This window comes from Mycolicibacterium chubuense (genome assembly GCF_001044255.1).
Classification (GTDB): domain Bacteria; phylum Actinomycetota; class Actinomycetes; order Mycobacteriales; family Mycobacteriaceae; genus Mycobacterium; species Mycobacterium chubuense.
Genome location: NZ_JYNX01000032.1, coordinates 1 through 111,674, shown reverse-complemented (window position 1 = coordinate 111,674; position 111,674 = coordinate 1). Strand labels below are relative to the sequence as shown.

Sequence of the window (111,674 nt, the reverse complement as noted above, 5' to 3'; positions counted from 1 at the left end):
TCCTCGGGGAGGAGGTGACGTGGTTGGGCTACCTCCCGCTGAGCACCTGGCTCGACGGGCTGCACCGGCACCTCAATCTCGNGCCGAAACACGTGCACAGCCCCCACAGTCGGCGTCCTGGCTGTGGGTGGTCGCCCTCGGCGGAGTGGGCCTGTGGCTGGGCAAGGCGGCCGGAGACCGGCGCCGCGGCCGCACGGCCCGGATCCTCACCGTAGACCGCAGCGGGTCGGGACGGTCGCGCACGATGAATTGGCATGGCGCCACCGGCATCTGGCTGCTCGCCGGGCTGCTGTTCCTCTCGGCGACGGGCATCACGTGGTCGACGTACGCCGGTGCGCACGTCACCGAGATCCGGTCGGCGTTGAATTGGCAACGGCCGCAACTGGTCACCGCACCGGCGCAATCCCACGCCGGGCATCACGGAGTCGAGGGGACGGTGACCGACCCGGCAGCTCTCGACTACGAGGGTGTGCTCGACGCCGCGGCACGACGCGGCGTGCGGATGCCCGTCGAGATCACCGCACCCGCCGAACCCGGTGCGACGGTGAGCGTCACCGAGATCGACGAGCCGTTCCGTTGGACCACGAACGCCGCCGCGGTCAACCCGACGGATCTGACGGTGACGAGCGCCGTCGACTACTGGCGCGACTACTCGGTGATCGCGAAGCTCGCCGACTGGGGCATCCGCGCGCACATGGGATTCCTGTTCGGTCTGCTCAACCAGCTCGTGCTGCTCGCAGTCGCGGTCGGACTGGTGACGGTCATCGTGCGCGGGTACCGGATGTGGTGGCAGCGCAGGCCGACACGGGGATCGAACTGGGCGGTCGGCCGACCACCGGCGCGAGGAGGCATCAGAGCGCTCCCTCCGGTGGCGATCGCCGCCGTCGGCGTCACCGCGGTCGCCGTGGGCTGGTTCCTGCCGCTGCTCGGATGGACGCTGGCGATCTTCGTCGTCGTCGACGTCATCGTTGCCGCGGTGGCGGGCCGGTCCGTGCCGGAAGAGGGCGAAAGCCCCTAGCGCACAGCCCGCCGACGCGGTGCAATGGGTGCACGCTGTCTCGTCGAGAGGTGCCGACCATGTCCAAGCGCGCACTCATCACCGCGTGGGCGGTCGCGGTTACGGCGGTCGGCGCAGCACTGCTTCCCGTCTCGGCGCCGCAGACCTTCACCGCCCAGCAGCCGTGGGATCCCGGCTGCTGGGGACCGTTCTCGTGGAATTCGGGCGAGTGCGACTGGTCCCCGGGTATGAGCGGCTCGACCACCAACGGCCCGTGGGATCCGTCGGTGACCGGACCCGGCCAGTTCAACCGCGGCGGAATGGGACCCGGCATGATGGGCCCCGAGTCGTAGCGTCAGCCCCGCGGGCAGGTGTCGGTTGCCGCGCGCAGCACCGGCACCGACGGCGCGTCGACCGGGAGGCCGTAACCCCGCAGGACAGCGATGTACTGGATCGCGTACTGACAGTGGAACGCCGCGTTGGGCGGCATCCACAGCGCAGGCTCCTTGTCGCCTTTGTCCTGGTTGGCCTGTCCGTCGACGGCGAGCAGATTGGCCGGATCGTTGGCGAACCGGGTGCGCATCTCGTCGCTCCAGGTGCGCGCGCCCAGATCCCACGCCAGCGCCAGCGGCACGAGGTGGTCGATCTGCACCGCCGCGCCGATCTGGTTGCCGCGCGTGAACGGCACCACCTCGCTGGTGTACGGGTCGAGCAGGGTGCCGGTGGCCACGGCGACGGGGCACCGCTTGATCGCCACGTAGGTCTTGTCCGCGAGGTCGCGATTGAGGATGTCGTTGCGGGTGTCGCACCCGTTGTGGCCGCCGGGCGCGGTGGTGTCGTCGGTCCAGGACTCGCCGAACGCGTCGCGGCGATAGTCGTAGCTGCGGACGCGCGCCGGAATCTCGGCGACGCCGGCGAGCACGTCGACTCCGGGTGCGACCGTGGGGATGTCGGCCTGGGCGATGAAACGCGACGGGCCCTGCTCCGACGACGTGACCTGGACGGCCACCACGATCGCCAGCACCGCGGCGATCATCAGCCACAGCTGCTGCCTGCGGGTCACGACTTGTCCAGATACTGCACGCGGTCATCAGCGGTGAACGGCGCCGAGAGCGCCAGCATGCCCGGATCCGAGGGGTCCGACGCGTAGACCGCTTCGCAGAGCTCCCTGGCCGCGTAGATGATGTCGGCGTGTTCGGCCAGCGACAGGAACCTCAGGGTGATGGGTCGACCGGATTGGTTCTGCCCCAACACATCTCCCTCGCTGCGTTCACGCAGATCGAGGTCGGCGAGCGCGAAACCGTCCAGCGTGCCTGCCACCGCCGTGAGCCGCTGTCCGGCCTTGGAGTTCTCCGGCAGCCGCGTCGCCAGCAGGCACAGGCTCGGGTGCTGCCCACGGCCGATCCGGCCGCGCAGCTGATGGAGCTGACTGATGCCGAAGCGGTCGGCGTCCATCACCACCATCACAGTGGCATTGGGCACGTCGACGCCGACCTCGATCACCGTCGTGCACACCAGAACGTCGATCTCCCCGGCCCGGAACGCCGCCATCACGGCGTCCTTCTCGTCGCCCGAGAGCCGGCCGTGCATGAGCCCCAGCCGCACGCCCGCCAGCGGACCGTGCTGCAGCCGCTGGTACATCTCGACGACCGTGACCGGCGGTGGCCCGGCCTGCTGTTTGTCCTTCTTCCCCTTGGCGGGCTTGTCGTCCTCGTCGATGCGGGAGGCGACGACGTAGGCCTGCCGCCCGGTCCGCACCTCCTCGGCGATCCGCGCCCACGCCCGGTCGAGCCAGGCCGGCTTGTCGGTGACGAAAATCGTGTTCGTGGTGATGGGCTGGCGGCCGCGGGGCAGTTCCCGCAGCGTGGAGATCTCGAGGTCGCCGTAGACGGCCAGGGCCACCGTTCGCGGAATCGGCGTCGCGGTCATCACCAGAAGATGGGGCGTGATGCCCTCAGGAGCCTTGCCGCGCAAGCGATCCCGCTGCTCGACGCCGAACCGGTGCTGCTCGTCGACGACCACCATGCCGAGCCGGTCGAACTCCACGGCGTCCTGCAGCAGCGCGTGCGTGCCGATCACGATCCCCGCCTCGCCCGAGGCCACCTCGCGGCGCACGTCGCGCTTCTGCTGCGCCGACATCGAGCCGGTCAACAGCGCCACCCTGGTGGCGTGCTCCCCGCCGCCGAGCTGACCCGCCATCGCCAACGGACCCATCATGGCGCGGATCGACTGGGCGTGTTGGGCGGCAAGGACTTCGGTGGGCGCGAGCAACGCGCACTGGTATCCGGCGTCGATCATCTGCAGCATCGCCAGCAGCGACACCACTGTTTTCCCGGACCCCACCTCGCCCTGCAGCATGCGGTTCATCGGCCGGGTGGCGGCGATTTCGCCCGAGATCACCTCGAGCACCTCGTGCTGGCCCTGGGTCAGCGCGAAGGGCAGCTGGGCCGTCATCGCCGCCCTCAGTCCGTCATCGCGCCGCTCGGCAACCGGACCGGTACCGCTGAGCTGGGTGTGCCTGCGGACCACCAACCCCCACTGCAGGCCGATCGCCTCGTCGTAGGTGAGCCGTTCGATGGCCCGGGCCCGGTCGCGCTCGTGTTCGGACACGTGGACCGAGCGCAGCGCCGCGTCCTCCGACAGCAGGTCCTGTTCGCGCACAAACGATGTCGGCAGCGGCTCGGCGACGGGGTCGAGCACCGCCAGCATCTGCCGGATGCACGCGTAGATCTCCCAGGTCTGCAGCTTCGAGGTGGCGGGATAGATCGGGAAGTAGTCCTTCTCGAACTCGGCCAGCAGCTCGTCACCGGTGGCGCCGGTCGAATCGGCGATCGCCGTCAGCGATTTCGTCCCGACGCTCTTGCCGTCGGAGGTGAGCACCATGAATGCCGGGTGCGTCAACTGCATGACGTCCCGGAAGTAGCCGACCTCGCCCGACAGCATCACCTTCGCGCCTTCGACGAGCGTCTTCTTCAGGTACTTGGCGTTGAAGAACGTGGCGGTCACCTTGGGCCGCCGGTGCCCCAGCGTGACCACCAGGTACTCACGCCGCGGTTGGCGGTTGGTCCATCTCGCCTCGGCCTTGGTGATGACGTCGACGAACGTGACGTGTTCGCCTTCCTCGAGGTCGAGGTCCTCCCCCTCCCCCCGCACGCTCATCGAGTCGCTGTACTTGCGGGGGTAGTACCGCAGCAGCTCCCCGACCGTGGTGATGCCGAGGTTCTCCTCGAGCTTCACGGCGGACTTGCTGCCGATCACGAAATCCAGGCGGTCGTTCAGGGACGCCACGTCACTCCACCCCGATCAGCAGGGCGTCGCCGTGGTGGCCGGTGTCGAAGGTCACCATCTCGGTGCCCGGATGCGTCCGCCGCACATGGTCGAGGAGGGCCTCGGCGACCGCCGCGTCCACCCCCCGGCCGGTCAGCACCGTCACCAGTTCACCGCCGGCCGCCAGGAGCAGGTCGATCAGTCCGGCGCCGGCGGTGACCACGTCGTCGGCGACGATGACGACCTCGTCCCCGGCGATGCCGAGTCCGTCGCCGGGCTTGCAGGTGCCCGCCCACGTCAGCGCTTCCTCGGCGGCCACCCGCACCGACCCGTATCGCGCGGCCGCGGCCGCGCGGGCCATCGTGTAGCCGTCGTCGACCACCCGGTGCGCGGGGTCGTGCACCGCGAGCGCCGCGAGTCCCTGCACCATCGACCCGGCCGGCACCGGCACCATGTTGATGCCCCAGTCCGAGGCGACCGCCCAGCCGGCGAGCAACTCCTCGGCGGCGACGTAGCCGTTCGGCAGCACCATCACCTGCTCGGCGCCGGTGTTGACCAGCGCATGCAGCAGCTGGTGGGCACTGACCGGCAGACCGGGCCCGGCCCGCAGGACCTGCGCCCCCTCGCCGGTGAACAGGTTCTCGGCGCCGTCGCCGTCCACGACGGCCAGCACCGCACGCTCCCGCACCCACCCACCGGCCGGATGCCGGTCGGCCCCGCTGCTCAGCGACGTGATCTGGATGCGGCTGGGGGTGCCGACTTCCAGCGCGGCCTCGACCGCGGCGCCGGCGTCGTCGACATGGACGTGCACCGAGTACCGGTCTGACTCCCCGGCGCCGGATGCCGCGATCGCGACGGATTCGCCGAGGTCGTCGAGGCGGGTGCGGAGCCTGTCCACGCCGTCGACGTCACAGCCGCTGAGCAGGTACATCACCTCGAACTGCGGGGCATCCGGCGGTGGCGCCGCCGGCGTCACGGAGTCGGCGGGTTCAGGCCGGTAGCGCGGCCGGATCGGGGCGTGCCCCGCCAGCGTGGTGGTCAGCGCGTCGAGCAGCACCAGCAGACCGCGGCCACCGGCGTCGACCACTCCGGCGTCGGCGAGCACCTCGAGTTGGCTGGGGGTGCGGTCCAGCGCCGCCAGCGCGCCCTGCGCGCTGAGCGCGACCACCTCGGTGAGGTCGGCCTGGTCGGCGGCCGCGTCCTCGGCCGCCGCGGCGGCGGCCTGCAGGACCGAGGTGATGGTTCCGGGGACGACCTCGCCCATCGATGTGACCACCAACGTGACCGCGTGGCGCAGCGCCGCGGCCAGCAGCGCCCCGTCGATGTCGGCGATCACCCGGTCCTCGGCGGCGGCCGCCGTCACATCGGCGAGCGCGCGCAAGATCTGCGACAGGATCACCCCGGAGTTGCCACGCGCCCCACGCAGCGCGCCGTCGGCCAGCGCAGCCGCCACCGCGGTGACGTCGTCGAGGTCGGCGCGGGAATCCGCCTGCGCCCAGGCCGCCCGCATCGTGAAGAGCATGTTGGTGCCCGTGTCGGCGTCGGCGACGGGGAAGACGTTCAGCGCGTTGATCTCGTCGGTGTGCCTGATCAGCTCCGATACCGCCGCATGGGCCCACCGCCGCAGCGCCGACGCATCGAGCCGCCGAGCTGACATCCTCACCTCCGCATGCCCTCACCGCGCCGCTTCGCCGTCGGCGTCAGCCTAGCCACTGGGCCGGACACCACCGAAAGACGACGTGGTCAGGGCTGTTGATAACCTGGAGTCACCGTTTTGGCGTTCCCGGGGCCGCCCGGTATTCTGGTCGGGTTGTCGGGTCACCCGTCCGGTCGTTGGCCCCCAAGCACTGACTTACGAGGAGTTCTCACTATGGCTGCCGTGTGCGATATCTGCGGGAAGGGCCCCGGCTTCGGCAAGTCGGTGTCGCACTCCCATCGCCGGACCAGCCGCCGGTGGAACCCGAACATCCAGTCCGTGCGTGCGGTCGCCCGCCCGGGCGGCAACAAGCAGCGCGTGAACGTGTGCACCTCCTGCCTCAAGGCAGGCAAGGTCTCCCGCGGCTGATCGCCGTTCCGCGACGCTAGGGCAGCCGCCAGTCCACCGGCTCTGCCCCCCTCTGCACGAGCAGCTCGTTGGCGCGGCTGAACGGCCGTGATCCGAAGAACCCCCGCGACGCGGACAGCGGTGACGGGTGCGCCGATTCGATGATCGCCGTGTCGCCGAGCATCGGCTTCAGTGTCGCGGCGTCGCGTCCCCACAGCACGGCCACCAGGGGTTGGCGCCGCTCCACCAGGGCCCGGATGGCGCACTCGGTGACCGCCTCCCAGCCCTTGCCCCGATGCGACGCCGGTGTCCCCGGGCGCACGGTCAGCACTCTGTTCAATAGCATCACGCCCTGTTCCGACCACGGGGTGAGGTCGCCGTTGGCGGGGGCCGGATACCCGAGATCCTGCTGATACTCGGTGTAGATGTTGGCCAGGCTGCGCGGCAGCGGCCTGACGTCGGCGCCCACCGAGAAGCTCAGACCCACCGCATGCCCGGGCGTCGGGTACGGGTCCTGGCCGACGATCAGCACGCGTACGGCATCGAGGGGAAACGTGAACGCGCGCAACACGTGCGCACCGGTCGGCAGGTATCGGTGTCCCGCGGCCAGTTCGGCGCGCAGGAACTCCCCCATCTTCGCGACCTGCTCCTCCACGGGGGCGAGCGCGACCGCCCACGATTCGTCGACCAGTTCCTTGAGAGCGCGTGCCGTCACGACAGGCCAACTTAGCGGCCCGCCGGCTCAGTAGGACTGCCAGCCCGTGCTGCCGGTCCAGGCGACGCCGTCGACGGTGACCCGGGCCGCACCCGCCTCGTGGACCCGGCCGATGATCCGCCAGCCCGGCGGCGGCTCCGCGGCGAACGTCGCCACCAGCGCGTGATCTTCGCCACCGCCGAGCACCCACTGCCGGGCGTCGACGCCGGCGACGGCCGCGGCGGGGGCGACAGCGTCCAGATCGGCCGACAGCTCGTCAAGGGCCAGGTCGATGTGCACGGCCGACGCCTCGGCGATGTGTCCGAGGTCGGCGAGCAGTCCGTCGGAGACGTCGGTCATCGCGGTCGCGCCGGCCCGTGCGGCGATCGCGCCCTGCCCATAGGGCGGCTCCGGCACCAGATGACGCCGCCGCAACGCCTCGAAATCTTGAATTCCGTTGCGCCACAGCATATATCCCGCAGCAGACCGGCCGAGCTCACCGGCCACCGCGACCACGTCGCCGGGCCGGGCTCCGCTGCGCAGCACCGGCGGGCGGCCGCCGAGGTCCCCGAGCACGGTCACCGAGATCACCCACTGCGGTGCCGCCACCATGTCGCCGCCGACGATGCCGGCGCCCAGCCGCGACGCCTCCTCCCACATCCCGTCGGCCAGTTCCACGGCCCGCGTGGTCTCGGTGTCTGCCGGGGCGCCGAACGCGACCACGAACGCGGTCGCGCTGCCGCCCATCGCCTCGATGTCGGCGGCGTTCTGCGCGATGGCCTTTCGGCCCACGTCGTGTGGCGTCGACCAGTCCAGCCGGAAGTGCCGCCCCTCGACCAGCATGTCGGTGCTCACCGCGACCCGGCCGTCCCCGGACGTGACGACGGCGGCGTCGTCGCCCGGCCCGACGACGACGAACGGGGGCTGTCGCCGCCCGGCCACCAGACGGTCGATGACGGCGAACTCGCCCGCCTGCGCCAGCGTGCCGTCCGCCATCGGTGTCACTCCTCGCATCACGTCCGTGGCCTGAACGCTCGGCTCACCTGCGGTACGTTTGGTCCCTGCGGCGTGGAGTCTATGCAGCCAGACGGAGGGATTGCGGCGTGGTCGAGGCTTTCGTGCTCATCCAGACCGAGGTCGGTCGCGCCGAAGTCGTCGCCAAGCAGCTCGCCGGGCTTCCCGGCGTGCTGTCCTCGGAGTACGTGACCGGCCCCTACGACGTCGTGGTGCGGGCCGGCGCCGAGAGCCTGGCCGAGCTGCGCGCCACCGTGGTCCCCAGCGTGCAGCAGGTCTCGGGCATCACCCGCACACTGACCTGCCCCATCGCCGAGGCGGCGCAGCCCTAGAGTTGCCCGGGTGAACAGCGACACCGGCGACGGCCCGCCGCGGGCCGTCCTCGTCGCGGCGATCGTGCTCGCCGTCGGCGCCGTGGTGGCGGTCCTCGTGGTCGCGGCGGTCCTGCAACGCACACCCGGGCCCACCCCCGTGGCGGTGTCGGCGGTGCCGGCGCCCCGGGCCGACAGCACCGAGTGCGCCACCCTCGTCGCCGCACTCCCCGACCGGCTCGGTGACTTCCGGCGCGCCCCGCTCGTCGACCCCGCGCCGGCGGGGGCCGCGGCATGGCAGCCCGAGGGCGGCGGCGAGCCGCTCATCCTGCGCTGCGGGGTGCAGCGACCGGCCGACTTCGTCGTCGGGGCACCGCTTCAGGTCGTCGACGCGGTGTCGTGGTTCCGGGTGCAGGACAGTGCCGGTGGTGACCGGGCCACCTGGTTCGCGGTGGACCGGCCGGTCTATGTGGCGCTGACGTTGCCGTCGGGCTCCGGGCCCGACGCCATCCAGACGATCTCGACGACGCTTGCCGCGAAGCTCCCGGCCACGGCGCCGGACCCGGCCCCGCTGGGCTAACGCAGGCCGGCGCCCCGGGCGATGGCCGTGTCGACCATCGTCGCGAGCAGCGTCGGGTAGTCGACGCCGCTGGCCGCCCACATCCGCGGGTACATCGAGATCGTCGTGAACCCGGGCATCGTGTTGATCTCGTTGATGACGGGGCCGTCGTCGGTCAGGAAGAAGTCGACACGGGCCAGCCCCTGGCAGTCGATGGCCTGGAAGGCCCGGATCGACAGTCCGCGGATCTCCTCGGCGACGGCGTCGTCGATCTTGGCGGGCACGTCGAGCTCAGCGGCGTCGTCGAGGTACTTGGTCTCGAAGTCGTAGAAGCCGTCCTCGCGGCCCCGCACACCGGCCACCCGGATCTCGCCGACCGTGCTGGCCTCGAGGCGGCCGTCGGGAAACTCCAGGACGCCGCACTCGAGCTCACGGCCGGGGACGGCCGCCTCCACGATGACCTTGGGGTCGTGCCGGCGGGCAGCGTCGATCGCCATGGGCAGCAGGTCCCAGCCGGTGACCCGGCTGACACCGATCGACGAGCCGCCGCGCGCGGGTTTGACGAAGACGGGCAGGCCCAGCCGCTCCCGGTCCTCCAGCGACACCGTCGCGGTGCCGGGCCGCAGCACCACCTGATCGCCGATCGGCAACCCCGCGACCGCGAGCAGCTTCTTGGTGAACTCCTTGTCCATCCCGACCGCGCTGGCCAGCACGCCGGCGCCCACGTACGGCACCCCGGCGAGCTCCAGCAGACCTTGGATGGTGCCGTCCTCGCCGTAGGGCCCGTGCAGCACCGGGAAGACGACATCGACCGAGGCCAGGACATCGCCGGCCGCGTCGCCCAGCGAGAGCAGCTGGCCGCGCCGGGCCGGGTCGGCGGACAGCGCGAGCTCGGTGCCGGAGGACCCGGTGACGCTGGGCAGCGTGCCGTCGGTGATGGCCAGCGTCTCCGGCCGGCCGTCGGTGAGCACCCACGCCCCCTGCGGGGTGATGCCGACCGCGACCACCTCGAACCGCTGCGGATCGAGGTTGCGCAGGATGCTGCCTGCGGAAACACACGAGATCGCGTGTTCGGAACTCCGTCCGCCGTAGACGACGGCAACGCGGGTGCGGGCAGTCACAACCTAGAGAGGCTACCGGCTCGGCCCCAACACGCCCTCGCGGAGCAGTTTGTGGGACTTCCGTGCGGGCCGATCGGCCGCGGGCCGATCTTGATCGCGCTACACTACGCCCCAGGTGAGCGCACATCCGCGAGGTGTGGTCCACCGTCCTGGGGGAACCGTGAGGAAGCATTTCCGCGCCGCGACATGGTGCGCCGCGATGACGCTCGCGGTCGCGGCGACCGCGTGCGCGCCCGTATCCTCCACGCCGTGGCGCTTCGCCGAGACCGCCACGGGCCGTTATGTCGCGGAATTCCCTGCCGAGCCGACCATCGTGAGCCTTCCCGCCACGAGCACACTGCTGCTCACCCTGATCACAACCGCCCAGTCGGGCGACGCGACGTTCACGATCACCGAAACTGATCTGCGAGACCTCGCGGACTACCGGTCGCTGGACGACATGGTCGACGCCGCGATCGCAGATATCCGGTCTCAGCTGGAGGAAGCCTCCGGCCACGGTCAGAAGGTCACCCATCTCACGACGACGACAGCGCAATTCGAGGGCGCCGAGTCGCGGCGTGTCGCGTGCCGCCTCGTCGGCGAGATCGTCACCTCGGTCACGCTTGTGCTGTTCTATCGCCGCGATTCGCTCGTCCAGGCCATCGTCACCACCGTCGGTGTCGACGCGGACGCCTCGACCGATCGTTTCCTCGGGTCGCTGCGCAGCAATACCGGCTCCGACCGCGTCTAACGCAGAGCCGCCTCGATGTCGCGAATCAGGTCTTCGGTGTCCTCGATGCCGCACGAGATGCGGGCGAAGCCTGCCGGTACGGCGTCGCCCCACCGCGCCCTGCGGTCGACGGAGCTGTGCACGCCCCCGAAGCTGGTGGCGCCGACCAGCAGCGCGCTGCGGCTGACGAGCGCGTGGACGGCGTCGGCGTCGGCCAGCTCGACGGCCACGATGCCGCCGAAGCGGCGCATCTGCTGCGCCGCGACGGTGTGGGACGGGTCGTCGGGCAGCCCCGGATAGCGCACCGCGGTGACGGCCGGGTGCGAGCGCAGCATCAGCGCGACCGCGGCGGCGTTCTGGCACTGCCGCTCGAACCGCAACCCGAACGTCGCGAGGCCCCGCAGCACCAGCCACGCCTCGAACGCCCCGAGGATGGGTCCGGACAGCAGTCGCTCCCGCTCGAGGCGGTCCAGGACGTCGGCGCGGTTGCCCGCGACATTCCCGGCGACGTAGCCGGCGAGCAGGTCGTGGTGGCCCGCCAGCGCCTTGGTGGCGCTGCCGACGACGAAGTCCGCGCCCAGCGACAGGGGCTGCTGCCCCAGCGGTGTGGCGGTGGTGTTGTCGACGATCAGCACGGCGCCGCGCGGCCGGCACAGCATCGACAGCCGGTGCAGGTCGACCACGTCCAGGCCCGGGTTCGACGGCGTCTCCGCCAGCACCACATCGGCGTCGCGGGCGGCCTCGCACATGTCGGCGCAACGCGCCTGCACCACGGTCACCCCGCGCGGCGCCAGATACTCGGTGGCGTAGGCACGGACCTGGTAGTACCCGTCGGCCGGTATGACGAGCGTCGTCCCCGGTTCGGCGACCACCCTCAGCAGCGACGTGATCGCGGCCATCCCGGATCCGAACACCGTTGCGGCCGTCGCTCCTTCGAGCTGGGCCAGGGCCGACTCCAGATGTCGCCAGGTCGGATTGTGCCTGCGCCCGTAGCTGTCCAGCGCGTCGTCCTCGTCGGCCGGAAGATGATACGCCGCAGCGGGAACCGGCACCGGCCCCAACGGCGCTCCGGGAACCGCTTCGGAGGCAACAGCTTTGAGGCTGCGGGTGGAATCCCCGTACGAGCCGCTCATCTGCTCACTCCGGCTTGGTGGTGCGGCCCAGCAGCAGCGCCACCGCATCGTCGACGGACAGACCCGTGTGACACACCCCGTGAACCGCCTCGGTCAACGGCATCTCGACGTCGTAACTCGTCGACAGCGCCAGCACCGAGGTGCACGAGGTGACGCCCTCGACAACGTGTCCGCCGGTGGCTGCCAGCGCGGCGGCCATCGTGCCGCCCTGCCCGAGACGCTCCCCGAAGGACCGGTTGCGGGAGTGCGGTGACATGCAGGTCGCCACGAGGTCGCCGATACCCGCCAGGCCGGCCAGCGTTGCCGGCTTGGCGCCCAACGCGATTCCCAGTCGCATGATCTCGGCGAGTCCGCGCGTGATGATCGCGGCGGCGGTGTTCTCACCGAGGCCCACGCCCGCCGCCATCCCGGAAGCGAGCGCGATGACGTTCTTGCATGCACCGCCGATCTCCGCGCCGATCACGTCGGCATTCGTGTACGGCCGGAAGTAGCCGGTGGCCAGTGCCCGCTGCAGGGCCACGGCGCGCCCGGAGTCGCTGCAGGCGATCACGGTGGCGGCGGGCTGCTCCGCGGCGATCTCGCTGGCGAGGTTCGGCCCCGAGACGACCGCCACGCGGGACGGGTCGGCGCCGGTCACCTGCACGATGACCTGGCTCATCCGCATCAGCGTGTCGAGTTCGATGCCCTTGGCGAGGCTGACCAGCGTGGTGTCGGGCCCCAGAGCGGCCTTCCATTCGGTCAGGTTGGCCCGCAGGGTCTGCGACGGCACGGCCAGCAGCACCGTGCAGGCGCCGTCCAGCGCCTCGGCGCCGTCGCTGGTGGCGCGGATGGAGTCGGGCAGCGCGACGTCGAGGTAGCCGGGATTACGGTGGGTCCGGTTGATCTCGTCGGCCAGCTCCGGTCGGCGTGCCCACAGGGTGACGTCGTTACCGGCGTCGGCCAGCACCTTGGCCAGCGCTGTGCCCCACGCCCCTGCACCCATCACCGCCGCCTCGACCACGGCTTCACACTAGTCGGGAATAACGGACTGGCAGGATGACGCTCGTGAGCGGCATGGACACCTTCGCGGCCGCCCGTCCGCGGCCCCCGGACGCCGACGTCACCCTGGTGATCGCGGTGAAGCGTCTCACCGCGGCCAAGACACGGTTGGCACCGGCGTTCTCCGCGGCGACGCGGGGCGGCGTCGTGCTGGCGATGCTCGTCGACACGATCGCCGCCGCGGCGGCCGTCGATGCGGTGCGGTCGGTGATCGTCGTGACCCCCGACACCGACGCCGCGGCGGCGGCCGGCCGGCTCGGGGCGCTGACGCTCGCCGACCCGACCCCCGAGGGCCACCGAGACCCGCTGAACAACGCGCTCGCCGCGGCGGAGGCGATGGCCCGCCGCGACACGGCCAATGTCGTTGCGCTGCAGGGAGATCTACCGGCGCTTCGCAGCGAGGAGCTGACCGAGGCGATCGCGGTGGCGCGTCAGCACCCGCGCAGCTTCGTCGCCGACCGGCACGGCAGCGGGACGGCGGCACTGTTGTCCTTCGGGGTGCCGTTGACCCCGCTGTTCGGCGCAGATTCGGCCGCGCGGCACCGCCGTTCGGGCGCCGTCGAATTGACCGGCGGGTGGCCCGGGCTGCGCTGCGACATCGACACCGCCGAGGACCTGAGGGCCGCCCAGGACCTCGGAGTCGGCCCGGCCACCTCGGAGGCCATCGGCGCGCTGCGCTGAGTGGCCGCCGGACTGCTAGCCGCAGCACCCGTCGATAGGGAATCATCGGGGCATGACCGAAGCGCAGACTCGACCGGACGACGCCGACACCACGACGACCGTGGACGCGTCCGACGCGGCGCCCGAGGCTCCCCCGGCCGCGACCTCGCCGACGGTCGACAACCCGCTGCCCGAGGACCGCTACCTCAATCGTGAGCTGAGTTGGCTGGACTTCAACGCCCGGGTGCTCGCCCTCGCGGCCGACCCGTCACTGCCGCTGCTGGAACGCGCGAAGTTCCTGGCGATCTTCGCCTCCAATCTCGACGAGTTCTACATGGTGCGCGTCGCGGGCCTCAAACGGCGCGACGAGATGGGCCTGTCGGTCCGCTCGGCCGACGGCCTGTCGCCGCGCGAACAACTCCGGCGGATCAGCGAGCGCACGCAACAACTCGCGAGCCGGCACGCGCACGTGTTCCTCGACGCGGTGCGCCCGGCGCTGGCCGACGAGGGCATCGTCCTGGTCACGTGGGCCGAACTCGACGACGCCGAACGCGGCCGGCTCTCCACGTACTTCCACGAGCAGGTGTTCCCCGTCCTGACCCCCCTGGCCGTCGACCCGGCCCACCCGTTCCCGTTCGTCAGCGGCCTGAGCCTCAACCTGGCCATCACCGTCAAGCATCCCGACGGCGGTCAGCACTTCGCCCGAATCAAGGTGCCCGACAACGTGGACCGCTTCGTCGAGCTGCCCCCGCGGGAGGGCAGCAACGACGTCGCGCGCTTCCTGCCGATGGAGGATTTCATCGCCGCGTTCCTCCCGGTGCTGTTCCCGGGCCTGGAGATCGTCGAGCACCACGCCTTCCGGATCACCCGCAACGCCGACTTCGAAGTCGAGGAGGACCGCGACGAGGATCTGCTCAAGGCACTCGAACGCGAGCTGGCCCGGCGCCGGTTCGGGTCCCCGGTGCGTTTGGAAGTCTCCGACGACATGACCGAGGGCATGCTGGAACTGCTGCTGCGTGAACTCGACGTCGCGCCCGGCGACGTCGTGGAAGTTCCCGGGCTGCTGGATCTCTCGTCGCTGTGGCAGGTCTACGGCGTCGACCGGCCCGCGCTGAAGGATCCGCCGTTCGTGCCGGCCACACCGCCCGCCTTCGGTGAGCGCGAGACCCCGAAGAGCATCTTCTCGACGTTGCGCGACGGCGACGTCCTCGTCCACCATCCCTACGACTCGTTCTCCACCACGGTGCAGCGCTTCATCGAGCAGGCAGCGGCCGACCCCAACGTGCTGGCCATCAAGCAGACGCTGTACCGCACCTCGGGCGACTCACCGATCGTCAACGCGTTGATCGACGCGGCCGAGGCCGGCAAGCAGGTCGTCGCGCTCGTGGAGATCAAGGCCAGGTTCGACGAGCAGGCCAACATCAAGTGGGCCCGTGCACTGGAACAGGCGGGCGTGCATGTGGTCTACGGCCTCATCGGCTTGAAGACGCACTGCAAGACGTGCCTGGTGGTGCGCCGGGAGGGGTCGACGATCCGGCGTTACTGCCACATCGGCACCGGCAACTACAACCCGAAAACCGCGCGGCTGTACGAGGACGTCGGCCTGCTCACCGCCGCGCCCGACATCGGTGCCGACCTCACCGATCTGTTCAACTCGCTGACGGGCTACTCCCGCAAGGAGTCCTACCGCAATCTTCTCGTCGCCCCCTACGGCGTGCGCCGGGGCATCGTGGAACGGATCGACCGGGAGATCGCCGCCACCCGCGACGGCGCGGAGGGCCGGATCCGCCTGAAGGCCAACGCGTTGGTCGACGAGCAGGTCATCGACGCGCTGTACCGGGCGTCGCAGGCCGGCGTCCGCGTCGAGGTGGTGGTGCGCGGGATCTGCGCTCTGCGCCCGGGCGGTGAGGGGTTCTCCGAGAACATCACCGTGCGCTCGATCCTCGGTCGATTCCTCGAACATTCACGGATCATTCACTTCCGCGCCATCGACGAATACTGGATCGGCAGTGCCGACATGATGCATCGTAATCTCGATCGGCGCGTGGAGGTCATGGCTCAGGTCAAGGATCCACGGCTGACCGCACAACTCAATGACATCTTCGAATCGGCGCTCGATCCCGGCACGCGCTGCTGGGAGCTCGGCGCCGACGGGCACTGGACGGCATTGCCTCAGGAGGGACAGACCGTGCGCGACCATCAGGTGTCGATGATGGAAAGCCACCGCCATCCGTAGCTCCTTCTCCTCTCAGGGCAGGCGGGTGCGGCGGTGGTGAAAACCGAACCGATCCTCGCCGCGGGCGCTGTGCTGTGTCGCCCGCAGGAGGGAACGGGCACACCGGAGATCGCCGTCGTGCACCGTCCCCGCTACGACGATTGGTCGCTGCCCAAGGGCAAGCTCGACCCGGGTGAGACGGCGCCGGTCGCCGCGGCGCGCGAGATCGCCGAGGAGACCGGATTCCGCGCCCACCTCGGTCGCCGCCTGCCCTCGGTGAGCTATTCGGTCGACGGCATCCCCAAGAAGGTGCGCTACTGGGTGGCCCGCTGTGTCGGCGGCGAGTTCATTCCCAACGAGGAAGTGGACGAACTGAAGTGGTTGCCGGTCGAGCAGGCGATGACGCAGCTGGAGTACGCGCTCGACCGCAAGGTGCTGCGCCGCTTCACCGAGCTGCCCGCCGACACCACGACGGTCCTGATCGTGCGGCACGCCACCGCGGGCAGTAAGTCCCGGTACACCGGTGACGACCGAAAGCGCCCGCTGGACAAGCACGGCCGCGCTCAGGCCGAGGCGCTGGTGAGCCAACTCCTCGCGTTCGGCGCCGGTGACCTGTTCGCCGCCGACCGCGTGCGCTGCCACCAGACGCTGGACCCGCTGGCCGAGGAGCTCGGCGTGCCGATCCGGACCGAGCCCGCGTTGACCGCAGAGGCGTACGCCGACAACCGCAAGAAGGCGCGGCAGCGTGTGCTCGAGATCGCCGCGACCGCCGCGCACCCCGTGATCTGCACGCAGGGGGAGGTCATTCCCGACCTCATCGCCTGGTGGTGCGAGCGGGACGGCGTGCGGCCGGACAAGTCACGCAATCGCAAGGGCAGCACCTGGGTGCTGACGCTGGTGGGCGGACGGCTCGCGTGCGCCGATCACATCAGCTCACCGCTATCCGCGAAGTAGTACCGCCGCACCAGAATTCGGGGCGGCCTCACCGCATGTCCGGACACACGAAAACGCCGCGGGTACCAGACCCGCGGCGTGTTCGGTGAAACGGACTACTTGCGACCGCGCTTGGCCGGAGCCTTCTTGGCGGGCGCCTTCTTGGCGGGCGCGGCCTTCTTGGCCGGAGCCTTGGTCGCGGCCTTCTTGGCGGGCGCGGCCTTCTTGGCCGGCGCAGCCTTCTTGGCCGGAGCCTTGGTCGCGGCCTTCTTGGCCGGAGCCTTCTTCGCCGGCGCAGCCTTCTTCGCCGGAGCAGCCTTCTTGGCCGGAGCCTTCTTGGCGGGCGCGGCCTTCTTCGCCGGAGCAGCCTTCTTGGCCGGAGCCTTCTTGGCGGGCGCGGCCTTCTTCGCCGGAGCAGCCTTCTTCGCCGGAGCCTTCTTGGCCGCCTTGCGCGCAGTGCTGCCCGCGGTGACACCGCGCTTCACTGCCGGGCCTTCGGCCGGAAGCTTCTGCGCGCCGGAGACAACGGCTTTGAACTGAGCGCCGGGACGGAAGGCAGGCACAGACGTCGGCTTGACCTTGACCGTCTCGCCGGTGCGCGGATTGCGGGCGACGCGAGCGGCGCGGCGCCGCTGCTCGAAGACACCGAAGCCGGTGATGGTGACGCTGTCACCCTTGTGCACCGCGCGCACGATGGTGTCGACGACGTTCTCCACCGCTGCGGTCGCCTGCCGACGATCCGAGCCCAATTTCTCCGTGAGTACGTCGATGAGCTCTGCTTTGTTCATGCAAAACCTCCGGGAACCAGTGGTCCTCCTTGGACCGACTAGAGGACACGGTAAACCCAATCCCTGCTGATTTCCAAGAGCCACGCGCAATTTCAGGGCGCGCCAGCGAACTTTTTTCAATCCGGTTGGCCCCCTTCGGGTCCTGCCGGACGGGTCCAAAAGCGGATTGCAGCGGGGCGATTTCGCCTATTTCAGCGCCGAATCAGGCCGGCAGAGTACGTGGTTTCCACTCGGGCCGACGCGTTTCGAATTCCTCGATTTCGGCGACTTTCCGCAGCGTAAGGCCTATATCGTCGAGTCCTTCGAGCAGCCGCCACGCGGTGTAGTCGTCAATGTTGAACGGCACCACAGTCGTTCCCGCGGTGACGGTCCGATCTTGAAGATTGACAGTGATTTCCGTCCCGGGATGCTGCTCGATGATTTTCCACAACAATTCCACGTCGTCCTGTGCCACTTCGGCCGCCAGAAGACCGGCCTTACCCGCGTTTCCCCGGAAAATATCGGCGAATCGGGACGAGATGACCACCCGGAAACCGAAGTCCATGAGTGCCCACACCGCATGTTCGCGTGACGATCCGGTGCCGAAATCGGGCCCCGCCACCAGAACCGAACCCCGGTCGAAGGGCGGTTGATTGAGCACGAAAGCCGGATCGTTGCGCCAGGCCGCGAACAATCCGTCCTCGAATCCTGTGCGCGTCACCCGCTTCAGATAGACCGCCGGGATGATCTGGTCGGTGTCGACGTTGGTGCGGCGCAGCGGCACGCCGATTCCGGTATGGGTCGTGAAGGCTTCCATCGCAGTTCTACTTTCCGTGGCTCGTCGCGGGAATGAGGTCGGCCGGGGAGGACAGGGTGCCGCGCACCGCGGTCGCCGCGGCGACCGCGGGCGACACCAGATGGGTGCGGCCGCCCTTGCCCTGCCGTCCCTCGAAATTGCGGTTGGACGTCGAGGCGCACCGCTCCCCCGGGGCGAGCTGGTCGGGATTCATGCCCAGGCACATCGAGCACCCGGCCTGCCGCCACTCCGCGCCCGCTGCGGTGAAGATCTCGCCCAGGCCTTCGGATTCGGCCTGTGCGCGCACCCGCATGGATCCGGGCACGATCAGCATCCGGACCCCGTCGGCGACGGTGCGGCCGCGCAGCACGTCGGCGACCACCCGCAGATCCTCGATCCTGCCGTTGGTGCACGATCCGACGAACACCGCGTCGACCGCGATGTCGCGCATCGGGGTGCCCGCCTGAAGGCCCATGTACGCCAAAGCCTTTTCGGCGGTCTGGCGCTGCGCCTCGTCGAACATCTCCTCGGGATCGGGTACGGACCCGCCCAGCGGCACGCCCTGACCGGGGTTGGTCCCCCAGGTCACGAACGGGCTGAGCGTCGAGGCGTCGATGTGCACCTCGGTGTCGAAGTGCGCTCCCTCGTCGGTGCGCAGCTGACGCCACGCGGCGACGGCTTCGTCCCACGCGGCACCGGTCGGGGCGTGCGGGCGGCCCTTGAGGAACTCGAAGGTGGTGTCGTCGGGAGCCACCATGCCGGCGCGGGCGCCCGCCTCGATGCTCATGTTGCAGATCGTCATTCGGCCCTCCATCGACAGCGATTCGATGGCGCTGCCCCGGTACTCGATGACGTGACCCTGTCCACCTCCGGTGCCGATCTGGGCGATCACGGCCAGGATGATGTCCTTGGCGCTGACGCCGGGCGGCAGTTCGCCGTCGACGTTGACCGCCATCGTCCTGAACGGCCGCAGCGGAAGCGTCTGGGTGGCGAGGACGTGTTCGACCTCCGACGTGCCGATGCCCATCGCCAGCGCCCCGAACGCGCCGTGCGTGGACGTGTGGCTGTCGCCGCAGACGACGGTCATGCCGGGCTGCGTCAGACCCAACTGCGGCCCGATGATGTGCACGATGCCCTGCTCGGCATCACCCATCGGATGCAGCCGGATGCCGAATTCTTCGCAGTTGCGGCGCAACGTCTCCACCTGGGTGCGCGACACCGGGTCGGCGATCGGCTTGTCGATGTCGACCGTGGGCACGTTGTGATCCTCGGTGGCGATGGTCAGATCGGGGCGCCGTACCGGACGCTGCGCCAGCCGCAGACCGTCGAACGCCTGCGGGCTGGTGACCTCGTGCACGAGGTGCAGGTCGATGTAGATCAGGTCGGGCTCTCGGGCGTCGCCGGTGCCGGCGCCCTCGACGACGACGTGATCGCTCCACACCTTCTCGGCCATGGTGCGCGGGCTGTGCGCGTTGTCCATCTTGACCATCTCACATTCTGGGAAGCTAGTATCTCCTTGTGAGACAGGATAGCGGCATCGGCGTGCTGGACAAAGCGGTGGCGGTGCTGCACGCGGTGGCCGAGTCACCGTGCGGGCTGGCCGATCTGTGCGACCGCACGGCGCTGCCCCGCGCCACCGCGCACCGGCTGGCCGTCGGACTGGAGACGCACCGGATGCTCGCGCGCGACGGCGACGGGCAGTGGTGCCTCGGCCCCGCGCTCGCCGAGCTGGCCAGCCACGTCCGCGATCCGCTGCTGGCGGCCGGGGCCGCGGTACTGCCGCGCCTGCGGGAACTGACCGGGGAGAGCGTGCAGCTCTACCGCCGCGACGGCACCGCGCGGATCTGCGTCGCGGCGCTGGAACCGCCTGCCGGTCTTCGCGATACGGTCCCGATCGGAACGCGCCTGCCGATGACCGCGGGATCGGGGGCCAAGGTGCTGCTCGCCTACGCCGACGCAGCCACCCAGCAGAGCGTGCTTCCCGCCGCGGCGTTCACCGACCGCACTCTGGCGGAGGTGCGCCGGCGGGGCTGGGCGCAGAGCGTGGCCGAACGCGAACCGGGCGTCGCCAGCGTGTCGGCGCCGGTGCGCGACGGGCGCGGAGCCGTCATCGCCGCGGTGTCGGTCTCGGGGCCGATCGACCGGATGGGCCGGCGGCCGGGCGCGCGCTGGGCCGCCGACCTGGTGGCGGCGGCCGACGCGCTGACACGCAGACTCTAGAAACCACAAAGCTCCGGATCGCCGGGATCCGGAGCGGTGGTACCCCCGATGGGATTCGAACCCACGCTACCGCCGTGAGAGGGCGGCGTCCTAGGCCGCTAGACGACGGGGGCTAGAACATGTTTCGGAGGGACAGCATAGCTCAGGGAACAAAGCTGGCCTAATCCGATCGTTGGCTGGGGTACCAGGACTCGAACCTAGAATGGCTGAACCAGAATCAGCTGTGTTGCCAATTACACCATACCCCATTGGCTGCCTATCACTGCAGGTCATAGGCACTTTTCCTGACCCAGCTCACCGCAGTGGCGCTACGGCGGGCTTCTGGCGGGCCGACGAGCAGACTACCAAAGATCTCGGGGTGCTTTCACACCCCTGGGTCCACCCCCGCCGCGGCGTGGTCCCGGCCCGCCCGCAGCCGGGCCAGCGTGCGCTCGCGGCCCAGCAGCTCCAGCGACTCGTACAGCGGCGGGCTCACCGAGGACCCGGTGACGGCCACCCGCACCGGACCGAAGGCCTTGCGGGGCTTGAGTTCGAGACCGTCGATCAGCGCCCCTTTCAGCGCGTCCTCCAGCGTGGTGTGATTCCACTCGCCGGCAGCCTCCAGCGCGGCGATCGCCGCGTCGAGCACCGGTACGGCCTCGGGCCGCAGTTCCTTGCCGGCGGACTTCTCGTCGAGACCGAACGCGCCGTCGTCGAGGAACTTGAGCAGATCCCAGGCGTCGCCCAGCACGACGATGCGCGTCTGCACCAGCCCCGCGGCTTCGGCGAACTGCGCCTCGCCCAGACCGGTGTCGTGGCCGTGCTCGGCGAAGAACCGCGCGAGACGGCGGGTGAACTCCGCCGGCTCGAGCAACCGGATGTGCTCGGCGTTGAGCGCGTCGGCCTTCTTCTGGTCGAACCGTGCGGGGTTGGAGTTGACGTCGACCACGTCGAACGCCGCGACCATCTCCTCGAGGCTGAACACGTCTCGGTCGTCGGCGATCGACCAGCCGAGCAGCGCAAGGTAGTTGAGCAGGCCCTCGGGGATGAAGCCGCGATCGCGGTGCAGGAACAGGTTGGACTGCGGATCACGCTTTGACAGCTTCTTGTTCCCGTCGCCGAGCACCGGCGGCAGGTGCGCGAACCGGGGTGTGCCGTCGGCGATGCCGAGCCGCTCCAGGGCGGCATAGAGCGCGAGCTGGCGCGGCGTGGACGGCAACAGGTCTTCGCCCCGCAGCACATGCGTGATCTTCATCAGCGCGTCGTCGACCGGATTGACCAACGTGTACAAGGGTTCTCCGTTGCCGCGGGTCAGCGCGAAGTCCGGGATCGAGCCGGCCGGGAACGTCGTCGGCCCGCGGACCAGGTCGTCCCACGTCATGTCCGTGTCGGGCATGCGCAGCCGCACCACCGGCCGGCGGCCCTCGGCGCGGAAAGCCGCCCGCTGCTCGTCGGTGAGGTCGCGGTCGTGGTTGTCGTAGCCGAGCTTGGGGTTGCGACCGGCGGCCAGATGGCGAGCTTCCACCTCCTCGGCGGTGGAGAAGGCCTCGTAGGCGTCGCCGGCGTCGATCAGCCGGTTCAGCACGTCGGTGTAGAGCTCGCGTCGACCCGACTGCCGGTAGGGCTCATAGGGTCCGCCGACCTCCGGCCCCTCGTCCCAGTCGAGTCCGAGCCATCGCAGCGCGTCGAGCAGCGCCTGGTAACTCTGCTCGCTGTCGCGCGCGGAGTCGGTGTCCTCGATCCGGAACACGAAGGTGCCGCCGGTGTGCCGGGCGTACGCCCAGTTGAACAGCGCGGTACGGATCAACCCGACATGCGGCGTGCCGGTCGGGGAGGGGCAGAATCTGACTCGAACGGCCTGAGTGGGGCTTGTCACGACTTTCCTTTGCGCACAACGGGATTGGTGAGAGTTCCGATGCCTTCGATGCTGACGCTGACCGTGTCGCCGTGCTCGAGGGGCCCGACGCCCTCCGGGGTCCCGGTCAGGATGAGGTCCCCGGGCAGCAAGGTCATCACCGCGGAGATCCATTCGATGATCGCGCCGATGTCGTGGATCATCAACGACGTTCGGCTGCGCTGCTTGACCTCTCCGTTGACCTCGGTGCGGATCTCCAGATCGGCGGGGTCGACGTCGGTGACGATCCACGGACCGACCGGACAGAACGTGTCGTGGCCCTTGGCGCGCATCCACTGGCCGTCCTTGGCCTGCTGATCGCGGGCGGAGACGTCGTTGGCGATGGTGTACCCGAGGATGTTCTCGGCGGCACGAGCGGCAGGCACGTCCTTGCAGGGCCTGCCGATCACCGCAGCGAGCTCACCCTCGAAGTGCACCGGGTGGGCGTCGGCGGGCAGTTGGATCGCGGTGTTGGGCCCGATGATCGCGGTGTTCGGCTTGAGGAAGATGATCGGATCCTCGAACGTGCCGCCGCCCATCTCCTCGATGTGTGCGGCGTAGTTCTTGCCCATGCAGACGACCTTGCTCGCCAGGATCGGGGCCAGCAGTCGAACGTCGGCCAGAGGCCACTGCCGCCCGGTGAAGGTCGGTGAGCCGAACGGATGTTCGGCGATCTCACGCGCGACCGCCTCGGCAGGATTCTCGGACGGTCCCTCGATGACGACGAAGGCGACCCCGTCGGGGCTGGCGATTCGACCAAGGCGCATGGGCCTCAGCCTAGTGCCCGGGCTGGGCTCCGCCGCGACGACGTGGGACTCCGGAAGGGTATCTCACTATATGGGATGATAGTTCAGCATTCTGAGACGCATGTGGAACCATGGCCCCGTGAGCACTTCGGCGATCGGCACCGGGCGACGATGGTCGATGCTGGTCGTCGCCCTCGGCGCGACGTTGTGCGCCAACGTGTTCATCAACGGTGTGGCCTTCCTCATACCCACGCTGCACCGCGAGCGCGGGCTGGACCTCGCGCAGGCCGGCCTGATGTCGGCGCTGCCCAGCCTCGGCATGGTGGTGACGCTGATCGCGTGGGGGTACGTCGTCGACCGGGTCGGCGAGCGGGTGGTGCTGACGCTCGGGTCGACGTTGACCGCGGCCGCGGCATTCGGCGCCGCAGCGGCGGACTCCCTGGTGGCTGTGGGGATCTTCCTGTTCCTCGGCGGCATGGCGGCGGCGAGTAGCAACACCGCGAGTGGCCGCCTCGTGGTGGGGTGGTTCGACGCCGAGAAGCGCGGCCTGGTGATGGGGATCCGGCAGACCGCCCAGCCGCTGGGGGTCGGCCTGGGCGCGCTGGTGATCCCGCGGCTGGCCGAGACGGGTGGAGTGTCGAGCGCCCTGGCCTTCCCGGCCATCGTCTGCGCGGTCTCGGCGGTGGTGTGCGCCGTGGCAGTGCTCGACCCGCCGCGGCCGGCCCGGGCCGAGGCCGACGACGCCGAGTTGGCCAACCCCTACCGCGCCTCGTCACTTCTGGTGCGCATCCACCTGACGTCCCTGCTGCTCGTGGCACCCCAGGCGATGGTGTGGACGTTCACCCTCGCGTGGCTGATCACCGACCGCGGGTGGTCCGCCGGCTCGGCGGGGGCGCTGGTGACCGTCGCCCAGATCCTCGGCGCCGGCGGGCGGATCGGCGCGGGCAGGTGGTCGGATGCCGTGCTCAAGCGCTCCGGTGACGTGCTGAGCTCGCGGATGCGCCCCGTCCGCACCATCGCCGTCGCTGCCGCCGCCGCGATGGCGCTGCTGGCGCTGACCGATTGGCTGGACTCACCGGTGAGCATCGCGCTGATGATGGTGGCCTCGGTGGTGACGGTGTCGGACAACGGGCTGGCCTTCACGGCGATCGCCGAGATCGCCGGACCGTTCTGGAGCGGACGGGCCCTGGGCACTCAGAACACCACCCAGCTCCTCACCGCCGGGGTCACTCCCCCGCTGTTCGGCGCTCTGATCGGGGTCGCGGGTTACCCGGCGGCCTTCGCGGTGTGCGCGCTGTTCCCGCTGCTGGCCATCCCGGCGGTGCCGGGGACCGCTCGCGCTCACCGCGACTGAGCGGCGCGCGGCAGCAGCGCAAGCGCGGCCACCAGGAAGCACAGCGCGCCGATGAACGTGCCGACGTTGGCCAGCCACTCGTCTTCGGTGACCCCGGTCTTGCGGACGAACGCGGCCACCGCGGACACCGCGAACGCGATGCATCCCAGCAGGTTCACCGCGCCTGCCAGCCATTCGCGCGAACGCAGGTCGATCAGGCCCGCGCTGACGGCGATCATGCCCAGAATCCCGCTGAGCAGGAACGCCGTCGACCCGGTGGCGTCGGGAACCCACACGTAACGGCGCTCGGCGGTGACGGCGTGCGCCCACACCGCGGCCCCGGTGCTGAGGTTGAACAGCAGCGTCCCCACGAATTGCAGTGCCGCCGAGGACCATTCGGCGCGCGCATCCGGGTCGGCCAGCCGCAGCTGCATCCAGGCCGCGGTGGTGAAGAACCACGACCCGGCGAAGCAGAGCACATCGGCCGCACCGGCACCCGCCCACGAAGGAAAGCCGGGCACGGTGGCGAGCGCGAAGAACGACGAGCCGATCGCGAACAGCCAACACTGGCGCGTCAGCGTCGCGAATCCGGCTATGGCTACAGCTTCCCGATGATGCGCTCGGCGACCTGGGCGGTCGTGAGCCGCTCGTCACCGCGCGTGGCGAGGTGTTCGGCCACCGCCGCGTCGACGCGGGCGGCCGCGTCGAGCTCACCGAGGTGGGCGAGCAGCAACGACACGCTCATGATGGCCGCCGTCGGATCGGCGATGCCCTGCCCCGCGATGTCGGGGGCACTGCCGTGCACGGGTTCGAACATCGACGGATTGGTCAGCGTGGCGTCGATGTTGCCGCTGGCCGCCAGCCCGATGCCCCCGCACACCGCGGCAGCCAGATCGGTGATGATGTCGCCGAACAGGTTGTCGGTGACGATGACGTCGAACCGGCCCGGGTCGGTGACCAGGTGGATCGTCGCCGCGTCGACGTGCTGATAGGCCACCTCGACGTCGGGGTACTCCGCGGCCACGCTCTGCACCGTGCGCCACCACAGCGAACCTGCGTAGGTCAGCACGTTGTTCTTGTGCACCAGCGTCAGGTGCTTGCGGCGAGCCTGGGCGCGGTGGAACGCGTCGTGGACCACGCGGCGCACGCCGTAGGCGGTGTTGACGCTGACCTCGGTGGCGATCTCGTGGGGGGTGTCGACGCGGATCGCGCCGCCGTTGCCGGTGTAGGGCCCCTCGGTGCCCTCCCGCACGACGACGAAGTCGATCTCGGGGTCACCGGCCAGCGGGCTGCGCACCCCCGGGTAGAGCCGCCCCGGGCGCAGGTTGATGTGGTGGTCGAGCTCGAAGCGGATCCGCAGCAGCAGACCGCGCTCGAGCACGCCGCTGGGGACCGACGGATCGCCGATCGCGCCGAGCAGGATCGCGTCGTGCCCCTTGAGCTCCTCGAGCACCGAGTCGGGCAGGACCTCGCCGGTCTTGTGGTACTGCCGCGCGCCGAGCTCGTATTCGGTCTTCTCGACACCGGGGAACACGGCGTCGAGGACCGTCAGCGCCTGGCCGATGACCTCTGGGCCGATCCCGTCGCCACCGATCACCGCGAGCTTCACCGGGGACGTCATGACAGATCCACCACTTTCAGCGTCGTCGCGTCGACGTCGCTGCCGATGGCGGCCAGCACGTCCTCGGGCACCTGCCGATCCAGGCGGAGCATGATCGTCGCCCCGCCCCCTTCGGCGTCCTGGCTGAGCTGCGCGGCCAGGATGTTGACCGCCGCGCCGCCGAGCAGTGTGCCGATCTTGCCCAGCGCGCCGGGCCGGTCGTCGTAGTTGATGATCAGGTTGACGCCCTCGGCGCGCAGGTCGAGGTTGCGGCCGTTGATCTGGACGATCTTCTCGACCATCTGCGGGCCCGACAGCGCGCCGGCCACGTTCACCGTCGACCCATCGGCCGAGACGGCGCGCACGTCGACGACACTGCGGTGGTTCGGGCTTTCGGTCTCGGTGTCGATCGAGGCCTCGACGCCGCGCTCTGCGGCCAGCGCCGGCGCGTTGACGAACGTGACGGGGTCCTCGATCACCGCCGAGAACAGGCCGCGCAGCGCCGAGAGCCGCAGCACCTCGACCTCCTCGGAGGCCAGTTCCCCGCGCACCTGCACGCACAGGTTGGTCGGCAGTTCGGGCGACAGGGCCCCGGCGAGCAAGCCGAGTTTGCGCACCAGGTCGAGCCAGGGGGCGACCTCTTCGCCGACCGCACCGCCGCCGACGTTGACCGCGTCGGGCACGAACTCACCGGCGAGCGCGAGCCGCACGCTGGCGGCCACGTCGGTGCCCGCCCGGTCCTGCGCCTCCGCGGTCGACGCGCCGAGGTGCGGGGTCACCACGACCTGGGGAAGTTCGAACAGCGGGCTGTCGGTGCACGGCTCGGTGGCGAAGACGTCGAGGCCGGCGGCGCGGACGTGGCCGGCGTTGATCGCGTCGGCGAGGGCCTGCTCGTCGATCAGCCCGCCGCGGGCGGCGTTGACGATGATCACGCCGGGCTTGGTCTTGGCCAGCGCGTCCTTGCCGATCAGTCCGGCGGTCTCCTTGGTCTTCGGCAGGTGCACCGAGATGAAGTCCGCCCGGGCGAGCAGCTCGTCCAGGGGTAGCAACTCGATGCCCAGCTGCGCGGCGCGGGCGTGCGAGACGTACGGGTCGTAGGCGGTGATGTGCGCGCCGAACGCGGCCAGCCGCTGGGCCACCAGCTGGCCGATGCGCCCGAGGCCGACCACGCCGACGGTCTTGCCGAAGATCTCGGTGCCGGAGAACGACGACCGCTTCCAGGTGTGTTCGCGCAGGGTCGCGTCGGCGGCGGGGATCTGCCGCGCGGCGGACAGCAGCAACGCCAGCGCGTGCTCGGCGGCGCTGTGGATGTTCGACGTCGGCGCGTTGACGACCAGCACACCGCGGGCGGTGGCGGCGTCGACGTCGACGTTGTCCAGACCCACACCGGCGCGGGCGACGATCTTGAGCTTCGGCGCCGCGGCGAACACCTCGGCGTCGACGGTGGTGGCCGACCGCACCAGAAGAGCGTCGGCGTCGGCGACCGCGGCCAGGAGCTTCTCCCGGTCGGGGCCATCGACCCAGCGAACCTCGACCTGGTCCCCCAGGGCCTCGACGGTCGATGGGGCCAGCTTGTCGGCGATCAGTACCACGGGCAGACTCACGAGGGCTCAGCCTAATGGGCTGTAATGGCGGGGTGGAGGGCAGGAGCGGAGCGACCCGGGAAACCGGGGTGGACGTCACCGTCGTCGGAAGCGGCCCCAACGGCTTGGCGGCCGCCGTGATCTGTGCGCGCGCCGGGCTGTCGGTGCGGGTCATCGAAGCCCAGCCGACGTTCGGTGGCGGCGCGCGCACCCAGGCCGACCCCGACTATCCCGGCGTGCTGCACGATGTCTGCTCTGCGGTGCACCCGCTGGGAGTGGCCTCGCCGTTCTTCGCCGAGTTCGACCTCGCCGCCCGCGGTGTCGAGCTGGTCGCCCCGGAGGTGTCCTACGCCAATCCGCTGCCCGACGGAACCGCGGCGGTCGCCTACCGCTCGCTGGACCGCACGTGCGACGAACTGGACGACGGCTCGTCGTGGCGGCGGCTGTTCGGTCCGCTCACCGATCACGTCGACGGGGTGCTCGGCTTCTTCCTCGGCGACAAGCGCTCGCTTCCCCCCGATCTCGTCACCACCGTCCGCACCGGTCTGCGGGTCCTCGCGATGGGCAGCCCGGCGTGGGGTCTGCTGCGCGGCGACGATGCCCAGGCCCTGTTCACCGGCGTTGGCGTGCATGCCATTTCGCGCATGCCCTCCCCCGTCAACAGCGGCGCCGGCTTGATGCTCGGCACCGTGGCCCACACCGCCGGCTGGCCGGTGCCGGTGGGTGGCACCCAGACCATCGCGGACGCGCTGCTCGCCGACGTGCGGGCCCACGGCGGCGAACTGGTGCTCGGCGAAACCGTCACGACCCCGCCCGGCGGCGTGGTCATCTGGGACACCGCGCCGACCGCGCTGCTGGACATCTACGGCGACCGGGTGCCGTCCCGATACGCGAAGGCGTTGCAGCGCTACAGATTCGGTCCCGGGGTGTGCAAGGTCGACTTCGTCCTCTCCGGTGACATCCCGTGGCGCGACCCGCGGGTGGCGCAGGCGCCGACCGTGCACATGGGCGGGACGCGCGCGCAGATGGCGCTCGCCGAGCGGGAGATCGCCGCGGGCCGGCACGCCGCGTGGCCGATGACACTGGCCGCCCTTCCGCACCTGGCCGACCCCTCGCGCATCGACGAGCAGGGCCGTCGACCGCTGTGGACGTACTCCCACGTGCCGGCGAATTCACCGGCCGACCTCACCGAGACCGTGACCGCCCAGTTCGAACGTGCCGCGCCGGGGTTCCGGGATCTGGTGCTGGCCGCCCGCTGCGTCCCCGCGGCCCGGATGGCCGACCACAACGCGAACTACGTCGGCGGCGACATCATCGTCGGCGGGGCGACGCTGTTCGCCGCCATGATCGGCCCGACACTGCGGCTGAACCCGTGGACGACGCCGATTCCGCAGGCGTACCTGTGCTCGTCGGCCACGCCGCCGGGCACCGGCGTGCACGGCATGGCGGGATACTACGCGGCCCGCACGGTGCTGCGGCGCGAGTTCGGCATCACCACCATGCCGCCGCTTTCGCCGTAGCTACCACCGCGTGGGTCCGTAGGCTGCCCGGTATGACCAAGCTCGCAGTGATCTACTACTCAGCCACCGGACACGGCACCGCGATGGCGAACCGCGTCGCCGCGACTGCGGAGTCGGCGGGCGCCGACGTCCGGTTGCGCCACATCGCCGAGACCCGCGATCCCGAGTCGTTCGCGAACAACCCCGCGTGGTCGGCCAATCACGAAGCCACCAAGGATCTTCCGGCCGCCACCGGGGACGACATCGTGTGGGCCGACGCGGTGATCTTCGGCTCGCCCACCCGGTTCGGCAACACCGCCTCGCAGTTCCGCGCGTTCATCGATTCGCTCGGCGGGCTGTGGGCCCAGGGCAAGCTCGCCGACAAGGTGTACGCGGGGTTCACGTCGTCGCAGACCGCCCACGGCGGGCAGGAGACGACGCTGATCACGCTGTACATCACGCTCATGCATTTCGGCGGGATCATCGTGCCGCCCGGCTACACCGACGGGGTGAAGTTCGCCGACGGGAACCCCTACGGCGTCGGGCACGTCACCGGCCCGGAGAATCGCAACGAGCTCGAGGAGGCAACGCTGGACGCGCTCGACCACCTGGCCCGCCGCGTCGTCAGCGTCGCCGACCGACTGTCCTGAAGCGATTTCGGTGTAGTTCGTCACGCTGAGCGTGACGAACTACACCGAAATCACAAGGGATCAGGCGGTTTCGGTGATCGGCCGGTCCACCCAGCTCATCAGGTCGCGCAGCTTCTTGCCGGTGACCTCGATCGGGTGCTCGGCGTTCTCCTTGCGCAGCTGCTCGAGCTCCTTGTTGCCACCCTCGACGTTGGCCACGAGCCGCTTGACGAACGTGCCGTCCTGGATGTCGGCGAGGATGTCCTTCATCCGCTTCTTGGTGTCGGCGTCGATCACCCGCGGCCCGGACAGGTAGCCACCGAACTCCGCGGTGTCGGACACCGAGTAGTTCATCCGGGCGATACCGCCCTCGTACATCAGGTCGACGATCAGCTTGAGCTCGTGCAGCACCTCGAAGTAGGCGAGCTCGGGGGCGTAGCCGGCCTCGACCATGACCTCGAAGCCGGTCTTGACGAGTTCCTCGGTACCACCGCACAACACGGCCTGCTCACCGAACAGGTCGGTCTCGGTCTCGTCCTTGAACGTGGTCTTGATGACGCCGGCGCGGGCGCCGCCGATCGCCTTGGCGTAGGACAGGGCCAGCGCGAGGCCCTCGCCCTTGGGATCCTGCTCGACCGCGACCAGGCAGGGCACGCCCTTGCCGTCGACGAACTGACGGCGCACCAGGTGTCCGGGGCCCTTGGGCGCCACCATGCCGATGGTCACGCTGGCCGGCGGCTTGATCAGACCGAAGTGGATGTTGAGGCCGTGGCCGAAGAACAGCGCGTTACCGTCCTCGAGGTTGGGCTCGATGTCCTTGGTGAAGATCTCGGCCTGCGCGGTGTCGGGCGCCAGCAGCATGATCACGTCGGCCCACTTGGCGACCTCGGCCGGGGTGTCGACGTCGAGGCCCTGCTCGGTGACCTTCTCGCGCGACTTGGAGCCCTCCTTGAGGCCCACCTTCACCTGAACGCCGGAGTCGCGCAGGCTCAACGAGTGCGCGTGCCCCTGGCTGCCGTAGCCGATGACGCCGACCTTGCGGCCCTGGATGATCGACAGGTCCGCGTCGTCGTCATAGAACATCTCAACTGCCATTGTCGTGAATCTTCTTTCTACTCAGTGCTTTGACGGTCTTACTTGGTGCCGATTCCGCGGGGGCCACGCGACAGCGACACCACACCGGACTGGACGATCTCACGGATCCCGTAGGGCTCCAGCACGCGCAGCAGCGCCTCGAGCTTGCCCGGGGTCCCGGTGGCCTCGACGGTCAGCGACTCGTTCGACACGTCGACTACCTTGGCGCGGAACAGGTTCACGGCCTCGATGACCTGGCCGCGGGTCGTCGCGTCAGCGCGCACCTTGATCAGGGCGATCTCACGCGACACGGCGTTGTCCTCGTCCTGCTCCACGATCTTGATCACGTTCACGAGCTTGTTGAGCTGCTTGGTGATCTGCTCGAGCGGCGAGTCCTCGACGTCGACCACGATGGTCATCCGGGACAGGTCCTTCTGCTCGGTGGCGCCGACGGCCAGCGAGCAGATGTTGTAGCCGCGCCGCGAGAACAGCGAGGCCACGCGGGCCAGGACGCCGGGCTTGTCCTCGACGAGCACCGACAGGGTGTGGATGGTGCTCATCGGTGTGCTCCGTTCTTCGCGCAAGCGCTCATCACGCGTGCCCCTCTTCGTTGTCGAACAGCGGACGGATGCCGCGGGCGTGCTGGATCTCGTCGTTGCTGGTGCCCGCGGCCACCATCGGCCACACCTGGGCGTCGGCGCCGACCACGAACTCGATGACGACGGGCCGGTCGTTGATCGCGCGCGCCTGAGCGATGACGTCTGCCACGTCTTCGGCACGCTCACACCTCAGTCCGACGCACCCCAGCGCCTCGGACAGCTTGACGAAGTCCGGGATGCGTCGGGTGTGGGTGGCCAGATCCGTTTGGCTGTACCGCTCTTCGTAGAACAGCGTCTGCCACTGCCGGACCATGCCCAGGTTGCCGTTGTTGATCAGCGCGACCTTGATCGGCACGCCCTCGATCGCACAGGTGGCGAGTTCCTGATTGGTCATCTGGAAGCAGCCGTCGCCGTCGATGGCCCACACCTCGGTGTCGGGGCACCCCATCTTCGCGCCCATCGCCGCGGGCACGGCGTAGCCCATCGTGCCCAGGCCCCCGGAGTTGAGCCAGGTCTTGGGCTTCTCATATTTGATGAACTGCGCCGCCCACATCTGGTGCTGACCCACGCCGGCGACGTAGATCGCGTCGGAGCCGGCGATCTTGCCCAGCGTCTCGATGACGTACTCGGGTGAGAGGCTGCCGTCGCTCTGCGGGCCGTAGCTCAGCGGGTACGTCGACTGCAGGCCGCGCAGGTACTCCCACCACGTGTCGAGGGTGGTCGTGCCGAGCCCGCCGTCGCGGCGCAGGGCCTCGATCAGATCGGTGATGACCGCCTTGACGTCGCCCACGATCGGGACGTCGGCGTGGCGGTTCTTGCCGATCTCGGCGGGGTCGATGTCGGCGTGGATCACCTTGGCATCGGGAGCGAAGGAATCCAGCTTGCCGGTCACCCGGTCGTCGAACCGGGTCCCGAGTGCGATCAGCAGATCGCTGCGCTGCAGTGCGGCCACCGCGGCCACGGTGCCGTGCATGCCGGGCATGCCGAGGTTCTGCGGGTGGCTGTCGGGGAAAGCACCCCGCGCCATCAGCGTGGTGACCACCGGGATGCCGGTCAGCTCGGCCAGATCCAGCAGCTGCTCGGAGGCCTCGCCGCGGATGACGCCGCCACCGACGTAGAGCACCGGCTTGCGGGCGGCCGTGATCAGCTTCGCCGCCTCGCGGATCTGGCGGTTGTGCGGCTTGGTGTTCGGCTTGTAGCCGGGCAGTTCGAATTTCGGCGGCCAGCTGAAGGTGCACTGGCCCTGCAGCACGTCCTTGGGGATGTCGACCAGCACCGGCCCGGGGCGTCCGCTGGAGGCGATGTGGAACGCCTCGGCGATGACGCGGGCGATGTCGTCGCCGTTGCGGACCAGGAAATTGTGCTTGGTGATCGGCATCGTGATGCCGGAGATGTCGGCTTCCTGGAACGCGTCGGTGCCGATCAGCCCGCGCCCCACCTGCCCGGTGATCGCGACCACCGGGATCGAGTCCATGTAAGCGTCGGCCAGCGGGGTCACCAGATTGGTCGCGCCCGGACCCGAGGTCGCCATGCAGACACCGACCCGTCCGGTGGAGTGCGCGTAGCCGCTGGCGGCGTGGCCACCGCCCTGCTCGTGCCGGACCAGGACGTGGCGCAGCTTCACCGAGTCGAACAGCGGGTCGTAGACCGGCAGCACGGCGCCGCCGGGGATGCCGAAGATCACGTCGACGTCGAGTTCCTCGAGCGAGCGGATGACGGCTTCTGCGCCGGTGAGCTGGTGCGGGGCAACCGTTTTCGGCTGCGGGGCGGCCGGGGTGGCGGCCTGATTCCCGTTCGCCGGGGTCGCCGGCTGCTCAGGTGGCCGCTTGGTGGGTGCGCTCACGGTGTCCTCTTGTCCTGTCGACTCTGGTAGATCTTCTCAAATCGGTGCTGGGGCAACAAAAAACCCCCGTCAGCCGGGCGGCTGTACGAGGGTTGCGCGTCGATGCGGTGGTGCTATGCCCGGACCAGGGATAGCGCGGCATCAACGCGCAACCCAATTACTACGAGCGAGCCCGGGGTCTGCATAGCAGATGACGGTAGCCCCCGAACCGGACTGTGGTCAAATTCGCCCTCGGCGCCCAAGTCCCCGGTCACAGCGGTGGGATGATGGAGCCATGGGTTCCTCCGCCGCGTCGTCTCCCGCCCCGGTCGTGATCCGGATCTCCCCCATGGCGCATCTCGCCGTGGTCCTACTGACGCTCGCGCTGCTGTCGGTGGTGTTCGCCGGGCCGGTGTGGTTCGCCGCGCTGCTGGCGATCCCGGTGCTGCTGTCGGTGGCGATCGCGCGGTACCGCACCGTCGCCGACCGCGACACCGTCACCGCGCGCACGCTGCTGGGCAGTCAGACGCTGCGCTGGGAGGACATCGCCGGGCTGCGGTTCGGCCGCAAGGCGTGGGCTCAGGCCCGGCGCGGCGACGGCACCGAGGTGTCGCTGCCGGCCGTCACGTTCGCGACGCTTCCGGTGCTGACGGCCGCCAGCGGCGGCCGGGTGCCCAATCCGTACGAGTGACGCTCAGGCCAGCGGGTTGGCACCGTTGAGCAGCACCCAGATCGCGACGCCCGCCCCGACGCCGAGGATCAGCGCGGCGAAGGAGCCGAGGAACGGCCGCCGGGCCCAGCCACGGCCGGCGTCCAGGCCGTAGCGTCCGGGGCCGATCAGGATGATCGCGGCCACGACGGCCACCAGGATGACCTCGTACTCGTGGCCGTCGGTCAGGAAGGCCGACAGTCGCGCCTCGTTGTGCGCGTCGATGGCCTCGGCCAGCACCGCGTTGATCAGATAGGCCAGCGCGCCGGCCGCCGCCACCGGGGTGAACAGCCCCAGCACCAGCAGCACCCCCGCCACGATCTGTCCGCCGGCGGCCACGTAGCTCAGGATGTCGGCGTACTGGAACCCGACGCCGGCCAGGTAGTCCCGGAACCCGCCGAGCCCCGATCCGCCCCAGATGCCGAACATCTTCTGCAGGCCGTGCGCCACCAGCAGCAGCCCCAACGCGACCCGCAGCACCAGCAGGCCCAGGTCCTGGGTGCCTCTGCGGTCCCGCTCCCGGTGCTCGTCGAGCACGCCGACCTCGGTGGGCACCGCGGTCGACCCGTACGAGCCGGGCGCCAGGCCGGTGCCGGGCTGCACGTACGGCAGCGGCTCCGCGTCGTTCAACAGGGCGAACGGCTGCTGGTCGGCGGGCTTGGCCGAGTCGTAGCGCGGGATCGCCGTCGTCTCGAAGTCGCCGCCGTACTGCGCCGACGGCAGGTCGTCCTCGGGGTCCACCAGCCGCGCCGACGCGGGCCGGCCGGCCGATTCGTCGGGCCGCTGCCAGGGTCGTGGGTCATGGGGACTCGTCACGACTGCCAGGGTAAGTGCAGCTGCGGCCGTCGCCGGGAATTGGCGCGGCGCGCCCGACCATGTGTTTTGCCGCTTCGGGGCAGGTCGGGCCGGGACGCGTGGCGAGCACTCCGAAACGATCCGTAATCTGGCTCGCATGAGTCAGCGCCGGTCGTTGCGGGCAGCCGCGGTACTGCTGTGCGCGGCGACGCTCGGCAGCGCCGGCTGTGCGCGGTTCGATTCGGCGCAGTCGCAGCCGTTCACCACCGAACCGCAGATGGCGCCGGGGCCGACGTCCACGCCGCCGCCACCACCTCCGTTGCCGGCCCAGCCGTTCCCCAAGCAGTGCCCGGCACCCGGCGTGATGCAGGGCTGCCTGGACAGCACCAGCGGGCTGATCATGCTGCCCGACAGCCAGTCCGCGCTGGTGGCCGAGCGGGTGACCGGCACGGTCAAGCAGGTCGCCACCAAGGCCGAACCGTTCGTCAAGTTGACGCTCCCGGTCGACGGCAGCGGTGACGGCGGCCTGATGGACATCGTGCTGTCCCCGACCTACGCGCAAGACCGGCTGATGTACGCCTACGTCAGCACCCCGAGCGACAACCGGGTGATCCGGATCGCCGACGGCGACGTCCCCAAGCCGATCCTGACCGGTATCCCCAAGGGCGCCACCGGCAACACCGGCGCGCTGGTGTTCACCAGTCCGACCACGCTGATGGTGCAGACCGGTGACGCGGGCGATCCGGCACTGGCGGCCGATCCGGGGTCGATGGCGGGCAAGCTGCTGCGCATCGAGCAGCCGACGACGGTCAACCAGGCACCGACGACGACGGCGCTGTCGGGACTGGGCCCCGGTGGCGGCATGTGCATCGATCCGTCCGACGAGTCGCTCTACGTCACCGACCGGACGCCGACCGCCGACCGGTTGCAGCGCATCACCAAGGACTCGAAGGTGTCGACGGTGTGGACGTGGCCGGACCGTCCCGGGGTGGCCGGCTGTGCGGCGCTCGACGGCACCGTGCTGGTCAACCTCGTAAACACCAAGCAGACCGTGGCGGTGCGGATGGCACCCGACACCGGCGCGGTCACCGGGGAGCCGGAGGTGGTCCGTCAGGACCAGCACGGCCACGCCTGGGCGCTGCAGGTCGCCCCCGACGGCAACATCTGGGGTGCGACGGTGAACAAGACCTCCGGGGACGCCGAGAAACTCGACGACGTGGTGTTCCCGCTGTTCCCGCAGGGCGGCGGCTTCCCGCGGGCCAACGACGAGAAGACCTGATCCAGCCCAGGATCTAGCGCGGCCCGGAGCCGGGTAGGCGCAGGATCAGCCGCGTGCCGCCGAGCGGGCTGACCTCCAGAGCCGCTGTGCCACCGTGGATCTCGGCCTGCTGGGCGACCAGCGCCAGGCCCAGGCCTGAGCCCGATCGCGATGCGGTGGAGCCGCGGTGGAAGCGCTGGAACACCGCCTCACGTTCCTCGGCCGGCACCCCGGTGCCGTTGTCGTCGACGGCGATCTCCACCCCGTCGGCCGAGCTGATCACGCTGAGCTGCACCCGCGTCGCGCCGCCGTGTTTGACGGCGTTGGCGATCGCGTTGTCGATGACCAAGCGCAGGCCCGCCGGCATCCCGAGCATCAGCACAGTCGTCGACGAGGCCAGCGACACCTCCAGGCCGGGGTAGTTGTGCATGGCGTCGTGGGCGGCGCGGTCGAGCATCTCGGCCACGTCGAGCGGCACGAAATCGGCCACCGTGGTCAGTTCGCCCTGCGCCAGCCGCTCGAGAGCGGCCAGCGTCGCCTCGATCCGGGACTGGGTGCGCATCACGTCACCGATGACCTCGGCGCGCTGTTCGGGACCCAGATCCAGCGTCATCAGCACCTCGAGGTTGGTGCGCATCGCGGTCAGCGGCGTCCGCAGTTCATGGGAGGCGACGGCGGCGAAGTCCCGTGCCGATTCGAGCGCCGCCCGGGTGCGCTGCTGCTCGTCGCCGATGCGGGCGAGCATGCCCTCGACCGCCTCCGAGATCTCCACGGCCTCCCACACGCCGCGCACCTGCACCTCGTCGGGGTTGGACTGGGCGTTGATCGCACGCGCCTGCTGGGCCAGCAGCCGGAACGGGTTGACCATGATCAGCGCGATCACCCAGCCGACGAGCAGCGTCGTGACGATCACCCCGGCGCAGATCCAGAACACCCGCCAGTGCAGGGAGTCGATGCGGGCCTGGGTGTCGGCCAGCGGCGCGCCGAGCGCGATCGACGCGCTGCCGGTCGTGATCGTCCGGACGCGGTACTCGACGCCGCCAATGGTCGCGTCGGCGTAGCCGCTGGGCAGTTCGGGCAGCACGATGTCGGCGGGGATGGACACCGCGATGGTGCCGATGCGCGCCGTGCGCACCAGTCCGCCCTCGGCGGGTTCCGGGCCGATCCCCTCCTGAGCGCTGCGCAGCAGGGTGTTCACATCGCCCAGGCTGGACAGCGAGTCCAGGCGGCGGTCCAGCTGGTCGTACTGGTCGTTGGTGACGCCGACCCACACCCAGACCCCGAGCGTCAGCACCAGGATGATGACGCCGACCTGGGCCAGGATCACGATCGAGCGCAGCGACAACAGCCGCAGCGGGTGCGACAGCAGGCGCAGAACCAGGTCCTGGGCGCGCTTCATGAACGCGTCAACTGCAGGCGGCCATGACCAGTTCACGCACGCGCGCAGCGTCCGCCTGACCCTTGGTCGCCTTCATCACCGCACCGACGATCGCGCCGGCGGCCTGGACCTTGCCGCCCCGGATCTTCTCGGCGATGTCGGGGTTGGCGGCCAGCGCTTCGTCGACCGCGGCCTGGATCAGCGAGTCGTCGCGCACCACCACGAGCCCGCGGGCCGTCATCACCTCGTCGGGCTCACCCTCCCCGGCGAGCACCCCCTCGACGACCTGACGGGCCAGCTTGTTCGACAGCTTGCCGTCGTCGACGAGCTTGACCACCGCGGCCACCTGGGCCGGTGTGATGGACAGGTCGGCCAGCTCGACGCCCGCTTCGTTCGCCTTCTGCACCAGGAAGTTGCCCCACCAGGCGCGCGCCGCGTCACTGGATGCGCCGTGGTCGACGGTGGCCGCGATCAGATCGAGCGCGCCGATGTTGACCAGGTCGCGCATCACCTCGTCGGAGATACCCCACTCCTGCTGAATCCGGTTGCGGGACAACCACGGAAGTTCCGGGATGGTGGCGCGCAGCCGCTCCACGAGGTCGGCACTGGGCGCGACGGGTTCGAGGTCCGGCTCGGGGAAGTAGCGATAGTCCTGCGCGGTCTCCTTGCTGCGTCCCGGTGAGGTGTAACCGTCCTCGTGGAAGTGCCGGGTCTCCTGGTGCACGACGCCGCCGGACTCGAGAACCGCTGCCTGTCTGCGCATCTCGTAGCGGACCGCGACTTCCACGCTCTTGAGCGAGTTGACGTTCTTGGTCTCGGTGCGGGTGCCGAACTCGGCCTGCCCGACGGGCTTGAGGGAGACGTTCGAATCGCACCGCATCGAACCCTGGTCCATCCGAACGTCCGAGACGTCCAACGCGCGCAACAGGTCTCGCAGCGCGGTCACGTACGCCCGGGCGATCTCGGGGGCGCGCGACCCGGCGCCCTCGATCGGTTTCGTGACGATCTCGATCAGCGGGACGCCGGAGCGGTTGTAGTCGGCGAGCGACGTCGTCGCCCCCGCGATCCGACCGGTGTCACTTCCCAGGTGGGTCAGCTTGCCGGTGTCCTCCTCCATGTGCGCGCGCTCGATCTCGATCCGCCACGTGGTGCCGTCGTCGAGGGGGACGTCGAGGTGGCCGTTGATCGCGATCGGCTCGTCGTACTGGGAGATCTGGTAGTTCTTCGGCTGGTCCGGGTAGAAGTAGTTCTTCCGGGCGAACCGGCCCCACGGTGCGATATCGCAGTTCAGCGCGAGCCCGATGCGGATCGCGGACTCGACCGCGGTCTGATTGAGCACCGGCAGCGAGCCGGGCAACCCCAGGCAGACCGGGCACACCTGCGTGTTGGGTTCGCCGCCGAACCGGTTGGCGCACCCGCAGAACATCTTGGTCTGCGTCGACAGCTCGACGTGCACCTCGAGGCCCAGGACCGGCTCGTAGGCGGCGATCACCTGGTCGTAGTCCAGCAGCTCGGCGGTGTCGACAGACATGCCCATGATCCTAGTGAGCGGATGCGCCGAGACTGCCGCCAGATCGCGTTCGGGGCCCGGTGGGCGATCTCACCGCAGGCTCGGTGGCCCGCGGGACGGGTCAGCCGAAGAACTCCGCGGCGTCGTCGTAGCGGCTCTGCGGCACCAGCTTGAGCTGGCGGACCGCGTCGGCCAACGGCACCCGGCCGATGTCCTGGCCGCGCAGCGACACCATCATCCCGTATTCGCCTGCGTGGGCCGCGTCGGCGGCGTTGACGCCGAAGCGGGTGGCCAGCACCCGGTCGTAGGGCGTCGGGGTGCCGCCGCGCTGCACGTGTCCGAGCACCGTGACCCGGACTTCTTTGTTGATCCGCTTCTCGACCTCGACCGCGAGTTGCTGGGCGACGCCGGTGAACCGCTCGTGGCCGAACTCGTCGGTACCGCCCTTTTTCAACTTCATCGAGCCCTCGGCCGGTTTCGCGCCCTCGGCCACCACGCAGATGAAGTGCGAGTCGCCGCGCACGAAGCGCTGTTTGACGAGCCGGCACACCTCTTCGACGTCGAAGGGCTGCTCGGGGATCAAGGTCATGTGCGCACCGGAGGCGAGCCCGGCGTTCAGCGCGATCCAGCCCGCGTGCCGGCCCATCACCTCGACGAGCATCACCCGCTGATGCGACTCGGCCGTGCTGTGCAGCCGGTCGATCGCGTCGGTGGCGACATGCAACGCGGTGTCATGCCCGAAAGTGACGTCGGTGCAGTCGATGTCGTTGTCGATGGTCTTCGGCACCCCGACCACCGGCACATTCTCCTCCGACAGCCAGTGCGCCGCGGTGAGCGTGCCCTCTCCCCCGATCGGGATCAGCACGTCGATGCCGTTGTCCTCGAGCGTCTGCTTGATCTGGTCCAACCCGGCCCGCAGCTTGTCGGGGTTCACCCGCGCGGTGCCGAGCATGGTGCCGCCCTTGGCGAGCAGGCGGTCGTTGCGGTCGTCGTTCTTGAGCTGGATGCGCCGATCTTCGAGCAGGCCCCGCCAGCCGTCCTGGAAGCCGACCACCGACGAGCCGTATCGCACGTCGCACGTGCGCACCACCGCTCTGATCACCGCGTTCAGGCCAGGGCAGTCACCACCGCCGGTCAGTACTCCGATGCGCATGGTGACCATCCTCCCCTTTCACAGCGCAGTTGGCAGAGGACCCCGGGCAACTTCATAGGCGGCCCCCACCCGGTAGAGCCGGTCATCGGCCAGCGCCGGCGCCATGATCTGCAGTCCCACCGGCAGATTGTCGTCGGCCGACAGACCCGACGGCACCGACATCCCGCAGTGCCCGGCCAGATTCAACGGCAGCGTGCACAGGTCGAACAGGTACATCGCCAGCGGATCGTCGACCTTCTCGCCGAGCCGGAACGCGGTCGACGGGGTGGCCGGCGAGACGAGCACGTCGACGCTGCGGTAGGCCTCCTCGAGGTCGCGGGCGATCAGCGTGCGCACCTTCTGCGCCTGGTTGTAATACGCGTCGTAGTAGCCGGCCGACAGCGCATACGCACCGATCATGATCCGGCGCTTGACCTCTGGGCCGAACCCCGCGGACCGCGTCATCGCCATCACCTCCTCGGCGCTGTGGCTGCCGTCGTCGCCGACGCGCACGCCGTAGCGCATGCCGTCGAACTTCGCCAGGTTGGACGACACCTCCGACGGCAGGATCAGGTAGTAGGCGGGCAGCGCGTAGTCGAAGTGCGGGCAGTCCACCTCGCTGATCTCGGCGCCCAGCGCGCTCAGCTGCTCGACGGCGGCGGTGAACGACGCCAGTACGCCGGGCTGATAGCCCTCGCCGCTGCGCAGCTGCTTGACCACGCCGATGCGCACCCCGGTGAGGTCACCGGCCGCACCGGCCCGGGCCGCGGCGACGACGTCGGGGACCGGGGCGTCGACCGACGTCGAATCGCGCGGATCGTGGCCCGCGATGACCTCGTGCAGCAGCGCGGTGTCCAGGACCGTGCGGGCGCAGGGGCCACCCTGGTCGAGTGAGGACGCGCACGCGATCAGCCCGTACCGCGACACCGTGCCGTAGGTGGGCTTGACGCCGACGGTGGCCGTCAGCGCGGCCGGCTGACGGATCGAGCCGCCGGTGTCCGAGCCGATCGCCAGCGGCGCCTGGAACGCCGCCAGCGCGGCCGCGCTGCCACCGCCGGACCCGCCGGGCACCCGCTCGGTGTCCCACGGGTTGCGGGTGGGCCCGTAGGCGGAGTTCTCCGTCGACGAGCCCATCGCGAACTCGTCCATGTTGGTCTTGCCCAGAATCGGGATGCCGGCCGCGCGCAGCCGTGCCGTCACCGTGGCGTCGTACGGCGACGTCCAGCCCTCGAGGATCTTCGACCCGCAGGTGGTCGGCATGTCGGTCGCGGTGAATACGTCCTTGAGCGCCAGCGGGACGCCGGCCAGTGGCGAAGCCAGGGGTTCACCATCGGCTCTGGCCTCGCGGACGGCCTTGTCGACGTCGGCCGCGGCCGCCAGCGCCTGCTCCCCCGCGACGTGCAGGAATGCGTGGTAGTCGCCGTCGGTGGCGGCGATCTGATCCAGGCAGGCCTGGGTCACCTCGGTCGAGGACACCTCGCCGGCGGCGATCTTCTCGCCCAGCGTCGCGGCGTCGAGCCTGATCAGTTCCGTCTCGCTCATTCGGGCTCCCCCAGGATCCGCGGGACCGCGAAGCGGCCGTCGACGGCGTTGGGCGCCTGCGCCAGCGCCTCGTCCTGGGTGAGGCACGGCTGCGGCTCGTCGGGACGGAACACGTTGACACTCTTCAGCGGGTTGTCGGTGGCCGCGACGCCGGTGACGTCGACGGCCTGGATCTGGCTGACGTGGCCGAGGATGGCGTCGAGCTGGCCGGCGAAACTGTCGAGTTCGCCGTCGGTCAGGGCGAGGCGGGACAGCCGCGCGAGGTGCGCAACCTCGTCTCGGGAGATCTGGGACACGACCACGAAGCCTAGTTCAAGCCATCGAGTTCCCCCGAGCCGCCGATTCCGCCCGAGTCGCCGCCTCCCCGTCCCCCGTGACACAGTGTTGCGCGTGCCGTCGTATCTGCTGCGCGTCCAGCTGGAGGACAGGCCCGGCAGCCTGGGCTCCCTGGCGGTGGCGCTCGGCTCGGTGGGCGCCGACATCCTGTCTCTCGACGTGGTCGAGCGCGCCGCGGGCTACGCCGTCGACGACCTGGTCGTGGAACTCCCGCCGGGCGCGATGCCCGACATGCTGATCACCGCCGCCGAAAAGCTGAAGGGCGTCTATGTCGACAGCATCCGGCCGCACACCGGGCTGCTCGAGGCGCACCGAGAACTCGAGTTGATCGATCACGTCGCCGCCGCCGAGGGGAAACAGCGGCGGCTGCAGGTACTCGTCGACGAGGCGCCGAAGGTGCTGCGCGTCGGGTGGTGCGTGGTGGCCCGGCTCACCGATGCGGGCCCGCAGCGGCTCGTCGGCAGTTCCGGCGCGCCCGAGACGCAGGCCGCGGAGACACCGTGGCTGCCGATCGAGCACGCCGCGGCGCTCGACGCCCGCGCCGACTGGGTGCCCGCGGTGTGGCGGGACATGGACACCACCCTGGCGGCCGCCCCCCTGGGCGACACCCGCACCGCGGTGGTGCTCGGCCGGCCCGGCGGACCCGACTTCCGCCCGAGCGAGGTCGCGCGGCTGGGCTACCTGGCCGGCATCATCGCGACGATCCTGCGCTAGATCGCGTCGGGACCGCCCTCGAGCAGACGGCGGAACCCGTCCTCGTCGAGGACCGGGACGCCGAGTTCGATCGCCTTGTCGTACTTGGAGCCCGGCGCGTCACCGGCGACCACGTACGCGGTCTTCTTCGACACCGAGCTGGCCGCCTTGCCGCCGCGCGCGATGATCGCCTCCTTGGCGTCGTCGCGGCTGAACCCGGTCAGTGACCCGGTGACGACGATCGACATGCCCTCCAGCGTGCGTTCGATGCTGGCGTCGCGTTCGTCGGCCATCCGGACCCCGGCCGCCCGCCACTTGTCGACGATCGCGCGGTGCCAGTCGACGGTGAACCAGTCGGTGACCGCGGCCGCGATCGTGGGGCCGACGCCCTCGGCGGCGGCGAGCTGTTCCTCGGAGGCCGCCATGATGGCCTCCAGGCTGCCGAACTCGGTGGCCAGGGCGCGCGCCGCCGTCGGGCCGACGTGGCGGATGGACAGCGCGACGAGCACCCGCCACAGCGGTTGCGCCTTGGCCTTGCCGAGGTTGGCCAGCAGCCGCTTGCCGTTGGCCGACACCTCGCCCTTCTGTGTGGTGAACAGGTCGGTGCGCAGCAGATCGTCGGCGGTGAGCGTGAACAGGTCGCCCTCGTCGGTGATGACGCCTGCCTGCAGCAGCGCGATCGCCGCCTCGTAGCCCAGCCCCTCGATGTCGAACGCCCCGCGGCCCGCGACGTGGAACACCCGCTCCCGCAGCTGTGCCGGGCAGGTGCGCGAGTTGGGGCACCGGATGTCGGCGTCACCCTCCTTGGCCGGGGCCAGTTCGGTGCCGCACTCCGGGCAGTGCGTCGGCATCACGAACTCGCGCTCGCTGCCGTCCCGCAGGTCGACCACCGGGCCGAGCACCTCAGGGATGACATCGCCGGCCTTGCGGATCACCACGGTGTCGCCGATCAGCACGCCTTTGCGCTTGACCTCCGAGGCGTTGTGCAGCGTCGCCAGACCCACCGTCGAGCCCGCGACCTTGACCGGCTCCATGTAGGCGAACGGCGTCACCCGCCCGGTCCGGCCCACGTTCACCCGGATGTCCAGCAACGTGGTGGTCGCCTCCTCAGGCGGGTATTTGTAGGCGACCGCCCACCGCGGCGCGCGCGATGTCGCGCCCAGCCGCCGCTGCAGCGCCATCTCGTCGACCTTGACGACCACGCCGTCGATCTCGTGTTCGACGTCGTGTCGGTGCTCACCCCAGTACGCGATGCGTTCGGTCACCGCACCGAGGCCCTTCACCTTCGCGGTGTGGTCCGACACCGGCAGCCCCCACGCCCCGAGCGCCCGGTAGGCGTCGTGCAGGCTGGCCGGCGCAAAGCCCTCGGCATGGCCGAGCCCGTGGCAGATCATCCGCAACCGGCGCCGCGCCGTCACGGCCGGGTTCTTCTGGCGCAGCGACCCGGCGGCGCTGTTGCGCGGATTGGCGAACGGCGGTTTGCCCTCGGCGACCAGACCCGCGTTGAGTTCCTCGAAGTCGGCCACCCGGAAGAACACCTCGCCGCGCACCTCGAGTACCGAGGGCAAGGGGAATTCCTCTGTGCCGCTCAGCTTTTCGGGCACGTCCTCGATGGTGCGGGCGTTCAGCGTGACGTCCTCGCCGGTGCGGCCGTCGCCGCGGGTGGCGGCCCGGACCAGCCGGCCGTCCCGGTAGACCAGCGCCAGCGCCACCCCGTCGATCTTCAGTTCACACAGATACTCGGCGTCCGGGCCGATCTCGCCCGCGATGCGCGCGGCCCAGGCGCGCAACTCGTCGGGGTCGAAGACGTTGTCCAGGCTCAGCATTCGCTCGAGGTGCTCGGCCGGCGTGAAATCGGTGGCGAACCCGGCGCCGCCCACCAGCTGCGTCGGCGAGTCGGGTGTGCGCAACTCGGGGTGCTCGTCCTCGAGTGTCTGCAGCCGGCGCAGCAGCGTGTCGAACTCCGCGTCGGAGATCACCGGGGCGTCGCGCACGTAGTAGCGGAACTGGTGCTCGCGCACCTCGTCGGCGAGTTCCTGCCAGCTGCGGCGCAGGTCGGCATCCAAGCCGTCGCCGGCTTGCTCGGCCAGTAGTGCCTCCGCGTCGGGGCTCGCCTCGGGACTCACCCTGGCAGGTTATCGAAGCGCACCGACACGACGATCCGGAAGACCGGTCCGACCGACTGGCTACGCTGCGGGCATGCCGCATCCGGACATGTTCTCCGAACACGATCCCGGTCTGGCGGACGTGCGCGCGATCGCGCTGGCCTTCCCCGGCGCCGTCGAGAAGATCTCCTGGGGCCGACCCGTGTTCTGCGCGCCGAAGATGTTCGCCGTCTACGGCGGCTCAGAGAAGGGCGAGGCAAAGGGCGAGCACGTGCCCTACCCGCACGCACTGCTGATCAAGGTCGACGACAGCGATCGCCAGGCACTCGTGCAGGATCGCCGCTTCTTCTTCCCGGCCTACCTCGGCCCGTTCGGGTGGCTCGGGCTGGACCTCACCGCCACCGTCGTGGACTGGACCGAGGTCCGCGAACTGTTGGACGCCTCCTACCGGATGGTGGCGCCCAAGAAACTGCTCCGCCAGCTCGACCAACGGCAGTCCGGGTCCGGCCCGGACATGATTCGATCGGAGACACCATGAGCTTCTCGAGCCCCTTCCCCGAAGTCGACATCCCCACCGCCAGCGTCTACGACTACCTGTTCTCCGGCTTCTCCGGTGCCGAGGACGCCGACCTCGACCGGGTCGCGCTGGTCGACTCCACCAGTGGCCGGCAGACCACCTACCGCGAGATGATCGCCCGCATCGACACATTCGCCGGTGCGCTGGCGGCCCGCGGGCTCGGTGTCGGCGACGTGGTCGGGTTGCTCGCCCCCAACAGCTCCGCGTTCGCGGTGGCCTTCCACGGCATCCTGCGCGCCGGCGCGACCGCGACGACGATCAACGCCCTGTTCACCGCCAAGGACATCGCCAAGCAGCTGACCGATTCGGGCGCGGTCATGCTGATCACCGTCGCCGCCCTGGCGCCCCAGGCCGCCGAAGCCGCGAAGCTGGTCGGGCTGCCCGACGACAACCTCGTCGTGCTCGACGGCCCGGGCCGCGCCGCCGACGGGCACCCCAACGCGGCGGAGCTTCTCGAGGCGAAAGCGCCTGCGCCGGAGGTGACGTTCGCGCCGTCGTCGCATCTGGCCGCACTGCCCTACAGCTCCGGGACGACCGGCAACCCCAAGGGCGTGATGCTCACGCACCGCAACCTGGTCGCCAACGTCGCGCAGATCCGTCCGCTGCACGGCATGGTGCCCGACGACGTGGTGCTGGCGGTGCTGCCCTTCTTCCACATCTACGGGATGACGGTGCTGCTCAACGCCGCGCTGCACGCCCGGGCGCGGCTGGTGATCATGCCGAGCTTCGACCTCGGCCAGTTCCTCGGCAACATCGCCGAGCACCGCTGCACGATCGCGTTCATCGCGCCGCCGGTCGCCGTCGCGCTCGCCAAGCATCCCCTCGTCGACGAACACGACCTGTCCTCGCTCAAGGTCGTGATGTCCGGCGCCGCCCCCCTCGACGCGGATCTGGGCCGTGCGGTCGCCGAACGGCTCGACTGCCGGGTGGTGCAGGGGTACGGCATGAGTGAGCTGAGCCCGGTCAGCCACATCACCCCGTTCGACGCCGGCAAGCACGACATGAAAATCGACGCGCCGCTGAGCTCGGTCGGCTGGACGGTGTCCAACGCCGTGTCCAAGATCGTCGACCCGGACACCGGCGAGGACATCACGCCGCCGGAGGAGGGGCTGAGCAGGACCGGCGAGCTGTGGTTCAAGGGACCCAACGTGATGGCCGGCTATCTGAACAACGACGAGGCCACCCGGTCCACCATCGACGACGACGGCTGGTTGCACACCGGCGATCTCGCGCAGGTCGATGCGCACGGCTGTGTCTACATCGTCGATCGGCTCAAGGAACTGATCAAGTACAAGGGCTACCAGGTGCCCCCCGCCGAGCTCGAGGCCGTGCTCCTCAGCCATCCCGGGATCGCCGACGCCGCGGTGATCGGTGTCCCCAACGCCGACGGCGAGGAGGTGCCCAAGGCCTACGTGGTCAAGCAGTCCGGCGCCGAGCTCACCGAGGCCGAGGTCATCGAGTTCGTCGCCGGCCAGGTGGCGCCCTACAAGAAGGTGCGCCAGGTCCAATTCATCGACGCCGTACCGAAATCCGCATCGGGCAAGATCCTGCGCAAGGACCTCAAGAACGCCTGACCGGTCACCCGACCGCGTCGGGATCCTCGGCGAAGGCGTCGGCGACCTTCTGCGCCGTTTCGACGGCCCGGCGCGCCCAGGCCGCGGTGGCGCCGGCCAGCCCGCAGGTCGGGGTCACACCGACGCGGTCGCGCAACACCGCCCGGGAGAACCCGAGGCGGTCGGTCACAGCGGCCACCGTCGTCGCGACCTCCTCGACCGACGGCCGGGTCACCGGCGTCGCGGCCGGGACGGCACCGAGCAGAACGGTCCGCCCGGATTCCAGGAACTCGCCGACCGCGTCGAGGTCGGCCGCGGTGAGCGTCTGAGCGTCGACCGACACCGCACCGATCATGCTGCGCTGCAACAGTTTCCAGGGCAGGCTGGCGGCGCAGCTGTGCAGGGCCACCTCACCGCCCACCGCGGCCACGCAGTCGTCGAGCAGCCCGATGACCACCGACTCGTCCACCGGGTGCACCGGGCTCAGACTCGTCACTCCCGACAACCGTCCCGCCAGCGCTGCCGGCAGGGAGGGCTCGTCGAACTGGACGACCACCGGTGTCTGCAGCCGCCGCTGCACCTGCGCGCGGTGCGCGGCCACCCCCTCGGCCAGGGACATGGTCAGGTCCCGGACGGCGCCGGCGTCGGTGATCGCGCGGTGCCCGCCGCCGAGTTCGAGATGCGCCGCCAGCGTGATCGGCCCGGGCGCCTGCACCTTGACCACGCGTTCGCCGCCGCGCAGACCGGCCTTCTCCCAGGCCTCCTCCAGCGCGTCGATGTCCTCGTCGAGCAGGCTGGCCGCCCGTCGGGTGACCCCGCTGCGCCCCGCCGCGACGCGGTAGCCGCGCGGGATCGTGTCGATCGCGATGTCGACCAGCAGCGCGCCCGCACGCCCGATCAGGTCGGCGCCCACGCCGCGGCCGGGAAGCTCGACGAGATGGGGCAGCCGGTGCAACTCCCCCACCACCACCTCGGCCGCGTCATGGGCCGAGGTCCCCGGCCATGATCCGACCCCCGTGGCGGTCGCGAATGCAGTCACTCGCCCGACGATAGGCGACGCACTACCCTCGAAGCATGACGGGCCGCGTGCTCCTGTGCGCCGTGGCGATCCTGCTGTCGGGGTGTGCGCAGACCGTGGCCGGGACCGCGACCCGGCCGGTGCCCGGCCTCGACGAGGATTCCCGCTCGCCCGTCGACGTCGACGCGGTCCTGCTCGACCGTTCCCGGATGCAGGCGATCACCGGTTCCGGCCCAGATCTCACCGCCGTTCCTGGCACGGAAAGCAAAGTGCCGGTGGACATTCCGATGAACACCGGGTTCCTGCCCGAGCAGGTGGTGCGTGACGTGCCCGCACAGTGCGAGTGGCTGTTCGCCGAGACCCAGGTGTTCGGCTCCGCGGTCGAGGAGTTCCACAAGACCATCTACCAGAATCCGGCGCGCGGGGCGCTGATCTCCCAGGCTGCCGCGGGCTACGTCGACCCGGCCACGGCGGTGGGCGCCCTGACCGGTCTGACCCGCCGGATCGACGAGTGCGGCGACACCGATCAGGGGCCCGTGCTGGTCGGCGAGGTGAGCGCGACCGACGATGCGGTGTCCATCCGCCCCGGCGCGTGCGGACGCGACTATCGGGTGAAGTCCGCGGTCATGATCGAGGTGACGTTCTGCTCGTTCCCCGACTCGGTTCCCGGCTTGGTGATGACCAACATCGCCGACAACGTGCCCGGCTAGGTTCGTCGGCGGACGGCGGTCACGTTTCGAGGCGGGACTCCTCGAGATCGATGTCGCGCAGGATGCGGTTGAAGGCCTCGTTCGACAGCGACCCTTCGCGCCGCAGCGTCGTCAGCGCACGCCGCTGCGCCTCCAACACGGCGCGCACCATGTCCTGATAGGCCCGCGACCGTTCCTCGTAGTCGCCGACCTCGTCGCCGGCCACCCGGGCCTCGAACCGCTGTGCCCGGTACTCGTAGAGACCACGCATGCGCTGCGCGGTGTCGGTGCGCGTCCACTGTTCGTCGGCGAGCTCGTCGATCCGGTCCAGGGCCGCCCGCGCCGCGGTCAGCCGCGCCCGATCTTCTTCGGCGGCCTCCGGGTCCGTGGTGCGGTCCAATCGGTTGATCAGCGCAGGCAGCGTCAGCCCCTGCACCACGAGCGTGAAGAAGATGACCACGAAGGTGAGGAAGAGGATCAGTTCGCGATGCGGAAACGGTGCGCCGTCGGCGGTCTGCAGCGGCAGTGCCAACGCCACGGCGAGCGAGACCGCGCCCCGCATCCCGCTCCACCCCATGACGAGCCGCCACGACGCCGGGGCGCGTCGGCGACGCTGTCGGGGCCTGCGGTCCAGCAGCCTGATCAGATAGGGCACCGAGAAGAACCAGGCGATGCGGACGGCGACCAGGGTGGCGGTCACCGTGGCGGCGTAGGCCACCAGGGCGGTGAAGCGGTATTCGTGCAGGCCTGACACGATGGTGTGCAGTTGCAGGCCGATGAGCGCGAAAAGCGTTGCGTTGATCAGGAAGTCGATGATGTCCCAGACGAAGTAGCCCTGCAGCCGGGGGCGGGCGTCGAGGACATCGGGGCTGCGGATCGCCATGACGATCCCGGCGGTGACGACCGCCAGGACGGCCGAGGCGCCCGCCGCCTCGGCGGGCAGGAACGCGGCGTAGCAGGTGAGCAACGAGATCGTGACGCTGATCTGGGCGTCATAGATGCGGGCGCGGAACCATCCCGACAACCAGCCCACCACCAGGCCGATCGCGATGCCGCCGAGCGCTCCGAAGACGAAGCTCAACCCGGCGTCGGCCAGCGAGAAACTGCCCGCGACGGTGGCGGCCACCGCGACCCGGAAGGCGACCAGCGCGGTCGCATCGTTGAACAGCCCTTCGCCCTCGATGCTGCTGATGAGCCTGCGCGGGGCGCCCAGGCGACGCATGATGGTGGCCGCGGCCACCGGATCGGTGGGCGACACGATCGCGCCGAGCACGAAGGCCGCTTCCCAGGGCATCTCGGGAACGACGGCGTGCGCGGCGCACGCCACCGCCCCCATCGTGACGACGACCAGGGCGACCGCGCTGAGGGTGAGGCTGCGCAGGCCGGTGCGGAAGTCGCCGAAGTTCGCGTAGATCGCCGACTTGTACAGCAGCGGGGGCAGGAAGAGCGCCAGAACGAGGTCGGGTTCGAGGCGGATCTCCGGCAAGCCGGGGAGGAAACCCGCCAGCGCCCCACCGATCACCAGCGGAATCGGATAGGGCACCGACAGGCGGCATGCGAGTGCCCCCAACGCGGCCACAGCCATCAGCAATGCGGTGATCAGCACCTCGGCATGGTTCACGCCGACACCCTCGTGCCGATGTGGTCAGCTGTCAATGCGATTCGCCCGGTAGCGCGACCGTGCGACAGCGGTCACGGCAGTGTCGGTGGCGGCTCGGGCAGCGGATGCGCACCCTCGGGGCGCAACCCATCGAAGATGATGGCGAGGTAGCGCCGCCACAGCATCGGCGGTGGATCGGCGAGATTGTCCGTGACGTGCACGGGCGCGCACATCAGCAGGAAGACGTCCGTCTCGGTGATGTCGGGCCGGAGCACGCCGGCGCCGCGGGCCCGGTCGACGAGTACCCCGAGGGCGCAGTGCAGATCTTCTCGCGCCCGCCCCACTGCGGGATCACCGTCACTGGCCGTCTGCAGGAACGTCAGATCGTGTTGCCGTCGTTGGTCGGCGGCGATCACGAGGAAATCCCTCAGTGCCGCACCCGGATCCGGCGCACCGGCGAGACCCTTCGCGGCATCGGTCAATGCGGTGATGTGCTCGCACACGATGGAGGCGATGAGGTCTTCCTTCGTGGCGAAATGACGAAACACCGTTCCTTTCGCCACCCCGGCTCGCGCAGCGATGTCGGCGACGGAGGCGGCGAGCCCGCGCTCGGCGAAGACCGTCTCTGCGGCGTCGAGAAGTTGTCGACGGTTGCGAGCCGCGTCCGCGCGAAGGGGACGAGGACTCGAGGGCATGCGACGAGACTACCAACTTGACCGACCGGTCACCTTGTGCCAGCGTGGGATGAACATGACCGAGTGGTCATGTTCGTACATCCTTATGGAGGACAGATGAACGTGCACGGTGCCACCGCTCTGGTCACCGGGGCGAACCGCGGAATCGGACGCTCCTTCGCGATCGAGCTGCTCGCTCGCGGAGCGACGGTTTACGCGACCGCGCGCACACCTGAGCTGATCGACATCCCCGGCGCGGAGGTCATGCGTCTGGACATCACCGACCGGGCATCCGTGGCGGCAGCAGCGGCGCGCGCATCGGACGTCGACCTGCTGATCAACAACGCCGCCGACACCGCGGGCGGCAGTCTGGTCGACGGTGATCTCGACGCGATCCGGTCGACCATGGAGTCGAACTACTTCGGCACTCTGGCGATGATTCGGGCGTTCGCGCCGGTGTTGGCGCGCAACGGCGGCGGTGCCATCCTCAACGTGCTGTCGGCGGCCGCGTGGTCGACCGTGCCGGGCAACACCGCGTATGCAGCCGCGAAGTCCGCGCAGTGGGGCTTGACCAACGGCGTTCGCGTCGAACTGGCCGAGCAGGGCACGCTCGTGAGCGCTCTGGTGCCGGGACTCGTGGGCACGCCGACGCTCTACGACTTCGCGCGCCGCCAGGGCATCGAATTCCCCGACGGCCGGGTGATCGACCCGGCCGATCTCGTGCGGCTCGCACTCGACGGGCTGGAGGCGGGCGAGATCGAGGTGCTCGACCCGATCGGCGCGGAGGCGAAGTCGGCGCTGTCAGGGCCACCCCGCGCCTTCGAACTCAACTGATGACCGCGTGGCGTCAGTGCGCCCCGGTGATGGTGGCGCTCCCGAGCACCTCGTCGCCCTCGGGATCGGGACGGTAGAGCACGAGCGTCTGCCCGCGCGCGACGCCGCGCAGCGGGACGCGCAGGTCGACGGCGACCGACCCGTCACGCACCCTGGCAACGGCGTCGGCGGTGCCGCCGTGGGCGCGGACCTGCACGACGCATTCCACCGGACCGTCGGGCGCCGTCCCGCAGGTGAACACCGGCTCGTCACCCACCAGCGTGGTGACCTCCAGGTCGGCGAGGTCGCCGACGTGCACGGTGCCGGTGTCGGCGTCGATCCCGGTCACGTACCGGGGCCGGCCGTCCGGGCCCGGTCCCGGGATGCCGAGTCCCTTGCGCTGGCCGATCGTGAAACCATGCACGCCGTCGTGCTCGGCGAGCACGGTGCCCGCGGCGTCGACGACCGCCCCGGGGCGCACGCCGATGCGGGCGCCCAGGAACGCCCGGGTGTCCCCGGAGGGGATGAAGCAGATGTCGTGGCTGTCGGCCTTGGCGGCGACCGACAGTCCGCGGCGGGCGGCCTCCTCGCGGATCTGCGCCTTGGGGGTGTCCCCGATCGGGAACACCGCATGCCGCAGTTGCTCGGCGGTCAGCACCGCCAGCACGTAGGACTGGTCCTTGTCGTGATCGACCGCGCGGCGCAGCCGACCGTCCGACAACCGCGCATAGTGACCGGTGGCCAACGCGTCGAAGCCCAGCGCCAGCGCCCGGGATGCCAACGCGGAGAACTTGATCCGCTCGTTGCAGCGCACGCACGGATTCGGGGTCTCCCCCCGCGCGTAGGAGGCGACGAAGTCGTCGATCACGTCCTCTTTGAAGCGGTCCGCGAAATCCCAGACGTAGAACGGGATGTCGAGCACGTCAGCGACCCGGCGGGCGTCGCCGGCGTCCTCCTTCGAGCAGCATCCCCGCGATCCGGTGCGCAGGGTGCCCGGCGCGGACGACAACGCCAGGTGCACGCCGGTGACGTCGTGTCCGGCGTCGACCATCCGCGCGGCGGCCACCGACGAATCGACGCCACCGCTCATCGCGACCAGCACCCGCATGACTACGGCCGTCCTCCCGAGCTCGCCAGCGCCGCCTGACGCGCGCGCTCCACCGCCGCGGGCAGCACCGCCAGCGCGGCGTCGACGTCGGCGTCGGTGCTGGTGTGACCCAACGAGAAGCGCAACGATCCGCGCGCACTGGCCGGGTCGGCGCCCATGGCGGTGAGCACGTGCGAGGGCTGGGCCACACCGGCGGTGCACGCCGATCCGGTCGAGCACTCGATTCCCTTGGCGTCCAACAACATCAGCAGAGAGTCACCTTCACAGCCGCGAAAGGTGAAGTGCGTGTTGCCGGGCAGCCGGCCGACTCCGGCCGCGCCGTTGAGATACACGTCGTCGATGGTGCCGAGCACGCCGTCGATCAACCGGTTACGTAATGCGCGCACCCGCGCCGCGGTGGCGTCCATGGTCTCGACCGCGTCGCGCGCCGCCGCGGCCATGGCCACGACGCCCGCGACATCCTGGGTGCCGGAGCGCACATCGCGTTCCTGCCCGCCGCCGTGCAACTGAGGCACGCAGGCGGTGTCGCGGCGCAGCAGCAGGGCCCCCACGCCGGCGGGTCCGCCGAACTTGTGCGCGGTGACGCTCATTGCCGACAGGCCGCTGGCGGCGAAGTCGACGGGCACCTGCCCGACGGCCTGCACCGCGTCGCTGTGCATCGGGATGTCGAAGCCGGCGGCGACCTGCGCGAGTTCCGCGATGGGCATGATGGTGCCGACCTCGTTGTTGGCCCACATCACCGAGATCAGGGCGACGTCGGCGGGATCGCCGATCGCGGTCCGCAGCGCGGCCGGCGTCACCACCCCGTCGCGGTCGACCGGGATCCAGGTGACCTCGGCACCCTCGTGCTCGACCAGCCACTCGACGGCGTCGAGCACCGCGTGATGCTCGACCGGCGTCGTGACGATGCGGCGGCGGCCGTGCTCGGCGTCACGCCGTGCCCAGAAGATCCCCTTGACGGCGAGGTTGTCGCTCTCGGTGCCCCCGGCGGTGAAGATCACCTCCGACGGCCGCGCGCCGAGCAGCTGAGCCAGCGTCTCCCGGGACTCCTCGAGCCGGCGGCGGGCCAGCCGACCGGATCCGTGCAGCGAGGAGGCGTTCCCGACCGTCGACAACGCCGCTGTCATCGCCTCGATGGCGGTCGGGCGCATCGGGGTGGTGGCAGCGTGGTCGAGGTACACCGCGGGCGCAGTCACAACGCTCCACAATAGCCGCCACCTGCGGGCAGGCCTGCTCAGGCGACCAGCGCGTGACCGTCACCGCACGCCGGCGCCGCCGACGCGGCGGTGGGTGACGGGGTGCCGCGCACCGCCGCCTCGCAGCGCGCGGCCAGGTCCCGGCGATCCTCGCCGGGCAGCTGCAGCGATTCGACCCGGACGTGGACGACGGTGCGCCGCGCGGTGACGAGCCGACGGATCGACGTGAGCAGGCTGTCGTCGCCGATGTAGGACGCCACCGTCGACCTGCTGCCGTCGCGGTGGTGGTAGCTCAGCCGCAGCGGCTGCACCGGGCGGCCGGCGTCGATCGCGGCCTGGAACATGGCCGGCCGGAAGGGCCCGTACGCCAGCCCGCACCACGTCGTGCCCTCGGGGAACGCCACCACGGTGCGCCCGGCGCGCAACCGGTCGGCGACGGCGCGCACCACCTCGGGCAGCCGGCGCAGATCGTCCCGGTCGATCGGGATGACCTTCATCATCCGGGCCAGCGTGCCCAGCCCGGGCCAGCCGACCATCTCCGCCTTGGCGACGAAGGCGCCCGGCATGACGGCGCCGATGGCGAAGATGTCCACCCAGGACACATGCCCGCTGACCACCAGGACACCGGGAAGGTTGCGGACCGGGCCGCCGGAGACGGTGATCCTGATGCCCAGGCAGCGCAGCACCACGCGGCAGTACCGCCGCTGCAGATGCGAGCGCCCCGGCAGCGGCACCGCCAGCAGCGGCAGCGTCGGCAGCAGCAGCATCGTCAGGGTGGCCCGCAGCGCCACCCGCAGCATCACCACAGGACGCCGGCCTGCGGCTGCCGCGCCCGCCGCGATGCAGCCCGGGCCGCAGGAGGCTGCCGGCAGCCAGGCGTGGCTGCGCGTGCTCATCACGCGTCCACCGCGGTGGCTGCGGCGCCGGCCGAGCGCAGCCTCGTCAGGTAGCGGATGTCGGCGCGGCGCTTGTCCAGCAGCGCGGGGAAGTCACCGACCCCGAAGTCGGGATCGTGGGCGGGTTCTCCGCAGACCTGGGCGCCCAGCCTCAGGTATCCGCGCATCAGCGGCGGCACCGACACCCGGGCCGGCGGGTCGATGTCGTCCAGCGAGCGGCCGTCGACCACGACGGGCCGGTAGGGCCGCACGGTGAACTCATGCGGCGCCCGGTGGCGGCGCATGACGAAGTCCCGCACGCCCCGCAGGTGGCTTCCCGCCGGTTCGACGCCGTAGGGGTCGGCGACCGGAACCGACACGCAGCCGGTCACGTAGTCGTAGCCGCAGCGGTCCAGGTAGGCCAGGATCCCCGCCCACATCATCAGCACGACCGCGCCGTTGCGGTGCCCGGCACGGACCACCGCGCGGCCCATTTCGACCAGCGAGGGGCGCAGCGGGTCGAGCGCCGAGACATCGAACTCGGTGGCCGTGTAGAGGCCTCCGGCGGCGATCGCCCCGGGCGGGGGCAGCATCCGGTAGCACCCGACGAGCTGGCCGGTGTGATCGTCACGGACCAGCAGATGGTCGCAGTACTCGTCGAACCGGTCGGCGTCCAGGCCGGGGTGGCCGGTGTCGGCCAGCGTGAACCCGGGTTCGGCGGTGAACACGTCGTGGCGCAGCCGTTGCGCGGCCTCGATGGAGTCGGCGTCGGTGCACAGCAGGAGCGAGTAGCGGGGGTGGGTGGCTGCGGAGCTGTCGGGATCGCTGGCGATGAGTACAGAAGCAGTGCTCATAGCCAGCACGGTCGCGCAGGCGATCAGCGCGACGGCAATCGGTGCGTGACGTGTTCGTGAGCGGTGGGTGACGGTTCGGGGGCGGGTGTCCGGCCCGGGGAAGGCGAAAGGCCCCCGTCCCGGTGGGGACGAGGGCCTGACGCGGGTGCCTTGCGGCGATCAGCCCTTGCGGGCCTTGATCGCGTCGGTCAGCTGCGGGGTGACCTTGAACAGGTCACCGACGACGCCGAGGTCGGCGATCTCGAAGATCGGCGCCTCTTCGTCCTTGTTGACCGCGATGATCGTCTTGGACGTCTGCATACCGGCGCGGTGCTGGATCGCCCCGGAGATGCCCAGCGCGATGTAGAGCTGCGGCGAGACGGTCTTGCCGGTCTGGCCCACCTGGAACTGGCCCGGGTAGTAGCCCGAGTCCACCGCCGCGCGGGAGGCGCCGACCGCGCCCCCGAGCGAGTCGGCCAACTGCTCGACGACACCGAAGTTCTCCGCGCTGCCCACACCACGGCCACCGGAGACGACGACGGTCGCCTCGGTGAGCTCGGGGCGGTCACCGGCGACCGCGGGCTCGCGCTTGGTGATCTTGGTGGCGTTCTCGGCCGGAGCCGGCACCTCGACGGTGACGACCTCGCCGGCGCCCTCGGACGACTCGGCCTCGATCGCGCCGGGACGCACGGTGATCACCGGGGTGTCACCGACGGCCTCGGCCTCGACGGTGTAGGCGCCGCCGAAGATCGAGTGGATCGCCTTGCCGCCCTCGCGGACCTCGACGACGTCGCTGAGGATGCCCGCGCCGATGCGCGCGGCCAGCCGGCCGGCGATCTCCTTGCCGTCGGCGCTGGAGGCCAGGATGACCGCCGCGGGCGACGCGGACTCGGCCAGCGAGGCCAGCACATCGACGAACGGCGTGATCAGGTAGTTCTCGGCGTCGTCGGACTCGGCGACGTAGATCTTCGCGGCGCCGGCTGTCTTGAGCCCCTCGACGAGGGGCTCGGCGGTGCCGGGCTTGCCCACCACGACCGCGGAGGGCTCACCGAGCGCACGGGCGGCGGTGATCAGTTCGGCGGTGACCTTCTTCAGCGCACCTTCTGCGTGCTCCACGAGCACGAGTACTTCAGCCATGGGTTTCGTTGCCTCTTGAGTTCTAGGGGTGGATTGATGAGAACGGGGACTAGACGATCTTTTGGGCGACCAGGTACTCGGCGATCTTGGTGCCGCCCTCGCCTTCGTCGGTGACCTTCTCGCCCGCGGTCTTGGGCGGCTTCGGCGTGGACGACAGCACCTTGGAACCGGCGTTGGCGACACCGACCTCGTCGGCCTCCACACCGATCTCGGCGAGCGTCAGCTTGGTCACTTCCTTCTTCTTCGCGGCCATGATGCCCTTGAAGGACGGGAAGCGGGGCTCGTTGATCTTCTCGTTGACGCTGACCACGGCGGGCAGCGTCGCCTCGAGGGTGAACACGCCGTCGTCGGTCTCGCGCTCGCCGGTGACCTTGCCGTTCTCCACCGTGAGCTTGCGCACGTGCGTCAGCTGCGGCAGGCCGAGGTACTCGGCGATGATCGCCGGCACGGCGCCACCGGTGCCGTCGGTGGCCTCGTTGCCGGCGATGACCAGCTCCGTGCCCTCGATGGTGCCCAGGGCACGGGCCAGCGCCCAGCCCGTCTGCACCATGTCCGAACCGTGCAGACCCTCGTCGACCAGGTGCACCGCCTTGTCGGCACCCATCGACAGCGCCTTGCGGATGGCCTCGGTGGCGCGCTCCGGGCCGGCCGTCAGCACGGTGACGGTGCTGTCGCCGCCCTCACGCTCCTTGATCAGCAGCGCCTCCTCGACGGCGCGCTCGTTGATCTCGTCGAGCACGGCGTCGGCGGCCTCGCGGTCGAGGGTCCAGTCACCCTCGGACAGCTTGCGCTCGGACCATGTGTCGGGAACCTGTTTGATCAGAACCACGATGTTCGTCATGACTGCAGTTCGTCCTTCTCGAAGGGGCCGGTGACCGGCCCGCCTTATCACGTTTGGAGCTCTCACCCCCAGGTTACCAGCGGGTAACTTAAGGCGGTTCGCAAAAACACCATAGCTGGTCGAAGTTTGCGTTCTCGCCCGCCGGGGTCCTATGAACAGTTCGTCATCGGTCGGTTACGGGTTAGCCTGCCTCCGATGAGCGCACACGTGACCCATTCAGCGGTTGAGACGCAGCCGGCTGACGCCCCCATGGCGCTGACGGGTGAGCGGACCGTCCCCGGTGTCGCCGAGGAGAACTACTGGTTCCGCAGGCACGAGGTGGTCTACCGCCGCCTGCTGGACCGGTGCCGCGACCGGGACGTGCTCGAGGCGGGCTGCGGCGAGGGCTACGGTGCCGATCTGATCGCCGACGTCGCGCGCAGGGTGATCGGCCTGGACTACGACGAGTCGGCAGTGACGCACGTTCGAGCCCGCTATCCGCGCGTGGACATGCGTCACGGCAACCTCGCCGCCTTGCCGCTGGCCGACGAGTCGGTGGATGTGGTGGTCAATTTCCAGGTGATCGAGCATCTCTGGGACCAGGGCCAGTTCGTCGCCGAGTGCCGCCGGGTGCTGCGCCCGGGCGGGCTGCTGCTGATGTCGACCCCCAACCGGATCACCTTCTCCCCCGGTCTCGACACCCCGGTCAACCCGTTCCACACCCGGGAACTCAACGCCGCGGAGCTGACCGAGCTGCTCGTCGACGCCGGGCTGCGGATGGACTCGATGCTCGGGGTGTACCACGGAACCCGGCTCGCCGAGCTGGACGCGCGGCATGGTGGTTCGATCATCGATGCGCAGATCGCCCGCGCCCTCGCCGATGCGCCGTGGCCGGCCGAGCTGCTCGCCGACGTGGAATCGGTCACCGTCGACGACTTCGAGCTCACCGACGGCCGCGACATCGACGACAGTCTCGACCTGGTTGCGATCGCGGTGCGGCCGTGACGGTTCCCGCATCCGACCCGGTACCCGGGCTGTTCACCTTCGTCCTGCACACCCATCTGCCGTGGCTGGCCCACCACGGCCGCTGGCCGGTCGGCGAGGAATGGCTCTACCAGTCCTGGTCCGCGTCGTATCTGCCGCTGGTGCGGGTGCTGCGGACCCTGGCCGACGAGGATCGGCAGCACCTGGTCACCCTCGGTGTCACCCCGGTGGTGGCCGCCCAGCTCGACGATCCCTACTGCCTGCAGGGCATGCACCACTGGCTGGCCAACTGGCGGCTGCGCGCTCGTGAAGCCGCGACCACCCGAACGGCGTCCGGCCCTTCCCCCGCATCGGAGCCAGAAGCGTTGCGCCGCTTCGGTTCCCGTGAGCTGGCCGAGGTCGATCGCGAGCTCGCCGAGTTCGAGACGCTGTGGCGGCACGGTGGCAGCCCGGTGCTACGGGAGCTCATCGACGGCCGCGTGATCGAGCTGCTCGGCGGTCCGCTCGCGCACCCCTTCCAGCCGTTGCTCAACCCTCGGCTGCGCGAGTTCGCGCTGCGCGAGGGTCTGGCCGACGCCCAGCAGCGCTTCGCGCACCGCCCCGCCGGGATCTGGGCGCCGGAGTGTGCCTACGCGCCGGGAATGGAGACCGAGTATGCCGCCGCCGGGGTGGGCCACTTCATGGTCGACGGCCCGTCGCTGCACGGCGATACCGCGCTCGGCCGCCCGGTCGGCGACTCCGACGTCGTCGCGTTCGGCCGCGATCTGGCCGTCAGCTACCGCGTGTGGTCCCCGAAATCCGGCTATCCCGGCCACGCCGCCTACCGCGACTTCCACACCTACGACCATGCGACGGGCCTCAAACCGGCTCGGGTGACCGGTCGTAACGTGCCCTCGGACGCCAAGGCCCCCTACGATCCCGCGCGCGCCGCGGCCGCCGTCGACGGCCACGTCGACGACTTCGTCGCCACCGTGCGGGAACGGCTGATCAGCGAGAGCGCCCGGATCGGCCGGCCCGCGCACGTCATCGCCGCCTTCGACACCGAGCTGTTCGGCCACTGGTGGTACGAGGGCCCACTCTGGCTGGAGAAGGTGCTGCGGGCGCTGCCCGAGGCGGGTGTGCGGATCGGCACACTCACCGACGCGATCACCGACGGCTACGTCGGCGCCCCGGTCGAATTGCCGCCCAGCTCATGGGGTTCCGGTAAGGACTGGCAGGTGTGGGCGGGCGATCAGGTGGCCGATCTGGTCCGGCTGAACACCGAGGTCGTCGATACGGCGCTGAGCACGGTGGACAAGGCACTCGCCCACGCGGCTGCACTGGGTGCGCCGGGACCGCGGATGTTCGTCGCCGACCAGATCCTGCGCGAGACGCTGCTGACCGTGTCCAGCGACTGGCCGTTCATGGTCAGCAAGGACTCGGCGGCCGACTACGCGCGCTACCGGGCGCACCTGCACGCGCACGCCACCCGCGAGATCGCCGACGCGTTGGCGTCCGGCCGGGTAGAGCAGGCGCAGCGCCTCGCACAAGGCTGGAACCGCGCCGACGGCCTGTTCGGCGCGCTGGACGCGCGGAGACTGCCGAGCGCGTGACGATGAAAGTCCTTCTGGTGTCCTGGGAATACCCGCCGGTGGTCATCGGTGGGCTGGGCCGCCACGTGCACCACCTGGCGACCGAACTGGCCGCGGCGGGCCACGACGTCGTGGTGCTCAGCCGCAGGCCGACGGGCACCGACCCGGCGACGCACCCCACCACCGACGAGGTCAGCGACGGGGTGCGGGTGATCGCGGCCGCCGAGGACCCGCACGAGTTCGCCTTCGGCACCGACATGATGGCGTGGACACTGGCCATGGGCCACGCGATGGTCCGGGCCGGCCTGATGCTCGGCGACTGGCGGCCCGACGTGGTGCACGCGCACGACTGGCTGGTCGCCCACCCCGCCGTGGCGCTGGCCCAGTTCTTCGACGTGCCACTGGTTTCCACCATCCATGCGACCGAAGCGGGCAGGCACTCGGGATGGGTGTCGGGCACGGTCAGCCGCCAGGTGCACGCGCTGGAGTCCTGGCTGGTGCACGAATCCGATTCGCTGATCACCTGTTCGGCGTCGATGCGCGACGAGATCACCGCGCTGTTCGGCCCGGGGCTCTCCGAGATCTGCGTGATCCGCAACGGAATCGATCTCGCCGGTTGGCCGTTCGCGCCCCGCCGGGAACATCCCGGTCCCGCCGAGCTGCTCTACTTCGGCCGGCTGGAATACGAGAAGGGCGTGCACGACGCCATCGCGGCGCTGCCGCGCATCCGGCGCACCCACCCGGGAACGACGCTGACCATCGCCGGCGACGGCACGCAACTGGCGTTCCTCACCGCGCAGGCCCGCAAGCACAAGGTGCTCAAGGCGATCGACTTCGTCGGCCTCGTCGATCACGCGCAGCTGCTCGCGCTGCTGCACCGGGCCGACGTCGCCGTGCTGCCGTCTCGCTACGAGCCGTTCGGCATCGTCGCGCTCGAGGCCGCTGCCGCCGGTGTGCCGCTGGTCGTGTCCACCGCGGGAGGTCTCGGCGAAGCCGTGATCGACGGCGCGACCGGCCGCTCGTTCCCGCCCGGCGATGTGGCCGCCCTCGCGGCCGCCGTGCGCGCCGTGCTCGACGCGCCCGCAGCCGCACAGCGTGCCGCAACCGCCGCGCGTGAGCGGCTCACCTCCGACTTCGCCTGGCGCACTGTCGCCGGCGAGACCGCGCAGGTGTACCTCGGCGCGAAACGGGGCGAGCGCCGACCGCAGCCCCGCAGGCCGATCGCGGAGCGGGCGCTGCCCGACGTCTGACCTCTAGCGGGAAGCCTTCTTGCGTTCGATATCGGCCAGCGCGGCGGCCAGTTCCGCGCGCTTGGCCGCCGAGGTCTCCCACGACACCTTGCGGTTCTTGACCACCTTGGCCGGCGCACCGACCGCAATCGAGAAGTCCGGGATGTCCCCGCGCACCACCGCGTGCGAGCCGAGCACACAGCCGCGCCCGATCGTGGTGTTGCGCAGCACGCTGACCTTCACTCCCACCCACGTGTCGGGACCGATCCGCACCGGGCCCTTGATGATGCCCTGGTCTTTGATCGGCAGCTCGATGTTGTCCATCCGGTGGTCGAAATCGCAGATGTAGCACCAGTCGGCCATCAGCACCGAATCGCCGAGCTCGATGTCGAGGTAGGTGTTGATGACGTTGTCGCGGCCGAGGACCACCTTGTCGCCGATCCGCAGCGACCCCTCGTGACAGCGGATGGTGTTCTTGTCCCCGATGTGTACCCAGCGCCCGATCTCCATCTGGCTCAGCTCGGGGGTGGCCTGGATCTCGACGCCCTTGCCCAGGAACACCATGCCGCGCGTGATGATGTGCGGATTGGCCAGCTTGAACTTCAGCAGCCGCCAGTAGCGCACCAGGTACCACGGGGTGTACGCCCGGTTGGCCAGCACCCATCGCAGCGATGCCAGCGTGAGGAAGTTCGCCTGCCGCGGATCACGCAGTCGCGACCCGCGCCAGCGCTTGTGCAGCGGCGCGCCCCACATCGTCGTCATGGCCGGAAAGCCTACGCGAGCGCCACAACGACATCCCCGGGTCGCTGCGCTCCTGCCCGCCGCTGCGACATCCCCGGGTCGCTGCGCTCCTGCCCGCCGGTGCCGAGCAGTTACCCTCACGTGGGCTCGACGTACACCGCGACCAGAAGGGACCCCGTGCTCCGGCGAATCATCGTGCTGGCCACCACCGTGCTGATCGCGGGCGCACTGGCCGGCTGCGGGAGCACCGACTCCTGGGTGCAGTCCCGCGCCGCGTCGGGTTGGGCCGCCCAGTACGCCGATGCCGCCAACAGCAGTTCCTCCCCTGTCTCGGGCGCCGACACGCTGCGCCTGGACTGGGTGCGGTCGGTCAAGGGGGACCTCGCCGCGCAGGCCGCGCTCGGTTCGGGCAACTACCTCGCGGTCAACGGGCAGACCGCCGGCGGATGTTCGCTGATGGTGTGGGAGACCAACAACCGCGCGCGGCAACGCTGGTGCACGCGGCTCTACCAGGGCGGCGGCATCGCCAGTCCGCTGTTCGACGGGTTCGACAACCTGTACATCGGGCAGCCGGGCTTGGTGATGTCCTACCCGGTGACCCAGTGGATCCGCTGGCGGCAACCGGTGATCGGCATGCCGATGACGATGCGCTTCCTGGATCCGGGCATGCTGCTGGTCGTCACGCACCTGGGCCAGCTGCTGGTGTTCGACGCGCAACGCGGCACCGTGGCGGGCAGCGCAATGGATCTGGTGGCCGGGGTGAATCCGCGAGACTCCGAACGCGGCCTGCAGGACTGCCGGCTGGCCGGGCCGGCCTGCCCCGTCGCCGCCGCTCCGGCGTACTCCGACGCCTCGAAGGTCATCGTGCTGACCCTGTGGGAACCGGGCGCCGAGGCCCCGCAGCTCGTCGGACTGCGCTACCGGCCCGGTCAGACGCCGCTGATCACCCGCGAATGGACCAGCGACGCCGTGGGGCGCGGTCCGCTGGCCAGCCCCGTGCTCTCCGCGGACGGCGCCACGGCCTACGTCAACGGCCGCGACCAACGGCTCTGGGCCATCAACACCGACGACGGCTCCGCGAAGTGGTCGATGCCGCTGAACTATCTGGCCCAGACGCCGCCGTCGGTGACCCCCGACGGGCTGATCGTGGCCGGCGGCGGTCCAGGTGCCCGGCTGACCGCGATCCGCGACACCGGCGACGGACCCGAGAAGGTGTGGAGCCGCGACGACACGGCGCCGCTGTCCACCGCGAGCCTGGCCGGCGTCGGGTACACGGTGGTCGCCGACGGCGACGGGATGGCGCTGACGGTGTTCGCCCTCGGTGACGGGCACACCGTGAACACCTACCGGCTGCCGGGCGCCACCGGCTGGCCGGTCGGGGTGTCGGTCGGCCACGACCGCAGGGTCGTCACCGCGACCAGCGACGGCCGGGTGTACGGCTTCGCGCCGGCCTAGGCCAGCATCGGCGCGACGGCCGAGCGCGGCACGCCCCAGGAGCAACAGGTCTGCACGTTGTGCAGACGATGTTCGAGTGACGTCCTGCAGAACGTGCCGGGGTGGGGCGCCTGTGAGTCCGCCNTCGTCACCGCGACCAGCGACGGCCGGGTGTACGGCGTCGCGCCGATGCTGGCCTAGGCCGGCGCGACGGCCGAGCGCGGCACGCCCCAGGAGCAACAGGTCTGCACGTTGTGCAGACGATGTTCGAGTGACGTCCTGCAGAACGTGCCGGGGTGGGGCGCCTGTGAGTCCGCCGCAGCTCAGGCGAGCATCGACGGGACGGCCGGGTGTACGGCTTCGCGCCGGCCTAGGCCAGCATCGGCGCGACGGCGTCGGCGCACCGGCCCCAGGAGTGACAGGTCTGCACGTTGTGCAGACGATGTTCGAGTGACGTCCTGCAGAACGTGCCGGGGTGGGGCGCCTGTGAGTCCGCCTCGGCTCAGGCCAGCATCGACGCGACGGCCGCGCGCGGCACGGTCGCCTGCAGCGCGCCCCCGGCGCCGCCCATGACCTCGCCCTGGCCGAAGAAGAAGATGATCGAGTCGTCGGTCAGGGCGAACTCGGAGTACTTCGACGGGTCGAGCCCGTCTGCCGCGGCGATCGGGGCGTCGACGCCGAGCTGGCGCGACACCTCGGACTGCACGATCGGGAAGATCACGTCCAGCGGCCGGGTGCCGGGCTTGAAGAGCGTGTCGAAGGTGATCGGCGCCTTCTTGACGACATCCCAGTTGAACGCCTTGTACCAGGTCTGGGGGTGCGCACCGCCGACGTTCTCGTACACCTCGAATACCACGCTGCGGGTGCCGCCGTCATCGGGCCCGGTGCGGTAGCCGGTCCCCTTGCCGTCGAGCACGTAGGGCAGGTTCCACGAACCCGGCATCTCCGCCACGTTGACGAAGCCGTCGCGGGTCTGGGTGAGGTACGCGATCAGCGCCTGCTGGTCGGGGTAGTCGGCCGGAAAGGTGTAGTCGAGGGTGTAGGTCGGGTTCTCGACGTGGACGTGACAGATCTGCTCGGCGTCCACCGTGCCGCCGAGGTCGGCGCACGCCGGCTGGGCGGCGGCGGCAGGCGTGGCGCCCCAGCCGGCCAGCACACCGGCAGCCAGGAAAGCAGCGGCGAGTTTGCGCATCGTCGGAGTCCTCAGGATTCGGCGCCACGGGTGCGACGGCGCATGGTCGGATGTCCGCCAGGGTACGTGAGCGATCACCGTGACGGACGACATATGAATGCCGTTGCCCGGCTTGCCGCCCCGGAACCGAGGCGGGTGATGACGACCGAGGCGCGGTCGTCGCCGCGCAGCCGCATCCGGGATCGCAACGCGTCGGGGTCGACGTCGACGCCGCGGACCAGGATCTCCACGGCCCCCACCGCCCGCGCCGAAAGCGCCTGTCGCAGGTGACGTTCGCTGTAGGGCAGCTTCTCGAGCACTTCGAAGCCGCGCACCCCGTCCGGCAGGCGGTCGCCGGACAGGTAGGCGATGTCGGGGTCGATCTGCCACAGACCGTGGCGTGCCGCGTAGTGACGCACCAGGCCGGCACGGACGACGGCGCCGTCCGGGTCGATCAGCCAGCGGCCGGCCGGCGCCACCCCGCAGTCGTCGGGCTCGGCGTCGGTGAGCTGCTCGCCGGTGTCGAGCACCGTCGCGCGCCGGCGAACGCCGGCCGCGGTCAGCCCGGCCGACCACAGGCAGGCTTCGCGCACGCCGCCCGCCAGAGAGGTGACCTCGATCTCCCCGTCGAAACCCATCTCGGCCATCATCGCGAAATCGATTCCGGGAGCGCACTTCACCACGTGATCGCGGTCGGCCAGCACGGCCAGGAGCTCGTCGAGCGGCGGCTGGTAGGCCCGTGGGTCGAACCGGCGCCTGGCCCCGCTGCGCCGCGCCGGGTCCACCACGACCACGGCGTCTCGAGTGACGGGGCGCAGCGCATCGGCCCGGCAGAGCACCACCTCGGCGCCCGAGCCGGAACCCAGGTTGTGCCGCGCCATCGCCAGCCGCACCGGATCGACGTCGCTGCCCACCACGTGGGCGGCCGAATGCCGCAGGGCCGCAAGCTCAGAACCGATCGAGCAGGTGGCGTCGTGCACCGTCGCTCCGGCCAGCCGTCGCGCGCGATGCGCGGCAACCGGCCCCGCGGTGGCCTGCTGCAGCGCCTCGTCGGTGAACAACCACTCCGACGCGTCGGCGAACTTCGCCGCCGCCCGGCGCCGCAGCTGAACGGTCTCCACCAGGACCGCGGCGCGGTCACCGAATCGCGTTCGTGCCGAACCGATGTCGTTGACCAGGGTGGTGGTGCCGAGATCGAGCCGGCCGACCTCGGCCAGGGCGAGCCGCCCGGCATCACTGCCCAGAAAGCTCACATCGTCGAGGCCGAACGCTACGACGGCGTACCGCCCGGCTTGACCCCGGTCACCATGACGTTGTAGAACCAGCCCTTCGGCACCACGCGCCGCCATACGGTGGCGTCCACCCACGACAGCGTGGTCCAGCTGTTGAACGCGAATTTCGCCCAGCCCCAACCGAGCCGGCCCGGCGGCACCGCGGCCTCGAACGTCCGGATCGGCCAGCCCAGCATCGCGGCAGTGAATTCCTCACTGGCCGTGCGAATCTCGACCGCTCCGGCGTTGGCAGCCATCCGCTCGAGATCGGCGGGATCGAAGGTGTGCAGGTCGACGACGGCCTCCAGCGCTGCAGCGCGCGAGGATTCGTCGAGCTCGGCCTGCGGGCGGCGCCACTGCGAGAGCATCGGCAGCTTGGTCACGTTGGTCGCGACCCGCCAGGTGAGCGTCGAGAGCTCGCGGGCGTAGCGGTTGCCGACCGTGGTCGGCTCGCCGGCGAACACGAACCGCCCGCCCGGCTTGAGCACCCGCACGACCTCGCGCAGCGACAGTTCCACATCGGGGATGTGGTGCAGCACCGCGTGGCCGACCACCAGATCGAAGGTGTTGTCGTCGTAGGGGATGCCCTCGGCATCGGCGACCCGGCCGTCGACGTCCAGGCCGAGACCCTGCCCGTTGCGGGTGGCCACTTTTACCATGCCCGGCGACAGGTCCGTCACCGACCCGCGGCGCGCCACCCCCGCCTGGATCAGGTTGAGCAGGAAGAAGCCGGTTCCGCAGCCCAGTTCCAACGCGCGGTCGTAGGGCAGTTCGCGCTGGACCTCGTCGGGCACCGCGGCGTCGAAGCGGCCGCGGGCGTAGTCGACGCACCGCTGGTCGTAGGAGATCGACCACTTCTCGTCGTAGGTCTCGGCCTCCCAGTCGTGGTAGAGCACCTGGGCGAGCTTGGAGTCGTGCATCGCGGCTTCGACCTGCTCCTTGGTCGCGCGCGGCTGCGGAGCCGGGTCGGCGACATGTGGCGTGGGCGCCGGATCGGCGACGTCCGGGTGGGCGCCGGATTCCTTCGTTTCCGTCATGCAGGGCAGCCTAACGTCTGCCGTCGAACGCGGCTTTTGCGGCCGCCAGGACCTCCGGCGGGTAGTCCACGAACCGACGTGTCCAGGCCAGCGCGGCGTCGTAGACGGCATCGGGAGCGACGAGTTCGTCGACGAGGCCGAGCTGCTGGGCCTCGCGGGCGTCGACGAAACGGCCGCTGAACACCAGGTCCTTGGCCTTGCTCACGCCGATCGCGGCAGAAAGGCGCGTCGCCGCCTCCCCGGCGGGCGCGCGACCGGCCAGGATCTGCGTCGCGCCGAACTTCGCGTTGTCACCGCTGATCCGCCAATCGGCGGCCAGCGCCAGCGTCATGCCCGCGCCCAGCGCATACCCGGTGATCGCGGCCACCATGGGCCTCGGCACCGCCGCCAGTGCGTCGACGGCCTCCCGGCACACCCGGGCGGCCTCCTCGGCCTCCTCGGCGTCGAGCGTCTCCAGCTCCGGCATGTCCTCGCCGGCGGAGAAGATCTCGTGACCACCGAACAGGATGACCGCGGTCAGGTCGTCCCGGCGCGCGAGCTCGGCCGCCGCCTCGGTGATCTCGCGACACACCTGACGGGTCAGCGCGTTGGTGGGTGGCCGCGACAGCAGCAGCGTCGCGATCCGCGCGTCGTCCTCGCCTGCGGCGAGGTGGACGCTGACGAACTCCGTCACGACAGCGGCGCCCCGTCGGCGTAGCCCTGCGGCGCCCGCCGATTGCGGGCGGCGTTGTAGCGCTCGCTGTTGAAGAACTCGATCTCCCAGTTGCCGCCGGTCTCGGCGGCCAGCGACGGCTCGATCGCGACGATGCGGCGTTCGACGGCCAGCACCTCGGCGACGGTGCGCCCGTTGAGTGCGTCGAGCTGGGTCCACGTGGGCGGCAGCAGGAAGCTGCGCCCCTCGGCGAAGTCGTCCAGGGCGGCCTGCGGGGTGACCCAGCCGGCCTTGTCGGTCTCGGTGTTGTCGCCGTCGGCGCGCTGCCCCTGCGGCAGCGCCGCGACGAAGAAGTACGTGTCGTACCGACGGGTGCGCTCCTCCTTCGGGGTCACCCAGTTCGCCCACGGCCGCAGCAGGTCCGCGCGCAGGACCAGCTTCTCCGCCCGCAGGAACTCCCCGAACGACAGCGACTTGTTCTCCAGCGCGGCCCGCTGCTCCCGGTACACCGACGCGTCGTCGACCAGCAAGTCCGGGTCGTCGGCAGCGCCGGCGAACAACACGCCGGACTCCTCGAACGTCTCCCGCGCCGCCGCGCACACCAGCGCCTCGGCGAGCTCCTCGTCGGTGCCGAACCGGCCGGCCCACCAGCCGCGGTCGGGCCCGTGCCAGGCGATGTCGGCGTTGCGGTCACGGTCGTCGACCCCGCCGCCGGGAAACACCATGACCCCGGCGACGAAGTCCATCGCCGAATGCCTGCGCATCAAGAAGATCTTGATGCCCTCGTCGGTGTCGCGCACCAGCATCACGGTCGCGGCCGGCCGCGGGACCAGCGGATCGGTAGCCGTCACAAACGCCTCCTGTGTGCCGCGCGGGTGCGCGTGCGGCGCGCGAAGTAGCGGCCGTCGATGATGTCCAGGGCGATGGATTGTCCGAACGCCGTCGACAGGTTCTCCGCGGTCAGCACATCGGTGAGCAGACCGGCGTCGACCACCGCGCCCTCGGAGAGGATCAGGCAGTGCGAGAAGCCGGGCGGGATCTCCTCGACATGGTGGGTCACCAGCACCATCGCCGGCGCGTCGGGGTCCAGCGCCAGATCGCTGAGCCGGGCCACCAGTTCCTCGCGCCCGCCGAGGTCGAGTCCGGCCGCGGGTTCGTCGAGCAGCAGCAGTTCGGGGTCGGTCATCAGCGACCGCGCGATCAGCACCCGCTTGCGCTCCCCCTCCGACAGCGTGCCGTAGGTGCGGTCGGCCAGATGCTCGCCACCGACGCTCTCCAGCATGTCGAGCGCGCGTTCGTAGTCCACGTCGTCGTACTTCTCGCGCCAGCGGCCCAACACCGAGTAGCCGGCCGACACCACCAGGTCCCGCACGATCTCGTCGTCGGGTACACGTTGGGCCAGCGCCGCGCTGCTCAGTCCGATGCGCGCACGCAGCTCGGACATGTCGACCCGGCCGAGGCGCTCCCCGAGGACGTAGGCGGTGCCCGACGACGGATGCTCCATCGCCGCGGCGATCCGCAGCAGGGAGGTCTTGCCCGCGCCGTTGGGGCCGACGACGACCCACCGCTCGTCGAGCTCCACCGACCAGGTCACCGGGCCGACGAGCAGCCGGCCGTTGCGGCGCAACGTGACCTTCGCGAAGTCGATCAGCAGGTCTTCGTCGGCTTCGTGGACGTCATCGTCGGGGTCGGCTGGCACCCGCTCATCGTAGTCAGCCCGGAATCGTCCGGCCGGATGGCGTCCGGCACCTCAGGACGGACCCCGGCCCAGCCGCTGACGGCGAGGATGCGCCGCGGGGTGAGGCGCACGAACAGCTGCACCAGCGGCCCGATGCCGAGCGCGTAGACGACCGTGCCGATGCCGACGGTGCCGCCGAGCAACCAGCCCACGGTGAGCACCGTGACCTCGATCGTGGTGCGCACCAGGCGAACCGAGCGCCCGGTGCGCATCACGAGCCCGGTCATCAGCCCGTCACGCGGACCCGGGCCGAGGCCCGCGCCGATGTAGAGAACCGTGCTGACGGCGTTGGACACCACCGCGGCTGCCATCAGTGCCGCGCGGACCGGGAGGGACTCCGGTGCGGGGATGAGCCACAGGGCGACGTCGACGGTCACGGCGATGACGACGACGTTGGCGACGGTGCCGATGCCCGGCCGGTTGCGCAGCGGGATCCACGCCAGCAATACCGCGACGCCGACCACCGCCGACGCGGCGCCGATGCTGAGCGGAGTGCGCAGCGCCAGTCCCTGATGGAAGACGTCCCACGGGTCCAGTCCAAGGCCGGCGCGAACCATCATCGCCATGGACGTGCCGTAGCCGACGAGGCCGGCCAGCAGCGCGGCCCCGCGCGCGGCGGCAGTGCTCACCCGGGCCATCCGTCAGGCGTGATCGGGGAAGTGCATGCGGATGGCGTCCAATTCGCTGCGCATGCGGCGGGCATCGGCGTCGCGATCGTCGATCGCGCTTCCGATCGAGGGCGAGTAGTACAGGTCGGCCAGCCGGTGAGCCAGTCGAGATATCCAGTGGTTCATATCGCCATGATCTTGCGTGACTGGCTTGCCCATCAATAGCCAGTTGGTGAATACTGGCCTCAATGACTACCGCGATGACAGCCAGATCGCTCGATGTGGACCTCTTGGCCCGCGAATTGGGTAACTGGCGCACGTCCAGTCGCAGCGGGCCCGCCTACCACGGCCTGTCCGACGCGATCCGCCTGCTCATCGTGGACGGCCGGGTGCCGGTGGGCGCGCGGCTGCCCAGTGAGCGCGCGCTGGCCGAGGCCCTGCGCGTCTCCCGCACCACCGTCACCGCGGCCTACGCCCAGTTGCGTCAGGACGGATATCTGCACGCCCGACAGGGCGCCCGCAGTACGACCGCACTCCCCCTGTCCTCGCCGACTTCCGTCGCGCCGGCCATCCCGACGGCCAATCTGGCCGCAGCCACGCTCGCCGCCCCCGCGGCCGTGGTGTCGCAGGCATTCGCCGAAGCGGCCGAACAGGTCACGCCGTACCTGCGCGACATCGGCATCGAGTTGCGCGGCGTTCTGTCGCTTCGTGAAGCCATCGCCGAAAGATATTGCGCCCGAGGCCTTCCCACCGAACCCAACGAGATCCTGGTGACCACCGGGGCGTTGCACGCGATCGGGCTGATCCTGGCCACCTACACCCAACCCGACGATCGGGTACTCGTCGAGCAGCCCACTTACCACGGCGGCCTCGCCGCGATGGCGGTCCGCGGTCTGCGGCCGGTGCCGGTCGCGATGACCCCCGACGGCTGGGAACTCGACGCCATCGACGCCGCGATCCGTCAGCTGGCGCCGAGCCTGGCGTATCTGATCCCCGACAACCACAATCCGACCGGGATGACGCTGCCGCCCCCGGGGCGGCGCCGGCTGGCCCACATCATCGGCGAGACCCGCACCCGAACCATCATCGACGAGACGATCACCGACATGTGGCTCGACGAGGAGGTGCCGGCCCCGTTCGCCGCGTCGATGACCGCGCGCCGGGACCTGGTGTTGACCGTCGGGTCGATGTCGAAGTCGTTCTGGGGTGGGCTGCGCATCGGCTGGATCCGCGCCGAGCGGAACACCCTCGCCACGGTCGCCGCGCTGCGGCCCGCGATCGACATGGGTACGCCCGTCTTCGAACAGCTGGCCGCGGCACGGCTTTTGGCGGCCGAGGCCGATGTGCTCCCCGAGCGGCGGGAGATCCTGCGTGCCCGCCGCGCGCTGCTGCTCGACCTGCTCGCCGAGCATCTGCCCGACTGGCGGCCCTCCCCCGGCAAGGGCGGGATGTCACTGTGGGTGCGGCTGCCCGCGCCGATGAGCTCGGCGCTGTCGGCGGCCGCGTCGCGGATGGGTCTGGAGATCCCGCCGGGTCCGCGTTTCGGCGTGGACGGCACGCTGGAGCGGTTCATCCGGGTGCCCTACACGCTGCCCGACGACCAGCTCGTCGCCTCGATCGAGCTGCTGGCCCGCGCATGGCGCGCCGTCACCGGATCCACGTCGGTGGAGCCGACCGCGATCGTGGTCTGAGTCAGTCCGGGATCTCGACGCGGCGGACCACGCCGTCGAGCGCGTCGGCCGCCTCGATCTCCCCGCGAGTGATGCCGAGGATGAACAGCACGGTGTCCAGATACGGGTGGCTCAGCGACGCGTCCGCGACTTCGCGCAGCGCGGGTTTGGCGTTGAAGGCCACGCCGAGCCCCGCGGCGGTGAGCATGTCGATGTCGTTCGCGCCGTCACCGACGGCGACCGTCTGTTCCATCGGCACCCCGACCTGCTGGGCGAAGTTGCGCAGCGCCTTGGCTTTTCCGGGCCGGTCGACGACGTCGCCGATCACCCGTCCGGTCAGCTTCCCGTCGACGATCTCGAGTTCGTTCGCGGCGACGAAGTCCATCATCAGCTCGTGCGCCAGCGGCTCGATGACCTGCCGGAAGCCTCCCGAGACGATGCCGCAGTAGTAACCGAGGCGACGCAGCGTCCGGAGCGTGGTACGCGCGCCCGCGGTGAGTTCGATCTGCTCGGCCACCTCGTCGAGGACGCCGGCGGGCAACCCTTCCAACGTCGCGACCCGTCGGTGCAGCGACTCGGCGAAGTCGAGCTCGCCACGCATCGCCGCCTCGGTGACCTCGGCGACCGCTGCCTCGGCGCCGGCGTGCGCGGCCAGCATCTCGATCACCTCGCCCTGGATCAGGGTGGAGTCCACGTCGAACACGATGAGCCGCTTGGCACGCCGGGACAGGCTGTAGTCCTCGACCGCGATGTCCACGCTCTCCTGGACCGCCACGCGGGCCAGCGTCGCCTGCAGATCGCGGTAACTGCCCGGCGGCACCGACACCCGCAGTTCGAGCCCGGTGACCGGATAGTCCGAGACGCCCCGGATGAAGTCGATGTTGACGCCCAGAGCGGCCGCCTCGCGCGCCACCACGCCGAACGCCTCCGCGGTGATCGGCCGGCCCAGCACCACGATGGTGTGTGTCGACGGTTCCCGCAGCACCGGCAGTCCGTCGCTGCCCTCGATCGTCACCTCGAGACCGAGCCGGTGGATCGCGGTCTGGACCTCGTCGCGCAGATCCGGTCCGGTGGCCACCTCGGCGGCCGCGGCGACGAGCACTCCGAGCGTCAGCCGCCCGCGGATCACGACCTGTTCGACGTTGAGGAGGTCCACCCGATGCCGGGACAACACCTCGAACAGCGCCGACGTCACACCCGGCTGATCGCGACCCGTCACCGTGATCAACAGCGACGAACGATTGCGCGACGAACCGGCCGCTACGCTTCCGATGCGCTCACCCCCGAGTGCCTCTGGCGTACGTGCGGTCAGGTGCGGACTTCAGCGCCGTCGAGCCGCGTCACGTCGCCGTCCTCGGGACCGTGGGCTCGGCCGACGTGCGCTTCACGCCGCATCCGCTCCACCATGTGCGGGTAGTGCAGCTCGAAGGCCGGTCGCTCCGAACGGATCCGGGGCAGCTCGGTGAAGTTGTGCCGCGGCGGCGGGCAGGACGTCGCCCACTCCAGCGAGTTGCCGTAACCCCACGGATCGTCCACCATCACCGGCTCGCCGTACCGCCAGCTCTTGAAGATGTTCCACAGGAAGGGCAGCGTCGACAGGCCCAGGATGAACGCGCCGATCGTCGAGACGATGTTCAGCGTGGTGAACCCGTCGCTGGGCAGGTAGTCGGCGTAGCGGCGGGGCATGCCCTCGTCGCCGAGCCAGTGCTGCACCAGGAACGTGGTGTGGAACCCGATGAACGTCAACCAGAAGTGCACCTTGCCCAGCCGCTCGTCGAGCAGCCGGCCCGTCATCTTCGGGAACCAGAAGTAGATGCCCGCGTAGGTGGCGAACACGATGGTGCCGAACAGCACGTAGTGGAAGTGCGCGATGACGAAGTAGCTGTCGGTGACGTGGAAGTCCAGCGGCGGGCTGGCCAGCAGCACGCCGGACAGGCCGCCGAGCAGGAACGTCACGATGAAGCCGACGGAGAACAGCATCGGCGTCTCGAAGGTCAACTGCCCCTTCCACATCGTGCCGATCCAGTTGAAGAACTTGATGCCCNGTCACGATGAAGCCGACGGAGAACAGCATCGGCGTCTCGAAGGTCAACTGCCCCTTCCACATCGTGCCGATCCAGTTGAAGAACTTGATGCCCGTCGGGACAGCGATCAGGAACGTCATGAAGCTGAAGAACGGAAGCAGCACCGCACCGGTGGCGTACATGTGGTGCGCCCACACCGCCACCGACAGCGCCGCGATGCCCAGCGTCGCGTAGATCAGCGTCGTGTAGCCGAAGATCGGCTTTCGGCTGAACACCGGGAAGATCTCGCTGACGATGCCGAAGAACGGNAAGCAGCACCGCACCGGTGGCGTACATGTGGTGCGCCCACACCGCCACCGACAGCGCCGCGATGCCCAGCGTCGCGTAGATCAGCGTCGTGTAGCCGAAGATCGGCTTGCGGCTGAACACCGGGAAGATCTCGCTGACGATGCCGAAGAACGGCAGCGCGATGATGTACACCTCGGGGTGCCCGAAGAACCAGAACAGGTGCTGCCACAGCAGCACACCGCCGTTGGCCGGGTCGTAGACGTGCGCACCCAGATGCCGGTCGGCGGCCAGGCCGAACAGCGCGGCGGTCAGCAGCGGGAAGGCCAGCAGCACCAGGATCGAGGTCACCAGGATGTTCCAGGTGAAGATCGGCATCCGGAACATCGTCATGCCCGGGGCACGCATGCACACCACGGTGGTGATCATGTTGACCGCACCCAGGATGGTGCCCAGACCACCCACGGCCAGACCCATGATCCACAGGTCACCGCCCGCGCCGGGCGAGTGGATCGCGTCGGTCAGCGGCGAGTAGGCCGTCCAGCCGAAGTCCGCGGCACCGCCGGGGGTGATGAAGCCGGCGGTGGCGATCAGCGCGCCGAACAGGAAGAGCCAGAACGAGAACGCGTTGAGCCGCGGGAACGCCACGTCGGGCGCACCGATCTGCAGCGGCAGCACCAGGTTCGCGAAGCCGAACACGATCGGGGTCGCGTAGAACAGCAGCATCACCGTGCCGTGCATGGTGAACAGCTGGTTGTACTGCTCGTTGGACAGGAACTGCAGACCCGGCACAGCGAGCTCGGTCCGGATGAACAGCGCCATCAAGCCGCCGATGAGGAAGAACGCGAAGCACGCGACGCAGTACATGATGCCGATCAGCTTGTGATCGGTGGTCGTGATGAGCTTGTAGATCAGGTTGCCCTTGGGCCCGATCCGCGACGGGAACGGACGCCGTGCCTCGAGTTCTCCGATTGGGGGCGCTTCGGCTACCAACTGGTCCTCCAACCTTCCTTACGGACCGGGACGTCACAGAGGGCTTCCCGAGGATGTTTGACATGAATGGTAACTCCCGAACCTGACAGAGGTGGCGGTGGTCCTACAAACCGTCGTAATTGCGTTCCTTTTTCGGCGGACGCGTGGCCTGAGCTGCGCCGACAGCGGTGGGTGTTACCGTCTGCGACGTGTCGGTGCGGGCGGCGGGGGTAGCGGGAGCACTCGGCGTGGCGCTGATCGTGGCCGGGTGCGGCTCGTCGGGCGAACCCACCACAGCGACGCAGGGTTCGATCATCACCAGCACCACCCGCGTCGCGAGCGCCGGGGTGCTCGGTAACGACCGGCGGCCCGACGAATCGTGTGCCCCGGACCCTGCGCCGCTCGACGACGGTCCCCCCGACCGCGAGGTGCGCAACGCGACCGGGCACGCCATCACCCCGCCGATCCCCGAGACCACGGTGGTGCGCGCCGACCCGCAGCGCATCGTGGCGCTCGCCGGCGACCAACTCGACGCGCTGTGCGCGCTGGGGCTGCAGTCGCGTGTCGTCGCCGCCGCGCTGCCCGACGGCTCGCCGGACCAGCCGTCGTACCTGGGCACCGCGATCCACGACCTGCCCGCGGCCGGCACGCGCAGCGATCCCGACCTGGAGGCGATCCGGTCCGCACGACCCGATCTGATCCTGGGCTCGGTCGCGCTCACGCCCGAGGACCACCCCGCGCTCGCGGCGATCGCCCCCACGGTGTTCAGCGGAGCGCCCGGTGTCGCGTGGAAGGACGACCTGCGCACGGTCGGTGCGGCCACCGGCCGGCTCGACGCGGCCAACAGGCTCATCGACGACTTCGAGCGGACCGCCGACAAGACGGGCGCCGACCACGACGCCGCGCATTTCCAGGCCTCGGTGGTGCAGTTCACCGACACCACGATGCGAGTGTTCGGCACCGACAACTTCGCGGGCAGCGTGCTCGCCGACGTCGGAGTGGACCGGCCACCGGCGCAGCGGTTCAGCGACAAGCCCTATGTCGAGGTGGGCATCACCGACGAGGATCTCGCGAATTCGCCGGACTTCACCGCCGCCGAGGGCGACCTCATCTACGTTTCGTTTGCCACCGCCGAGGCGCGCGAGCGCGCGCCGAAGGTGATGGGCAGCGACGCCTGGAAGCGGTTGTCGGCCAACCGGGACAACCGGGTCTTCGCGGTGAACAACGAGATCTGGCAGACCGGGGAGGGCATCGTCGCCGCCCGCGGCATCGTCGCCGACCTGCGACTGGTCAACGCGCCGATCAACTGATCCGGTCGGCATGGCGCCCCTGCTGCCCGGCACTCCTGAGCGGCTCCGGCCGTATCTCGCCGATGTTGTTCTCCCTCAACGGTTTCACACCGGCGCGACGACGCCGCGGGTCCTCGGCACGGCCTCTTCGCGGATTCGAGATCCGGTCCTCGGCCGCTCTCGACGCCCGTGACGAAAGGCCCTGTTGTCGGCTCTCCGACCCGAGGCACCATGGGCCCACGGTGACGAGGGGGACGTCATGACGGCACCATCGATGAGCTGGTATCCCGATCAACGTTTCGGGCCTGCTGCGGCCGCGGTCCTCCCCCAGGACTACGCGTTCTACCGCTACGACGCGGCGAAGCTGGCGGACAAGCCACGGGGAACGGTGCTGAAGTCGCGCAGGCGTCCTCACCACGTGGCGGGCCGCCGGCGAGGACCTTGTCCTCTGGCCGTACGTCGAAGGGGATCTCAGGCTTGACTCCTGTCGGCTGGCCCCGGTTGAGGAGGATGCGATGACAACAGAGGCTTCATTCGACACCACGGCCCTTGATCAAGCGCTTGATGAACTACGCGCTGACGCGTCGGCATGGGTCGCCCTGCCCCTCAAGGACAAAGTGGCGCTGCTCGACGGACTGCCCCAGAAGATTCTCGACCTCAGCCCGCAGATGGCGGCTGCTGCCAACAAGGCGAAGGGCATCGACCCGACGTCGTCGTGGGCCGGCGAGGAGTGGTTGGTCAACGTGTGGGCCTTCGTCCAGGGCGTCATGTCCCACGCCCTTGTGCTGAAACGGATACTTGCCGGGAAAGCGCCGGTCCCGCCCGGCGCGGTACACACGAGGCCGGACGGCCAGGTCGTCGTCGACGTCTTTCCCGTCACCGCATACGACCGACTCCTGCTGAATGGTTACGGGGCGCAGGTATGGATCGAGCCCGGCTTCACTGCGGCGCAGACTCGCAAGGACGCAGCCAGGATGTACCGCGGCGCCGGCTACGAACAACCGGGGGTGGCACTCGTCCTGGGCGCGGGCAACGTCGGAGCCATCACGACACTCGACGTCCTCGATCAGTTGTTCGCGCGGGGAAACGTCTGCGTCGTGAAGATGAACCCGGTCAACGACTACCTCGGGTCCTTCTACGAGGAGATCTTCGGTGAGTTCGTCTCGGGCGGGTGGTTGAGGTTCGTGTACGGGAACGCCGACGTCGGCGGCTATCTGGCCCACCATCCGAAGGTCGACTCCGTCCACATGACAGGTTCCGCCACTACCTACGACGCGATCGTGTGGGGTGACGACGCCGAGGCCGCGGCCCGAAAAGCCGCCAACACACCGATACTGAACAAGCCGATCTCCGCGGAACTCGGTGGCATCACTCCCGTGATCGTCGTGCCAGGCGAGTGGAGCGACGCGGACATGAGGTTCCAGGCCGAACACATCGCCACGAGCAAGCTCAACAACGCCGGTCACAACTGTGTAGCGACCCAGATCGTCGTCATATCGCGGGATTGGCCACTCGCGGACAAGCTCGTCGCCGAGGTTCGCAGAGTCATGCGTGAGGTTGAACCTCGCCGCACGTACTACCCGCACTCGGAGGACAAGACCGACAAGGCGTGCGCGGGGATGAGCGGGGTAGCGTTCCTCAGCAGCGACAAGAGTCGCGCGATCATCGCCGATCTCGATCCGCACAGCGCCGCCAGCATCCTGCGCGACGAGGTCTTCGCCGGCGTTTTGGGAATTGTGCGGCTGCCGGGTGCGACCGCACGCGAATTCTTATCCAATGCAGTTGAATTCGCCAACGACGTTTTGCCCGGCACTCTAGGGGCGTCCCTGATCATCGATCCCGCGACCCGAAAGGCGAATGCGGCGGCCTTCGATGAAGCGATCTCGAGAATGCGCTACGGCGACATCGGCGTCAACGTGTGGTCGGGTCTGAACTTCTTGCTGGGCTATACGCCGTGGGGCCCGTTCCCCGGACAGACTCCGCAGAACATCGGCAGCGGGACGGGAGTGGTGCACAACGCTTTCCTGTTGCAGCACGTACAGAAAACCATCGCCGAGATCCCGTTCCGTCCGTCACCGCGTGCCCTCTTGCACGGCGAGTGGACCATCTCGCCGAAGCCGGTCTTCTTCATCACGAACAAGACCACCGAGACCACAGTTCGTCGGCTGGTTCAATTCCTCGTACATGGCAACACGACGGCGCTGCCCGGCATCTTCGCCTCCGCGCTGCGCGGCTGACGAGAGCAGTCCTAGAACATCGCAGCGGAGCTGACCTCCGGATGGCTGCGCATGAAGGAAACCAGCCGATGCACATAGCTGGGGAACGCGGGCGGTTCGATCCCGCTGCCTGCCAGATCGGCACGGCAATGCTCGGTCAGATACGACGTGGGATGCACGAAGTAGTCGACATCCTCGGCAGGAATCCGCATCAACCGGTACAGCCGGGGCACGCGTGCCAGCGCGGCTTTGGCGACCTTGCGCGGCACGGGCACCTTGATGACCTCCCGGCCGGTCGCCCACCCGATCACGTCGATCAACTCCTCGACGGTGAGCGGCCGCGGATCGGCGAGCTGATACGTCTTGCCCTGCGAGGTCGATTGCCGGCTCAAGTAATTCACCGCATCGACGACGAAGTTGCGCGGGACGACGTTGACCCGCGTCATCGTCGGATCTCCGGCCACCGGCAGAATCGCCCGCCGCGGCTGCCGCAACAGCCACTGCATGATGAAATACGGCCCGTCGAACTTCTGCGTTTCGCCCGTCCGGCTGTCGCCGACGACGATCGACGGGCGGTAGATCGTCGCCGGCATCCCCGCCGACATTCGCGAGCGCACTTCCGCCTCCGCGAGGTGCTTGGTCTCCTCGTAGTAGTTGTTGAACGGCGCACCGACTTCCAGGTCGTCCTCGCCGAACGGACCGGCGTAGCGGCCGCTGACGTAGCAGGTGCTGAAGTAGTGGAGGCGCGTCAACCCCGGACAGAGCTCGAGTGCGTCGAGCACGTTTCGGGTCCCGTCGACGTTGACTCGGACGCCCACGTCGCGGGTCACCGACAGGTCGTACACCGCCGCGAGATGCCAGGCCTCCGTGACTTCGTCGAGGACACCGGCGCCGACGCCCAGCCCGGCCCGAGTGATGTCACCCTCGACCAGCTGGATCCGCCCCTCCAGGGATGGGTGGGCGGCGCGGAGTTCGGCCACGCGTCGTTCGGCATCTGCGGCGAACTTCTTCTGCACCAGGCAGATCGCCGCACCGTCCGTGCGGTCCAGGATGCCCGGCAGCAGCGCACTGCCGAGGAACCCGGGAAACCCTGTCATCAGTACCGTCATCGCTGAACTCCCTCGTCAGCTCCATCCGACACCGCCGCACCTGCACTGAACTAGGGAACAAAGGCATTCCTCGGCGCCGGCGTGACTTCCCGAGTCGCTGTGAGCTGCCGGGTCACCGGGCGCGTTGCCACGTTCGCCGTGCGGCGCGTCCTGGGTCGACGGTGAACGTGTGCCGCGTGCCGGCGGCCGGTCTCATCGCCGACGTCGGGGTGGACCGACCGGTGCGCAGCGGTTCAGCGCAAGCCCTGTGTGAAGGTGGACGTCACCGACGAGGTTCTGGGGAACTCGCCGGACTTCTGCGCCGGCGAGGGCGACCTGATTTGCGTGTCGTTCGCCACCGCGAGGCGCGCGGCATCGTCGCCGACCTGCGACCGGTCAACGCGCCGATCAACTGATCCGGTCGGCATGGCGCGCCTGCTGCCCGAATTGGTTGGGCTGCAGTGCCCCGTCCGGCAGCACCAGCTCGCCGGTGTCGATGCGCCGTCGCAGATACGCGAATGTCTGTGCGGTCTGGGCGAAGAGGTGTTCGCCGGCGCGCAGCGACGGCCGCGGCGGGGCACCCGGCGTGACGAACTGCGGCAGCGGGCTGACCTCGGTGTGGTAGTCGACGTTGAAGAACAACGGGAACGAATAACGCTCCTCGGCCACCTTGCGGACGCGGTGACTGGTCGCGACGAACTCGCCGTTAGTCCACAGCTCCAGCAGGTCACCGATGTTGACCACGAACGTGCCCTCGATCGGCGGGACGTCGATCCACTCCCCCGCGCCGTTCAGCACCTCCAGGCCCGGCGCGGTCGGTTTGAGCAGGGTGAAGCATTCGTAGTCGGTGTGCGCCCCGATCCCCTGCGCGTCGTGTGCGTCGGGGTTGTACGGATAGTGCACCAGGCGCAGTTGACTCGGCGTCTTGGTGGCGTGGCGGGAGAAGACGCCGGGGTTCTCACCGAGCGCGACCGCGAACGCCCACAGCAGTCGGTGCCCGACGGCCAGCGCCGCGTCGTAGTAGGCGGTCACCGCTTCGGCGAAACCGGGAAGATCCGGCCACGTGTTCGGTCCCAGCATCGGATTGCCCGCCACATGGTCGGGATCGTCGACGGGCAGATCCAACGCGGTGTCGAACGCCTCCTTGAGATCTCCGATCGCTCCCGATTCGACGCCCTCCTCGCCCACCGGCACATACCCCCGGTGACACCGGGACAGCCCGATGTAGGTGCGCATCTTCTCCTCGAGCGGGAGCGCGAAGAACTGCTTCGCCGCGGCCAACAACCCGTCGAAGAGTGTCTCGTCGATCCCGGACCCGCTGATGTAGAAGAAGCCCACGTCGCGCGCCGCCACCCCGATCGCGGCGGCGACCCGCTCACGGTCGGCGTGCTGGTCGGAGAACAGCCCGCTGATGTCGACGACCGGCACCTCGGTGAAGGACCGGGATGCCTGAGATGGTGCTGCGCTGCTCACAATTCGACGTCCCCTTCTCGTGTGACGACCGCCCAGCGCTGCCCGTCGGCGATGACGTGCGCACCGTGGCTGTCGTCGTGAACCTGCCAGTCCCCGTGCCGCACGTGCTCGATGCGCGCCCCCGCCGCCGTGGCCCAGCCGATCAGGCCCCCGACGCGCACCAGCACCGCGGGCGCTCGGGAACCGGCGGACAACAGCAGCGCCCCGGCCGGTTCGGTGGCCCCGCACTCGCGGACCCAGTGCTCCTCGTAGGTCTCGTGCACCCCGGTCTCGACCAGTGTGTCTGCCTCCCAGCGCATCCGGCCCGCGTCGGGAAGCTCGCCGGGCTCGACATCGACATCGCGATGCCACGAGAAGACGTCGCTGTTCTGGGTCAGCGTGCCCGCGAAGCCGCGTGAATCGACGTAGCGCGTCAGGCCCTGCAGCCACACCACGTCGGTGCCCGTGTCCCGCGTGCCGTCGGCGCCGACGAGCAGCGTGCGGCGCCACAGTCCCCGGCACCGGGCGATCGACACCTCACTCATTCACTGTGTCTCCTCCCACCGCTTCCGCAGCCGGCGCATACCGTCCGGCGTGGGCGTTCCGATGGCGCGCACCCGGGCGAGTCCACCGTCGGGATACGCCTGCACCCGCAGCGCGCAGATCTCGGGCACGTCGACGGTGAACGTGTGCCGCGCGTCGGCGGCCAGTGGTGTGCGGGCCAGTACGGGGATGTCGAACGGCACCAGCGCCCAACCGTTCTCGCCGTCCGGGCAATGCCTACTGCCCAGCACCGAGACCTCCCGCGAGGCGTTGAACACGAAATAGGAGGTATCGATCTCGAGCCGGCGCAGATGGGCGGGCGCGGCGAACGACACCATCACCGCGTCATGGGTCTCGGGGCCGATGTCGCGCCGCCTGCGCGTCTCCCAGCCGTCTCCCATGTCGCGGGGCCGGTCGGGGCGGATGAGCGCGTGCGCATCGGAATAGTGGCTGTCGCTGGACCATTCGACCCGGCCACCCTGTTCGACCCCGGACACCTCGACGCTGACGTCGGTCCAGGACAGCGGATCCGGAATCACCTCGCCGTAGGCGCGCAGACGGGCCACCCCGCCGTCGGATCCCAGCCGCAGCCGCAGGTGGGTCCACCGCCTGGGGTCGGCGATCGTCAACGGATTGGACGAATCGGGGTGCAGTACGGTCCACGGCGTCAGCTCCACCCAGCCGGTGCCGGGATCGGTCGGGTCGTCGGTGAGGCCGAGCACGCACGCGTCGACGCGGCAGCTGGTCGGATGATTGCCGGAGAAGAACCGGGTGTCGACGTCCACGGTGCACAGCCGCCCCGGTGCGCCCAGGCGGACGATCACCCAGTCGCCGTCCGGGCCGGCATGCCTACGGGTCTCCCAGCCGTCGACCACTTCGCCGCGCAGATCGTAGGTGCCGGGGACGAACGCCGGCTCGGACGGGTCGATGAGGCGTTCCTTGACGCCGAAGGATTCGTCGCTGGCGGCCACGACACTGCCCCCGAGCCGACGCGACGCGAGATCCACAGCGCCGGGGCCGATCACGAGCTCATCCCCAGTGCGCGCGACAGCGGCCAGTGACTGCGTGGGTTGTCCGGCCCGGGCGCGTAGACGCCCGCCTTGCTGGTCGACAACCCGAGGCCCACCACCGCCTGCGCCAGGGCGACGGCCGCCGCGACGCCGTCGACGGCGGGCACCCCTACCTCGTCCGAGATCGCGGTCGTCACCCCGGCCATACCGGCACAGCCCAGGCAGACCACGTCGGCGCCGTCCTCGGTGACCGCACGGACCGCCTCCTCGACGATGGCCCGGACCGCGCCGGCCGGGTCGGCGTCCACCTCGGCGGTGCCGAGTCCGCATGCCCGCACGGACGCGCAGTGCGCGTCGAGACCGGCCAGCAGCAGCCGGTCCTCGATCGGCGCGATGGAGCGGGCCAGCGTCGTCACCACGGAGAACCGCCGGCCGATCAGCGTGGCGACATGCGCGGCGCACTCGGCGATGTCGAACACGGGAACGGTGAGCATCTCGGCCAGTGCGTCGCGGCCGTGCTCGCCGAAGCCGGCGAGCACCACCGCGTCGTAGTCGAAGGCGCCGTCGGCGAGCAGAATCTCGACGGCGTCCATCACCCCGACGGCCGACAGGTAGCTCTCGGCAGCCGAATCGATGGCCGTCGACCCGAATCGCGGTGCACAGCAGACGATGTCGGTTCCGGGATGAGCAGCCGCGGTCGCGGCGACGGCGATCTCGGCCGTCATCGTCGGTGACGTGTTGGGGTTGAGCACCAGGATTCTCATGCCGCGACCCCGGCGGACCGGTAGACCGCGTCGCCGGCGACCCACGTTGCCAGCACCCCTCCGCGCAGCGTCGACCCGTCGTAGGGGCTCACCGGGTGGCGGTGACGCAGCTCGGCCGCGTGGACGGTGTCGGCCGTGTCCGGGTCGAAGGCACACAGATCGGCGCGCGCGCCGACGAAGATGCGGCCGCGGTCGGCGAAACCGGCCAGCCGGGCGGGCCGCTCGGACATCCACCGGCTGAGGTCCGCGAGGCCGAAGCCGCGCTCGGCGGCCTGCGTCCAGGCCGCGCTGGGGCTCAGCTGAAGGGAGCTGATGCCGGCGAAGACGTCTCGGAAGTCGCCGTCGCCCTTGAGTTCCGGTGAGCACGGCGAGTGGTCGGAGACGATCATGTCCAACGTGCCGTCCGCGAGCGCGCTCCACAGCTGATCGCGGTTGGCACAGGCCCGGATCGGCGGGCACGCGGCGAACTGGGTGGCGCCGTCGGGGATCGTTTCGGCGGCGAAGGTGAGGTAGTGCGGACAAGTCTCCGCCGTCACAGCGACGCCGGCTGCCTTGGCGTCGGCGATCAGCTCGAGCGTCTGCCCACTCGACACGTGCACGAGGTGTAGGCGCACTCCGGTGCCGCGTGCGGTGTCGAGGGCCAGCGCGACGGCGTCGACCTCGGCGGAGTCCGGACGCGACGCCAGAAACGATGCGTAACCGGCTCCGCTCGGTGACGGGCTGGCTGCGAGGACGGCGTGGCTTTCGGCGTGCACGAGCAGCACCGCGTCGAATGCGGCGACCTCGGCGGCCGCCGCGCGGAACTGCGCCGGCGACAGGTGGGGGAAGTCGGGGTTGCCGGAGTCGGCCAGGAAGCACTTGAAGCCCCGCACCCCCGCCTCGGCCAGCGATCCCAGCGCACCGAGGTTGCCGGGCACCACACCACCCCAGAACGCCACGTCGACACAGGAGTCGCTCTGCGCGGCAGCCTGTTTGATCCGGAGCGCCTCGACGGTGGTGGTCACCGGGACCGAGTCCAGCGGCATGTCCACCACGGTGGTGATACCCGCGCGGGCCGCGGCCTCGGTCGCGGTGGCGAAGCCCTCCCAGTCGGTGCCGGGTGCGTTGATGTGCACATGCGTGTCGACGAACCCGGGCAGCAGGACCGCGCCCGCCGGCACCCACACGTCGTCCTGCGCGGCGTAGCCCGCATCCGGAGGCCCGATGTCGACGACGGTCCCCTGCGCGACAGCAACCGCTGCGGGCCGGATCTCGCCGCCGACGAGGACCCGCTCGGCGCGCAGCACCAGATCCATCAGTGCGCGAACCGCTCGTGGAAGTGCTGTGTCATCTCCGGCCACACATGCGGGTCGTGGCCGGGAATCAGCGGGTAGCCCTTGTCCCGGGCCAGCCTCTTGAGCCGGCGGATCGGTTCGACGGTGTCCTGCGGGTCGACGTCGATGAAACCGCCGATCGGCAGTTCCCCCTCGATGTTCTCGGTCAGATCGGCCGCGTCGAACGCGAAGACGTATCCGCCCCCGCCGACGGACTCGTCGAGTTCGACCAGGAAGCTCTGATGGCCCGGCGTGTGCCCGTACGTCGGGATCGCGGTGATACCCGGCGCGATCTCGGCCTCCCCGTCGGCGAGCCGCCAGTCGATGGCGGGATCGTCGAAGTCCACCCGGAAGATGGAATGCCGCTGCGGCTCGGGATGATTGGACAGACCGTAGTCGAGTTCGCGCCGCTGGGCGTGCACCGGCACCCGGCCGGCGAACAGCTTCAGGCCGCCCGCGTGGTCGACGTGCAGATGCGACACCGCGACCAGCCCGATGTCGTCGACGTCGATCCCGATCTCCGACAGTGACTCCTCGATGGGCTCACCGGGACCCGGCAGCACCGGCTGGTACTCCGCGGACGGGAAGTACCGCCGCCGCAGATACGGGTCCCGGATCAGCGCGGTGTTGAAGCCGGTGTCCAACAGCACCCAGCCGCCATCGGTCTGTAACAGCACCCCGGGCACCGGGCACCGGAACCGCTCCTCGGGAGGAAGGCCGTAGACCGACACGTTCTTCGGCAGGTCCTCCCATCCCAGCGTCAGCAGGACGATGCGTCGAACGCCGCTGCGGCGGACCAGCGTCGCCATCAGCCGACCGACAACGCCGCCAGCCGCAGCGAATTGGGGTTGGTCACGACATGGGCGGCCTCGATGCCCTTGAGCCACGGCTGGGCGACCATGAAGTCCTTGACGTCGGCCACGTTGAGCCAGCACCCCGTCTTCACCGCTTCCAGGCCGGCGGCCGAGAAGTCGGCGTCGGACCCGGTAGGCAGACCGCGGGCCAGCGCGTCGGTCACCGGTGGCGCCGAGCAGCCCAGGTAATTCAGGCCGCCGTCGGGATCCCAGGAGATGTGCCCCCACGTGTACGGGGACGGCGCGTCGGGCCAGGCCAACGCCGTGAAGACCTCGGGCGCGGCCTGCCCGTCGGTGCCGATCCAGCCGTAGATCTCCGACGTCGGATAGGCCTGCACCTTGGCGGTCAGACCGGCCGCGGCCAGCTGGGTCTGGATCAGGTTGCTGATCAACTGGTTGTCCGGGTTGCTCGAGTCGTAGCCGACGGTGATGGCCTTCTGGTCGGCGGGCAGGCCGCCCGCGATGCCGGCGAGCACCGACGGGTCATGCGGCACTTCCTGTTTGGCGTACTGCTCTCCCATCATGTTGGTGGGGTAGATCTGCCCGGCTACATCGCCGCGCCCAAAGTAGGTCTGCTTGACCAGTTCGTCGACGTTGATGGCCTGCATCAGGGCCGTCCGGTTCTTGGCGTCGGTCAGCATGCCCTTGTGCGGGTTGACGTAGAGGTAGTTCGACATCATCGTCGGCAGCGAGTAGTTCGCGTAGGCCTTGTTGTCCAGATACGACTGCACCGCCGAGGACGGCAGGTCGTGCAGGATCGCGGCGAGCTGACCGTTGTTGAACTGCAACTGCTGCGCCGACACGTCGGTGATGACGGGGATCTCCACCTTCTCGAAATACGGCTTGGTGCCCCAGTATCCGGGGTAGGCCTCGAGCGCATACCGCGATCCGACGTCGGCGGCCGTGAGCACATAGGGCCCGGTGCCCAGGTCGTGGGTGGTGAGGTACCCCTGCGCGTTGTCGCTGCCCGCGTTCTTGCGCAGACCCTCAGGGCTGAGCATCCGCGGTCCGTACGGGCACGCCAGGTAGTCCAGGAACGCCGAGTTCGGCGCCTTGAGCGTGATCGTGACGCCGTAGTCGCCCTGCGTGGTCACCGATTCCACGTCCTTGACCATGTAGGCCGGCCCCTGGTCGACGGCGAGCCTGCGGTCGAAGGATGCCTTGACCGCCGCCGAGGTGAACGGGGTGCCGTCGTGGAACGTGACGCCCTCACGGAGCTTGAACGTGAAGACCTTGTTGTCCGGCGACGCGGTCCACTCGGTCGCCAGAAGCGGTTCCAGTTCCGGTTTGTCGGTGCCGGCCTTGTACTGCAGCAGGCCCTCGTAGGTGTTGGTCGTCAACAGCAGGCCCTGGCCGGCGTAGAAGATGTCGGGGTCCGGCGGCTGGCCCGGATCCTGCAGGAAGGACAGGTGCAGCACCTTGTCCGTCGGGGCGGCGCTGGGGGTGCTGCTGCCCGAGTCCGAGCCGCCGCAGCCGCTCAGGATCAACGCGGCCGCGGCGGCGAGCGCCGACACCGCTTTCAGGCGACGGATCATCGGAGCGCTCCTTCGAGGACGGCGTCGGGGGACGTCAGCGACGCGAACGCGTCGAGGATCTCGTCGGTGCTGCGCTGCGCACCGGCCTGCAGGTACTCCATCGCATCCAGCGCGGCATCGTGGCGGTACTGGGAGGAGCCGCCCACGCAGTCGGTCACCACCCGGACGTAGAAGTCGCGCTGGTGCGCGTCGGCGAAGGTGTAGTGCACGCAGACGTCGGTCAACCCGCCGATCAGGATCAGCGTGTCGGCTTTCAGACCGGACAGCACGATCTCGAACTCGGTGCCGATGAAACCGGAGTAGCGCCGCTTGACGATGTGGAACTCGTGGTTGGGACCGTCGAGGATCGGTCGCAGGGTCGGCTCGAGGTCGGTGCCGGGCCTGCCCTCCACACAGTGTTCGCCTTCCACACCGTCGAGCTCCCGGCCGAAGTCGATGCCACTGGGACGGTGCACCTCCTGGAAGAAGACGATCGGGATCCCGGCACGGCGAGCGGCGGCGACCAACCGCTCCGCCCGGGCGACACGATCGCCGTGGCCGGGCATCACGGGGATACCGGCGTCGTCGGCGGACATGCCGCCGCCCTCCTGGATGTCGACGACGACCAGAACGGGATTGCCCACGATGAGTGGCTGTTTCGGCACCTATCCTCCTGTGATTGCGATGCGCGGGTCGGCGGCGGCCTGAAGCAGGTCCACGACCGTGTTGACGAAGACATAGAGGGCGCCGAGCATCAGCGTGACCCCGGCGATGGCGGGGAAGTCGGCGACCGGGATGCTCTGGGCGATGTACTGGCCGATGCCGGGCCAGCCGAAGACCTGCTCGACCACGAGAACACCCGAGAACATCAGCCCCACTTGCAGACCGGTCATCGACAGTGCGGCGCCCACGCAGTTGCGGAGCACGTGCCGGGCCATGATCGCGGGTTCGGAGAGCCCCTTGGCGCGGGCGGTGCGTGCGTAGTCGCTGTCGACCTCGCCGAGCAGGCTGCTCCGCAGCACCCGGCCGATCGCGACGGCGGGGCCCAGCGCGATCACCAGCGCCGGCAGGATCAGGTGGTGCAACGCGTCGACGGTGACGTCGGGCCTGCCGTGCAGCAGCCCGTCGACGGTGAGCAGACCGGTCGGCCCGTCGGGCGGGTCGGCGACCGCGATGCGTCCGTTGGCGGGCACCCAGCCCAGGGTCTTGTAGAACACCAGCAGGCCGAGGATGCCGAGCAGGAACATCGGCGCCGAGGACCCGGTGAACAGCACGGCGCGCAGTACCCCCGCTCCGGGCCACTTGAGCGTGGTGCTGAATGCGAGCAGTGCCGCGAGCGCCAAGGCGATCGTCAGCCCGTACAGGGCGAGTTCGGCTGTGGCGGGGACGAAGTCGCCCAGATCGGACAGCACCGCGTGCCGGGTCCGGTAGGACGTACCGAGGTCACCCGTGGCGGCGCCGGTCAGATAGTTCCAGAACTGCACGGGCACCGGATCGTTGAGGCCCAGCGCGTCCCGGCGCGCCGCGACGGCTTCCGCCGAGGCCTGCGCGCCCAGCTGTGCCTTGACGGGATCGAGCGGCGAGATGTGCTGCAGCAGGAACATCACCGCGGTCAGTGCCACCAGGATGGCCACCATCGCGCACAGCCGGGTCACCACGAAGGTCTTCATGCACGGCCCTTCATGAGGTTGCGCAGGCAGTCTCCGGCGATGTTGCCGACCAGCGCCAGCACCAGCACCCCGAGACCGGGCATCACCGGGATCCACCACTGCTGCAGGAAGTAACTGAGATTGCGTGCCGAGTCGGCGCCGAGTTCGGGTGCCGGCGCGGCCTGGCCGAGGCCGAGAAACGACAGTGACGCCAGGGTGAGGATCAGCGTGCCGATGTCGAGGCTTGCGGCGACGAGGGCGTTGGGGACCGCTCCGGGCACCAGATGCCGCCGGGCGAGCCGCCATGGTCCGACGCCGGCCAGCTTCGCGGCCTCGACGTGCGGGCGCGCAGCCAGCCGGGCGATCTCGCCGCGCACCAACCGGGCATAGAACGGCCACCAGACGATCGACACGGCGATCAGGGTGTGCACGAAACCCGGGCCCAGCGCGGCGACCACCGCGATCGCGAGGACCGGAGCGGGCAGCGACAGGAAGGCATCGGTGATGCGCATCAGGACGGTGTCCACCCAGCCGCCGGTCGCGCCCGCGATCACCCCGACCAGGCCCCCGATGAACAGTCCGACCGCCACCACGACCAGTGCGGCGAACCAGCTCGAGCGGGCGCCGTAGAGCACCCGCGACAGGATGTCGCGGCCGATGCTGTCGGTACCCAGCAGGAATCCGTTCTTCCCGGGCGCCTGCAGCGGTACCCCGACGGGCAGCAGTGGGTCATGGGGTGCGAGCACCGGCACGGCGATGACCACCGCGGTGACGACGAGGATCGTCGCGAAGCCGATGCCGTTGAGCAGCGTCGAGTTCGACCCCGGCAGCGTCAGCAGTCGTCGCTGCCGGCCCCGGATCAGACCCGATGCGGGGAGCGCGACCGCCATCAGTGGGCCCGCCTCTCGATGCAGGCGACGCGGTGTTCGCCGCCGGGGCGGCCCTCCAGCCGGACGTCGAGGCGGGGGTCGGCGCAGGCGTCGACCGCGATGGGGCAGCGCGGATGGAACGCGCATCCCGGCGGCGGCGCCAGCGGGCTCGCGGGTTCTCCTGCCAGAGAACGCAATTCGCGACCTAGATCGGGGATCGAGTCGACGAGCGCCTGAGTGTAGGGGTGCGTGGGCTGGGTGATCACCTGGTCGGCGGGGCCGATCTCGACGATGCGGCCCAGATACATCACCGCGATGCGGTCCGCCACGACACGGGCCACGGCCAGATCGTGGGTGACGAACACCACGGACATGTGCAGGGAGCGCCTGAGCTGCCCGATCAGATTGAGCACCGACGCAGCCAGTGAGACGTCGAGCGCACTGGTCGGCTCGTCGCACAGCAGCACCGCCGGCGGAATCACGGTGGCCCGGGCCAGTGCCACCCGCTGACGCTGACCACCGGAGAGCTGACCGGCCCGCGCCTTGACGATGTCGGGAGCCAGACCCACACGCTCGAGGACCTCGGCCACCGCGGTGGCACGCTCCCGACGCGTACCGCCCTTGACCCGTTCACCGATGATCTCGCCGACCGACAGCCAGGGCGTCAACGACGCACCGGCGTCCTGGAACACCATCTGCGGCCGCTGGTCCCCGCTCACGGTCACCTGTCCGGAGGTGGCCTTCTCCAGACCCGCGATCACCCGCAGCAACGTCGACTTCCCCGAGCCGCTCTCCCCCACCAGCGCCACCGATTCGCCGTGCCCGACCTGGACCGAAACGCCGCGCAGCGCATGTAGTTTCCCGCCGCCGTCGGTGCGGTCGAGCCAGCGGCGCGCCACCGTGAACGTCTTGGTGACCTCACGCAGGTCGACGGCGGGCTCCGAGGTCTCCCCCTGCTGGCGGGCCGGCGCCGACGGCGCCTCATCGGGGGCTGCCACTGCGTCGAGTTCGGCGACGCGGGCTGCGGGACGCAGGCACGCACTCACCCGCTGCGGAGCCACCGCGACAGGGTCCGGCGGTGCCTTCGCGCAGTCGTCGTCGGCCAGCGCGCACCGCGGCACGAACGCGCAGCCGGGCAGCGGCGCGGCGGCGCTGGGCACCGAGCCGCTCAGGGCGGCCAGCTGCCGGTCCCGTCGGGTCTGCAATGTCAGCCGGGATCGGAGCAGACCGTGGGTGTAGGGATGAGCGGGACTCTCGAGGAGCGCTGCGGTGGGCCCGATTTCAGCGATCCGTCCGGCGTAGAGCACGGCGATCCGGTCGGCGATCTGGGCGGCGACGCCGAGGTCGTGGGTGATCAGCACGATGCTGCAGCCGATCTCGTCGCGCAGCCGCTCGAGCAGCCGGAGAACCTGCGCCTGCACGGTCACGTCGAGGGCTGTCGTCGGTTCGTCGGCGATGATCAGCTCGGGGTCGCCGGCGATCGCGATCGCGATCATCACGCGCTGGCGCAGGCCGCCGGACAGCTCGTGCGGGTAGGCGCGCATCCGCGCCTTCGGATCGGGGATGCCGACGGCGGTGAGCAGCCGCAGCGCCTCCTCGGCGCTGCCCGCGGCTTCCTCGACCTGCCTCCCGATGCGCATGGTCGGGTTCAGCGACGTCATCGGATCCTGGAACACGGCACCGAGATCCAGTCGGCGCACCTTCCGCAGGTTCCTGGCGTCGAACCCGGGCATCGAGGGCACCATGTCCGAGCCGGCGACGCGCACGCTGCCGCGGATCCGTGCGCCGTCGGCCAGCAGGCCGAGCAGGCTGAAGCCCAGCACGCTCTTGCCGGAGCCGGATTCGCCGACCAGGCCCACGATCTCGCCCGGCGCGATGGCCAACGACACGCCACGCAGGGCGTGGATGTCGCGTCCGTTGCGGGAGAACGTCACCCGCAGATCGGCGACGGTGGCGACCGGGTCGTGGTTCGGCGGCATCCCCGGACTCGTCGCCGGCGCGGCGACGGTGGATGCGGTGCTGCCCAAATCGACCACTCCAGGATTCGTCGGGAAATGTGTTGCCGCGGCTCGTCGATGGGCCACCGGCCTGTCGATCGACAGTTTTCCCGTGCGTCGAGCCCGGTGGGTGTCGCTGGCGTAACCAATCGGCGGCCGAGGTAACCGATGGGTGTCCGACGTTTCTATCGTGTGACAGATATGGTCGGCGATACCCTTTGGATCGACCATGAGCCACGATGGGACCATGCCGCTGACCCGCGCCGGACGGCCACGTCTGCACGCCCAGCGACGTCCCGGCACCACCGCCCGAGACGAAATCCTCGATGCCGCAGGCGAATTGTTCACCACGCAGGGCTATGCGGGAACCTCGACCCGGCACATCGCCGAAACGGTCGGTATCCGTCAGGCGTCGCTCTACCACTACTTCAAGACCAAGGACGACATCCTCTGCGCGCTGCTGAGCCAGACGGTGTCGCCCACCCTGTCCTTCATCCCCGCCCTGCGCGCTGCGCGCCCGGCGATGAGCGAGGCGCAGCAGTTGCACGCGCTGGCGGTCTTCGACGGCACCCAGTTGCTCAGCGGTCGGTGGAACCTGGGGGCGCTCTACCTGCTGCCCGAGTTGCGCGATGCCCGGCTCGAGCCGTTCTACTCCGACCGCGAACGCCTGCGCAGGCACTACCTGAAGCTGAGCCTGGCGATCTCGCGGGGCACCGGTGTCGACCCGGCGGCCGCCGACCTCCCGTTCCGGCTGGTCGAATCGCTGGTGAACATGTGGTCGACCCCCGAGGGAGAACGCCGCGATCAGCTGCCCCGCCACGTCGCCGACGCGTGTCTGCGGGTGCTCGGCGTCCCCGACCCCGATGCGCTGCACGACCGGACCACGGAGGTTCTCACCGCCGGCGCACGGTGATCCTTCTCACGGGAGCGCTTGCCGACGGATGAAGCGGGGCACGCTGGGTGTTGGTTCGTGAGGCCGTGGGATCGCGGCCCAGGTTTCGGCACGCCCCGGTTCGGGGCGCACGCCTGCACCAAAGACGAGAAGAGGATGAGACATTGAGCACCGTTTCCGCTTACGCAGCCCCCGCGGCCGGCGAGCCCCTGACGAAGACCACGATCACGCGTCGCGAGGTCGGACCCCACGATGTGGCCTTCGACATCCATTTCGCCGGCATCTGCCACTCCGACATCCACACCGTGCGCGACGAGTGGGGCCAGGCGGCCTACCCGGTCGTGCCCGGTCACGAGATCGCCGGGATCGTCACCGAGGTCGGATCCGAGGTGACCAAGTTCGCGGTCGGCGACCGCGTGGGCGTCGGATGTTTCGTGGACTCCTGCCGCGAGTGCGAGTTCTGCCTGGCCGGCGAGGAGCAGTACTGCAACAACCCGGGCATGGTGGGCACCTACAACGCCGTCGGCTTCGACGGGCAGCCCACCCAGGGCGGATACAGCGGCGCGATCGTCGTCGACGAGAACTACGTGCTGACCATTCCGGAGTCCATCCCGCTGGACAAGGCGGCCCCGCTGCTGTGCGCCGGCATCACCACCTACTCCCCGCTGCGGCACTGGAACGCCGGCCCGGGCACCGAGGTCGCGGTGATCGGTCTGGGCGGTCTGGGCCATCTCGCCGTCAAGATCGCGGTCGCGATGGGCGCCCACGTCACGGTTCTCAGCCAGTCGCTGAAGAAGATGGAGGACGGTCTGCGCCTCGGTGCGTCCGAGTACTACGCCACCAGTGACCGCGACACCTTCAAGAAGCTCAAGGGCAAGTTCGACCTGATCCTCAACACCGTGTCGGCCAACCTCGACATGGGTGACTACCTGGGCCTGCTGGCCCTCGACGGCACGCTGGTGGAGCTCGGCATGCCCGAGCGCCCCATGGAGGTGCCCGCGCCCGCCCTCATCTTCGGTCGGCGCCGGCTGTCCGGGTCGCTGATCGGCGGCATCGCCGAAACCCAGGAGATGCTCGACTTCTGCGCCGAGCACGACGTGACCCCGGAGATCGAGGTCATCCAGCCCGACTACATCAACGAAGCGTACGAGCGGGTGCTCGCCAGCGACGTGCGCTACCGCTTCGTGATCGACACCGCCACGCTGCGCTAATCCCCGTCGGCCGGCTGCTCGCCGAGATCCACACCGGCGAGCGGCCATCCGGCCGCGGCCAACCGCGCGGCGACCCGCGCGACGTTCTCCGGTCCGGCGTCGTGATGCGTCACATCGGCGATGAAGGCGGCGATCTCGTCGCTGTCGATGGCCCCGTGAACCGCCGGTGAGACATCCTCCGCGCTGATGTGCGCGATGACCTCGCGCAGTTGGTCCTCGGTCAGTGGCGTGGCGCGCAGCAGCGCCAGCAACGGCACCCGGTCCGGACCCGGCACGCCGCTGGGATAACCAGCACGCAGCCAGTTCAGGATCGAGCTCAGCAACGACGTGGCGCCCATCTCACCAGTGTGGGCCGTAGCGCCCCCGAACGGTGCCGAACCGGCCTCAGTGTTCGCCGGGCATTCATCCCCGCGACCACAGCTGTGAAGTCGCTGGGAGCCATGTAAACACTGGATTTCTCCGGTTGTCGGGTGGTCTATACAGTGCGACGCTTCTGAACGGTCCGCCGGTGGGCGGGCCGATTCAGCACTGATTCGCCCGTCAGGAGACCCCATGGCCACTGAATCCGCAGCAGTCGAATCCGCTGCGCCCGCAGGACTGAAGAAGGGCGCCATCGGCATGGTCGCCGTCATCTTCATGGCGGTCGCCAACGCCGCGCCGATCACGGCGATGACCGGGAACGTGCCGATCGCGGTCGGTTTCGGCAACGGACTGGGCGCCCCGGCGGGCTTCCTGTTCGCGACGATCGCCCTGACCCTGTTCGCGCTCGGGTACGTGGCGATGGCCAGGCACATCACCACCACGGGCGCGTTCTACGGCTTCATCTCCCACGGCCTCGGGCAGGTGTGGGGCATGGCCAGCGGCTTCCTGGCCACCTTCGCCTACGTGGTGTTCGAGGGATCGCTGATCGGCGGCTGCGCGTACTTCGCCAACGACGCGGTGAACACCATTGTCGGAGTGAACATCCCGTGGCTGGTGTTCGCGATCGCCGCCATCGTCGTCATCGGTGTGCTGTGCCACTTCCACATCAGCCTGACCGCCGCGATCCTGGGCGTGACGCTGGTGTCGGAGGTGCTGATCCTGCTCGCGCTGGCGTTCACCGTGATCGCCAAGGGCGGCGGTCCCGACGGCTTCATGCTCGATCAGACGGTGTTGCTCAACAACGCCTTCGAGAGCCTGCCCGCGGGCGCCTTCGGAACCGCGGCTGCCGCCGGGTCCATGGCGGTCGGCCTGTTCTTCGCGTTCTGGTCCTGGGTCGGGTTCGAGACGACCGCGGTGTACGGCGAGGAATCCCGCAACCCGAAGAAGATCATCCCCCGCGCCACGCTGATCGCCGTCATCGGGCTCGGCTTGTTCTACACGTTCATCTCCGCGATGGTGCTGGCCGGCAACGGCGCGAAGACCTCGGTGGAGGCGTCCATCAGCTCCTCTCCGCTGGACCTGTTCTTCAACCTGGTCGACGCCAACCTCGGCGGGTTCCTGCTCGACGTCTACAAGATCCTGCTGGTGATCGGCTCCTTCGCGTGCGCGCTGGCGTTCCACAACGCGGCCTCGCGCTACCTGTTCGCACTCGGTCGCGAGATCCCGGCCGCCAAGGTCAAATCCACGCTGGGCGCGGCCCACCCCAAGCACGGTTCGCCCTACATCGCCTCGGCGGTGCAGAGCGTGATCACGATGGTGATCGTGCTGCTGTTCTTCGTCTTCACCGCCGTGCAGGTGCCCGACGCCAACGGCCTGCCCGTCGACACCCCGACCCTGGTGCCCTACACCAACATCTACGGCCTGCTGGCGCTCATCGGGACCGCGGCGATCCTGCTCGTGCAGGCGATCTGCTCCATCGCGGTGATCTGGTTCTTCTGGGTCCGCAAGACGCACCGCGGCAACATCATCACCACGCTGATCTGCCCGCTGATCGGCGCCGTGGCGATGGGCTATGTCGTCTGGCTGCTGTGGGACAACCGCGCGTTCGCGGCCGGTTACGCGGCGAACTCACTGGTGTTCAAGAGCGCCCCGTACCTGATCGCCGCCGTGTTCGGCGTCGGTATCGCCTACGCGTTGTGGCTGCGTTTCTCCCGGCCCGACACCTACGCCGAGATCGGCCGCACGGTGATGGAGGACAGTCACGAGCGGAACTAGCCGCGCCCGGCCGCGCGGGTCAGCGCACGCTCCACGCTGTTGCGCGCCAGCAGGACCTTGAAACCGTTCTGGCTCAATGGTTCTGCGCCGGCGACGGCGACCCGCGCGGCCGACCGGAAGGCTTCGGTGTCGGCGGTTCTGCCGACGAGTTCGGCTTCGGCGGCGGCCACCCGCCACGGGGTGGCCGCAACGCCCCCGAGCACCACGGACGCGGATCGGATCACGCCGTCACTGATGTCCAGGCCGACGGCCACCGAGACCAGCGCGAAGGCATAGCTGTGCCGATCGCGGACCTTGAGGTACCAGCTGCGCGCGCCGTAGGGGCACGGCGGGAGCTCGATGCCGGTGATCAGCTCGCCCGGCGCGAGGCTGTTGTCCCGTTCGGGATGCTCGCCCGGCAGTGTGAAGAAGTCGCCGATCGGAATCGACCGCGGCCCCGACGGACCGGCGACGTGCACGACGGCGTCGACCGCCGCCAGGGCGACGGCCATGTCGGAGGGGTGCACGGCGACGCAGTCGGTGCTGGCGCCGAACAGCGCGTGCTCGCGGTTGAATCCGGCCAGCGCCGCACAGCCGGAACCGGGAGACCGCTTGTTGCACGCACCGAAAGCGGGGTCCATGAAGTAGGGGCAGCGGGTGCGTTGCACCAGGTTCCCGCCGACGGTGGCCATGTTGCGGATCTGCGTGGTCGCCCCGGACAGAATCGCTTGGGAGAGCACCGGATACGCCGCGCGCACCAGCGGATGGTTGGCCGCGGCGCTGTTGGACACCCCGGCGCCGATCAGCAGGCCGCCGGAGGCCGTTGCGTGCACCGACGCCAGGTCGAGGTCGCCGATGTCGACGAGGGCCGACGGTGTCTCCACCCCGGTCTTCATCAGGTCGAGCAGGTTGGTGCCGCCCGCGTAGTAGCGGGCGCCGTGGGCCGCCGCGCTGAGCGCGTCGTCGATGCTGGTGGCGCGGCGGTAGGCGAAGCTCCTCATGACGCCTCGTGTGCGCTGGCGATCGCCGCGACGATGTTGGCGTACGCGCCGCACCGGCAGATGTTGCCCGCCATGCGTTCGCGGATCTCGGCTTCGGTCAGCCGGGGCGGGCCGTGCACGACGTCGTCGGGGCTGCCCTCGAACGAGGCCGCGGACAGGTCGCCGTCGGCGTATTCGCGCAGCAGCGCCCGCGACGAGCAGAGCTGCCCCGGTGTGCAGTACCCGCACTGGAACCCGTCGTGCTCGATGAAGGCGCGCTGCAGCGGATCGAGCTCATCGCCGTCGGCGAGCCCCTCCACGGTGCGGACCTCGGCGTCGTCGACCGACACCGCCAGCGTCAGGCAGCTCAGCACCCGCCGGCCGCCGACCTCGACGGTGCATGCCCCGCACAGACCGTGGTCGCATCCCTTCTTGGTGCCGGTCAGCCCGAGCCGTTCCCGCAACAGGTCGAGCAGTGTGGAGCGGACATCGGTGTCGAGCTCGCGCCGGTCGCCGTTGACGGTGAGCCGTACGCGATGGGTGGGTGACGTCATGGGCGCAACACACCTTCCTGTTCGGGCCCGGAGGGCTCCAGCAGAGCCTCGAGCGTGATGGGCAACGCGCGCAGGCGTTTTCCGGTGGCGTGGTGAATGGCGTTGGCGATGGCTGCGCTCACCCCGCAGGTGCCGATCTCACCGATCCCCCGCACACCGATCGGGTCGAGCGCGTAATCCGGCCGCTCGAGGAAGCTGATGTCGAATTCCGGCCGGTCGGCGTGCGTCGGCACGTAGTACTCGCCGAGCGGCTGGGCGGTATGGGGATCGTGGGGCACCTGTTCGAGCAGGGCCATGCCCACACCGAACGTGATGCCGCCCATCACCTGGTTGGCCGCCAGCTTCGGGTTGAGCACCCGGCCGCAGTCCATCACGGCCACCCAGCGGGTGACCGTTGCGCGGCCCAACGCTTCGTCGACCTCCACTTCGCAGAAGTGCGCGCCGAACGACTGGGACACCGCATCGCCGTCGGGGGCCCCGTCGCTGGTGACGGTGAAACTCAGCTCGTCGGCGAGCTCAGCGGAAACGTCCCCGGCGGCAAGGGTTCTGCCGCCCAGCCGGCGCTTCCACTCCTGCGCCGCGGCGAAGACCGCGGAGCCGACGGTCGCGGTGGTCTGAGAGGCGCCGCTGTACGGAGCGTCGGGGAACGCCGAGTCCCCGGAGTCGAAGCTCACCCGGTCCAGGGGCAGCCCGGTGGCGTCGGAGGCGACCTGCGCCATCACCGTCCGGACACCGGTGCCGATCTCGTGTGTCGCCGCGCTGAACCGCACGCGGCCGTCGTGCAGGGTCTGCACCCGGCAGTCGGCGGGCATCCTGCGGCCCGGGTAGGTCGCCGTGGCCATGCCCCAGCCGATCTGAACACCGTTGCGGGACAGAGCCCGTGGCATCATCGGGCGGTTCTCCCAGCCGAATCGGCGTGCCCCTGTCAGGTAGCACCCGGCCAGGTCGGCGGCCGACCACGGCCGACCATTGGTCTGATCGTGGTCGGTCACGTGGGCCAGCCGCAGCTGCAGCGGGTCGCGGTTCGTGGCCTCGGCGAGTTCGTCCATGGCCACCTCCAGCGCGAACAGCCCCGGCGACTCCCCCGGTCCCCGCATGAAACAGGGAGTGGGCGCGTTGATCCGGGCGACGGTGTGCGACACCTCCAGCCGCGGCGAGCGGTACAGAAAGCGCGTCGACAACCCGGTCGGTTCGCAGAAGTGCGCGACGGTCGACGTCTCGGTCAGGGTGTGGTGTTCGGTGCTGGCGAGGGCGCCCGTGTCGTCGGCGACCAGGGAGATCCGCTGCTCGGTGGGCGGACGGTGACCGGTGGAGGTGAACATCTGATTGCGGGTCAGGACGAGCTTGACGGGGCGGCGCACCGCACGCGCGGCCACCGCGCACAGCACCACGTGCATCCACAGGAAGCTCTTGGAACCGAACGCCCCTCCGACGAGCGGTGACAGGATCCGGATCCGGTCTTCGGGGATTCCGAGCCAGGCCGCCAGCGCGCGTCGCTCACCGGTGATCCACCGGGTGCTGTCGTGCACGACGAGCATGTCGCCTTCCCACTGCGCGATGGTCGCCGACAGCTCGATCGGATAGTGCGCGTTCTCCGGCGTCGTGTAGGTGGCCTCGACCTTGGTCCCCGGCGGTTCGGCCTCCGGGCCGCGGCGGTCCTGCAGCTTCTCCTCGGTCAACTTGACGAAGTGGTCGGGCCGGTAGGCGCCGTGGCGGACCGCGCCGTGTCCGTCGTCGGCGACAGGCGGATCGGCCTGCACCTGCGCTGCGGACAGGGCAGCGGGGGCGCGCTCGTAGTCGAAGGACATCAGGGAGGCGGCGTGCGCCGCGTTCTCCGGGGTGTCGGCCACCACCAACGCGAGGTGCTGGCCGACGTGCTGGACGGACAAATCGGACAGTGGCGGCCGGCGCTCCAACGGGAGATCCCAGGTGAGTTCTTCGGGAAGGACATGCAGCGCAGGACAATTCAGCGGTGTGAGCACGTGCAGCACGCCCGGCGCCGTGGCGGCGAGCGCAGCCGCGCCGGCCATCGATTCGGCGGTGACCCTGCCGTGCGGGATCTCCGATTGCACCAGCGCGGCGAAGGTGACGCCGTCGACCGGGGTGTCGGCGGTGTAGCGGGCCCGCCCGGTCACCTTGTCGGCCCCCTCGACCCGTGACACCGGACGCCCGACGGATTCGTTCACCGCCTCAGTCTCACAGCGATCGGGGCCGATCGCTTCTCTGCTGCCCGGAGTCCTCTCTTACCGCTAGCCCCCATCGTTGTTCGTCGGGTCGCGCCCGGCCGCGGCGATGTCACAATGTCAGACCATGGGCGCTCTTCGGGTCGTGGTGGCCGACGACGACGTGCTACTGCGGGAAGGGCTGGCCAGTCTGCTGCAGCGCGCGGGGCTGGAGGTCGCCGGTCAGGCCGGCGATGCGTCGGCGCTGTTGGACCTGGTTCGCACCGAGCAGCCGGATCTCGTTCTCACCGACATCCGCATGCCACCCACGCACAGCACCGAGGGGCTCGACGCGGCCCAGGTGATCCGCCGCGAGTCACCGCAGATCGCGATCGTCGTGCTCTCCGCGCACATCGACGTGGACCACGCGATGGAGTTGCTCGCCGGCGGCCACGCGATCGGCTATCTGCTCAAGACGCGGGTCACCGATGTCGACGACTTCGTCGACACGGTGCAGCGGGTGGCCAACGGCGCCTCGGTCGTCGACCCCGCGCTGGTGGCCGAACTGGTCGGGGCGCGCAAACGTGACGATCCGCTGGCCGCGCTCAGCGCCCGGGAGCGCGAGGTGCTCACGTTGATGGCCGAGGGCCTGTCCAACGGCGGCATAGGTCGGCGGCTGTGGGTCACCGAGGGCACGGTGGAGAAGCACGTGCGCAGCATCCTGACCAAGCTGAACCTGCCCGAGACGGGCGACGATCACCGTCGGGTGCGCGCGGTGATCATGTTCCTCGAGGGCCGCTGACGTCCCGGCCGGCCAGCAACCGGTTGATCGCCACCGGGGACAGCGCGAACTTCGGCAGGAATCCCAGGGCGGGACTGGCCGCGATCAGGTCGGCGAAATCCTGCTCGTCGTGGGTGGACGTCAGGATCACCGGCACCTCGGCCAACCGCTCGGCGACGTCGAACCCGCTGTCGGCGCCCAGGTCGACGTCCACCAGCGCGAGATCCGGCCGTAAGGCGCGGGCCTGCTGCTCTGCCTCCTCGGCGTCGGCTGCGGTGCCGACCACGACGAAGTCGGCGCGCTCCAGCATGTCGCGCGCAGCGTCGCGGAAGCCGGGGCTGTCGTCGACGATCAGGCAGCGCACTCCAGTCATGCTTCGAGCATGCCGGGCCGACCGCCCGATGGCATTCCTGTTAACGGGAAACCTTGCGATTACCATCACCCGGTGACCTGGCGTTCGCTTCCGACCCGGCTCCTGGCCCTGGTCGTGCGGCCCACCGCCCGGCCGCTCGGTGCCGGGATCGCCGTCGCCGGCGCCTTCCTCGTCGCCGAGGTGCTCGCCGTGTTCGCGCTCAAGCGGATCGCGCCCGAGAACGCGTTCGGGGCGCTGCTGCTGTTGGGCGTGCTCGTCGTGTCGGCGGGGTGGGGGTTCGGGTTGGCGATCGCCACGTCGCTGGCCAGTGCCGCGGTGTACGCCTATCTGCACCTGGAGGGGCGCGACAGTTTGGCGCCGGCGCTCGCGATCTTCCTGACGCTGGCGTTGCTGACCAACGCGCTGGTCGGGCAGGCGCGGCTGCGTGCCGCCGAGGCCGAGCAGCGGAGGCGGCAGGCCGACGCACTGGCCGCCCAGCAGGCGGCTCTGCGTCGGGTGGCCACGCTGGTCGCCGGCGGCGCCGAGCTCTCGGAGGTGTTCTCCGCCGCTGTGGAAGAGCTGGCGCACAGCCTCGACGTCGACCAGGTGACGCTGTTGCGTTTCGACGCCGACGGCACCGCGGCGGTGCTGGCGGCGCGCGATCGGCCCGGCAAGCCCAGTCTGACCCCCGGCGAGCGGCTGTCACTGGCCGGCGACAGCGTGAGCACCAGGATCCGGCAGCGCGGCGCGCCTGCCCGGATCGAGGACTACGCGGTGGCGACCGGCCCGATCGCGACCAGGCTGCGCGGTCTGGGGGTGCGCTCGGCGACGGGCGTGCCGCTGATCGTCGACGGGGCGGTGCTGGGCGCTCTGTTGGTGGGTTGCCTTGACTCCGAAGCGATCTCCGAGGATCTCGACGCCCACATCGGCGACTTCGCCGATCTGATCTCCACGGCGATCGCCAACGCGCAGACCCGGGCCGCACTGACGGCGTCGCGGGCCCGCCTGGTCGCCGCCGCGGACGAGGCGCGCCGCGGCTTCGAGCGGGACCTGCACGACGGCGCCCAACAGCGCATCGTCTCGCTCAGCCTCGAGTTGCGCCAGATCGAGGCGGCCGCCGACGAGCCGCTGCGTGCCCAACTGTCGAACGCGGTGTCCGGTCTGGCCGGTCTCTACTCGGATCTGCAGGAGCTCTCCCGCGGGATGCACCCGGCGGTGCTGTCCAAGGGCGGCCTGCCGTCGGCGCTGAAGGCGCTGGCGCGGCGCTCCTCGGTGCCGGTCGAGTTGACGGTCGGGGTGGACCGCCGGCTGCCGGAGTCGGTGGAGGTGGCCGCGTATTACGTTGTCGCAGAGGCGTTGACGAATGCCGCCAAGCACGCCGAAGCGGACGTGGTGACCGTCGAGGTGGGCCTGGACGACGACACCCTGCACCTGTCGGTCACCGACGACGGCGTCGGTGGCGCCACCGCGGGCGCCGGTTCGGGTCTGGTAGGCCTGCGCGACCGGGTGGAGGCTCTCTCGGGTGCGCTCACGGTGACGAGCGAGCCGGGGGCGGGGACCCGGATCGACGCCGCCATCCCGGTCGGCGCGCGCTGACGACGAGTTACCGTCTCAGCCCGGCGGCGCCGCCGCCAGGGTGAGCGTGAACGTCGCTCCGCCGCCCGGGGTCTGCGCGACCGAGATGTCGCCGCGGTGGGCGACGGCGATCTCCCGGACCAGCGCCAGTCCGATGCCGTAGCGTTCGCGGCCGCCGGTCGCCGTGTGGGCGTGCCCGTGGGAGAACCGGGCGAACAGGCCGTCCATTGCGTCGGGATCGACGCCGACGCCGTCGTCGCGCACGTCGATGACGACGTTCGGTCCGCGCCGGCGCAGACAGATCTCGATCGAGCCGCCCGCGTGTTCATGGGCGAGAGCGTTGTCGACCAGCGACGTGAGCGCGCGACGCAGCGCGGCAGCCGACCCGAGAACGACGAACGCCGTTGCCGAAGCCTCGGTGTCGCGGTTCACCGCCAGGGTCACGCCGGCCGACGCGGCGTGCTCGGACATACTGGCGCGGACGTCCTCGGCGAGGTCGGCGACGTCGACGCGGTCACGCGGCACACCGTTGCTGGCCATCGAGGCCGATGCCAGCAGATCCTCGATCACCTCACCGAGCACGCGGGTGTCGGCGGCCAGAGCCTCGATCTGTTCCTTGGCACGGTGGGCGTCGCCGTCGTCGAAGCGCCGGGCCAGCAGTTGAATCCTGGTGTGCAGCACGGTGAGTGGGGCGCGCAATTCGTGGGAGGCGTCGGCGACGAACCGTCGCTGCAGGGCCAGGGCTTCGGTGAGAGGACGGAGCGAGCGCCGCGTGAGCAGGACGACCACGCCGACCGAGGCCAGGATGCCGGCCAGTTCGGCGGCGCCCAACGCCAGCAGCAGCCGGTTGCGGCTCGCCTCATAGGATTCCAGCGCCAGCAGCGCCACCACCCTGCCCCGGGGCCGGTCGGCGACCAGCACCCGGTACGACTCGTCACCGATGCGGATGTCAGAAAAGCCGGGTTCCCGCCCGAGCAGCTCCGCGATCGGGAGCCCGTCGGCGCTGGCGGACGTCTCACCGGCCAGATCCTGGAGCACGAGTTGCATGCCCGGCGGCGGATCGGTCACATCGTCGGCCGTCCCGACGACCGAGGTCAACTGGTCGGCGATCTGTTGCTTCTGCACCTGCGCGTCGACGAGGAAGATGACCGCCCCGACGAGCAGCAGCACCGCGGTGAGGGCCAGGGACGCCTGCAGGGCGGCGATCCGGCCCGCGCGCCGAACGACGGCCAGGTCGCTGCTCGACGTCATCCGGCGGCCCCCAGGCGATATCCCGTGCCGTGGATTGTGCGCACGATGCCGCGCCCCAGCTTGCGACGGAGGTAGTGCACGTAAGTGTCGACCACGCCGGGATTGTCGACCCCGTCGAAGGCGGAGCTGAGCAGCTGGCCGCGGGTGTGGGTACGCCCGGGGGTGGTCATCAGCACGCTGAGCAGCGCCGCCTCCCGCTCGGAGAGTTCGACCTCCCCTGCCACCGCGGGGCCGCTCACGGTCCGGGTCACCCGGTCCAGCGACAGCCCGGCGGCCCGCAGAATCGAGTCACCGTTCGGCCGTCGCACCAGAGCACGGATGCGGGCCAGCAGCTCCGGGACCTCGAAGGGTTTGACGAGGTAGTCCTGCGCGCCCGCGTCGAGACCGTCCACCCGGTCGGACAGCGAACCGCGCGCAGTCAGCATCAGGATCGGGGTCGCCGCTCCCCGCGATCGCAGCGCGACGACGAGGTCGAGGCCGTCCATGACCGGGAGCCCGCGATCGACGATGATCGCGTCGTGCCGCCGCGTGAGTGCGGCGTGCAGGCCCCGTTGCGCGTCATGTGCGACCTCGACCTCGTACCCCTCGTCGGTGAACAGCCCGTCCAGCATCGAACTCAAGGCGCGGTCGTCCTCGACGATCAGCAGCCTCGGCTTCGCGGTGCGGTCGGGCACTCGACGAGCGTGCCACGGCAGTTCTTCGAAGGCTCGAAGAATCGACTGCCAGCATCGGCCTCATGGAATCACCCCGTTCCGGAGTGCGCCGCGCCAGAGCCGCCTCATGGGCGCTGGCCGGCCTGGGCGTCGCCGCCGTCGCGGGCACCTCCACGCTGGCCTATGCCGGCACCGCCGCACCGGCGGCGCCCGCCGCCCAGGTCGTCGTCGACCCACCGCCGGAGAACGCACCGCCGCCCGTCCTCGAGCTGCCACCGGCGCCCGCGACCACGGTGACCGACACGCCGCCCGTCCCGCCTCCGGCTCCCGAGCCCACGGTCGCGTGGACGCCGGCCGCTCCGGTGACGACGACACCCCGGTACACGCCCCCACCGACCTACGATCCCGCCCCGGTACAGACGTCCGATCCCGCACCGATCCCTGCGCAGACCACCCGGACCCGGGAGTCGTCGACGCCGCCCACGACCCGGCGGCGCACCCTCACTCCGGCACCCGTGCTGTCGCCGAGCTACTCACCGCACGTGACCGTGTCACGCGGCTCATGACCCTGGACGCCCCGGACCTCGCGCACAGCCGATGGCAGCGCTGGAGCACCGACATGCACATCGTGGTCACCGAACCGGCGTCGCTGCGCCGCGCCCGGTTCGAGGTCGACGCCGAGCTCGACGCCGTCGACGTTGCGGCGTCCCGGTTCCGGCCGGATTCCGAGGTCATGGCGCTCGCCACCTCCGATGGCCGGCCGACCAGGATCAGCGAGACGCTGGCCGTCCTGCTCGCGGCCGCATTGACCGCGGCGCGGGACACCGACGGCGACGTCGACCCCACCGTGGGCGCCGCGGTGGTCGCACTCGAAGGCGGTGGCCGCGCCGCCCTGTCGACGATCACGCCGGCGTGCTGGTCGATGATCGCGCTCGACGATCGGGTCGTCACCGTGCCGCCCGGAGTGCTGCTCGACCTGGGTGCCACCGCGAAGGCGGTCGCCGCCGATCGGTGCGCGGACCGGGTCCACGAGGTCACGGGCAGCGGGGTGCTGATCAACCTCGGCGGTGACATCGCCACCGCGGGGCCGGCGCCCGACGGCGGCTGGCAGGTCCTGGTGCACGACGCCGATGGGGATCCGGACAGTGCGGTCGCGTTGCCGTCCGGCACCGCACTGGCCACCTCCAGCACCCTTCGGCGCACCTGGCGGCGCAATGACGCAGTGCTGCACCACATCCTGGACCCGCGCACGGGCCGGTCCGCGGATCCGGTGTGGCGCACGGTGTCCGTCGCGGCGCAGACCTGTTGGGCCGCGAACACCGTTTCGACAGCGGCGATCGTGCGCGGGTGGGCGGCACTGACATGGATTGCGGCGCTGGGAATGTCGGCGCGACTGGTGGACAGCGAGTGCGTCGAGCACACCATCGGTACCTGGCCGCGCGCTGCTGCGGAGGCCCGGCGATGACCAGCGGGGCACTGTGGGCGCTGGGGCGCGGTACCGGGATCACCGCCCTGGTGTTCCTGACGATCTCGCAGGCGCTGGGCATCGCCACCCGTTCCGGGCGCCGCGTCGCCGCGCTCCCCCGCTTCGCCGTCGCCGACGTTCACCGGTTCGCCGCGCTGGCCGGGACCGGGCTGGTCGCTCTGCATCTGACCCTGCTGTTCTTCGACCCGTACGCCCAACTGCGCCTGGTCGACTTCGTCGTTCCGTTCCTCGCCGCGTACCGACCTGTCTGGCTCGGTCTGGGCACCCTCGCCTGTGACGTCCTCGTCGTGGTGGCGGTCAGCAGCCTGTTGCGTCACCGCCTCGGCCTGCGCGCGTTCCGCGCCATCCACTGGGTCGCCTACGCGTTGTGGCCGGTCGCGCTGGTACATGCGCTCGGCGCCGGCACCGACTCCCAGCGTGTCTGGTTCCTGGCACTCGCCGGCGGTTGCGCGGTCGTTGTCGCGGGCGCGCTGATGTGGCGACTGCGGGCCGACTTCGTCGAATACGCCGACACCCGAACAGAGGCCCGCCGATGATCGCCCACTCACCGTTGCACACGAATCCTCCTGGTGCACAACGTCTCTTCGCTGGCCGCGGGCCCGGTCTGACCGAACATCACACGCGGTTCGGCGCCCTCCCCACCCACCCGGCGGAGCAGGTGGTCGCGTCACTGCACGCAGCGGGTCTGACGGGGCGGGGTGGAGCAGGATTTCCCACCGGCCGCAAGATCGACTCGGTCACCGGCGGCGGCGCCGTGGTGATCGGTAACGGCGCCGAGGGCGAACCACTCAGCCAGAAAGACGCCATGCTCCTGACCCGGGCACCCCACCTGGTGGTGGACGGTCTGCAGGTGTGCGCGTCGACGGTCGGCGCGGACAGGGTCTACCTCTATGTGCCGGAACGCATTTCGCCGGCCGTACGGAAGGCCCTCGACGAACGGGTCGCCGCCGGAGTGGACCCGCGCCGGGTGACCCTCGTCGAGGCCTCCGACACGTTCGTCGCCGGCGAGGAGTCCGCAGTGGTCCGGCGCCTCGAAGGCGGTCCGGCGCTGCCCCGCGACCGCACGGTCCCGACGTCGATCTCCGGGGTGCGCGGACGCCCCACGCTGGTCAACAATGTCGAAACACTGGCCCATGTCGCGTTGATCGCGCGCTACGGTCCGCAGTGGTTCCGGTCGGTCGGTGACCCGGAAGATCCCGGCACCGTGCTGATCACACTGTCGGGAGCGGTATCCCGACGCGGTGTCATGGAGCTGCCCACCGGAACCCCGCTGGCGGACGTCCTCGCCGCCGGCGGCCTCACCGACCTGCGGACCGCACGAGCGGTGCTGACCGGGGGCTACCACGGCAGCTGGATCCCGGCGGCGAACCTCACCGACGCCCGCCTGTCCCGTGCGGGCCTGCGAGCGTGCGGGGCCACCCCCGGCGCGGGCATCATCCATGTGCTCGCCGCCGACCAGTGCGGCCTCGCCCACACCGCGGGCATCGTCGCCTACCTCGCCGATCACGGTGCCCGACAGTGCGGCCCGTGCCGCAACGGCCTTCCCCGGCTGGCCGAGCTGTGCGACGAGCTCGCCTACGGCCGGGTCGACGACGGACAGATCCGTGAGCTGCACCGGATGCTCGGCCTCGTCGACGGCCGCGGCGCGTGCCGCCACCCCGACGGCACTATCCGAATGGTTCGCAGCGCGCTGAACGCCTTCGCCGACGACATCGCCCACCACCGCGCCGGCCGCTGCAGCGCCGCACTGGTCACCGCCCGCAGCGCCGACCGTCGCGGTCCCCGACGCGCTGTGGAGATCGCATGAAACGCCCGGCGGCATCGCGCAGGTTGCACATCGACTGGACCCGATGCGATGGCCGGGGCCTGTGCACCGAGCTGCTGCCCGGGGTGCTCGGCCGCGACGACTGGGGCTACCCCCTGGCGCGTGACGGGTCCCGCGAGCCGGTAATACCGCGCGGCGACCTGGCCGAGGCACGGATGGCCGTGAACCGCTGCCCACGCCTCGCGCTGTCTCTGACCACGCGCGCCTAGCTCAAAATCCCGTCCCGACAACCACTTTCACCAGAAAGGGCTCGCCTTGTCCACGTTCCAGGGACTTCCCGCTCACATCCTGCTCGTGCACTTCATCGTGGTGCTCGCGCCGGCGACCGCCGTGCTCGCGATCGTGTGCGCGCTGTGGCCGACCGCGCGGCGCCACTTCACATGGCTGGTCGTGCTCCTCGCCGCCGCGACCACGCTCTTGACCCCGCTGACGACCGATGCCGGCGAGTGGCTCGAGCAGCGCACCGAACCCACCGCAGTGCTGCAGGCGCACACCGAACTCGGCGACACCATGGTCTACTTCTCGGTGGGCCTGCTCGTCGCCGCGGCGCTGCTGGCGTTCATGCATCTTCGCGAGAACCGCAACCAACAGCTCAAGCCGACGCTCCGATGGGCCGTTGTCGGCATCGTCGTCGTCGCCGCCGTCGCCACCTCGGCCCAGGTGTATCGGATCGGCGACTCCGGGGCGCGATCTGCCTGGGCCGACAAGGTCGCTGCGACGCAGTCTCCCTGAGGGGTAGCGGACCTACTTCTTGCGCTGGCTCTGCGCGTACTCCTCGGGCCGGTTCTTCTTCATCCACGCCCTCATCGGCCAGAACAGCACCCAGAGAACCGGATACACGGTGACGTAGAACAGGCCGTAGACCGCCATGGCGGCCAGCACACCGACCACCCACGCCGGGTAGACGAGGATCAGGCAGAACTGGATGAACTGCTTCAGCACCACGGGATAGCCGCCGGCCATAGCCCAGACGGACCTCGGGCTGAGGCCGCCGGCGAGCACCCGCCACGTCGACCGCTTGGGCGCCGCGAGCGGTTCGCCGTCGTCCTCGGACTCGGCGCCGCTCGCGGGCTCGGTCATCGCTAGAAGTCCCAGTCCTCGTCTTCGGTGTTGACCGCCTTGCCGATCACGTAGCTGGACCCCGAGCCGGAGAAGAAGTCGTGGTTCTGCACGATGGCAAGGTAGCAGACTCAATCACCCCGTTCACCTGCAAATAGTCAAACCTGGTGATGCCTCTAGAAACCCTCTGTATTCGGCAAATTGTGGGCAATATGTGGGCAAGAATAGGGCGAACCATCCGGGGCTGCAGTCCCGTGGCTTCGTCGCACGCCAACCGACTCACCTTCCCGAAAGGGCATCAACCTCCACGTCAACTGAGCACCAGCTCGCTGGTCAAGCCGTCTGCTTAAGGCTCCGGTAGATGATCGGCACCAGCTCGGCGAGCAGCCTCTGGAATAGATCGGGGTTGTTGACTAACTGAGTCGAAAGGTCTTCGGATGTGGCCACCGGGGAGACGACCAGAGTGCTGAAGGTCGTGTCCGCCGATGAAGCCGACTTGAAGTAACGACCTAGAGCGGGGGAAGGATGCACACCTAAGTCGGCAAGCACGTCCGACGTCCGGCGCGGAGGCATCTCCCGCCGTGCGCTCGAAGTCCGTCTCATTAGTGGTTAACTGCATGTTGGAACATGCAGAATGCCACGGACATGAAGCGGACCGCCCGACCCGAATCGGTGCTGACCCTCGACGACATCGACCGGCACAAACACGACGGTACTGGGAATGGGAACTGCGCAAGCGATGAAGGCTCGACGATGACTGGCTTGGATAAACAGGAATTTCTAGCCTGGGCGTACGACGACCTGCTCACGAACACCACCCGTGGTGTGCTGGCCGAGTACATCGTGGCCAAAGCACTCGGCATTTGCGACACGAAGCGCGTCGAATGGGACAAGTACGACCTCGTCATCGGCGATATCGGTGTCGAGGTGAAATCGGCTGCCTACGTGCAAACGTGGAAGCAAACCCGGCTATCAGAGATCGCGTTCAACATCCGCCCCGCAAAGGGCTGGGACGCCCGTAACAACACCTATGCGGCCAGTGCGAAGCGAAGCGCCGACGTGTACGTCTTCTGTCTGCTCACCGCTAATGACCGCAATCAAATCGACCCGCTCGACGTCGCACAATGGGAGTTTTATGTGCTGCCGACGAGCGAGCTCGACCGACAAGTTCCGACGCAGAAGACGATTCGGCTCGGACCGCTGCTGAAAGACCTCCATCCGCGCCAGTGCACATACGACGAGCTCAAGGCCGCCATTAAAGCGGCAGCAGCGGTCAATCGCGGCAGAATCGGCAACGCGGCTGCTGGTGATGCACTCACCGACACATAATCCCGAGCATGCAATTAGCTAATTGCGTGACACACCACTAGTTCCTGTTCAGTCCGAACCTCCGCGACAGCAACACGTCTTTCCAGTAGCTCTCGCGCCTGAGCACGTCCTCATCTGCGGCGCGCATTGACCAAAACTCCAGCAGGGCGAAGCGGAGATTGGCGCGGGCGTAGTCAGGGCCTTTCTGGCCGACCAGTTCGCGAAGCGCGACATTGCCTCCATGGAGTGAGTCAACGTACTCACACAGGCGCGCCCAGATCCCCGTGTCGCCATAGGCCGAGCCGACGTAGGGCTGGCCGGTTTCCTGGTCGTGGATTACGTAGACGCCTTTCATGTTTTGCAATGCACCGCGCCAGTCGTGCCAGTCCTGCTTGACAGCGACCTCCAGCACCCGGAGCGTGTGGTTGATCCGGTCGTGGCCGGGGAAGGCTTCTCCGGCGTAGGGCTGCTCCAAGATGGAAACGACCTCAATCTGGTGCAGATGTGTTTCCATATTTAGCCGGACTGCCCTCCCCGGCGGTTTGAACTGCACAACGAGACGCTTGACGAATGCGCCCATTAGGTCTTCGCGAAGCGCGATGTCGTATGAGCCCTCGCCCGGTGTTGGACGGCGGGCCAGCACTTCGAAGGCGCCGCCGAACAGCCAGCGCGATGGGTCGTTTCGGTCTCGGGCAAGCGAGAAGATGTACTGCCTGTTGAAGTCGTCGCGTGTCCCTCTCCATCGGTTCCACGCCACCCATTCATCCCATGAGCGAGCGAGGACGTCGATGGGGTGGTCGGTGCCGTTGAACACTGCGCAGTGCAGCTTGCACTCCGCCGGGTCCAGTTCGCCGATGAGGCTTCGCAGCGGAATCGCGGTCATGAGTCGGAGGCTACCGATCGATTTGGTGACGTCCTTCGCCACGCTGAACGGGCTTATCCGGAGCGCCCCCGCAAGTTTCCTGCAGCCTGGATGAGGGACAAGCGAGATCGCCCTTAAAGTTCGGGTCCCAAAGCTCTCGTGGCAAACGCTGAGAGATCGTCAATAACCCGCACGCTCTCGGCCCCAAGGTCGAACAACGACTTCGACATCGCGCAGCCCCGGCTCGCTGGATTACGGCGTCGCCTTCAAGCCCCGGTAGATGATCGGGACCAGCTCAGCGAGCAATCGACGACACGACCAGACCGGTTGCTCTACTCGGTCAAAGAGATCCAGAGCAAGTTGAGCGTGAGCAGGTCCACCCTGTACCACCTGCTGGATGAGGGGCAGCTACCGAGCGTGAGAATCGGGCGTCGTCGGTTCGTCACGGCTGCGGCGCTGACCGAGTTCGTGAAAGCGCTCGCATGAACAAGCCGCCCGAGATGGCCGCTCTTGGCACGCCCGGCGAAGTGGCGGATTACCTGCGGTCCTCAGTCGCGCCACGCTCGCGCAACTTCGTTACACAGGCACGGGGCCAAAGTTCATCAGGGTCGGGCGCAAGGTTCTGTATCGGTGGTCGGATGTGACCGACTGTCTTGACCGCAACACGATGCAGCGCACTGATGACCCTCGCTCCCGGTAGGCACGATCAGCGATGCCGCGCCGACAACGTGCAATTCGGCTGGAGTAACCAAAGGACGTCGGCAGGCGATTACATCGAAGGGCGCTCTAATGCTGGTGAGCGCCGCCGCGTCAGAAGGGGGAGTTTGACCGTGATCAAGATGTTGCTGACAATCCTTGCTGGTGCTGGATTGGCTTTGGGGACCGCCGGGGGGGCTGCTGCCGACGACTACATGTTTCTCGACGAGGTCCGCGAGAAAGTGGACGCGCCGATCAGCGCCGAACAGGCTTTTAAGCTTGGCCACGTTCTTGAGTTCAAGGGGTCGATGCAACAGTTGGCGGTTTTGACAGTAGTTCGTTGAGGGCTTCGGCTGGGGTTTTCCAGTCGAGGGTTTTGC

At 69.7% G+C, this 111,674-nt stretch carries 108 protein-coding genes, 2 tRNA genes and 3 pseudogenes (1 of these 113 running past the window's edge); 42 read left to right on the top strand and 71 right to left on the bottom strand.

What is annotated here, in order from left to right:
• From MCHUDSM44219_RS30895 to MCHUDSM44219_RS10180, 3 genes and pseudogenes are all read left to right on the top strand, one after another.
• Positions 1-81 (top strand): annotated as a pseudogene (locus MCHUDSM44219_RS30895) (PepSY-associated TM helix domain-containing protein); its annotated part reaches 400 nt to the left of the window's first position; the annotation flags it as partial.
• 1 nt (position 82) lies between these two features.
• The coding region (locus tag MCHUDSM44219_RS10185) for a PepSY-associated TM helix domain-containing protein (protein WP_236695417.1) at positions 83-1,018 on the top strand (936 nt) is incomplete at its 5' end.
• A 59-nt stretch (positions 1,019-1,077) separates the two neighbouring features.
• Positions 1,078-1,350 carry a hypothetical protein gene (locus MCHUDSM44219_RS10180; RefSeq protein WP_048418115.1) on the top strand — a complete coding sequence of 91 codons (273 nt, stop codon included), beginning with the start codon at positions 1,078-1,080 and terminating at the stop codon, positions 1,348-1,350.
• Positions 1,351-1,352: 2 nt separating this feature from the next.
• Here the strand turns inward: MCHUDSM44219_RS10180 and MCHUDSM44219_RS10175 are convergent, their stop codons facing one another.
• The 3 genes from MCHUDSM44219_RS10175 to MCHUDSM44219_RS10165 are packed head-to-tail and all read right to left on the bottom strand — an operon-like array spanning position 1,353 to position 5,921.
• Positions 1,353-2,060 (bottom strand): HNH endonuclease family protein, encoded by a 708-nt coding sequence (locus tag MCHUDSM44219_RS10175; protein WP_048418114.1) that lies wholly within the window; start codon positions 2,058-2,060, stop codon positions 1,353-1,355.
• Positions 2,057-4,285, bottom strand: a complete 2,229-nt coding sequence (gene recG, locus MCHUDSM44219_RS10170) for an ATP-dependent DNA helicase RecG (protein ID WP_048418113.1) — start codon at positions 4,283-4,285, stop codon at positions 2,057-2,059. Before recG ends, MCHUDSM44219_RS10175 begins: the two co-directional genes overlap by 4 nt.
• A 1-nt stretch (position 4,286) precedes the next feature.
• Positions 4,287-5,921 (bottom strand): fatty acid kinase ATP-binding subunit FakA, encoded by a 1,635-nt coding sequence (locus tag MCHUDSM44219_RS10165; RefSeq protein WP_048418112.1) that lies wholly within the window; start codon positions 5,919-5,921, stop codon positions 4,287-4,289.
• A gap of 213 nt (positions 5,922-6,134) precedes the next feature.
• On the opposite strand from MCHUDSM44219_RS10165, the gene rpmB reads away from it, so the two are divergent.
• Positions 6,135-6,329, top strand: coding sequence for a 50S ribosomal protein L28 (rpmB, locus tag MCHUDSM44219_RS10160; RefSeq protein ID WP_043407506.1), 195 nt, complete (start codon positions 6,135-6,137; stop codon positions 6,327-6,329).
• A 16-nt stretch (positions 6,330-6,345) separates the two neighbouring features.
• On the opposite strand, the gene MCHUDSM44219_RS10155 is transcribed toward rpmB, so the two are convergent.
• Both MCHUDSM44219_RS10155 and MCHUDSM44219_RS10150 read right to left on the bottom strand, forming a co-directional pair.
• Positions 6,346-7,023, bottom strand: a complete 678-nt coding sequence (locus tag MCHUDSM44219_RS10155; RefSeq protein WP_048418111.1) for a uracil-DNA glycosylase — start codon at positions 7,021-7,023, stop codon at positions 6,346-6,348.
• Positions 7,024-7,050: 27 nt separating this feature from the next.
• Entirely contained in the window at positions 7,051-7,998 is a 948-nt protein-coding gene (locus MCHUDSM44219_RS10150; RefSeq protein WP_048418110.1) for a thiamine-phosphate kinase, read from the bottom strand.
• Between the two features lie 107 nt (positions 7,999-8,105).
• Here MCHUDSM44219_RS10150 and MCHUDSM44219_RS10145 point away from each other — a divergent pair, with 107 nt between their 5' ends.
• Together MCHUDSM44219_RS10145 and MCHUDSM44219_RS10140 are read left to right on the top strand one after the other, a co-directional pair.
• Positions 8,106-8,348 carry an Lrp/AsnC ligand binding domain-containing protein gene (locus MCHUDSM44219_RS10145; RefSeq protein WP_048418109.1) on the top strand — a complete coding sequence of 81 codons (243 nt, stop codon included), beginning with the start codon at positions 8,106-8,108 and terminating at the stop codon, positions 8,346-8,348.
• A gap of 10 nt (positions 8,349-8,358) precedes the next feature.
• On the top strand, positions 8,359-8,907 hold the full coding sequence (locus MCHUDSM44219_RS10140; protein WP_048418108.1) for a DUF3515 domain-containing protein: 549 nt from the start codon (positions 8,359-8,361) through the stop codon (positions 8,905-8,907).
• Here MCHUDSM44219_RS10140 and MCHUDSM44219_RS10135 read toward each other — a convergent pair.
• Entirely contained in the window at positions 8,904-10,007 is a 1,104-nt protein-coding gene (locus tag MCHUDSM44219_RS10135; RefSeq protein WP_048418107.1) for a D-alanine--D-alanine ligase family protein, read from the bottom strand. The genes MCHUDSM44219_RS10140 and MCHUDSM44219_RS10135 overlap by 4 nt on opposite strands.
• 199 nt (positions 10,008-10,206) lie before the next feature.
• On the opposite strand from MCHUDSM44219_RS10135, the gene MCHUDSM44219_RS10130 reads away from it, so the two are divergent.
• Complete coding sequence (locus MCHUDSM44219_RS10130; protein WP_048418106.1) at positions 10,207-10,737, top strand: hypothetical protein; 531 nt, start codon at positions 10,207-10,209, stop codon at positions 10,735-10,737.
• Here the strand turns inward: MCHUDSM44219_RS10130 and MCHUDSM44219_RS10125 are convergent.
• Both MCHUDSM44219_RS10125 and MCHUDSM44219_RS10120 read right to left on the bottom strand, forming a co-directional pair.
• A complete protein-coding gene (locus tag MCHUDSM44219_RS10125; RefSeq protein WP_048418105.1) occupies positions 10,734-11,849 on the bottom strand; it encodes a cystathionine gamma-lyase in 1,116 nt (371 codons plus the stop codon). The genes MCHUDSM44219_RS10130 and MCHUDSM44219_RS10125 overlap by 4 nt on opposite strands.
• A 4-nt stretch (positions 11,850-11,853) precedes the next feature.
• Positions 11,854-12,831, bottom strand: a complete 978-nt coding sequence (locus MCHUDSM44219_RS10120; protein ID WP_048418156.1) for an NAD(P)H-dependent glycerol-3-phosphate dehydrogenase — start codon at positions 12,829-12,831, stop codon at positions 11,854-11,856.
• A gap of 53 nt (positions 12,832-12,884) precedes the next feature.
• Here MCHUDSM44219_RS10120 and cofC point away from each other — a divergent pair, with 53 nt between their 5' ends.
• From cofC to mutT1, 3 genes are read left to right on the top strand one after another with little or no spacing between them, the layout of a single operon-like run.
• The gene (cofC, locus tag MCHUDSM44219_RS10115; protein WP_082162139.1) at positions 12,885-13,568 is read left to right on the top strand and encodes a 2-phospho-L-lactate guanylyltransferase; all 684 of its coding nucleotides are present in this window, start codon (positions 12,885-12,887) and stop codon (positions 13,566-13,568) included.
• Positions 13,569-13,620: 52 nt separating this feature from the next.
• Positions 13,621-15,783, top strand: coding sequence for an RNA degradosome polyphosphate kinase (locus tag MCHUDSM44219_RS10110; protein ID WP_048418103.1), 2,163 nt, complete (start codon positions 13,621-13,623; stop codon positions 15,781-15,783).
• A 33-nt stretch (positions 15,784-15,816) separates the two neighbouring features.
• Positions 15,817-16,716, top strand: a complete 900-nt coding sequence (gene mutT1 / locus MCHUDSM44219_RS10105; RefSeq protein WP_048418102.1) for an 8-oxo-(d)GTP phosphatase MutT1 — start codon at positions 15,817-15,819, stop codon at positions 16,714-16,716.
• Between the two features lie 95 nt (positions 16,717-16,811).
• Here the strand turns inward: mutT1 and MCHUDSM44219_RS10100 are convergent, their stop codons facing one another.
• The 3 genes from MCHUDSM44219_RS10100 to leuC all read right to left on the bottom strand — a co-directional run bounded on the left by MCHUDSM44219_RS10100 (position 16,812) and on the right by leuC (position 19,738).
• The gene (locus MCHUDSM44219_RS10100; RefSeq protein ID WP_048418101.1) at positions 16,812-17,483 is read right to left on the bottom strand and encodes an HU family DNA-binding protein; all 672 of its coding nucleotides are present in this window, start codon (positions 17,481-17,483) and stop codon (positions 16,812-16,814) included.
• A 202-nt stretch (positions 17,484-17,685) separates the two neighbouring features.
• Positions 17,686-18,279, bottom strand: a complete 594-nt coding sequence (leuD, locus tag MCHUDSM44219_RS10095; RefSeq protein ID WP_048418100.1) for a 3-isopropylmalate dehydratase small subunit — start codon at positions 18,277-18,279, stop codon at positions 17,686-17,688.
• 7 nt (positions 18,280-18,286) lie between these two features.
• Complete coding sequence (gene leuC / locus MCHUDSM44219_RS10090) at positions 18,287-19,738, bottom strand: 3-isopropylmalate dehydratase large subunit (protein ID WP_048418155.1); 1,452 nt, start codon at positions 19,736-19,738, stop codon at positions 18,287-18,289.
• A gap of 38 nt (positions 19,739-19,776) precedes the next feature.
• On the opposite strand from leuC, the gene MCHUDSM44219_RS10085 reads away from it, so the two are divergent.
• Positions 19,777-20,478 (top strand): IclR family transcriptional regulator, encoded by a 702-nt coding sequence (locus MCHUDSM44219_RS10085; RefSeq protein ID WP_048418099.1) that lies wholly within the window; start codon positions 19,777-19,779, stop codon positions 20,476-20,478.
• Between the two features lie 37 nt (positions 20,479-20,515).
• On the opposite strand, the gene MCHUDSM44219_RS10080 is transcribed toward MCHUDSM44219_RS10085, so the two are convergent.
• The 4 genes from MCHUDSM44219_RS10080 to MCHUDSM44219_RS10065 all read right to left on the bottom strand — a co-directional run bounded on the left by MCHUDSM44219_RS10080 (position 20,516) and on the right by MCHUDSM44219_RS10065 (position 23,118).
• Positions 20,516-20,591 (bottom strand) — tRNA-Glu (locus MCHUDSM44219_RS10080).
• Positions 20,592-20,651: 60 nt separating this feature from the next.
• Positions 20,652-20,726 (bottom strand) — tRNA-Gln (locus tag MCHUDSM44219_RS10075).
• Positions 20,727-20,842: 116 nt separating this feature from the next.
• Entirely contained in the window at positions 20,843-22,333 is a 1,491-nt protein-coding gene (gene gltX / locus MCHUDSM44219_RS10070; RefSeq protein WP_048418098.1) for a glutamate--tRNA ligase, read from the bottom strand.
• The gene (locus MCHUDSM44219_RS10065; RefSeq protein ID WP_048418097.1) at positions 22,330-23,118 is read right to left on the bottom strand and encodes a fumarylacetoacetate hydrolase family protein; all 789 of its coding nucleotides are present in this window, start codon (positions 23,116-23,118) and stop codon (positions 22,330-22,332) included. The genes gltX and MCHUDSM44219_RS10065 overlap by 4 nt, the downstream gene beginning before the upstream one ends.
• Before the next feature lie 100 nt (positions 23,119-23,218).
• Here MCHUDSM44219_RS10065 and MCHUDSM44219_RS10060 point away from each other — a divergent pair, with 100 nt between their 5' ends.
• Positions 23,219-24,451, top strand: a complete 1,233-nt coding sequence (locus MCHUDSM44219_RS10060; protein WP_109777677.1) for an MFS transporter — start codon at positions 23,219-23,221, stop codon at positions 24,449-24,451.
• Here the strand turns inward: MCHUDSM44219_RS10060 and MCHUDSM44219_RS10055 are convergent.
• Genes MCHUDSM44219_RS10055 through serA form a run of 3 tightly spaced genes read right to left on the bottom strand, consistent with a single transcriptional unit; the run spans position 24,439 to position 27,634 of the window.
• A complete protein-coding gene (locus MCHUDSM44219_RS10055) occupies positions 24,439-25,026 on the bottom strand; it encodes a hypothetical protein (RefSeq protein WP_048418096.1) in 588 nt (195 codons plus the stop codon). The two genes, MCHUDSM44219_RS10060 and MCHUDSM44219_RS10055, sit on opposite strands and share 13 nt — an antisense overlap.
• A 2-nt stretch (positions 25,027-25,028) precedes the next feature.
• Positions 25,029-26,039 (bottom strand): 3-isopropylmalate dehydrogenase, encoded by a 1,011-nt coding sequence (locus MCHUDSM44219_RS10050; protein WP_048418153.1) that lies wholly within the window; start codon positions 26,037-26,039, stop codon positions 25,029-25,031.
• A gap of 8 nt (positions 26,040-26,047) precedes the next feature.
• Complete coding sequence (serA, locus tag MCHUDSM44219_RS10045; RefSeq protein ID WP_048418095.1) at positions 26,048-27,634, bottom strand: phosphoglycerate dehydrogenase; 1,587 nt, start codon at positions 27,632-27,634, stop codon at positions 26,048-26,050.
• Positions 27,635-27,702: 68 nt separating this feature from the next.
• On the opposite strand from serA, the gene MCHUDSM44219_RS10040 reads away from it, so the two are divergent.
• Complete coding sequence (locus MCHUDSM44219_RS10040) at positions 27,703-29,133, top strand: phytoene desaturase family protein (protein WP_178044640.1); 1,431 nt, start codon at positions 27,703-27,705, stop codon at positions 29,131-29,133.
• Between the two features lie 32 nt (positions 29,134-29,165).
• Positions 29,166-29,762, top strand: a complete 597-nt coding sequence (gene wrbA, locus MCHUDSM44219_RS10035; protein ID WP_048418093.1) for an NAD(P)H:quinone oxidoreductase — start codon at positions 29,166-29,168, stop codon at positions 29,760-29,762.
• Between the two features lie 60 nt (positions 29,763-29,822).
• Here the strand turns inward: wrbA and ilvC are convergent, their stop codons facing one another.
• The 3 genes from ilvC to MCHUDSM44219_RS10020 are packed head-to-tail and all read right to left on the bottom strand — an operon-like array spanning position 29,823 to position 33,257.
• The gene (gene ilvC, locus MCHUDSM44219_RS10030; protein ID WP_172506372.1) at positions 29,823-30,824 is read right to left on the bottom strand and encodes a ketol-acid reductoisomerase; all 1,002 of its coding nucleotides are present in this window, start codon (positions 30,822-30,824) and stop codon (positions 29,823-29,825) included.
• Positions 30,825-30,874: 50 nt separating this feature from the next.
• Positions 30,875-31,375: an acetolactate synthase small subunit gene (gene ilvN / locus MCHUDSM44219_RS10025; RefSeq protein WP_043407456.1), complete on the bottom strand. Its 501-nt coding sequence runs from the start codon at positions 31,373-31,375 to the stop codon at positions 30,875-30,877.
• 31 nt (positions 31,376-31,406) lie between these two features.
• Positions 31,407-33,257 (bottom strand): acetolactate synthase large subunit, encoded by a 1,851-nt coding sequence (locus MCHUDSM44219_RS10020; protein ID WP_048418091.1) that lies wholly within the window; start codon positions 33,255-33,257, stop codon positions 31,407-31,409.
• Between the two features lie 274 nt (positions 33,258-33,531).
• Here MCHUDSM44219_RS10020 and MCHUDSM44219_RS10015 point away from each other — a divergent pair, with 274 nt between their 5' ends.
• The gene (locus MCHUDSM44219_RS10015) at positions 33,532-33,927 is read left to right on the top strand and encodes a PH domain-containing protein (RefSeq protein ID WP_048418090.1); all 396 of its coding nucleotides are present in this window, start codon (positions 33,532-33,534) and stop codon (positions 33,925-33,927) included.
• A gap of 3 nt (positions 33,928-33,930) precedes the next feature.
• Here MCHUDSM44219_RS10015 and MCHUDSM44219_RS10010 read toward each other — a convergent pair whose 3' ends face one another.
• Positions 33,931-34,761 carry a DoxX family protein gene (locus MCHUDSM44219_RS10010; RefSeq protein ID WP_236695416.1) on the bottom strand — a complete coding sequence of 277 codons (831 nt, stop codon included), beginning with the start codon at positions 34,759-34,761 and terminating at the stop codon, positions 33,931-33,933.
• A 136-nt stretch (positions 34,762-34,897) separates the two neighbouring features.
• Between MCHUDSM44219_RS10010 and MCHUDSM44219_RS10005 the strand changes: the two genes are divergently transcribed.
• Positions 34,898-36,019 carry a PQQ-dependent sugar dehydrogenase gene (locus MCHUDSM44219_RS10005; RefSeq protein ID WP_048418089.1) on the top strand — a complete coding sequence of 374 codons (1,122 nt, stop codon included), beginning with the start codon at positions 34,898-34,900 and terminating at the stop codon, positions 36,017-36,019.
• 13 nt (positions 36,020-36,032) lie between these two features.
• Here MCHUDSM44219_RS10005 and MCHUDSM44219_RS10000 read toward each other — a convergent pair whose 3' ends face one another.
• From MCHUDSM44219_RS10000 to gatC, 5 genes are all read right to left on the bottom strand, one after another.
• Positions 36,033-37,397: a sensor histidine kinase gene (locus tag MCHUDSM44219_RS10000; RefSeq protein ID WP_048418088.1), complete on the bottom strand. Its 1,365-nt coding sequence runs from the start codon at positions 37,395-37,397 to the stop codon at positions 36,033-36,035.
• 7 nt (positions 37,398-37,404) lie between these two features.
• Positions 37,405-38,907, bottom strand: coding sequence for an Asp-tRNA(Asn)/Glu-tRNA(Gln) amidotransferase subunit GatB (gene gatB / locus MCHUDSM44219_RS09995; protein WP_048418151.1), 1,503 nt, complete (start codon positions 38,905-38,907; stop codon positions 37,405-37,407).
• Between the two features lie 100 nt (positions 38,908-39,007).
• Entirely contained in the window at positions 39,008-40,039 is a 1,032-nt protein-coding gene (locus tag MCHUDSM44219_RS09990; RefSeq protein WP_048418150.1) for an ATP-dependent 6-phosphofructokinase, read from the bottom strand.
• 18 nt (positions 40,040-40,057) lie between these two features.
• Positions 40,058-41,560 carry an Asp-tRNA(Asn)/Glu-tRNA(Gln) amidotransferase subunit GatA gene (gene gatA, locus MCHUDSM44219_RS09985; RefSeq protein ID WP_048418087.1) on the bottom strand — a complete coding sequence of 501 codons (1,503 nt, stop codon included), beginning with the start codon at positions 41,558-41,560 and terminating at the stop codon, positions 40,058-40,060.
• Positions 41,557-41,856: an Asp-tRNA(Asn)/Glu-tRNA(Gln) amidotransferase subunit GatC gene (gatC, locus tag MCHUDSM44219_RS09980; protein WP_048418149.1), complete on the bottom strand. Its 300-nt coding sequence runs from the start codon at positions 41,854-41,856 to the stop codon at positions 41,557-41,559. Before gatC ends, gatA begins: the two co-directional genes overlap by 4 nt.
• A gap of 85 nt (positions 41,857-41,941) precedes the next feature.
• Between gatC and MCHUDSM44219_RS09975 the strand changes: the two genes are divergently transcribed.
• Positions 41,942-42,610, top strand: a complete 669-nt coding sequence (locus MCHUDSM44219_RS09975; protein ID WP_048418086.1) for an ACT domain-containing protein — start codon at positions 41,942-41,944, stop codon at positions 42,608-42,610.
• Here the strand turns inward: MCHUDSM44219_RS09975 and ligA are convergent.
• Positions 42,607-44,715, bottom strand: coding sequence for an NAD-dependent DNA ligase LigA (gene ligA / locus MCHUDSM44219_RS09970; protein WP_048418085.1), 2,109 nt, complete (start codon positions 44,713-44,715; stop codon positions 42,607-42,609). The two genes, MCHUDSM44219_RS09975 and ligA, sit on opposite strands and share 4 nt — an antisense overlap.
• 73 nt (positions 44,716-44,788) lie before the next feature.
• Here ligA and MCHUDSM44219_RS09965 point away from each other — a divergent pair, with 73 nt between their 5' ends.
• The gene (locus tag MCHUDSM44219_RS09965; RefSeq protein ID WP_048418084.1) at positions 44,789-45,232 is read left to right on the top strand and encodes an MmcQ/YjbR family DNA-binding protein; all 444 of its coding nucleotides are present in this window, start codon (positions 44,789-44,791) and stop codon (positions 45,230-45,232) included.
• Positions 45,229-46,845 (top strand): 4-coumarate--CoA ligase family protein, encoded by a 1,617-nt coding sequence (locus MCHUDSM44219_RS09960; protein WP_048418083.1) that lies wholly within the window; start codon positions 45,229-45,231, stop codon positions 46,843-46,845. The genes MCHUDSM44219_RS09965 and MCHUDSM44219_RS09960 overlap by 4 nt, the downstream gene beginning before the upstream one ends.
• A 4-nt stretch (positions 46,846-46,849) precedes the next feature.
• Here the strand turns inward: MCHUDSM44219_RS09960 and MCHUDSM44219_RS09955 are convergent, their stop codons facing one another.
• Complete coding sequence (locus tag MCHUDSM44219_RS09955; protein ID WP_048418082.1) at positions 46,850-47,863, bottom strand: uroporphyrinogen decarboxylase/cobalamine-independent methonine synthase family protein; 1,014 nt, start codon at positions 47,861-47,863, stop codon at positions 46,850-46,852.
• A 35-nt stretch (positions 47,864-47,898) separates the two neighbouring features.
• Here MCHUDSM44219_RS09955 and MCHUDSM44219_RS09950 point away from each other — a divergent pair, with 35 nt between their 5' ends.
• Positions 47,899-48,552 carry a sensor domain-containing protein gene (locus tag MCHUDSM44219_RS09950; RefSeq protein ID WP_048418081.1) on the top strand — a complete coding sequence of 218 codons (654 nt, stop codon included), beginning with the start codon at positions 47,899-47,901 and terminating at the stop codon, positions 48,550-48,552.
• Positions 48,553-48,571: 19 nt separating this feature from the next.
• On the opposite strand, the gene MCHUDSM44219_RS09945 is transcribed toward MCHUDSM44219_RS09950, so the two are convergent.
• The gene (locus tag MCHUDSM44219_RS09945; protein WP_048418080.1) at positions 48,572-50,152 is read right to left on the bottom strand and encodes a Na+/H+ antiporter; all 1,581 of its coding nucleotides are present in this window, start codon (positions 50,150-50,152) and stop codon (positions 48,572-48,574) included.
• Positions 50,153-50,223: 71 nt separating this feature from the next.
• The gene (locus MCHUDSM44219_RS09940) at positions 50,224-50,826 is read right to left on the bottom strand and encodes a TetR/AcrR family transcriptional regulator (RefSeq protein ID WP_048418079.1); all 603 of its coding nucleotides are present in this window, start codon (positions 50,824-50,826) and stop codon (positions 50,224-50,226) included.
• Positions 50,827-50,922: 96 nt separating this feature from the next.
• On the opposite strand from MCHUDSM44219_RS09940, the gene MCHUDSM44219_RS09935 reads away from it, so the two are divergent.
• The gene (locus MCHUDSM44219_RS09935) at positions 50,923-51,639 is read left to right on the top strand and encodes an SDR family NAD(P)-dependent oxidoreductase (RefSeq protein ID WP_048418078.1); all 717 of its coding nucleotides are present in this window, start codon (positions 50,923-50,925) and stop codon (positions 51,637-51,639) included.
• A gap of 13 nt (positions 51,640-51,652) precedes the next feature.
• Here MCHUDSM44219_RS09935 and mnmA read toward each other — a convergent pair whose 3' ends face one another.
• From mnmA to MCHUDSM44219_RS09905, 6 genes are all read right to left on the bottom strand, one after another.
• Positions 51,653-52,726: a tRNA 2-thiouridine(34) synthase MnmA gene (gene mnmA / locus MCHUDSM44219_RS09930; protein ID WP_048418077.1), complete on the bottom strand. Its 1,074-nt coding sequence runs from the start codon at positions 52,724-52,726 to the stop codon at positions 51,653-51,655.
• A 2-nt stretch (positions 52,727-52,728) separates the two neighbouring features.
• Complete coding sequence (locus tag MCHUDSM44219_RS09925) at positions 52,729-53,922, bottom strand: cysteine desulfurase family protein (RefSeq protein WP_048418076.1); 1,194 nt, start codon at positions 53,920-53,922, stop codon at positions 52,729-52,731.
• A gap of 38 nt (positions 53,923-53,960) precedes the next feature.
• Positions 53,961-54,818, bottom strand: a complete 858-nt coding sequence (locus MCHUDSM44219_RS09920) for a lysophospholipid acyltransferase family protein (protein ID WP_048418075.1) — start codon at positions 54,816-54,818, stop codon at positions 53,961-53,963.
• Positions 54,818-55,651: a GNAT family N-acetyltransferase gene (locus tag MCHUDSM44219_RS09915; RefSeq protein WP_048418074.1), complete on the bottom strand. Its 834-nt coding sequence runs from the start codon at positions 55,649-55,651 to the stop codon at positions 54,818-54,820. The genes MCHUDSM44219_RS09920 and MCHUDSM44219_RS09915 overlap by 1 nt, the downstream gene beginning before the upstream one ends.
• A gap of 159 nt (positions 55,652-55,810) precedes the next feature.
• Positions 55,811-56,767: an electron transfer flavoprotein subunit alpha/FixB family protein gene (locus MCHUDSM44219_RS09910; protein ID WP_048418073.1), complete on the bottom strand. Its 957-nt coding sequence runs from the start codon at positions 56,765-56,767 to the stop codon at positions 55,811-55,813.
• 49 nt (positions 56,768-56,816) lie between these two features.
• Positions 56,817-57,608 carry an electron transfer flavoprotein subunit beta/FixA family protein gene (locus MCHUDSM44219_RS09905; RefSeq protein ID WP_048418072.1) on the bottom strand — a complete coding sequence of 264 codons (792 nt, stop codon included), beginning with the start codon at positions 57,606-57,608 and terminating at the stop codon, positions 56,817-56,819.
• 195 nt (positions 57,609-57,803) lie between these two features.
• Between MCHUDSM44219_RS09905 and MCHUDSM44219_RS09900 the strand changes: the two genes are divergently transcribed.
• From MCHUDSM44219_RS09900 to MCHUDSM44219_RS09890, 3 genes are read left to right on the top strand one after another with little or no spacing between them, the layout of a single operon-like run.
• Positions 57,804-58,592 carry a class I SAM-dependent methyltransferase gene (locus tag MCHUDSM44219_RS09900; RefSeq protein WP_048418071.1) on the top strand — a complete coding sequence of 263 codons (789 nt, stop codon included), beginning with the start codon at positions 57,804-57,806 and terminating at the stop codon, positions 58,590-58,592.
• On the top strand, positions 58,589-60,163 hold the full coding sequence (locus tag MCHUDSM44219_RS09895; protein WP_048418070.1) for a 1,4-alpha-glucan branching protein domain-containing protein: 1,575 nt from the start codon (positions 58,589-58,591) through the stop codon (positions 60,161-60,163). The genes MCHUDSM44219_RS09900 and MCHUDSM44219_RS09895 overlap by 4 nt, the downstream gene beginning before the upstream one ends.
• Before the next feature lie 2 nt (positions 60,164-60,165).
• Positions 60,166-61,392 carry a glycosyltransferase family 4 protein gene (locus tag MCHUDSM44219_RS09890; protein ID WP_048418069.1) on the top strand — a complete coding sequence of 409 codons (1,227 nt, stop codon included), beginning with the start codon at positions 60,166-60,168 and terminating at the stop codon, positions 61,390-61,392.
• 3 nt (positions 61,393-61,395) lie between these two features.
• Here the strand turns inward: MCHUDSM44219_RS09890 and MCHUDSM44219_RS09885 are convergent, their stop codons facing one another.
• Positions 61,396-62,133, bottom strand: a complete 738-nt coding sequence (locus tag MCHUDSM44219_RS09885) for an acyltransferase (RefSeq protein ID WP_048418068.1) — start codon at positions 62,131-62,133, stop codon at positions 61,396-61,398.
• Positions 62,134-62,289: 156 nt separating this feature from the next.
• Between MCHUDSM44219_RS09885 and MCHUDSM44219_RS09880 the strand changes: the two genes are divergently transcribed.
• Positions 62,290-63,567, top strand: a complete 1,278-nt coding sequence (locus MCHUDSM44219_RS09880) for a BamB-related PQQ repeat family beta-propellar protein (RefSeq protein ID WP_048418067.1) — start codon at positions 62,290-62,292, stop codon at positions 63,565-63,567.
• Between the two features lie 481 nt (positions 63,568-64,048).
• Here the strand turns inward: MCHUDSM44219_RS09880 and MCHUDSM44219_RS09875 are convergent, their stop codons facing one another.
• The 8 genes from MCHUDSM44219_RS09875 to MCHUDSM44219_RS29960 all read right to left on the bottom strand — a co-directional run bounded on the left by MCHUDSM44219_RS09875 (position 64,049) and on the right by MCHUDSM44219_RS29960 (position 70,209).
• On the bottom strand, positions 64,049-64,738 hold the full coding sequence (locus MCHUDSM44219_RS09875; RefSeq protein WP_048418066.1) for an esterase: 690 nt from the start codon (positions 64,736-64,738) through the stop codon (positions 64,049-64,051).
• 74 nt (positions 64,739-64,812) lie between these two features.
• Entirely contained in the window at positions 64,813-66,066 is a 1,254-nt protein-coding gene (locus MCHUDSM44219_RS09870; protein WP_157868759.1) for a THUMP-like domain-containing protein, read from the bottom strand.
• Positions 65,988-67,025 carry a class I SAM-dependent methyltransferase gene (locus tag MCHUDSM44219_RS09865; protein WP_048418065.1) on the bottom strand — a complete coding sequence of 346 codons (1,038 nt, stop codon included), beginning with the start codon at positions 67,023-67,025 and terminating at the stop codon, positions 65,988-65,990. The genes MCHUDSM44219_RS09870 and MCHUDSM44219_RS09865 overlap by 79 nt, the downstream gene beginning before the upstream one ends.
• Before the next feature lie 10 nt (positions 67,026-67,035).
• Entirely contained in the window at positions 67,036-67,698 is a 663-nt protein-coding gene (locus MCHUDSM44219_RS09860) for an enoyl-CoA hydratase (protein WP_048418064.1), read from the bottom strand.
• Positions 67,695-68,483 (bottom strand): NUDIX hydrolase, encoded by a 789-nt coding sequence (locus MCHUDSM44219_RS09855; protein ID WP_236695418.1) that lies wholly within the window; start codon positions 68,481-68,483, stop codon positions 67,695-67,697. The genes MCHUDSM44219_RS09860 and MCHUDSM44219_RS09855 overlap by 4 nt, the downstream gene beginning before the upstream one ends.
• 41 nt (positions 68,484-68,524) lie before the next feature.
• Complete coding sequence (locus MCHUDSM44219_RS09850; protein WP_048418062.1) at positions 68,525-69,376, bottom strand: ABC transporter ATP-binding protein; 852 nt, start codon at positions 69,374-69,376, stop codon at positions 68,525-68,527.
• On the bottom strand, positions 69,325-70,053 hold the full coding sequence (gene yczE, locus MCHUDSM44219_RS09845; protein WP_236695415.1) for a membrane protein YczE: 729 nt from the start codon (positions 70,051-70,053) through the stop codon (positions 69,325-69,327). Before yczE ends, MCHUDSM44219_RS09850 begins: the two co-directional genes overlap by 52 nt.
• Positions 70,054-70,056: 3 nt before the next feature.
• Complete coding sequence (locus MCHUDSM44219_RS29960) at positions 70,057-70,209, bottom strand: hypothetical protein (RefSeq protein WP_157868758.1); 153 nt, start codon at positions 70,207-70,209, stop codon at positions 70,057-70,059.
• A gap of 62 nt (positions 70,210-70,271) precedes the next feature.
• Between MCHUDSM44219_RS29960 and yczR the strand changes: the two genes are divergently transcribed.
• Positions 70,272-71,714 (top strand): MocR-like transcription factor YczR, encoded by a 1,443-nt coding sequence (gene yczR / locus MCHUDSM44219_RS09840; protein WP_048418061.1) that lies wholly within the window; start codon positions 70,272-70,274, stop codon positions 71,712-71,714.
• A 1-nt stretch (position 71,715) separates the two neighbouring features.
• Here the strand turns inward: yczR and serB are convergent, their stop codons facing one another.
• The 4 genes and pseudogenes from serB to MCHUDSM44219_RS09825 all read right to left on the bottom strand — a co-directional run.
• Positions 71,716-72,966 (bottom strand): phosphoserine phosphatase SerB, encoded by a 1,251-nt coding sequence (gene serB / locus MCHUDSM44219_RS09835; RefSeq protein WP_048418060.1) that lies wholly within the window; start codon positions 72,964-72,966, stop codon positions 71,716-71,718.
• A gap of 35 nt (positions 72,967-73,001) precedes the next feature.
• Positions 73,002-73,737, bottom strand: a pseudogene (locus MCHUDSM44219_RS09830) (cytochrome c oxidase subunit I); the annotation flags it as partial.
• Between the two features lies 1 nt (position 73,738).
• Positions 73,739-74,025: pseudogene (locus MCHUDSM44219_RS30890) on the bottom strand (cbb3-type cytochrome c oxidase subunit I); the annotation flags it as partial.
• A 1-nt stretch (position 74,026) separates the two neighbouring features.
• The coding region (locus MCHUDSM44219_RS09825) for a cbb3-type cytochrome c oxidase subunit I (protein WP_048418146.1) at positions 74,027-74,995 on the bottom strand (969 nt) is incomplete at its 3' end.
• A 188-nt stretch (positions 74,996-75,183) separates the two neighbouring features.
• Between MCHUDSM44219_RS09825 and MCHUDSM44219_RS09820 the strand changes: the two genes are divergently transcribed.
• Positions 75,184-76,284, top strand: coding sequence for an iron-siderophore ABC transporter substrate-binding protein (locus MCHUDSM44219_RS09820; protein ID WP_236695414.1), 1,101 nt, complete (start codon positions 75,184-75,186; stop codon positions 76,282-76,284).
• 494 nt (positions 76,285-76,778) lie between these two features.
• Complete coding sequence (locus MCHUDSM44219_RS09815) at positions 76,779-78,500, top strand: aldehyde dehydrogenase family protein (protein ID WP_048418058.1); 1,722 nt, start codon at positions 76,779-76,781, stop codon at positions 78,498-78,500.
• A gap of 11 nt (positions 78,501-78,511) precedes the next feature.
• Here MCHUDSM44219_RS09815 and MCHUDSM44219_RS09810 read toward each other — a convergent pair whose 3' ends face one another.
• The 12 genes from MCHUDSM44219_RS09810 to MCHUDSM44219_RS09755 all read right to left on the bottom strand — a co-directional run bounded on the left by MCHUDSM44219_RS09810 (position 78,512) and on the right by MCHUDSM44219_RS09755 (position 91,514).
• A complete protein-coding gene (locus MCHUDSM44219_RS09810; RefSeq protein ID WP_048418057.1) occupies positions 78,512-79,588 on the bottom strand; it encodes an SDR family oxidoreductase in 1,077 nt (358 codons plus the stop codon).
• Positions 79,589-79,975: 387 nt separating this feature from the next.
• Positions 79,976-81,040 carry an isopenicillin N synthase family dioxygenase gene (locus tag MCHUDSM44219_RS09805; RefSeq protein ID WP_048418056.1) on the bottom strand — a complete coding sequence of 355 codons (1,065 nt, stop codon included), beginning with the start codon at positions 81,038-81,040 and terminating at the stop codon, positions 79,976-79,978.
• On the bottom strand, positions 81,037-81,564 hold the full coding sequence (locus MCHUDSM44219_RS09800) for a hypothetical protein (protein ID WP_048418055.1): 528 nt from the start codon (positions 81,562-81,564) through the stop codon (positions 81,037-81,039). The genes MCHUDSM44219_RS09805 and MCHUDSM44219_RS09800 overlap by 4 nt, the downstream gene beginning before the upstream one ends.
• On the bottom strand, positions 81,565-82,587 hold the full coding sequence (gene alc, locus MCHUDSM44219_RS09795) for an allantoicase (protein WP_236695413.1): 1,023 nt from the start codon (positions 82,585-82,587) through the stop codon (positions 81,565-81,567).
• Positions 82,584-83,336, bottom strand: coding sequence for an aspartate/glutamate racemase family protein (locus MCHUDSM44219_RS29400; RefSeq protein WP_048418054.1), 753 nt, complete (start codon positions 83,334-83,336; stop codon positions 82,584-82,586). Before MCHUDSM44219_RS29400 ends, alc begins: the two co-directional genes overlap by 4 nt.
• A complete protein-coding gene (gene allB / locus MCHUDSM44219_RS09785; protein WP_048418053.1) occupies positions 83,333-84,631 on the bottom strand; it encodes an allantoinase AllB in 1,299 nt (432 codons plus the stop codon). The genes MCHUDSM44219_RS29400 and allB overlap by 4 nt, the downstream gene beginning before the upstream one ends.
• Positions 84,631-85,458: an N-acyl homoserine lactonase family protein gene (locus MCHUDSM44219_RS09780; protein WP_048418052.1), complete on the bottom strand. Its 828-nt coding sequence runs from the start codon at positions 85,456-85,458 to the stop codon at positions 84,631-84,633. Before MCHUDSM44219_RS09780 ends, allB begins: the two co-directional genes overlap by 1 nt.
• Positions 85,458-87,038 (bottom strand): ABC transporter substrate-binding protein, encoded by a 1,581-nt coding sequence (locus tag MCHUDSM44219_RS09775; protein WP_048418051.1) that lies wholly within the window; start codon positions 87,036-87,038, stop codon positions 85,458-85,460. The genes MCHUDSM44219_RS09780 and MCHUDSM44219_RS09775 overlap by 1 nt, the downstream gene beginning before the upstream one ends.
• Positions 87,035-87,682, bottom strand: a complete 648-nt coding sequence (locus MCHUDSM44219_RS09770; protein ID WP_048418050.1) for a cysteine hydrolase family protein — start codon at positions 87,680-87,682, stop codon at positions 87,035-87,037. Before MCHUDSM44219_RS09770 ends, MCHUDSM44219_RS09775 begins: the two co-directional genes overlap by 4 nt.
• Positions 87,683-88,687 (bottom strand): ABC transporter permease, encoded by a 1,005-nt coding sequence (locus MCHUDSM44219_RS09765; RefSeq protein WP_048418049.1) that lies wholly within the window; start codon positions 88,685-88,687, stop codon positions 87,683-87,685.
• Complete coding sequence (locus MCHUDSM44219_RS09760; protein WP_048418048.1) at positions 88,684-89,556, bottom strand: ABC transporter permease; 873 nt, start codon at positions 89,554-89,556, stop codon at positions 88,684-88,686. The genes MCHUDSM44219_RS09765 and MCHUDSM44219_RS09760 overlap by 4 nt, the downstream gene beginning before the upstream one ends.
• Positions 89,556-91,514 carry a dipeptide ABC transporter ATP-binding protein gene (locus tag MCHUDSM44219_RS09755; protein WP_109777683.1) on the bottom strand — a complete coding sequence of 653 codons (1,959 nt, stop codon included), beginning with the start codon at positions 91,512-91,514 and terminating at the stop codon, positions 89,556-89,558. The genes MCHUDSM44219_RS09760 and MCHUDSM44219_RS09755 overlap by 1 nt, the downstream gene beginning before the upstream one ends.
• A gap of 265 nt (positions 91,515-91,779) precedes the next feature.
• Here MCHUDSM44219_RS09755 and MCHUDSM44219_RS09750 point away from each other — a divergent pair, with 265 nt between their 5' ends.
• Both MCHUDSM44219_RS09750 and MCHUDSM44219_RS09745 read left to right on the top strand, forming a co-directional pair.
• Positions 91,780-92,445: a TetR/AcrR family transcriptional regulator gene (locus MCHUDSM44219_RS09750; protein WP_048418047.1), complete on the top strand. Its 666-nt coding sequence runs from the start codon at positions 91,780-91,782 to the stop codon at positions 92,443-92,445.
• Positions 92,446-92,588: 143 nt separating this feature from the next.
• Positions 92,589-93,635 carry an NAD(P)-dependent alcohol dehydrogenase gene (locus tag MCHUDSM44219_RS09745; RefSeq protein ID WP_048418046.1) on the top strand — a complete coding sequence of 349 codons (1,047 nt, stop codon included), beginning with the start codon at positions 92,589-92,591 and terminating at the stop codon, positions 93,633-93,635.
• Here the strand turns inward: MCHUDSM44219_RS09745 and MCHUDSM44219_RS09740 are convergent.
• The gene (locus MCHUDSM44219_RS09740) at positions 93,632-93,973 is read right to left on the bottom strand and encodes a DUF3349 domain-containing protein (RefSeq protein ID WP_048418045.1); all 342 of its coding nucleotides are present in this window, start codon (positions 93,971-93,973) and stop codon (positions 93,632-93,634) included. The two genes, MCHUDSM44219_RS09745 and MCHUDSM44219_RS09740, sit on opposite strands and share 4 nt — an antisense overlap.
• Before the next feature lie 214 nt (positions 93,974-94,187).
• Here MCHUDSM44219_RS09740 and MCHUDSM44219_RS09735 point away from each other — a divergent pair, with 214 nt between their 5' ends.
• Positions 94,188-95,771, top strand: coding sequence for an APC family permease (locus tag MCHUDSM44219_RS09735; RefSeq protein ID WP_048418044.1), 1,584 nt, complete (start codon positions 94,188-94,190; stop codon positions 95,769-95,771).
• Here the strand turns inward: MCHUDSM44219_RS09735 and MCHUDSM44219_RS09730 are convergent.
• The 3 genes from MCHUDSM44219_RS09730 to MCHUDSM44219_RS09720 are packed head-to-tail and all read right to left on the bottom strand — an operon-like array spanning position 95,768 to position 99,470.
• Positions 95,768-96,751, bottom strand: coding sequence for an FAD binding domain-containing protein (locus MCHUDSM44219_RS09730; RefSeq protein ID WP_048418043.1), 984 nt, complete (start codon positions 96,749-96,751; stop codon positions 95,768-95,770). The genes MCHUDSM44219_RS09735 and MCHUDSM44219_RS09730 overlap by 4 nt on opposite strands.
• On the bottom strand, positions 96,748-97,284 hold the full coding sequence (locus MCHUDSM44219_RS09725) for a (2Fe-2S)-binding protein (RefSeq protein WP_048418042.1): 537 nt from the start codon (positions 97,282-97,284) through the stop codon (positions 96,748-96,750). The genes MCHUDSM44219_RS09730 and MCHUDSM44219_RS09725 overlap by 4 nt, the downstream gene beginning before the upstream one ends.
• Positions 97,281-99,470 carry a xanthine dehydrogenase family protein molybdopterin-binding subunit gene (locus MCHUDSM44219_RS09720; protein WP_048418041.1) on the bottom strand — a complete coding sequence of 730 codons (2,190 nt, stop codon included), beginning with the start codon at positions 99,468-99,470 and terminating at the stop codon, positions 97,281-97,283. The genes MCHUDSM44219_RS09725 and MCHUDSM44219_RS09720 overlap by 4 nt, the downstream gene beginning before the upstream one ends.
• Positions 99,471-99,594: 124 nt before the next feature.
• Here MCHUDSM44219_RS09720 and MCHUDSM44219_RS09715 point away from each other — a divergent pair, with 124 nt between their 5' ends.
• Positions 99,595-100,248, top strand: coding sequence for a response regulator transcription factor (locus MCHUDSM44219_RS09715; RefSeq protein WP_048418040.1), 654 nt, complete (start codon positions 99,595-99,597; stop codon positions 100,246-100,248).
• Here the strand turns inward: MCHUDSM44219_RS09715 and MCHUDSM44219_RS09710 are convergent.
• Entirely contained in the window at positions 100,226-100,600 is a 375-nt protein-coding gene (locus MCHUDSM44219_RS09710) for a LytR/AlgR family response regulator transcription factor (RefSeq protein WP_048418039.1), read from the bottom strand. The two genes, MCHUDSM44219_RS09715 and MCHUDSM44219_RS09710, sit on opposite strands and share 23 nt — an antisense overlap.
• Positions 100,601-100,672: 72 nt before the next feature.
• Between MCHUDSM44219_RS09710 and MCHUDSM44219_RS09705 the strand changes: the two genes are divergently transcribed.
• A complete protein-coding gene (locus MCHUDSM44219_RS09705; RefSeq protein WP_048418038.1) occupies positions 100,673-102,175 on the top strand; it encodes a GAF domain-containing sensor histidine kinase in 1,503 nt (500 codons plus the stop codon).
• A 15-nt stretch (positions 102,176-102,190) separates the two neighbouring features.
• On the opposite strand, the gene MCHUDSM44219_RS09700 is transcribed toward MCHUDSM44219_RS09705, so the two are convergent.
• Both MCHUDSM44219_RS09700 and MCHUDSM44219_RS09695 read right to left on the bottom strand, forming a co-directional pair.
• Positions 102,191-103,405, bottom strand: a complete 1,215-nt coding sequence (locus MCHUDSM44219_RS09700; protein ID WP_048418037.1) for a sensor histidine kinase — start codon at positions 103,403-103,405, stop codon at positions 102,191-102,193.
• Complete coding sequence (locus MCHUDSM44219_RS09695) at positions 103,402-104,079, bottom strand: response regulator transcription factor (protein WP_048418036.1); 678 nt, start codon at positions 104,077-104,079, stop codon at positions 103,402-103,404. Before MCHUDSM44219_RS09695 ends, MCHUDSM44219_RS09700 begins: the two co-directional genes overlap by 4 nt.
• 62 nt (positions 104,080-104,141) lie before the next feature.
• Between MCHUDSM44219_RS09695 and MCHUDSM44219_RS29955 the strand changes: the two genes are divergently transcribed.
• From MCHUDSM44219_RS29955 to MCHUDSM44219_RS09665, 6 genes are all read left to right on the top strand, one after another.
• Positions 104,142-104,624, top strand: a complete 483-nt coding sequence (locus tag MCHUDSM44219_RS29955) for a hypothetical protein (protein ID WP_048418035.1) — start codon at positions 104,142-104,144, stop codon at positions 104,622-104,624.
• On the top strand, positions 104,621-105,523 hold the full coding sequence (locus tag MCHUDSM44219_RS09685) for an FAD:protein FMN transferase (RefSeq protein ID WP_048418034.1): 903 nt from the start codon (positions 104,621-104,623) through the stop codon (positions 105,521-105,523). The genes MCHUDSM44219_RS29955 and MCHUDSM44219_RS09685 overlap by 4 nt, the downstream gene beginning before the upstream one ends.
• A complete protein-coding gene (locus MCHUDSM44219_RS09680) occupies positions 105,520-106,080 on the top strand; it encodes a ferric reductase-like transmembrane domain-containing protein (RefSeq protein ID WP_048418033.1) in 561 nt (186 codons plus the stop codon). The genes MCHUDSM44219_RS09685 and MCHUDSM44219_RS09680 overlap by 4 nt, the downstream gene beginning before the upstream one ends.
• A gap of 122 nt (positions 106,081-106,202) precedes the next feature.
• On the top strand, positions 106,203-107,351 hold the full coding sequence (locus MCHUDSM44219_RS09675) for an NADH-ubiquinone oxidoreductase-F iron-sulfur binding region domain-containing protein (protein ID WP_236695412.1): 1,149 nt from the start codon (positions 106,203-106,205) through the stop codon (positions 107,349-107,351).
• Positions 107,348-107,578, top strand: coding sequence for a ferredoxin (locus tag MCHUDSM44219_RS09670; RefSeq protein WP_048418031.1), 231 nt, complete (start codon positions 107,348-107,350; stop codon positions 107,576-107,578). Before MCHUDSM44219_RS09675 ends, MCHUDSM44219_RS09670 begins: the two co-directional genes overlap by 4 nt.
• 46 nt (positions 107,579-107,624) lie before the next feature.
• The gene (locus MCHUDSM44219_RS09665; RefSeq protein ID WP_048418030.1) at positions 107,625-108,101 is read left to right on the top strand and encodes a DUF2231 domain-containing protein; all 477 of its coding nucleotides are present in this window, start codon (positions 107,625-107,627) and stop codon (positions 108,099-108,101) included.
• A 12-nt stretch (positions 108,102-108,113) separates the two neighbouring features.
• Here MCHUDSM44219_RS09665 and MCHUDSM44219_RS09660 read toward each other — a convergent pair whose 3' ends face one another.
• Positions 108,114-108,449, bottom strand: a complete 336-nt coding sequence (locus tag MCHUDSM44219_RS09660) for a hypothetical protein (RefSeq protein ID WP_048418029.1) — start codon at positions 108,447-108,449, stop codon at positions 108,114-108,116.
• Between the two features lie 624 nt (positions 108,450-109,073).
• Between MCHUDSM44219_RS09660 and MCHUDSM44219_RS09650 the strand changes: the two genes are divergently transcribed.
• Entirely contained in the window at positions 109,074-109,757 is a 684-nt protein-coding gene (locus MCHUDSM44219_RS09650; protein WP_236695411.1) for a hypothetical protein, read from the top strand.
• A gap of 37 nt (positions 109,758-109,794) precedes the next feature.
• On the opposite strand, the gene MCHUDSM44219_RS09645 is transcribed toward MCHUDSM44219_RS09650, so the two are convergent.
• Complete coding sequence (locus MCHUDSM44219_RS09645) at positions 109,795-110,619, bottom strand: GIY-YIG nuclease family protein (RefSeq protein WP_048418142.1); 825 nt, start codon at positions 110,617-110,619, stop codon at positions 109,795-109,797.
• A 138-nt stretch (positions 110,620-110,757) separates the two neighbouring features.
• Between MCHUDSM44219_RS09645 and MCHUDSM44219_RS31700 the strand changes: the two genes are divergently transcribed.
• Positions 110,758-111,084, top strand: coding sequence for a helix-turn-helix domain-containing protein (locus MCHUDSM44219_RS31700; RefSeq protein ID WP_082162133.1), 327 nt, complete (start codon positions 110,758-110,760; stop codon positions 111,082-111,084).
• A gap of 194 nt (positions 111,085-111,278) precedes the next feature.
• Positions 111,279-111,638 carry a hypothetical protein gene (locus MCHUDSM44219_RS29770; RefSeq protein WP_131722302.1) on the top strand — a complete coding sequence of 120 codons (360 nt, stop codon included), beginning with the start codon at positions 111,279-111,281 and terminating at the stop codon, positions 111,636-111,638.
• The last annotated feature ends 36 nt before the right edge of the window (positions 111,639-111,674 follow it).

Coding starts and splice junctions, on each gene's coding strand:
- MCHUDSM44219_RS10180 (WP_048418115.1), top strand. CDS start 1,078: ATGTCCAAGCGCGCACTCATCACCGCGTGGGCGGTCGCGGTTACGGCG.
- MCHUDSM44219_RS10165 (WP_048418112.1), bottom strand. CDS start 5,921: ATGTCAGCTCGGCGGCTCGATGCGTCGGCGCTGCGGCGGTGGGCCCAT.
- rpmB (WP_043407506.1), top strand. CDS start 6,135: ATGGCTGCCGTGTGCGATATCTGCGGGAAGGGCCCCGGCTTCGGCAAG.
- MCHUDSM44219_RS10150 (WP_048418110.1), bottom strand. CDS start 7,998: ATGGCGGACGGCACGCTGGCGCAGGCGGGCGAGTTCGCCGTCATCGAC.
- MCHUDSM44219_RS10130 (WP_048418106.1), top strand. CDS start 10,207: ATGACGCTCGCGGTCGCGGCGACCGCGTGCGCGCCCGTATCCTCCACG.
- MCHUDSM44219_RS10125 (WP_048418105.1), bottom strand. CDS start 11,849: ATGAGCGGCTCGTACGGGGATTCCACCCGCAGCCTCAAAGCTGTTGCC.
- MCHUDSM44219_RS10120 (WP_048418156.1), bottom strand. CDS start 12,831: ATGGGTGCAGGGGCGTGGGGCACAGCGCTGGCCAAGGTGCTGGCCGAC.
- cofC (WP_082162139.1), top strand. CDS start 12,885: ATGACGCTCGTGAGCGGCATGGACACCTTCGCGGCCGCCCGTCCGCGG.
- MCHUDSM44219_RS10110 (WP_048418103.1), top strand. CDS start 13,621: ATGACCGAAGCGCAGACTCGACCGGACGACGCCGACACCACGACGACC.
- MCHUDSM44219_RS10100 (WP_048418101.1), bottom strand. CDS start 17,483: ATGAACAAAGCAGAGCTCATCGACGTACTCACGGAGAAATTGGGCTCG.
- leuD (WP_048418100.1), bottom strand. CDS start 18,279: ATGGAAGCCTTCACGACCCATACCGGAATCGGCGTGCCGCTGCGCCGC.
- leuC (WP_048418155.1), bottom strand. CDS start 19,738: ATGGACAACGCGCACAGCCCGCGCACCATGGCCGAGAAGGTGTGGAGC.
- MCHUDSM44219_RS10065 (WP_048418097.1), bottom strand. CDS start 23,118: ATGCGCCTTGGTCGAATCGCCAGCCCCGACGGGGTCGCCTTCGTCGTC.
- MCHUDSM44219_RS10060 (WP_109777677.1), top strand. CDS start 23,219: ATGTGGAACCATGGCCCCGTGAGCACTTCGGCGATCGGCACCGGGCGA.
- wrbA (WP_048418093.1), top strand. CDS start 29,166: ATGACCAAGCTCGCAGTGATCTACTACTCAGCCACCGGACACGGCACC.
- ilvC (WP_172506372.1), bottom strand. CDS start 30,824: ATGTTCTATGACGACGACGCGGACCTGTCGATCATCCAGGGCCGCAAG.
- ilvN (WP_043407456.1), bottom strand. CDS start 31,375: ATGAGCACCATCCACACCCTGTCGGTGCTCGTCGAGGACAAGCCCGGC.
- MCHUDSM44219_RS10015 (WP_048418090.1), top strand. CDS start 33,532: ATGGGTTCCTCCGCCGCGTCGTCTCCCGCCCCGGTCGTGATCCGGATC.
- MCHUDSM44219_RS10005 (WP_048418089.1), top strand. CDS start 34,898: ATGAGTCAGCGCCGGTCGTTGCGGGCAGCCGCGGTACTGCTGTGCGCG.
- MCHUDSM44219_RS10000 (WP_048418088.1), bottom strand. CDS start 37,397: ATGAAGCGCGCCCAGGACCTGGTTCTGCGCCTGCTGTCGCACCCGCTG.
- gatB (WP_048418151.1), bottom strand. CDS start 38,907: ATGTCTGTCGACACCGCCGAGCTGCTGGACTACGACCAGGTGATCGCC.
- MCHUDSM44219_RS09990 (WP_048418150.1), bottom strand. CDS start 40,039: ATGCGCATCGGAGTACTGACCGGCGGTGGTGACTGCCCTGGCCTGAAC.
- gatA (WP_048418087.1), bottom strand. CDS start 41,560: ATGAGCGAGACGGAACTGATCAGGCTCGACGCCGCGACGCTGGGCGAG.
- MCHUDSM44219_RS09965 (WP_048418084.1), top strand. CDS start 44,789: ATGCCGCATCCGGACATGTTCTCCGAACACGATCCCGGTCTGGCGGAC.
- MCHUDSM44219_RS09960 (WP_048418083.1), top strand. CDS start 45,229: ATGAGCTTCTCGAGCCCCTTCCCCGAAGTCGACATCCCCACCGCCAGC.
- MCHUDSM44219_RS09950 (WP_048418081.1), top strand. CDS start 47,899: ATGACGGGCCGCGTGCTCCTGTGCGCCGTGGCGATCCTGCTGTCGGGG.
- MCHUDSM44219_RS09940 (WP_048418079.1), bottom strand. CDS start 50,826: ATGCCCTCGAGTCCTCGTCCCCTTCGCGCGGACGCGGCTCGCAACCGT.
- MCHUDSM44219_RS09935 (WP_048418078.1), top strand. CDS start 50,923: ATGAACGTGCACGGTGCCACCGCTCTGGTCACCGGGGCGAACCGCGGA.
- mnmA (WP_048418077.1), bottom strand. CDS start 52,726: ATGCGGGTGCTGGTCGCGATGAGCGGTGGCGTCGATTCGTCGGTGGCC.
- MCHUDSM44219_RS09920 (WP_048418075.1), bottom strand. CDS start 54,818: ATGAGCACGCGCAGCCACGCCTGGCTGCCGGCAGCCTCCTGCGGCCCG.
- MCHUDSM44219_RS09915 (WP_048418074.1), bottom strand. CDS start 55,651: ATGAGCACTGCTTCTGTACTCATCGCCAGCGATCCCGACAGCTCCGCA.
- MCHUDSM44219_RS09910 (WP_048418073.1), bottom strand. CDS start 56,767: ATGGCTGAAGTACTCGTGCTCGTGGAGCACGCAGAAGGTGCGCTGAAG.
- MCHUDSM44219_RS09905 (WP_048418072.1), bottom strand. CDS start 57,608: ATGACGAACATCGTGGTTCTGATCAAACAGGTTCCCGACACATGGTCC.
- MCHUDSM44219_RS09900 (WP_048418071.1), top strand. CDS start 57,804: ATGAGCGCACACGTGACCCATTCAGCGGTTGAGACGCAGCCGGCTGAC.
- MCHUDSM44219_RS09890 (WP_048418069.1), top strand. CDS start 60,166: ATGAAAGTCCTTCTGGTGTCCTGGGAATACCCGCCGGTGGTCATCGGT.
- MCHUDSM44219_RS09885 (WP_048418068.1), bottom strand. CDS start 62,133: ATGACGACGATGTGGGGCGCGCCGCTGCACAAGCGCTGGCGCGGGTCG.
- MCHUDSM44219_RS09875 (WP_048418066.1), bottom strand. CDS start 64,738: ATGCGCAAACTCGCCGCTGCTTTCCTGGCTGCCGGTGTGCTGGCCGGC.
- MCHUDSM44219_RS09870 (WP_157868759.1), bottom strand. CDS start 66,066: ATGGCGGCGCGTGGTGCCGAAGGGCTGGTTCTACAACGTCATGGTGAC.
- MCHUDSM44219_RS09865 (WP_048418065.1), bottom strand. CDS start 67,025: ATGACGGAAACGAAGGAATCCGGCGCCCACCCGGACGTCGCCGATCCG.
- MCHUDSM44219_RS09855 (WP_236695418.1), bottom strand. CDS start 68,483: ATGCTGGTGCGCGACACCGACGAGGGCATCAAGATCTTCTTGATGCGC.
- yczE (WP_236695415.1), bottom strand. CDS start 70,053: ATGGCCCGGGTGAGCACTGCCGCCGCGCGCGGGGCCGCGCTGCTGGCC.
- MCHUDSM44219_RS29960 (WP_157868758.1), bottom strand. CDS start 70,209: ATGAACCACTGGATATCTCGACTGGCTCACCGGCTGGCCGACCTGTAC.
- yczR (WP_048418061.1), top strand. CDS start 70,272: ATGACTACCGCGATGACAGCCAGATCGCTCGATGTGGACCTCTTGGCC.
- MCHUDSM44219_RS09815 (WP_048418058.1), top strand. CDS start 76,779: ATGACAACAGAGGCTTCATTCGACACCACGGCCCTTGATCAAGCGCTT.
- MCHUDSM44219_RS09810 (WP_048418057.1), bottom strand. CDS start 79,588: ATGACGGTACTGATGACAGGGTTTCCCGGGTTCCTCGGCAGTGCGCTG.
- MCHUDSM44219_RS09800 (WP_048418055.1), bottom strand. CDS start 81,564: ATGAGTGAGGTGTCGATCGCCCGGTGCCGGGGACTGTGGCGCCGCACG.
- MCHUDSM44219_RS29400 (WP_048418054.1), bottom strand. CDS start 83,336: ATGAGAATCCTGGTGCTCAACCCCAACACGTCACCGACGATGACGGCC.
- allB (WP_048418053.1), bottom strand. CDS start 84,631: ATGGATCTGGTGCTGCGCGCCGAGCGGGTCCTCGTCGGCGGCGAGATC.
- MCHUDSM44219_RS09780 (WP_048418052.1), bottom strand. CDS start 85,458: ATGGCGACGCTGGTCCGCCGCAGCGGCGTTCGACGCATCGTCCTGCTG.
- MCHUDSM44219_RS09775 (WP_048418051.1), bottom strand. CDS start 87,038: ATGATCCGTCGCCTGAAAGCGGTGTCGGCGCTCGCCGCCGCGGCCGCG.
- MCHUDSM44219_RS09765 (WP_048418049.1), bottom strand. CDS start 88,687: ATGAAGACCTTCGTGGTGACCCGGCTGTGCGCGATGGTGGCCATCCTG.
- MCHUDSM44219_RS09760 (WP_048418048.1), bottom strand. CDS start 89,556: ATGGCGGTCGCGCTCCCCGCATCGGGTCTGATCCGGGGCCGGCAGCGA.
- MCHUDSM44219_RS09755 (WP_109777683.1), bottom strand. CDS start 91,514: ATGCCGCCGAACCACGACCCGGTCGCCACCGTCGCCGATCTGCGGGTG.
- MCHUDSM44219_RS09750 (WP_048418047.1), top strand. CDS start 91,780: ATGCCGCTGACCCGCGCCGGACGGCCACGTCTGCACGCCCAGCGACGT.
- MCHUDSM44219_RS09740 (WP_048418045.1), bottom strand. CDS start 93,973: ATGGGCGCCACGTCGTTGCTGAGCTCGATCCTGAACTGGCTGCGTGCT.
- MCHUDSM44219_RS09735 (WP_048418044.1), top strand. CDS start 94,188: ATGGCCACTGAATCCGCAGCAGTCGAATCCGCTGCGCCCGCAGGACTG.
- MCHUDSM44219_RS09730 (WP_048418043.1), bottom strand. CDS start 96,751: ATGAGGAGCTTCGCCTACCGCCGCGCCACCAGCATCGACGACGCGCTC.
- MCHUDSM44219_RS09725 (WP_048418042.1), bottom strand. CDS start 97,284: ATGACGTCACCCACCCATCGCGTACGGCTCACCGTCAACGGCGACCGG.
- MCHUDSM44219_RS09715 (WP_048418040.1), top strand. CDS start 99,595: ATGGGCGCTCTTCGGGTCGTGGTGGCCGACGACGACGTGCTACTGCGG.
- MCHUDSM44219_RS09710 (WP_048418039.1), bottom strand. CDS start 100,600: ATGACTGGAGTGCGCTGCCTGATCGTCGACGACAGCCCCGGCTTCCGC.
- MCHUDSM44219_RS09700 (WP_048418037.1), bottom strand. CDS start 103,405: ATGACGTCGAGCAGCGACCTGGCCGTCGTTCGGCGCGCGGGCCGGATC.
- MCHUDSM44219_RS29955 (WP_048418035.1), top strand. CDS start 104,142: ATGGAATCACCCCGTTCCGGAGTGCGCCGCGCCAGAGCCGCCTCATGG.
- MCHUDSM44219_RS09685 (WP_048418034.1), top strand. CDS start 104,621: ATGACCCTGGACGCCCCGGACCTCGCGCACAGCCGATGGCAGCGCTGG.
- MCHUDSM44219_RS09680 (WP_048418033.1), top strand. CDS start 105,520: ATGACCAGCGGGGCACTGTGGGCGCTGGGGCGCGGTACCGGGATCACC.
- MCHUDSM44219_RS09670 (WP_048418031.1), top strand. CDS start 107,348: ATGAAACGCCCGGCGGCATCGCGCAGGTTGCACATCGACTGGACCCGA.
- MCHUDSM44219_RS09660 (WP_048418029.1), bottom strand. CDS start 108,449: ATGACCGAGCCCGCGAGCGGCGCCGAGTCCGAGGACGACGGCGAACCG.
- MCHUDSM44219_RS09650 (WP_236695411.1), top strand. CDS start 109,074: ATGAAGCGGACCGCCCGACCCGAATCGGTGCTGACCCTCGACGACATC.
- MCHUDSM44219_RS09645 (WP_048418142.1), bottom strand. CDS start 110,619: ATGACCGCGATTCCGCTGCGAAGCCTCATCGGCGAACTGGACCCGGCG.
- MCHUDSM44219_RS29770 (WP_131722302.1), top strand. CDS start 111,279: ATGACCCTCGCTCCCGGTAGGCACGATCAGCGATGCCGCGCCGACAAC.